The organism is Oleidesulfovibrio sp., assembly GCF_047973035.1.
Classification (GTDB): domain Bacteria; phylum Desulfobacterota; class Desulfovibrionia; order Desulfovibrionales; family Desulfovibrionaceae; genus Oleidesulfovibrio.
This window is the reverse complement of the sequence record NZ_JBKEBF010000033.1, coordinates 1-94,473: the sequence shown is the minus strand read 5'-3', so window position 1 is coordinate 94,473 and position 94,473 is coordinate 1. Positions and strand designations below refer to the sequence as shown.

At 51.6% G+C, this 94,473-nt stretch carries 72 protein-coding genes, 2 tRNA genes, 1 rRNA gene and 1 pseudogene; 47 read left to right on the top strand and 29 right to left on the bottom strand.

The window, feature by feature from the left end:
• The coding region (locus ACK5LI_RS10800) for an IS3 family transposase (protein ID WP_416946081.1) at positions 1-233 on the top strand (233 nt) is incomplete at its 5' end.
• Positions 234-466: 233 nt separating this feature from the next.
• On the opposite strand, the gene ACK5LI_RS10795 is transcribed toward ACK5LI_RS10800, so the two are convergent.
• The 18 genes and pseudogenes from ACK5LI_RS10795 to katG form a co-directional block, all read right to left on the bottom strand.
• Complete coding sequence (locus ACK5LI_RS10795; RefSeq protein WP_416949132.1) at positions 467-1,558, bottom strand: glycosyltransferase; 1,092 nt, start codon at positions 1,556-1,558, stop codon at positions 467-469.
• Positions 1,555-2,751, bottom strand: coding sequence for a glycosyltransferase (locus tag ACK5LI_RS10790; RefSeq protein WP_416949130.1), 1,197 nt, complete (start codon positions 2,749-2,751; stop codon positions 1,555-1,557). The genes ACK5LI_RS10795 and ACK5LI_RS10790 overlap by 4 nt, the downstream gene beginning before the upstream one ends.
• A 231-nt stretch (positions 2,752-2,982) precedes the next feature.
• Entirely contained in the window at positions 2,983-5,388 is a 2,406-nt protein-coding gene (locus ACK5LI_RS10785; protein WP_416949128.1) for an MBOAT family O-acyltransferase, read from the bottom strand.
• A 32-nt stretch (positions 5,389-5,420) separates the two neighbouring features.
• Positions 5,421-6,272, bottom strand: a complete 852-nt coding sequence (locus ACK5LI_RS10780) for a transglutaminase-like domain-containing protein (protein WP_416949126.1) — start codon at positions 6,270-6,272, stop codon at positions 5,421-5,423.
• Between the two features lie 95 nt (positions 6,273-6,367).
• Positions 6,368-8,596 carry a heparinase II/III family protein gene (locus ACK5LI_RS10775; protein ID WP_416949124.1) on the bottom strand — a complete coding sequence of 743 codons (2,229 nt, stop codon included), beginning with the start codon at positions 8,594-8,596 and terminating at the stop codon, positions 6,368-6,370.
• On the bottom strand, positions 8,586-10,220 hold the full coding sequence (locus ACK5LI_RS10770; RefSeq protein ID WP_416949122.1) for a glycosyltransferase family 4 protein: 1,635 nt from the start codon (positions 10,218-10,220) through the stop codon (positions 8,586-8,588). The genes ACK5LI_RS10775 and ACK5LI_RS10770 overlap by 11 nt, the downstream gene beginning before the upstream one ends.
• 19 nt (positions 10,221-10,239) lie before the next feature.
• A complete protein-coding gene (gene asnB, locus ACK5LI_RS10765; RefSeq protein WP_416949120.1) occupies positions 10,240-12,138 on the bottom strand; it encodes an asparagine synthase (glutamine-hydrolyzing) in 1,899 nt (632 codons plus the stop codon).
• Between the two features lie 13 nt (positions 12,139-12,151).
• A complete protein-coding gene (locus ACK5LI_RS10760; protein ID WP_416949118.1) occupies positions 12,152-13,624 on the bottom strand; it encodes a methyltransferase domain-containing protein in 1,473 nt (490 codons plus the stop codon).
• A 41-nt stretch (positions 13,625-13,665) separates the two neighbouring features.
• Complete coding sequence (locus ACK5LI_RS10755) at positions 13,666-14,172, bottom strand: acyltransferase (protein ID WP_416949116.1); 507 nt, start codon at positions 14,170-14,172, stop codon at positions 13,666-13,668.
• A complete protein-coding gene (locus ACK5LI_RS10750) occupies positions 14,169-15,449 on the bottom strand; it encodes a polysaccharide biosynthesis C-terminal domain-containing protein (RefSeq protein WP_416949114.1) in 1,281 nt (426 codons plus the stop codon). Before ACK5LI_RS10750 ends, ACK5LI_RS10755 begins: the two co-directional genes overlap by 4 nt.
• Positions 15,450-15,506: 57 nt before the next feature.
• Positions 15,507-16,364 (bottom strand): class I SAM-dependent methyltransferase, encoded by an 858-nt coding sequence (locus ACK5LI_RS10745; RefSeq protein ID WP_416949112.1) that lies wholly within the window; start codon positions 16,362-16,364, stop codon positions 15,507-15,509.
• A gap of 30 nt (positions 16,365-16,394) precedes the next feature.
• Positions 16,395-17,393 carry a glycosyltransferase gene (locus ACK5LI_RS10740; RefSeq protein WP_416949110.1) on the bottom strand — a complete coding sequence of 333 codons (999 nt, stop codon included), beginning with the start codon at positions 17,391-17,393 and terminating at the stop codon, positions 16,395-16,397.
• Between the two features lie 32 nt (positions 17,394-17,425).
• Positions 17,426-19,567: a bi-domain-containing oxidoreductase gene (locus tag ACK5LI_RS10735; protein WP_416949108.1), complete on the bottom strand. Its 2,142-nt coding sequence runs from the start codon at positions 19,565-19,567 to the stop codon at positions 17,426-17,428.
• Between the two features lie 64 nt (positions 19,568-19,631).
• Positions 19,632-20,876, bottom strand: coding sequence for a UDP-N-acetyl-D-mannosamine dehydrogenase (gene wecC / locus ACK5LI_RS10730; RefSeq protein WP_416949106.1), 1,245 nt, complete (start codon positions 20,874-20,876; stop codon positions 19,632-19,634).
• Between the two features lie 236 nt (positions 20,877-21,112).
• Positions 21,113-22,231, bottom strand: coding sequence for a non-hydrolyzing UDP-N-acetylglucosamine 2-epimerase (wecB, locus tag ACK5LI_RS10725; protein WP_416949104.1), 1,119 nt, complete (start codon positions 22,229-22,231; stop codon positions 21,113-21,115).
• A gap of 830 nt (positions 22,232-23,061) precedes the next feature.
• Positions 23,062-23,520 (bottom strand): annotated as a pseudogene (locus ACK5LI_RS10720) (transposase); the annotation flags it as partial.
• A 295-nt stretch (positions 23,521-23,815) separates the two neighbouring features.
• Positions 23,816-25,969: a methyl-accepting chemotaxis protein gene (locus ACK5LI_RS10715; protein ID WP_416949102.1), complete on the bottom strand. Its 2,154-nt coding sequence runs from the start codon at positions 25,967-25,969 to the stop codon at positions 23,816-23,818.
• Between the two features lie 332 nt (positions 25,970-26,301).
• The gene (gene katG, locus ACK5LI_RS10710) at positions 26,302-28,500 is read right to left on the bottom strand and encodes a catalase/peroxidase HPI (RefSeq protein WP_416949100.1); all 2,199 of its coding nucleotides are present in this window, start codon (positions 28,498-28,500) and stop codon (positions 26,302-26,304) included.
• Positions 28,501-29,324: 824 nt separating this feature from the next.
• Here katG and ACK5LI_RS10705 point away from each other — a divergent pair.
• The 3 genes from ACK5LI_RS10705 (at position 29,325) to ACK5LI_RS10695 (ending at position 32,449) form a co-directional block, all read left to right on the top strand.
• Complete coding sequence (locus tag ACK5LI_RS10705) at positions 29,325-30,317, top strand: C4-dicarboxylate TRAP transporter substrate-binding protein (RefSeq protein WP_416949097.1); 993 nt, start codon at positions 29,325-29,327, stop codon at positions 30,315-30,317.
• A 331-nt stretch (positions 30,318-30,648) separates the two neighbouring features.
• Entirely contained in the window at positions 30,649-31,158 is a 510-nt protein-coding gene (locus ACK5LI_RS10700; RefSeq protein ID WP_416949095.1) for a TRAP transporter small permease, read from the top strand.
• A 10-nt stretch (positions 31,159-31,168) separates the two neighbouring features.
• Positions 31,169-32,449, top strand: coding sequence for a TRAP transporter large permease (locus ACK5LI_RS10695; RefSeq protein WP_416949093.1), 1,281 nt, complete (start codon positions 31,169-31,171; stop codon positions 32,447-32,449).
• Between the two features lie 89 nt (positions 32,450-32,538).
• On the opposite strand, the gene ACK5LI_RS10690 is transcribed toward ACK5LI_RS10695, so the two are convergent.
• Positions 32,539-33,285: a hypothetical protein gene (locus tag ACK5LI_RS10690; protein WP_416949091.1), complete on the bottom strand. Its 747-nt coding sequence runs from the start codon at positions 33,283-33,285 to the stop codon at positions 32,539-32,541.
• 574 nt (positions 33,286-33,859) lie between these two features.
• On the opposite strand from ACK5LI_RS10690, the gene ACK5LI_RS10685 reads away from it, so the two are divergent.
• The 8 genes from ACK5LI_RS10685 (at position 33,860) to ACK5LI_RS10650 (ending at position 43,467) form a co-directional block, all read left to right on the top strand.
• Entirely contained in the window at positions 33,860-34,933 is a 1,074-nt protein-coding gene (locus ACK5LI_RS10685) for a YjgN family protein (protein WP_416949089.1), read from the top strand.
• A gap of 14 nt (positions 34,934-34,947) precedes the next feature.
• The gene (locus tag ACK5LI_RS10680; RefSeq protein ID WP_416949087.1) at positions 34,948-36,066 is read left to right on the top strand and encodes a M48 family metallopeptidase; all 1,119 of its coding nucleotides are present in this window, start codon (positions 34,948-34,950) and stop codon (positions 36,064-36,066) included.
• Positions 36,067-36,279: 213 nt separating this feature from the next.
• On the top strand, positions 36,280-36,744 hold the full coding sequence (locus tag ACK5LI_RS10675; protein WP_416949084.1) for a winged helix-turn-helix domain-containing protein: 465 nt from the start codon (positions 36,280-36,282) through the stop codon (positions 36,742-36,744).
• A 164-nt stretch (positions 36,745-36,908) separates the two neighbouring features.
• Entirely contained in the window at positions 36,909-39,950 is a 3,042-nt protein-coding gene (gene fdnG / locus ACK5LI_RS10670) for a formate dehydrogenase-N subunit alpha (protein ID WP_416949082.1), read from the top strand.
• A gap of 50 nt (positions 39,951-40,000) precedes the next feature.
• A complete protein-coding gene (locus ACK5LI_RS10665; RefSeq protein WP_416949080.1) occupies positions 40,001-40,729 on the top strand; it encodes a 4Fe-4S dicluster domain-containing protein in 729 nt (242 codons plus the stop codon).
• Positions 40,730-40,790: 61 nt separating this feature from the next.
• Positions 40,791-41,714 carry a formate dehydrogenase accessory protein FdhE gene (locus ACK5LI_RS10660; protein WP_416949078.1) on the top strand — a complete coding sequence of 308 codons (924 nt, stop codon included), beginning with the start codon at positions 40,791-40,793 and terminating at the stop codon, positions 41,712-41,714.
• A gap of 28 nt (positions 41,715-41,742) precedes the next feature.
• Positions 41,743-43,047: a formate dehydrogenase accessory sulfurtransferase FdhD gene (locus ACK5LI_RS10655; protein ID WP_416949076.1), complete on the top strand. Its 1,305-nt coding sequence runs from the start codon at positions 41,743-41,745 to the stop codon at positions 43,045-43,047.
• Positions 43,048-43,338: 291 nt separating this feature from the next.
• A complete protein-coding gene (locus ACK5LI_RS10650; protein ID WP_416949074.1) occupies positions 43,339-43,467 on the top strand; it encodes a hypothetical protein in 129 nt (42 codons plus the stop codon).
• Between the two features lie 115 nt (positions 43,468-43,582).
• Here ACK5LI_RS10650 and ACK5LI_RS10645 read toward each other — a convergent pair whose 3' ends face one another.
• On the bottom strand, positions 43,583-45,022 hold the full coding sequence (locus ACK5LI_RS10645; RefSeq protein WP_416949072.1) for a TOBE domain-containing protein: 1,440 nt from the start codon (positions 45,020-45,022) through the stop codon (positions 43,583-43,585).
• A gap of 138 nt (positions 45,023-45,160) precedes the next feature.
• Here ACK5LI_RS10645 and modA point away from each other — a divergent pair, with 138 nt between their 5' ends.
• The 4 genes from modA (at position 45,161) to ACK5LI_RS10625 (ending at position 48,129) form a co-directional block, all read left to right on the top strand.
• Entirely contained in the window at positions 45,161-45,916 is a 756-nt protein-coding gene (gene modA, locus ACK5LI_RS10640; protein ID WP_416949070.1) for a molybdate ABC transporter substrate-binding protein, read from the top strand.
• A gap of 1 nt (position 45,917) precedes the next feature.
• Positions 45,918-46,592: a molybdate ABC transporter permease subunit gene (gene modB / locus ACK5LI_RS10635; protein ID WP_416949068.1), complete on the top strand. Its 675-nt coding sequence runs from the start codon at positions 45,918-45,920 to the stop codon at positions 46,590-46,592.
• Positions 46,589-47,350: an ATP-binding cassette domain-containing protein gene (locus ACK5LI_RS10630; protein WP_416949066.1), complete on the top strand. Its 762-nt coding sequence runs from the start codon at positions 46,589-46,591 to the stop codon at positions 47,348-47,350. The genes modB and ACK5LI_RS10630 overlap by 4 nt, the downstream gene beginning before the upstream one ends.
• A 389-nt stretch (positions 47,351-47,739) precedes the next feature.
• Positions 47,740-48,129, top strand: a complete 390-nt coding sequence (locus tag ACK5LI_RS10625; protein WP_416949064.1) for a hypothetical protein — start codon at positions 47,740-47,742, stop codon at positions 48,127-48,129.
• Between the two features lie 508 nt (positions 48,130-48,637).
• On the opposite strand, the gene ACK5LI_RS10620 is transcribed toward ACK5LI_RS10625, so the two are convergent.
• A complete protein-coding gene (locus tag ACK5LI_RS10620) occupies positions 48,638-49,027 on the bottom strand; it encodes a winged helix-turn-helix domain-containing protein (protein ID WP_416949062.1) in 390 nt (129 codons plus the stop codon).
• A gap of 422 nt (positions 49,028-49,449) precedes the next feature.
• Between ACK5LI_RS10620 and ACK5LI_RS10615 the strand changes: the two genes are divergently transcribed.
• Together ACK5LI_RS10615 and ACK5LI_RS10610 are read left to right on the top strand one after the other, a co-directional pair.
• Positions 49,450-50,631: an iron-containing alcohol dehydrogenase gene (locus ACK5LI_RS10615; RefSeq protein WP_416949060.1), complete on the top strand. Its 1,182-nt coding sequence runs from the start codon at positions 49,450-49,452 to the stop codon at positions 50,629-50,631.
• A gap of 894 nt (positions 50,632-51,525) precedes the next feature.
• Positions 51,526-52,332 carry a hypothetical protein gene (locus ACK5LI_RS10610; RefSeq protein WP_416949058.1) on the top strand — a complete coding sequence of 269 codons (807 nt, stop codon included), beginning with the start codon at positions 51,526-51,528 and terminating at the stop codon, positions 52,330-52,332.
• A gap of 108 nt (positions 52,333-52,440) precedes the next feature.
• Here ACK5LI_RS10610 and ACK5LI_RS10605 read toward each other — a convergent pair whose 3' ends face one another.
• Together ACK5LI_RS10605 and ACK5LI_RS10600 are read right to left on the bottom strand one after the other, a co-directional pair.
• A complete protein-coding gene (locus ACK5LI_RS10605) occupies positions 52,441-53,502 on the bottom strand; it encodes a GGDEF domain-containing protein (protein WP_416949056.1) in 1,062 nt (353 codons plus the stop codon).
• Between the two features lie 343 nt (positions 53,503-53,845).
• The gene (locus ACK5LI_RS10600; protein ID WP_416949054.1) at positions 53,846-54,040 is read right to left on the bottom strand and encodes a hypothetical protein; all 195 of its coding nucleotides are present in this window, start codon (positions 54,038-54,040) and stop codon (positions 53,846-53,848) included.
• Between the two features lie 761 nt (positions 54,041-54,801).
• Here ACK5LI_RS10600 and ACK5LI_RS10595 point away from each other — a divergent pair.
• The 22 genes from ACK5LI_RS10595 to ACK5LI_RS10490 all read left to right on the top strand — a co-directional run bounded on the left by ACK5LI_RS10595 (position 54,802) and on the right by ACK5LI_RS10490 (position 81,498).
• The gene (locus tag ACK5LI_RS10595) at positions 54,802-55,944 is read left to right on the top strand and encodes an iron-containing alcohol dehydrogenase (RefSeq protein ID WP_416949052.1); all 1,143 of its coding nucleotides are present in this window, start codon (positions 54,802-54,804) and stop codon (positions 55,942-55,944) included.
• Positions 55,944-57,176 (top strand): ATP-binding protein, encoded by a 1,233-nt coding sequence (locus ACK5LI_RS10590; protein WP_416949050.1) that lies wholly within the window; start codon positions 55,944-55,946, stop codon positions 57,174-57,176. The genes ACK5LI_RS10595 and ACK5LI_RS10590 overlap by 1 nt, the downstream gene beginning before the upstream one ends.
• Positions 57,169-58,512, top strand: coding sequence for a sigma-54-dependent transcriptional regulator (locus ACK5LI_RS10585; protein ID WP_416949048.1), 1,344 nt, complete (start codon positions 57,169-57,171; stop codon positions 58,510-58,512). The genes ACK5LI_RS10590 and ACK5LI_RS10585 overlap by 8 nt, the downstream gene beginning before the upstream one ends.
• A gap of 454 nt (positions 58,513-58,966) precedes the next feature.
• Positions 58,967-59,992, top strand: a complete 1,026-nt coding sequence (locus ACK5LI_RS10580; RefSeq protein ID WP_416949046.1) for a molybdopterin-binding protein — start codon at positions 58,967-58,969, stop codon at positions 59,990-59,992.
• A 112-nt stretch (positions 59,993-60,104) separates the two neighbouring features.
• A complete protein-coding gene (locus ACK5LI_RS10575) occupies positions 60,105-62,828 on the top strand; it encodes a molybdopterin-dependent aldehyde oxidoreductase (RefSeq protein ID WP_416949044.1) in 2,724 nt (907 codons plus the stop codon).
• A gap of 127 nt (positions 62,829-62,955) precedes the next feature.
• A complete protein-coding gene (locus tag ACK5LI_RS10570) occupies positions 62,956-65,511 on the top strand; it encodes a pyridine nucleotide-disulfide oxidoreductase/dicluster-binding protein (RefSeq protein WP_416949042.1) in 2,556 nt (851 codons plus the stop codon).
• Positions 65,508-65,723: a DVU_1557 family redox protein gene (locus ACK5LI_RS10565; RefSeq protein ID WP_416949040.1), complete on the top strand. Its 216-nt coding sequence runs from the start codon at positions 65,508-65,510 to the stop codon at positions 65,721-65,723. Before ACK5LI_RS10570 ends, ACK5LI_RS10565 begins: the two co-directional genes overlap by 4 nt.
• A complete protein-coding gene (locus tag ACK5LI_RS10560) occupies positions 65,720-67,084 on the top strand; it encodes a class I SAM-dependent methyltransferase (RefSeq protein ID WP_416949038.1) in 1,365 nt (454 codons plus the stop codon). Before ACK5LI_RS10565 ends, ACK5LI_RS10560 begins: the two co-directional genes overlap by 4 nt.
• A 30-nt stretch (positions 67,085-67,114) precedes the next feature.
• On the top strand, positions 67,115-67,567 hold the full coding sequence (locus tag ACK5LI_RS10555) for a DVU_1555 family C-GCAxxG-C-C protein (protein WP_416949036.1): 453 nt from the start codon (positions 67,115-67,117) through the stop codon (positions 67,565-67,567).
• Between the two features lie 6 nt (positions 67,568-67,573).
• On the top strand, positions 67,574-69,076 hold the full coding sequence (trsS, locus tag ACK5LI_RS10550) for a radical SAM (seleno)protein TrsS (RefSeq protein WP_416949034.1): 1,503 nt from the start codon (positions 67,574-67,576) through the stop codon (positions 69,074-69,076).
• Between the two features lie 318 nt (positions 69,077-69,394).
• Positions 69,395-70,825, top strand: coding sequence for a DVU_1553 family AMP-dependent CoA ligase (locus ACK5LI_RS10545; protein WP_416949032.1), 1,431 nt, complete (start codon positions 69,395-69,397; stop codon positions 70,823-70,825).
• Positions 70,809-71,894 (top strand): XdhC family aldehyde oxidoreductase maturation factor, encoded by a 1,086-nt coding sequence (locus ACK5LI_RS10540; protein WP_416949030.1) that lies wholly within the window; start codon positions 70,809-70,811, stop codon positions 71,892-71,894. The genes ACK5LI_RS10545 and ACK5LI_RS10540 overlap by 17 nt, the downstream gene beginning before the upstream one ends.
• Positions 71,895-71,923: 29 nt before the next feature.
• Entirely contained in the window at positions 71,924-73,708 is a 1,785-nt protein-coding gene (locus tag ACK5LI_RS10535) for an NTP transferase domain-containing protein (RefSeq protein ID WP_416949028.1), read from the top strand.
• Positions 73,705-74,412: a histidine phosphatase family protein gene (locus tag ACK5LI_RS10530; protein WP_416949026.1), complete on the top strand. Its 708-nt coding sequence runs from the start codon at positions 73,705-73,707 to the stop codon at positions 74,410-74,412. The genes ACK5LI_RS10535 and ACK5LI_RS10530 overlap by 4 nt, the downstream gene beginning before the upstream one ends.
• 404 nt (positions 74,413-74,816) lie before the next feature.
• Positions 74,817-75,332: a lyase family protein gene (locus tag ACK5LI_RS10525; protein WP_416949024.1), complete on the top strand. Its 516-nt coding sequence runs from the start codon at positions 74,817-74,819 to the stop codon at positions 75,330-75,332.
• 3 nt (positions 75,333-75,335) lie between these two features.
• Entirely contained in the window at positions 75,336-75,911 is a 576-nt protein-coding gene (locus ACK5LI_RS10520; protein WP_416949022.1) for a hypothetical protein, read from the top strand.
• A gap of 90 nt (positions 75,912-76,001) precedes the next feature.
• A tRNA-Phe gene (locus ACK5LI_RS10515) sits at positions 76,002-76,077 on the top strand.
• A gap of 704 nt (positions 76,078-76,781) precedes the next feature.
• Positions 76,782-77,573: a THxN family PEP-CTERM protein gene (locus ACK5LI_RS10510; protein ID WP_416949134.1), complete on the top strand. Its 792-nt coding sequence runs from the start codon at positions 76,782-76,784 to the stop codon at positions 77,571-77,573.
• A gap of 371 nt (positions 77,574-77,944) precedes the next feature.
• The gene (locus tag ACK5LI_RS10505) at positions 77,945-79,144 is read left to right on the top strand and encodes a diguanylate cyclase (RefSeq protein ID WP_416949020.1); all 1,200 of its coding nucleotides are present in this window, start codon (positions 77,945-77,947) and stop codon (positions 79,142-79,144) included.
• A gap of 181 nt (positions 79,145-79,325) precedes the next feature.
• Complete coding sequence (locus ACK5LI_RS10500; protein WP_416949018.1) at positions 79,326-80,510, top strand: PP2C family protein-serine/threonine phosphatase; 1,185 nt, start codon at positions 79,326-79,328, stop codon at positions 80,508-80,510.
• Between the two features lie 44 nt (positions 80,511-80,554).
• Positions 80,555-81,112 (top strand): SiaB family protein kinase, encoded by a 558-nt coding sequence (locus ACK5LI_RS10495; protein ID WP_416949016.1) that lies wholly within the window; start codon positions 80,555-80,557, stop codon positions 81,110-81,112.
• Between the two features lie 2 nt (positions 81,113-81,114).
• Positions 81,115-81,498, top strand: coding sequence for a DUF1987 domain-containing protein (locus tag ACK5LI_RS10490; protein ID WP_416949014.1), 384 nt, complete (start codon positions 81,115-81,117; stop codon positions 81,496-81,498).
• Positions 81,499-81,755: 257 nt separating this feature from the next.
• Here the strand turns inward: ACK5LI_RS10490 and zupT are convergent, their stop codons facing one another.
• The 3 genes from zupT to ACK5LI_RS10475 all read right to left on the bottom strand — a co-directional run bounded on the left by zupT (position 81,756) and on the right by ACK5LI_RS10475 (position 83,647).
• A complete protein-coding gene (zupT, locus tag ACK5LI_RS10485; protein ID WP_416949011.1) occupies positions 81,756-82,571 on the bottom strand; it encodes a zinc transporter ZupT in 816 nt (271 codons plus the stop codon).
• A gap of 238 nt (positions 82,572-82,809) precedes the next feature.
• Positions 82,810-82,896, bottom strand: a tRNA-Leu gene (locus ACK5LI_RS10480).
• A 385-nt stretch (positions 82,897-83,281) separates the two neighbouring features.
• Positions 83,282-83,647, bottom strand: coding sequence for a hypothetical protein (locus ACK5LI_RS10475; RefSeq protein ID WP_416949008.1), 366 nt, complete (start codon positions 83,645-83,647; stop codon positions 83,282-83,284).
• Between the two features lie 278 nt (positions 83,648-83,925).
• On the opposite strand from ACK5LI_RS10475, the gene ACK5LI_RS10470 reads away from it, so the two are divergent.
• The 7 genes from ACK5LI_RS10470 to ACK5LI_RS10440 all read left to right on the top strand — a co-directional run bounded on the left by ACK5LI_RS10470 (position 83,926) and on the right by ACK5LI_RS10440 (position 92,312).
• Positions 83,926-85,359, top strand: a complete 1,434-nt coding sequence (locus tag ACK5LI_RS10470; RefSeq protein ID WP_416949006.1) for an alkaline phosphatase family protein — start codon at positions 83,926-83,928, stop codon at positions 85,357-85,359.
• 27 nt (positions 85,360-85,386) lie between these two features.
• Complete coding sequence (locus tag ACK5LI_RS10465) at positions 85,387-87,546, top strand: ATP-dependent helicase (RefSeq protein WP_416949004.1); 2,160 nt, start codon at positions 85,387-85,389, stop codon at positions 87,544-87,546.
• A gap of 131 nt (positions 87,547-87,677) precedes the next feature.
• Positions 87,678-88,712 carry a thiamine-phosphate kinase gene (locus tag ACK5LI_RS10460; protein ID WP_416949002.1) on the top strand — a complete coding sequence of 345 codons (1,035 nt, stop codon included), beginning with the start codon at positions 87,678-87,680 and terminating at the stop codon, positions 88,710-88,712.
• A gap of 89 nt (positions 88,713-88,801) precedes the next feature.
• Positions 88,802-89,812 carry a tRNA (N6-threonylcarbamoyladenosine(37)-N6)-methyltransferase TrmO gene (gene tsaA / locus ACK5LI_RS10455; RefSeq protein ID WP_416949000.1) on the top strand — a complete coding sequence of 337 codons (1,011 nt, stop codon included), beginning with the start codon at positions 88,802-88,804 and terminating at the stop codon, positions 89,810-89,812.
• Between the two features lie 204 nt (positions 89,813-90,016).
• The gene (gene hisI / locus ACK5LI_RS10450; RefSeq protein WP_416948998.1) at positions 90,017-90,409 is read left to right on the top strand and encodes a phosphoribosyl-AMP cyclohydrolase; all 393 of its coding nucleotides are present in this window, start codon (positions 90,017-90,019) and stop codon (positions 90,407-90,409) included.
• Complete coding sequence (gene hisG, locus ACK5LI_RS10445; RefSeq protein WP_416948996.1) at positions 90,409-91,293, top strand: ATP phosphoribosyltransferase; 885 nt, start codon at positions 90,409-90,411, stop codon at positions 91,291-91,293. The genes hisI and hisG overlap by 1 nt, the downstream gene beginning before the upstream one ends.
• A 182-nt stretch (positions 91,294-91,475) precedes the next feature.
• Entirely contained in the window at positions 91,476-92,312 is an 837-nt protein-coding gene (locus tag ACK5LI_RS10440; protein ID WP_416948994.1) for a shikimate dehydrogenase, read from the top strand.
• 226 nt (positions 92,313-92,538) lie between these two features.
• On the opposite strand, the gene ACK5LI_RS10435 is transcribed toward ACK5LI_RS10440, so the two are convergent.
• The 3 genes from ACK5LI_RS10435 to rrf all read right to left on the bottom strand — a co-directional run bounded on the left by ACK5LI_RS10435 (position 92,539) and on the right by rrf (position 94,448).
• Entirely contained in the window at positions 92,539-92,979 is a 441-nt protein-coding gene (locus ACK5LI_RS10435) for a copper resistance protein NlpE (RefSeq protein ID WP_416948992.1), read from the bottom strand.
• Between the two features lie 10 nt (positions 92,980-92,989).
• A complete protein-coding gene (locus tag ACK5LI_RS10430; RefSeq protein ID WP_416948990.1) occupies positions 92,990-93,397 on the bottom strand; it encodes a DUF302 domain-containing protein in 408 nt (135 codons plus the stop codon).
• Between the two features lie 936 nt (positions 93,398-94,333).
• Positions 94,334-94,448: ribosomal RNA gene (rrf, locus tag ACK5LI_RS10425) — 5S ribosomal RNA — on the bottom strand.
• Positions 94,449-94,473: the final 25 nt, after the last annotated feature.

Sequence of the window (94,473 nt, the reverse complement as noted above, 5' to 3'; positions counted from 1 at the left end):
GTATGAGCCGACGTGGCAACTGCCACGACAACGCGGTTGCAGAAAGCTTCTTTCAACTTCTCAAACGAGAACGAATTAAGCGGAAAACTTACAGAAGCCGGGAAGAGGCCCGGCAGGACGTATTTAATTATATAGAGATGTTCTATAACCCGATTCGCCGCCATGGACACAATGGCAACTTATCTCCAATAAAATTTGAAGAAAAGTTTGTTAGTAAAGTTGGGGGTGTCTAGTAAATTAGTGGCGATTCAGACATCGTCTACACTGTAACACATTTTAATATACTGACTTCTGCGATGAACGGATTATTTACCCCTCTTAGACCTACCGTTTTGCCCCTGCTGACATCAAGGGGGGGATGCTGGCAATTCCACATACCAAGATGTAAATGAAGGAGCCTTCCTTTTCCGAGCATCAATAAGGACTCATATTGTCAACATGCTATGCTTAAAGCTGTGCCTTGGCTTCAACGAGTCGTGAGTATTGTGTAGATGTCCCACACGGCGTTGGCCATCTGAACAACAGAATATTTTTCGGCTACAGCCCTTCTGCCATAGGTGGAGCAGCGCTGCCATAAAGCTTCATCATTGTACAAGTCCATGAGCGCTTCAGCCGCTTGCTCGGCATTAGTCAGGTCGTAGAGCAGACCGTTGCCAGAAACAGCGTCCTCATTGCCAACCACTCGAGAAGCGACCACAGGCAGGCCGTAAGACATCGCCTCTAAAACAGCTAAAGGCAGCCCTTCCCAGCGAGCAGATGAAAAATAGCAAAAACCTTTTTCAAGGTAGCGCCCAGGTTCTGCTGTTGTACCTACAAAGAGGGCAACATCCTCGCCCCATCTTTCAGTAATCTCTCTTTGCAGAGTAGAACGCGCTTCACCGGTGCCTATAAAAACGAATCTGAACTTATCAAGAGCACCTTTCCTTTCCAATGCACATAATACATTAACAATAAATTCAGAATTTTTCTGATAATCAAACCGAGTGATGGTCACGACATCCGATCTGCCTGCTGCAACTCCCTTGTCCACAAGCGTGTTAGGCAAGACAACCCCATTGGGGATAACAGCAAGGCGTTTGAGGGGAACATACCCAAGCGTTCTCAGCAAAGCTCCCTCTCCATCCGAGACAGCGATGCCTCTTGCAGTAAAGAGTCCTGCTAATTTTTCGTAGCAGCCATACACTAATCGCTTTAGTTTGCCGTAAGACCCCACATGCACCCCGTGGTACGTATGTACACAGGGAATCCCCATCAAAACAGCCAAAAGCCGACTATAAAGCCCCGCCCCTTTTCCATGTGAATGAACCAACATAACATTATCACTTCTGACGGCTCTACAAAGCTCAAGTAGGGTGAAAAGTGAAAACGATCTATGAGGAATCGGTATCATCCGGCGTACCGAGGAGAGTTTCGAAATTTTGCTAAAGTATGGAGGTTCATCAGGACAGACAACTATTGCATGGAGGCTATCTGGTGAATGCCGGATTAGCTGATACAGATGCTCAGGCCCACCTCCCCAGTCTGCTCGGACTGAAAGATATAACACTTTAATTTTCATGACTGATTATGCAGCCTTTGAAGAATCTCGAGCACACCATTGTCCCAAGTCTTTGTTTTTGCGTACTTCTGATTGGATGAAGCAGGGGAAAGCGTAACCGCTTCTCGCAATCCCTGCACAAACTCTGCGGAAGAAGACGTAAGGCAGGCGGGTGATGCCAGAAGTTCAAGTTCACGCCACATCACTGAGACTACCGGCAACTTTGCAGCCATATACTCATAAAGCTTAAGAGGGTTAACAGAATCAATGAGCTCAGGGTATTTGTTCACGTTAAAGGGGATCATCCCAACATCAGCATTCCATAAGTATGCCGGAATATCAGCGAAGCTACGCCTGCCTAAAATATGCACATTCGGCAAGTGTCCCAACCGGCTTTTAGCCATTTCACTAGGACCGATAAGTATAAAATTTCCTTCAGGAATATGAGTAGCAGCATTGGCAACCAGATCAAAGTCAAACCATTCAGCCATTGCACCTATATAAAGGAACTTTGGCCCAGATAATGTCTGGTATTCAACAGGAACCGGTTGGTGCTCCCCCGAAACGATATGATCGTAATCTACCCCGTTTGGAACGTGGAGTGTGTTTGTTGCCCCCAGTTCTTCAACATATGTCTTTAACAGGCTTGCGCTATAGATCGTCAAGTCGGCATTACGAGCAATTTTTCGTTCCGCAAACCCATGAATCTCTGTATGCCCCGGAAAGCCGCTGGATTTATCTGCAACTCTAAAGACAGATTTCTTATATTCAAGTATGTCTAATAAAAAATGATACCTCGGTGACTCTAAATACAAAATATCGACTTCTACAAACTCTCTTGTTATAAAAGTCCGCTTCAAGGGCGGAATGCAAAGCCTCCACCAGTGCTGCATGATAGTCCGCGTGTTTGAGATGGGGAAGGTATTAGGAGTAAGTAAAGAAAAAGGAGTTAAGAACTGCACCCCAGACTCAGAATCACGCAAAACAGTCGTCGACCGAAATTTCTGCATAAATTCTGACCTGTTCACACCGAGTGCATGGAAAGGCGACAAAGGATCACTGAGATAGAAAACCTCAAAGCCTAGCGCCCTGAAAGCCTTAGCCAAGTGGTGTGAGCCTACATGGATACAATTTTGCCAGTGGTTAGCCCCTGCAAACAATACCTTGGGCGGTCTACTATTAGGGAACATATCTACTGCTATTTTGTGAAACATAACACTCTACAGTTGGCGAAATATTGCGCACATTGTAATTAGTACTAAATGGAGCAAAGACTGAATGCCGTAGAGATGAAAACCCTACTAATTAGAAATATTAGTCTTTGTTACAGTAACTACACGCTTCTGAATCAAAAATTAAAGTAAATAAAATGTGTTTGCTTGCTGGTGACATTGAAAATCAAAAAAAACAGCACATAACAAAGAGCGATAATTAACGTTTTCATCTCACTGTCCATAAACATAACTTATCAAAAGTTTATGAAGCTCTTTTCGAGCCGAGGGCATTGGATGGATAAAGTCAGACATGACTCCCTTGTCCCAATCCAGAGCACTTGAAAGGTCATAATACTCAATTTGAAGCTCAGCCATTAACTCCCCCATGCGACTCTGGTATTCCTCATGATAACCTTCAGGATAAATATCCGGCGCAGAACTATGTAACGGAGTTGGGGTTGAATAAATGACTAGCCTGATTCCTCTAATATCGCATTGTTCTTTCAAAGCGCTTAAGGCAATGGCAACATCTCCATTAGTGGAAAGAGCTTGGTAAGTGCCTCTATGCAGCCACCGAAATCTTACATTTCGCCCGTTTTCAACATTCTCAGGCAACTCGCCAGTCAAATTTAATCTCTGCCAATGTAAAAAACGAGAAAAAGCCTCATTAGGAGAAACACCCTGCACCAGTTCATACTCAATATATTTTTGCCAATAAGGAGAATCGTACGAGTTCACCCCTAATGCCGTGGAAACCTTGAAAAGAAACTCAGTAAATTGATACCGGTCTTCCGCAAACAAAATCAGCCGAGCATAGTCCCAGAGTCCCAGATCAATTTTACTAGCAGCAGAGTAATCTTTTTCCCAAAGCGAAAGAGAAGAATATTTGTTTAGTTTTTCACCAAGCTGCCCCTTAAATGGAGGTCCAGCCTCCAGCGGCCCGATATTTAACGCCGAAAGTCCCAAAACGATAGTCTCGACACCAGGAGTCTCAAGAATACTGAATGCCTGCCTAAGTCCTACGTAAAGTGAGTTGCCTCCCATTCCAATAGAGCTAGAATAAACATCTCCACCGCTGTAGGAATAGTGAATATGACTGATACCGCGCGTAAACGATGAGCCGACAAACACACACTTTCTCTCTTTTGTAAAAACAGGAGAACTGAATAAATTTGATCTGAAATCGGCAACACTATTGCTGGTTCCTAAAACATCTCGCTCGACACTCAACGCGGTATATAGGCGATGGTCGATTGCACGTTGGTAAAAAAGGGAGAGGGGAACAGCGCATAAAGCAACCCCCAGGAGAAGGCCTGCATGCGACTGCCTTGCAGTATTCCAAAGCATATCGCGGGAGAGAAAGCGAGTTTTTATTAGCTTTTCGACGACCATCTGAGAGTTTGGAAATACCAGAAGGGACATTCCGATTATGATATAGAGCGACTCTTTTATCGACCAATCAAAATCAGGAGTTGGGGACATCAAGCCAAAGTAGATATTTGCAGCGTGCTCAAGGCTTGTTGCACGGAAGAGTACCCACAGTAACGCTACCATCGTAAACGTATATAACGGCAAAAGTGGTCTAAACCATTTTTTGCATACCGTTATATTGTCAGAGATAAATTTCTCCAAACATATTAAAGCGCCATGCAAAGTACCCCAAAGTACAAATGTCCAACCTGCCCCATGCCAGATGCCACTTACAAGCATGACAATTAGGATATTCACATAGTTCCTCAAGCGCCCCCTGCGACTCCCTCCCAGAGGAATATAGACGTAATTTCGCAAGAAACGTGAAAGAGTGATATGCCACCTACGCCAAAAGTCGGTAATGGATACAGATTGGTATGGAGAATTAAAGTTGAAAGGCAAACGGTAGCCGAAAAGCAGACCTAGTCCGATGGCCATATCGGAGTAGCCAGAAAAATCGTAGTATATTTGAAGCGAGTAACTCAATGAGCCTAGAAGTGCATCCGAAAAAGATACAGTGGCTGCTGCTCCAGAATCGAAAATCCTATTGGCAATTGAGCCAAGTGGATCTGCTAAAAAAACCTTTTTGCCAAAGCCAACAAGGAAAAAGGCTACACCTTCTGCAAAAAGAAGAGGGCTATTCTTTTCTTCATATATTTGAGGTACCAAGTCATCCCTATGAACGATAGGGCCGGCAATCAGATGGGGAAAAAATGAGGTAAAAAAGAAAAAATCACGAATTTCCCTACATTTTACCTTAAAGCCAACGAGCTCTCCTTTATGGTACATGTCAATAAAGTATGCAACGATAACAAAGGTATAAAATGAAATCGCGAGGGGCAATTCATGTTTTTCAAAAGGAATACCTACAATACTTCCAACAAAAGCAGAGTATTTGTAATATGCTAAAGGAACTAAAATTAAAGTAATAGCGACAGCCAGTCTGAGTCTCGTTTTTACAGCTCCAGTCCAAATACATAGAGCACTAAAAAGCATAACCCATAAAAAAACCAAAAAAGATTTTTCATTCCAGTAGCGAATGAAAACAAAAGATGAGATTGTCAACAGTATTACATTTTTCCCAGCACCTTTAAACCATGAGGATTCACAAAGTAGAAAAACAACGGGAAGGAAAATAAATATAAACTCAAAATTTGAAAAAAGCATAGTTACAAACTCAACGCCACCAAATACCTATATTACTCGCCACTCCTGCGACAAAATTTCGGGCGCCCACGTACCCCCAACACAAAAAAGGTAGCTGCCATTAAAAAGGACAGCGTAGCAATCACAGGAAGAAAAAAGAAAAATAATGCATAAAGCTTATTGTGAAGAGAAAAAGCATCCATCCCTCGATCAATAAGCGTACGGTTTACAAAAAGCACTGGTATTGCTTCCTTCAACACATATCTGAAAGGGGGAATTTTTGCCAAAAGTGAGGGGGGGGGAAGGATGGCTATAACGTATTCAACCAGTTGGTCATAAGCGACGTAATATTGCTCTATGCGTGCGGGGTACTTTACCTGTCCATGGAACTTAAAGCTTACGTCCTTTCCTGCTCGTAAAAGAGTGCGCACCTCGTGAATATTGAGTTGTTTTTCTTTAACGTCAAAGAATGTTAAATTAAAAGTAGGATCGTAAAGTTTCCAACCACCGTTTTCCCAAACTTCCACGACCACATGAGTGTCATAGCGCGACCCTACCCCGCTAGAGAGCTGTAAAACTCTTGCAGTGCCCCCACTTAAACTTACCACTTCAGCAAAAACTGCGGCCATGTTTCTACACAACAACCCTTGCCCAGTGCGCGCATCAGCTAACATTTGAAAAGGAGTGGGACTGTTATTTTTTTCAACTCGGCCGACTTGATTCATTACCCACTTCATAAGTGCGACATTCTTTTGCGGTTGATCGCCTTGCAACAGTAAGTTTTCCCTCTGTATATCTTTTTTCAGCCAGCCCAGAATCTGTTCTTTTTGTTCAGGTGTTGACTGTGCTTGCCAGATAAAGGTTTGCTGTCCATTATCCACAATCCCGGAAAACTTATTTTGCATGTCAGCGTTCTTAAATAAAAGAACCCCGTATACACTTATAATTAAGCAAGTTACAGAAGTAACAAAAAAAGATATTAAAAGCCTTGTGCGCAACATCAGTCCCCCCTCAAAATCTTACCATATCCAGAAGAGATACCTAAAAAGTTAGCAGCAGTCACTTCAGGGGCTATAGTATCTCCAATCACAATCCTGTAATCTTCGACAGTAACCTTGCGTATGCAAACCATCTGCTTTTTCTTTATCTCCATTGCAACAATTATAGAACTCTCACCATAATCACAGACCCAGCAATCTGTATCTTCATGCATCCAAAAGAGCCCATCAGCCTCAAACCTGTTTTGCTCTCCATCTAGTGAAGCCGGAACAAAGTGCGCAGCTGCCGACCTGTAGGCATTTCTCATTTCAGGAATCGGTGTGTAGAGCCCGGTACCGGGGTCACGTAGAATATCAATTCCATCTATCTGCAGCTCCATAGACAACTTATCATTATGACAATGCCCCCCATTACCATTTTGGCCGTTGGGCCCTGCATTGACGAACAAAAACACCCTGTCCGATCGATAGATATACCAGCCGGCATCGGGGTAGTACGTCCAGGAGCCGCCATCTGTGAGACACTGCGATTGCTCCCCTCCATCTTCGAACAAGACTGTTTCAGAAGCCCCCCCGAGGAGAACTGGGGCTGACCTGAGTTCCGGCTTTAACAAAGACAATTCACTTTCTGAAATTCCTAAACAATGCTCTCGAAGCATGGCACGCACAAGCCTTTCTTCGAATCGAAAGCCACACTTCAGACTTTCAAATGGGAAGAGCCCTCTTGCAGCGCCTACAACGCCACGGTGATCCAGCATATTTTCATCAAAATAGAGGTTGTTGGAAGTCTCGTAAGAAGATGCAATGGAACAGTAACCAGAGAGGTTGTGGTACTTCTTTTCCGCTTCGACAGGTGAAAGCAACGTGCCTGCCGCTGTAAATCTGAAAAATCTACCGGAGTCGTTGTCACCAATTTGGGCAATACAATTGTCTGGCTTTGTGGCAATCACAGTCAAAATTGAGCCTCGGGCCAACTTCTCTAACACCGAAGAGGTAAAAAAGCTGCTGCCAGAGCAAGCTTCGATGGCTTTACCACAAGTTATCCGCCACTGTTCCAAGTCCATCTTGGGAACAGAGGGCAAACATCGCTTTGCAAGAGACTGAAGAGACTTAAGGCGTTCCTGCGGAATACCACACACAAGAGCCACAGAATACACGACCATCTCTAGACTCAACCTATGGTAACTTAGAGAGGCTTCAAAATTGGCACCGTCTGCATAAAACTGTTTATTTATTTCTTTGGTAAGCTGTTCTATTGCAAAGGCGAGCCACGTGTTCGTTACAGGCGTTGACTCAAGTGCCATAGAAGCAAACAGCAAACCACAAACATTCGCCAGATAGTGATTGGAAGTCAGCTCCTCAGACCATTCAAGTGCAGAAACGATGTGCTCACAGTGCCTATACAATGAGACTGCTATTTCATGCTCAAATTCAGCATCTAGAATATCATTTTCACCCAAGCTCTGAAATAGAGTGTACGTCATCGCAATATTAGCAGCTCTGATGCCCACATCCATAGTACACGTCCACTGAGCCCCCACGCGTACGGGATTTGCACTGATAAAATCCAGTAACTGGCTCCGAAATTCTTGCGTATACTGCCTAGACTTTCCGGCATCTAGGCTTTTAAGCCGTATTGCCTCAACACCCATTTGTGGAAGATGCTGCAATCGACCTATCTCCCATGGAACCTTAATATCAACACCTCGATGCAGACCTACTGGCTGGTCAAGATGCCATGCTTTGTCATTATATCTAAAGCCGCTTTTGACATCTCGTTGCCAATCGATAAATGAATAATGAGGATCGCGAATTAAGCTGCGGAGCCGGATACACTCACCGCTATGGGCTGGCGGAAGTGATATTGAGGCATCAACGGCATCATATGAATAGACGTGCCCTTCAACCCCCAGAAAAGGGCCCTGCCCATCCCACTTAACCCAGCCGGAACCGAGTAAGTCGAACCGATGTTCCATATACATGGGGCAAACACGACTCAAAAACGCAAGTTCCTTATCATCGACGGGCAGCATGCTCACATCAAAAAGTGGATTTCCTAAAGAAATCTGAACAGATGGACGTGCCCTGCACAAATCCAGCTTACGCATCACCTTGCTACGAACAGCCGCCGAGGCCAACCTATATGCCTTTCGAACAACAACATGAGGCGGCAGTGTTACAGCTTTCCTGGCGTAATGCCGAACCTTTTTCAGCAGCGGACTACTTATCATGCCATTGTTCCATCAGGGCATTCACAATACGCTCGGTATGTTGTTTCCATGTAAAGGCTTCAACAACCTTTTGACGAGCTTGAGTTCCCAACTGGTATCGAAGCGACTCATTCTCCACAAGCAACTCAAGATTTCTGGCCAAAGAAACGGCATCCCCTGGAATAGCTTTAAGGGCTGTAACGTTGTGCTCCAGAATATCATCCATTTGATCCAGTGCAGAGGCAGCAATAGCTCTGCCCATTGCCATGTATTCAAACAACTTGGTGGGAGATCCGAAAAACTTTGTCCCATCTTCATTAGGAACATGCGGTGCGACAAGAATGTCGCACGCAGCAAGGTACTTGGGGCCTTCATGTTGCGGCACAGTTCCAGTAAAAACGCTTAGCCCCGCAAGGCCTTTTTCTACAAGAAAAGTTTCCGTCTGAGCTTTTGTCAGACCGTCCCCGATATACATAAGGCTTACAGAATTGCGTAATTCTGGCCTGTTGCTGACCATAATATCAAAAGCCTCGGCAAGCTTTTCTGCACCGTGCCACTTGCCAAATGTTCCGATGAAGCCAATAACACATTTTTCCTCTAACCCATAAGCGGACCGTACAGAGCTGCCATCAACATCAGGGTGATACACATCCGGATCAACACCGTTAGGGTTAACCAATAGTTTACGTTCCGAGATACCGCGTTCAACCAACTCATCCTTCAGAGGCTGGCTAACAACGACAATTAAGTCAGCTGCTTCTAAAGAAAGGGTTTCCACCCGCAATGAAAGCTTTTCATTGGGCACCGCGCGCCCCCAGTTTCTGGCAACCCAGACTTCCGAGCCATTATACTCAAGAACAAACGGGACTCTGTGGGTTATCGCTAATTCAGCGCCGCTCCAGTTATCCAGACCGTGCCGCTGATAAATAAACGCAGGTTGCTTCCCCCCCAGCGATGCCCATACCTTCTGTGAAAAGTACCGGCTAAAATGAAAGGCTGCCATTCCACGTAGCGTCCAGCGATCTTTATTATCCGGCAGAATACAAACAGCCTGAATAGTATCGTTAATTGTCGGAACAGGATCGACAGTATAAAAAACAGGAGTAGCAGCAAACGAACCAAGGTTGTTCAAGACGCCGGCAATATGCCCGACAGATCCCCCAGCTTTCAGATTTAAAATGATATCGGGCCGCAGATACGCAACAGGGGCAGTTAGCTCTGGGGGCTGTTTGTCAATTAAACTCTTTGAGGCCTCCAAGCCGGACAGATGAGCATCCAATTCCCGGCGCCAGGCAGGCAACCGCAGAAAATCTTTGGCCAAAGCGAGTCCCATTTTGATGCCAGACCAGAGAGACAGCTGACAAAATCGTCCCCTGAGATCAACCTGAACAACCCGCTTTCCCAACCACAACGCAGCGGTAAAAGCCTGTAAAGGATCTGGTGCTACAGTTATATCGTGTGTATAAAGGATTACGGTTTCGACTTGGCGAAAACGACGTATCCAAGTGCCGTCTTTAATCCAGCCGCGCACAGTATCGGGAAACGCGACAACAGCCTGTTCAACATCGTCACCCAGAATGTTCCCCAACGCCTCGCCCAAGTATGCCCTGTCTACACTATCTGCATGGTAAACAATTATCAGCACTGCCCACCCCTTTCACAAGCTACGAAATAAACTGTTTCCACCACAAGGCAAAGTTATATAGGTACCATGCCTGAGGCCCTGCTCCAGCGTCAAAAAACCTGAAAACTTCATCTTTATCAAAAAAATCAGCCTGATCACAAAAATCAGCCATCTCACGCCGCACATGCTGCCCTAGGCGGTCAAAAAACCACTCATAAACAGGTACACCAAAGCCTTGTTTTTTCCTGTCTACCAACTCATCTGGGATAAGGCCCCGAACTGCTTTCTTCAGCATATGCTTAGGAGTGCCGCCGCCTGTTTTCATAGAAGCGGAAATGGAAAGAGCAAGTTCCACAAACTTATGATCTAAAAATGGAACCCTACATTCGAGACTTACTCCCATGCTCATCTTATCGACGCGCATCAGCAGCAGTTCAGGCAGACGTAAGTTCAGATCCGTATAAGTCATCCAGTGCAAGTCTGATGTATCCCACGCTTTCTGCATAAAATTGTCATGCATAGGCTTGAGTACAGCATCCCACGATGACAAACCGGCAAGCTCGCGCCGCAATGAGGCAGACAGCAGTTTGGGTTTCTGGTGCTCATAAAACGCCTCTGCACCGCTCCAGAAGATGGGCTGTCCCAGCGAGGCACGCTTGAGGTATGCGTATTTTGTGCTGTTGGTTTTACCGAGCGATTCAGCCAAAGAGCAACCAAGGCCTTTGGCAAAGCGAGGCACAGGCAGCCTATTCAGCTTTGCCAGCTTTACGGCGTTGTACCAAGAGGGATACCCGCAGAAAAGCTCATCAGCACCTTCGCCAACCTGGCACACGATGACGCCATTATCTCTGGCGAGCTTTGAAACATAATAAACAGGAACACAGACCGGATCTGCTATGGGTTCATCCTGAAGCCAGACCATACGGCTGACAAAATCAATAAGATCATCCTGGGTGAGTTCCAGTTCAAAATGAGCGGATTTTATATATTCCCCCATCATACGGGCATAATCCAACTCATTCTTATATGACTCGTACTCGCCCTTGTAGCCGATGGAAAACGTTTTGACCGGCCCGCCTTCTCCTTTGGCAAACAAGGCAGAGTTTGTGCTTGAATCAATCCCCCCTGACAGAAATACCCCCACAGGAACGTCGCTGACCTTACGATAACGTACTGCGATCTCAAGTTCTGAAAGTATCCGTTCAGCGATCTGATCTTCAGACAAGGTTGTCATGGGCGAAACATGATCCCAGACATCCCAGAAGCGCTGTTCATAGATTGTCCCGTCAGAATGCACCTCAAGCCAACATCCGCACGGGAGCTTGCGGATACCGTCAAAAAGGGTTTGTGGGGCAGGGGTGGTGAGAAAGGAAAGATAGTGATAAAAGGCTTCGTGATTCACGGCCCGATGCTGTTGCGGGTCTTCGAGCAACGCTTTGATCTCAGATGCGAAAGAAATTCTGCCGTTATGCACTGAATAGTACACGGGTTTTATACCCATACGGTCGCGTACCAGCCACAGCTTTCTTTCCTGAGAGTCCCATATGGCAAACCCAAACATACCCCGAAAACGGTGCACACATTCTTTGCCCCATTGCATGTAAGCCCGTAACAAAACCTCAGTGTCAGAATGCGATGTAACCCATGCTGTGTGCCCCAAGGCCTCAAGCTCTGCCCGGATTTCCGCGTGGTTATATATCTCACCGTTAAAAGTGAGGTGGTAACGCCCGCACGGACTATGCATCGGCTGGCTCGCAGCTTCTGTCAGATCAAGAATTGAGAGCCGTCTGTGCGCCAACCCACAGCGTTTGTCATCTGAAATCCACAAGCCACCGCCGTCAGGCCCCCTGTGGGTCATGACATCACGCATACGTAACAATACTGACTCAGAAATCGAAGCGCCTTCTTTGAAGGAGGCGTATCCTAAAATACCGCACATACCAATCTCTAATCTATTGTTTTTTTTCAAAAATCATCAAATGCTGCATCGCTTTCCGAGACGCTTTCTTCTTAAAAGCTGTCATTAAGCAATACTCCACAACCCAATCCAGAGAGATCGCAACCCTGTCAAAAAAAGGTACTCTTTGCCATAGATTCCTGCGTACTATATTATAGCAATGCCCTTCAATCCAAACTGAGCGCATGCCGTGTTGCTCGAAGGCCTTGCACCACTCATCTAAGCTTAACGGGAAAACATGGGGTGAAGGGTCATTAGACCAAGTTGATTCAATTAGAATGGCTTTCCCGCCAGGCTTTAACACTCTGACGATCTCTTCAATGGCTCGGGACTTCACGTCTGGCGGAGTATGCAACAGAACGGTAATCGAACTGACGACATCTAAAGTTTCGGTCTCGAAAGGTAACTGCTCCACGCTTCCACACAAAGCATGATATCCTAGATTATTGCAACGTGTTACAGCATCTTTTGAAATATCGAGCCCGATAGGGTGTAATCCACGCTTTTTCCAAAATTTCAACCAACGTCCTCTCCCACAGCCAAGATCTAACGTATCACCGCAAAAAGAAAAACCGATATCTCGCAATGCTCTGGCAATTGCAAAACGTTGAATACTGTCGAAAAAGGCATTGAAATACCGCGGCTTATCAGGAAAACAGACGGCAGCCATATCATTCACTGTATCCGAATGAATTTTCTTCCAAAAAAATTGGTACTCTTCTGAAGAAAGCTTATCACCTCCAGACTCGACATCTGATTTTTGAGCTGATGCTGTATAGCACCAGCCAGTCTTCATCTGTTTCATCAAGAAGGATAGCAAGTAGCCAAAAATGTTAAAAAGAGAAGCCCGAAGATCACTGCAAAGCCATATGCGAGGCAACCACCCAGAAGGCTGCAGGTTGATATTAGTGAAACCTGTATTGCTCAAAATGTAGTGCATTTCATCAGGAGCAATAGGATTAATGTGACCATACTTGCGATCATTGTCTTCAAACTGATGAAAACGACCATAAATCAAGAAGTTAGCACGTGAGTACCATGATGTAATATTAGGTGTAGATAAAAAAAGCCAGCCGTTATCCTTCAAGCAACACTTAAGGTCACGAATGTACTGCCAAGGATTTTCAACGTGCTCTATGACTTCAACTCCGATTACAGCATCGAATGTGTTGGCATACCTGTTTAAAAAATTAGTTGTCTGCTCTGGGTCATTAAAGTCAATAGGTTCAAATTTGCTTTTCGCCTTAAAGCCATCTTGTGCTACATCAACAGAAACAACATTATATCCAAGATCACTTAACCGTTGTGAAAGAGCACCTTCGCCACATCCCCAGTCTAAGATGTTACTTCCCCGAGGAATTTTCAGCTCGACAGCCTCGACGATATCATCATGGACTAGGGGATCGGCTTTAATGGCTATTCCACTATAAAACGCGGATTCTTTGGTATTCAGGTATGAAAAGTACACAAAACCCCTCTTGTTGCTTTAGGCTTCTTCACAAATTAAATTTAGCGCACGCGTATAAATACAGCAGGATTGCCTGCCCATACTTCGCCAGAAGGAATGCTTTTAGTTACTATAGAGCCTGCACCTACCACAGAGCCTGCACCAATGGTAGTACCCTTTAATATGCAGCAATTTGCCCCTACCCAGCAGCCGGCTCCAAAAACAATTTTCCCAACAGTTCCCCCTCCCTGCAAAACAACAGGTCCATCACTGTTCTTAAAGGCATGATCTCCTGCCATTATATGGACATTAGGGCCTAGCATTGCATAATCTTCAAACTCAATCTCTCCACCAGGAGCAGCCCCCATCAAGACTCTTGGGCCGATGAACACATTGTCACGGAGAGTAATATGCTCAGCTCCGCGAATATCCCAAGGATACACGACAGTCGAATTTTGCCCGACCCCTTTTAGTTCATTAAACAATTGCTCTTTTTTGTATTGTTGATACTGCGCAACGATACGACGATCAAAAAAATCAAAAAGTGCTCTGGAAATAGCATTCATCATGATGACTCACGAAAAGTAGTTACCCGTTTAGCATCAAATACAAAGTAAAGTACATGCAGCAATGCAACTAGCCCGTAGCTGCATGAAGACGCAATAGCTGCACCAGTTAGGCCGTAAACAGGAAGCAAATAGTAGTTCAAGCACACGTTCAGGGCAACGCCTAGCAAAGCGAAGCCAGAGGGGATCATAGGAGTTCCTTGCTTGTAACAAATGTATCCGCTTATCGGTTTTGCAGAAGCCCATAGGATTATTCCAGGGAGAATGAAGAGAAAAGGCCTTACAGCACCATCAAAGGACACGCCATATAACATAGGTATAAAATAATAGCCTATGATAGCTGCAGCAAGCGAGGCTACAGACATCATCCCCAACAGTACAAATGAAATTTTTGTAGTATACTTCCTAGATTCTTCTCGCTGTAAAGTCGCTATTTTTTTTAAAGACGTGTGTATTACAGCAGAGTCCAAAATAAACATCATTTCTGCTAGTCTTACAGCAACTGTATATACCCCAACACCACCTAGACCACACAGGTACTCCACCATAAAAATGTCTATTTTAAAGTGAAGCGTATTGACCACAGTTCCAACATACGCGACCCCACCCCATTTGATCATAGGTATAAATAATGACATGTCTGGTGCAAAAGAAATATCAACTCTTTGCTTAATGATATACAGCTGTATGCCTAGAACCAATATGCCAACAAAAAGACAAGAGACAATAACCCTTTCAACAGTTAGCCCAAAAGTTACAGCAAGGAGTAGAAAGGAAAGTAGTAGCAAAACAGTGCTGAAAAAATTGACTTTATAAATTTCGAGAGGCTTTCCGAGGCCGACAATTAAATTTGACCAGATCTGCGAGTGAGTTGAAAGATAAGTGGCAACAAGAACGGCAGCAAGTAGCCATAAGTTAACTGTCGCAGGCAACACTGATGGAAAAAAGGAAAGGACTGCGGAAAGTAAAATCAAAAAGAAGGAGGAGGCAAGAAAGGCCATCAATACCGATGAGCTATAGACAACATTAAAGTTAATTTCTTTTGTCGTAAAAAAATAAAATGCCGCACTACTTATGCCTAACATTGAAGCATCAGAAGCAAGCGCAAGAATCGTGTTGTATAAATCAAAAATCCCTTTTTGTTCAGGTCCAAGCGTCCTAGCTATAAACACAGACACCAAAAATCCCACTGCAATAGTAACAAATTGCAGTACATAAATCCGCAAAATTTCTGAACCCTGCCCCTTTATACGAAAAGCCAAGGCACTGAGAAAAGACATATTTTTTACCGATTGCTTTTCAGAGATATCTAAAGCAAAAAAACATTGCGTTGGGTACTATTTAGGAATGCGACTAGCGACTACCAACATATTTGGCGAAAGCCAATCCAAAAGGCGAACCTTTTGTGGAGAATCATATTGCACACGACATTCAAAGCCATATTTGCTCAAAAACGCTGCCAAACTTTTGTAGCTTTTCACATTAATATGCATTTGCTCGTAATAAAGTTGCTTTGCTGATTTTGAAAACCCAGACCACCCTTTAATACAGCTTAGATACCAAAGATAGCACTGCCTAATAAGACTAGTTTCATATCCATTACAAAGAGCAAGAGCGTTGGGGGTATGTATAACAACAACAGCGTCATCTTTACACCATGTAGCGACACACAGAAAAATCTTATCAAGCTCGCTATCAGCAAGATGCTCAGTGACATCATTAAAAACAATAATATCTGCCAAACCAAAATCTATGAATTCATCTGCTGAACAGCATTTAAAAATTACATTACCAATATTATAATTTTTAGCTTTTTCCTGCGCAGCCCGGATGCTTTCTTCTGAGATATCAATCCCAACAAAGTTGCTTTCCGGAAATCTCAATGCCAAATTAAGCAAGAAGTGTGCATGTCCACACCCAATATCGATGACGTTAGCAGCTTCTTTTTCTAGGCTTTTGACAACATATCGATAAGAATATTCACTATAAATATTCATTGGGAAGACCAAGCTATCGTCATTGATAGTCGGCAAAGCAGCCAAATTTTCATAATACTCTCTAGAATAGACTTCCCGAACGTCATAAGAAGACAGAGAAGTTCTATAACTATTAAAAAAATCAGTAAAAACAGATGTTGCCTTAACTGCACCAAGCTTGTCTATCAATGACTGAATCTGCAACTCGCTTACAATCATAACGCTCCATCCTCCGATGAAACAAAGGGATTATTGCATCTCACTAATTAGGGAAAGATAGCTTCCCAAATTCTCATCCGCGAGTGCAGAGTAAAAATCTTTAATTTCAACACTTGTTGCTTCAGAAGAATATAGACATTCTATAACCAATTCTTGCAAACGCTTTTCATCACCAAAGTCGTATGTTTTTACAAAGCGAACCTCACCAGTATTCGTTGCGATCACTGGCGTTCCCTGCAGCAGGGCCTCTATGCGGCAAAGCCCAACACTTTCATGTTGTACATTCCGAATCAGAGCATTTGCTCCTTTAATAATCCGCAAGGCATCCTGATGAGGAACACAAGTGAGCCTAATGATACCTTCATCAACAGCATCGCACTTTACGTTATCGCTCGAAAAGCCACCATCAAGAATAACAAGATTCAAGTCTACTCCTGTAGACCGAATCTTTTTTATGACATCGATCACGCCCTGTACACCATACACTGGAGCAGGTGTACCTACAGTCACTACGTAAGGTTGAGGGAGTGAAAAATGATCCGCAGAGTCCATGCTCACATAACCAAGAGGAAGCGGCAATAAGGATGGAATCACAGTACTCCGAGACAAGTAACAGTGGTTCAACACCCACTCATGTAATGCTTTGCTCACACAAACAATGGAATCAAAAAGAGCTGCATTAGTTTGTGAGAATGTTTTTTGCAAAATGCTGAAGTTACAAAATCTGCTCGGCAGGGTGGCATCATGGAGTACTTTAATCCAATTAATCTTCTTCCCCTTCAAATACCATCGAAACACACGCAACTCCGGGTATTCTAACACTCCGCTGTAAGAATCTATGATAACTGAGTTACGAGAGATTGCCTGCAGCGCTGCAATATAGTTCTCTTTTGTCCCTACATGAATAGATGTTACATGATAACCCTTTGCGCGGAGATTCCACTCCAGCAAGGCATTAAAAACAGCCACCCCCCCATAGGGGGGGGGAAGTGGACCTAATATCACAATTTTCTTTGCTAAGAGCCTCATATTAAGCTCTTGTGAAACTCCCTGCTCCCGCACTAGGCAACTTCCAAAGTAATAGCTGTCGTTTCAACAAGTTCTTCAAATGAGATAGGCCAATGTGCTTGCTGTCCAGTAAGGAACATGCCTATTTCCCTTAACATCTCAAGCTGCCCCTTATCCGGAATAGAGTCAGACAAGCTGGGAACATCAACACCAAAGCCCGTAATATTTTGATAGTTGCTCATTTCTACAGTCTTACCGTCGAAATGCACTTCAAGATGCTCTTTGGGAAGTTTTGAAGAGCCTAACGAGAGGTACTCAATGCTTCCAACAGAACCATCAGAATATTCTACTGTAATGACCTTGTTGTCAGTAGCGGAATAAAAATCTCCAGCAGGATGTAATGACACTGAAGAAAAAGCAACAGCTGCGCCACCAGTAAAGCTTCGCAGCAGGTCTAGGACATGGCAAGCCTCACCGACGATTCTTCCACCACCTTCAGGTCCGTGGGTCCAGTGGTCCATCGGCAGATAACCTGCGTTCATACGGTACCGCATAAAGAGAGGGGATGAGCTTCCGGCAGCAGCCTTTTTGATCGCATCGGCGTACTTTGAAAAACGGCGGTTAAAACCAACAGTCAGCAAAGGTTTTCCTTCTGTGCCTTCCGCATAAAACGCCTTAATTTGTTCTAGTTCTTCAGCAGTGATGCAAAGAGGTTTTTCAACGAGTACATGTTTTCCCGCCTGCAGAGCCTGCATCACCTGTTCACCGTGAAGGTTATGGCGCGTACACAAAACAACCAAATCGACCGCGGGATCAGACAAAACTTGCTGATAATCCGTAGTGGCGTATTCTGCCATATATTGGGTCGCCACAGCCTGAGCATTAGTACCAGTACGGCTGCAGACAGCACGCAACGTAAAAAGCGATTCCAATTTTTTCATATTCGGCAGGTGCATGCCTTGCGCATAGCCGCCCGCCCCTACCAATGCCACACGCACCGGTCCTGATTTGCTATTTCGCTTCATCCCCGGCACAGTCACCGGCTGCATCCGACCAATATTTTGGCTGGAATCAGGCAAAGTTTGTCCGTAATCAAGCAACACCATCATAGGCTTATCGGGGCCGGAGAGTACAGAGTAAGCCGAAATGACGTCGTCAATATCGTATACACCCTGAATCAAAGGTATTACGTCCAGATCACCCGTAGCGATAAGACGGAGGTATTCCGCCATATTACGATTTTCCGTCCAGCGAACATACGCATACGGATAATCGCAGCCCCCTTCTTCATAGGCGGCATCGTACCTGCCCGGGCCGTAGGATGTGGAAATAAGGAAGTCAATTTCCTTCTTATAAATATCATTACGGTCAAAGCCGTCTCCCCACACTCCAACCATGACAAGGCGCCCTTTCTTGCGCGTCAGTGCAAAGGCATCGGACAACACCTTCGACTTGGATGTTGCCGCACAAAATAATACAATATCAGCAAGGTGCCCGCCGGTGTGGCGACTCACTTCAGCAACAACGTCATCTTTGACTGGATTCAGGCACAGCTCAGCGCCGAGACTCGCTGCAAGCTCCAACCTTTTAGGATCAAGGTCTACGGCAATCACACGGGCACCGCTCAAGTGGCACATACGCAGGGCCAGCATTCCCAATATGCCCGCGCCGTAGATAACCACATACTCACCCAAAGCAGGAGCAGCACGGCGAACCCCTTGCATGGCAATGCCACCGAGAGTGACAGTGGCAGCGGCTTGAAAGTCAAGGTTCTCGGGCATGCGCATAACAAGATTGCGAGGAACGTCAATGAACTCAGCATGATTTGCATAACCAGCACCTGCTGCCGCAACGCGGTCTCCCGGACGCAGGTCCTTCACGCCTGCGCCGACAGCTACGACAATGCCTGCTGCGGAGTAGCCGGTAGGAGAACCCGCTTCCAGATGTCCGCGGATTTTTGCAACCGTTTTTTCGACACCTTCAGTCCGCATCATATTCAGTGCCTTGACGACCTTCTGTGGTTGCTCCAAGGCCTGACGGATGAGAGACTTGCCACTTGTCTGTAACCCAGACAACTCTGTTCCCGCTGAAATACAAGAATTCACAACCTTAATCAGAACTCCGCCAGTAGACACGACTGGCGCAGAAATATCCGCAGGAATAACATTCCCTTTCTTAATAAGGGCTTGTTTCATAAAAAATCCTTTTCAAATCACTCAATGTAAGACTGACAACTCGCAACGCCTACGATAAAAAGAGCTATGCCAGCAGACCACACGTATCAATTACAATTCGTTGCAGCAATAAAGTCTGGTTAATATCTTTAAACTGACGATGAGCTACAAGCACTACAACAATGTCAGCCTCGTGCAAAGCTTCATCCAGCGAAACCAGCGAAACATTATTGCAATGCTCAAATTTACGAGGCAATTGTGCTACATGCGGCTCGACAGCAAACAGCTTCAGATTAGGATCCTTAGCCAACTCACTGACAATCTGTAAAGCGGGGCTTTCGCGCAAATCGTCAATATCTGGTTTAAATGAAAGGCCTAGGCAAGCAACTTGCGGAGCTGTAAAGCGTGCGGCTTTTCGTTTTACCTGATTAATAACCCACTCAGGCTTGCCTTCATTAACCTTACGTGCGGTATGAATGAGTTTTGAAGTAGAAGGAGCACTATCAACAATAAACCACGGATCCACAGCTATACAATGCCCTCCCACTCCGGGACCAGGGGTCAGAATATTTACTCTGGGATGATGATTTGCAAGCTTAATGGTTTCCCACACATTAACGTCCAACTCTTCACAAATCAAAGAAAGCTCATTAGCAAAAGCAATATTGACATCGCGGTAGGAGTTTTCTGTCAATTTAACTAGCTCAGCAGTTCTGGCAGTCGTTGTCAAAACAGCACCTTGAACAAACTGTTTATAAAACTGCTCTGCGGCACGAGTGGAAGCCACGTCCACCCCGCCTACAACACGGTCATTATCAACCAGCTCCTGCAAAATTTTGCCGGGCAGGACTCGCTCGGGGCAGTGAGCCACATAGACCTGTTCTCCAGAGCCAAGTCCGGAGGCACAAGGCAGTACAAGGTCAGGTCGTAGAGACGCAACCCACTCGCACACTTTCTCTGTGGTTCCAACAGGACTCGTGGATTCAAGAATAATCAGATTCCCCGGTGCAACATAAGGAGCAATAGCTTCGCTTGCAGCCTTGACGTATGAAAGGTCGGGCTTATGCCCATCTGTGAATGGAGTAGGAACTGCCAGAATGAACACGTCAGCGACATCAGGCGTGGTAGATGCAACCAACTGCCCCGACTGGACAGCAGATTTAACCATAATATCGAGCGAAGGCTCATAAATTAAAATCCTACCGTCCTTAAGAGCAGAGACAACTCCCTCATTCACGTCGACACCGTGAACTTTAAACCCCTTTGTTGCCAGCAAGCTTGCCGTCGGCAAGCCGATGTAGCCTAAACCGACAATACATACTGTCTGCATAAAAAAACTCCATCATGCACAGCAGACAGCTTTTGATGTCCACTTGCTCATTTTTTTGTATCAATATATTACCAAGGCGATCTGATTATATAATGGGAAATACAAAAGGCTTTCTCAGATACATTCTCTCTGCACATCACCAAGAGACTCAAAACATATTTCCGATCCTAAAACAGTGCAACCCGCCAAAGAACACCCGAACTATCCCCCAAAAACAAAATATTTATTGAGGCTTCCTAGTTCAGCATGGCGAGCAAAGCATCACGAATCCTTTGCGAAGCCAGACCGTCGCCATAGGGATTAACAGCTTTTGCCATTCTGTCGTAGTATGTTGAGTCAATTAGCAATTTGCCAACTTCCTCAACTATGTTCTCAGTATTTGTGCCAACAAGCTTAGCGGTGCCAGCGACAACGCCTTCTGGGCGCTCGGTTACATCCCGCATCACCAAAACGGGCTTACCCAAAGCGGGGCCCTCCTCCTGAACTCCTCCAGAGTCAGTGAGAATAATTGATGCCGCATTCATCAAAGCAATAAACGATTTGTATTGCAGAGGCTCTATCAAGATGATCCGCTCTGTTTTTTCCAACTCTTGAGTGACGGGGGCTTTTACGTTGGGATTTAAATGCACAGGGTAAACGACAAACACATCCTCATGCTGCGCTACAATCTCGGACAATGCTCGGCATATGGCCTCGAACCCTTTGCCGAAATTTTCACGCCTATGGCCTGTTACAAGAATAAGCCGTTTTCCTTCCGACAAATTATGCAGGACATCTTCAGGTAAAAGATCGCTATTGGACCCACCATGCTGAAGCATCCAGAACAAGGCATCGATCACAGTGTTGCCTGTCACAAGGATACGGTCTTCTGCAGCATGTTCCCTAAGCAAATTTGACCGTGCTGTTTCTGTAGGAGCAAAGTGCAGATCGGCCACAATACCAGCAACGCGTCTATTTAGTTCTTCAGGAAACGGTGCATCAAGCTGGAAGCTTCTGAGTCCGGCCTCAATATGGCCGACCTTGATTCCTCGGTAAAATGCACAAAGAGACGCAATCATCACAGTTGTTGTATCTCCTTGTACAAGAATACAGTCAGGCATCTCCTGCCCAAGTAAGGCGTCTATTGACTCAAACAACCTTGAGGAAAGAGAGGCAAGGGTTTGTCCCGGACGCATAACTTTTAAGTCAATGTCAGGGACAAGTCCAAAATCTGCAAACGCCTGATATAGCATTTCATGGTGCTGTCCAGAAGAAACAAGGCGCACATCAAATTCCAGATGCTCACGCAGAGCAATCACAACCGGTGCTACCTTAATAGCTTCAGGTCTGGTTCCTGCAAAAATCAAAATGCGCAAAACAGCCTCGCTATCATAAATGTTTCACCAATATTTCGCTGTTGTTAATACAATTGACTCCGCATACCTCAAATTAAGGCAGCCGATCTTCCGTTAAGGCGTGGGATATTGCCAGAAAAGGGGGGGGGAAGCAACTCCTAGAGGTGGTCCCCAAAACGCGGGCAGCTAAGGCGGAGCGGAGACAAACAGAGGGAACATGCCCAAGAGTAAGAGAAATCGTTACTCGGCAGAGTTCAAAGCCAAGGTAGCCAAAGAGGTCTCGAAGGGGGGAAGATAATTCGACACAAGATACTGCAACATTTGATGCTTATTAGAATGTCGCTCAATGGAAAAAGCAGACATTGAAAGGGCTGGTCGGCATTTTCTTCGGCAAGGTCGAGAAACAATCCGCCAATAACGACTTGTAGATCAAAGCACTCCACGCCAAGATGGGGCAGTGGATCGTGGAGCGTAATTGTTAGCCAAAGGCTTTGGTCGTTGAGCCTAGCCCTAAATAGGGGGATGGTCGAGCATGATCACTCCCGGCTCAGCATCGCTAGGCAATGCTGTCTTTCTAACTTTAGCCGCTCCAGTTTCTACTATGAGGAGGCTGGCGAGAGCGGGTTGAATCTGACGCTATGCGTTCGATACATGGAAAAATCATACATGGTGCCCTGAATATGCCTGCCAATAGTCTGAATCGTCACTCATTTACTAGACACCATGATTTTACTAATAAAATTTTCTTCAAATTTCATTTGAAGCAAGTTGCCTTCGTGTCCATGACGGCGAATCGGGTTATAAAACATCTCGATATAATTGAAGACGTCCTACCGCGCCTCTTCCCGACTATAGACGCATCCGCGTTCTAGCCAGAACGGTTTGATTAGTCCCAGCAGCCGCTCATTATCTTTTGGTCTTGGCGACCTGGGCTGCTTGAGCCAGGCGCAAAAGCCACTGCGATGTACATGCAGAGGCGGCACAGGTTTCGAACCGCGAATTCCTTATAATACGCCTGAATAAAGGCATACTTCACAGGGACTCTCTGGGGAAGTATGCGGTGGCCTTTTTTACGATGTCTCGCTCTTCTGTTACCCGCTTTAACTCTGCCTTGAGACGCTTGATCTCGGCTTGTTGGTCGTCAAACTGGACAGCATGAATTCGCCATGGCCATACTTCTTTTTCCACGCATAAAGGCTATGGCTGCTGACTCTTAACCGTTGGGCAACTTCTTGGACGGGATAGCCGTGTTCGGTAGTTTGTCTTACCGCTTCAATTTTGAATTCGTCAGTGCAATGCTTATCATGCATCGTTTTCTCCTGGAATCTCGACTCCATAGCTCAGGAGTGTCTACGAAACAAGTGGCGATTCAGTTTCCTCTTTTTTCATATGCAAAAAGCATCAGGTAGAATTGCTCTCAAAACGCTCACCTCGGACCGGTGAACCTTTCCAAGAAATACGATCCGCTCGCCCTATTTTAATGTAACACTTCGCCACCCTGCATTTGCAGGATAGCGAAGCCTTGTTCGATTACGCATTATTACGGAAGGACTTCCGGCAACGCACAAGCTGCCGCTTGCCTTCGCGCTGCACCCGTCGCTACTGTTATTCGTTCTGAAGCGCCTCAATCAGTGCCCGCAATTCTGCGGAAAGGTTTGCCAAGTCGGAAATAGCAATTGCAGACTGATTCATAGCGGCTGCTGTCTCAGAGGCAATGCGGTTAACTTCATCCGTACCGCGGCTTATCTGCTCGCTTGCAGCAGATTGTTCTTCTGAAGCAGTCGCAATGGAACGGACCTGATCGGCGGTATCTTCTACAAGACCTACTATAACCCTGAGGCTTTCTCCGGACTTGGCAGCAAGGTCAGTCGCTTTTTCAACCACCCTTGCCGCATTATCCATCTCGTTGATGTTCCTGCGGGTACCATCCTGAATAGACTGCACTGCACGTCCGACTTCCTGCGTGGCCTGCATGGTTTTTTCCGCAAGCTTTCGTACTTCATCGGCGACGACAGCAAAACCGCGTCCTGCATCGCCTGCGCGTGCGGCTTCGATGGCGGCATTTAGTGCAAGCAGGTTGGTCTGGTCGGCAATATCAGTAATCACGGTCATAATCTGACCTATGCCTTCCGCATTTTTGCCAAGCTCATCAAGCCCCTGCACCATCTTGCCCGCAGCTTCACTGACGGCATTAATAGACTCTACCACTTCAGCCACAATCTGGCCGCCTTCTTCGGCATTATCACGGGCAACTACGGCACTTTCCGCTGCCCTGCTCGCGTTCTGGGCAACTTCCATAACTGTTGCGTTCATCTCTTCCATGGCTGTTGCAGTTTCACCGGCCCTGTCTCTCTGGACCTCTGTGCCCCTGCTTGATTCTTCTATCTGTGCGGCAAGTTCTTCCGATGAAGAAGTGATCTGCTCTACAATGCCTTCCAGTCTGGCAGCAGCCTGAAGCATACCATCGCGTTTGGCCCTTTCCGCCTGTTCCTTGGCGGCTTGAGCCTCCTGCAACGCAATTTCCGCCTCACGACTTTTTTCTTCGGCTTCTCTGGTCTTATCTTCGGCAGTCGAAATAAGCTCGACCAGATTTTTAACCATTGTGGACAGTGCCGTGTGCAAAGTTAACAACTCTCCGCCAAACCCTTTATCGTCGGGCATAGAGCTGAAATCCCCCGCCGCCACGCCTTTTGCAGCGTCAACAAGACGGTTGATCGGCTTGGAAACACTTCGCGACACAAGCAGCACCATAACCATCATTACAGCCAAGCTAACTAAAGAAATCATGAGACTGACAACCAGAAATTCTTCGGCAGCCTCATTAATCTTTACAGAAGGAAGGGCGACACCCATAACCCACGGGGTTTTTGTGCCGCTAATAAGAACCGGCTCGAAAAGGAAGTAGTATCTTTCTCCATCCAGAGGGGAGACAATTTCAAGAGCATACCGTTTGCCCGCCCCGATGGACTGCATGATTTCAGAGTGATATTTTTCGGGAAAGGCCTTGGTAATATCTTCGCCCACCATGCCGCTGTCGGGGTGTGCAACACAGTAGCCTTTGTTTGACGCAAGAAAAGCAAACCCGGTTCCCAAGGGCTTGATGTTTTCAACCATCGTCTGAAATTCCGCCAGGGTAAAATCTATACCTGCTATCCCCATGAACTTACTATCTTTAAAAATAGGCACGCTTACGGTTGCCATGTTCGTTTTTGCAACCTGAGTATAGTACGGTTCAGTCAGCACAGGGCCACGTGTATCTCTCGGGCTCATGTACCATGCACGTGTATTGGACGGGTCATATTGCCATAAGTCTTCTACTTTCAGCGTTCCGCCTTCTCGCCAGTAGTACGGACCATACTGCCCTTCAGCGCCGTACTGCTTATATCCTACATAGTCAGCATCCCGCCTATCCAAGGCGTTGGGCTCTATTACGACCTGCGTGCCAAAAAACATATCATCAGAAAGCGTGACATCCTTTATCATCTCGTCCGCAATTTCACGATCAACTGATTCGGGGTGCTTTGACATAGCCAGAAAGGTTGCTCCCAGAGCCTTGGACGCATCCAGAGCCTTTTCAATGCTGTTTTTTACCTGATTCCCGTATTTTCCTGCCAACTCTGATGCCATCTGATGCGCCTGATTGGTGGAAATTTCCTGCGTTTTCATTACGCTGAAGGCCGTAAATCCTGAAAAAACAACCACCAGAACCCCGCCAACGCCCAATGCTATTTTTGCACCAATACGCATATCTCTGAACATAAAGCCTCGCTTAACCGTTGATGATGATTGTCTTACGGCGCAAAGGAGTACGGCATTATTAACCGTGAACCGGGCTGACCATCTTCAGGATAACACAGGTTATGCGCGGCAAAGATTATTTTCATGCTCTCCCGACCCGCCCTTGAAGGAACCTCCTCATAATGACGAGCGCCAGCACATCGCTATCAATTGGGTCGGGTTCAAAAAAAGCATGCGGCACCCCGGAGTAAAACCGGAGTGCCGCACTTGTTTCGGCCCTGCTACACCGCTCTCATCCAAATAGATGCGGCCTCTCACCTGACTACATCTACAGAGGAGCAATTGTCATGGCCCTAACAGGCCAGATCAAAACGGTCGAGATTCATAACCTTATTCCATGCAGCCACGAAGTCAGTCACAAACTTTTCCTGAGAATCTTTACTGCCGTAGACTTCCGCAATGGCGCGCAGCTGCGAATTGGAGCCGAACACCAGATCAATGCGCGAACCTGTCCACTTCAGTTCACCGGTTTTACGGTCGCGTCCTTCAAAAAGTTCAGCTTCTTCTGATGTCGGCGTCCACACAGTGTCCATATCCAGCAGGTTGACGAAAAAGTCGTTGCTCAGAGCTTCCGGCCTGCTGGTAAAGACACCATGCTGCGACTGACCGTAGTTGGCATTCAGAACACGCAAGCCGCCTACAAGCACTGTCATCTCCGGCGCAGTCAACGTCATCAGCTGCGCTTTGTCTACCAGCAGTTCTTCTGCCGTTACGGAATACTTCGCTTTCAGATAGTTGCGGAATCCGTCAGCCTTAGGCTCCAGCACCGCAAAGGAGTAATCATCAGTCTGCTGCTGCGAAGCATCGGTGCGTCCGGGAGTAAAGGGCACAGTAATATCATATCCGGCGTTTTTCGCTCCCTGTTCAATACCCGCGCAGCCACCCAGCACGATCAGATCGGCAAGTGAAACCTGCCTTCCACCGGCTTGCGAAGCGTTAAACTCATCGCGGATGCTTTCAAGCTTTTGCAGCACCTTATGCAACTGTTCAGGCTGATTCACTTCCCAGTCTTTTTGCGGGGCAAGACGCAAGCGCGCACCGTTGGCTCCACCGCGTTTGTCCGAGCCGCGGAACGTAAAGGCGGACGACCACGCGGTATACACAAGCTGCGATACAGTCAGGCCGGATTGCAGCACTCCGGCTTTAAGGGCTGTGATGTCCTGTGTACTGATAAGAGGGTGGGATACGGGAGGAATCGGGTCCTGCCAGATCAGCTCTTCTGCAGGCACCATAGTGCCCAGATACCGCGAGCGCGGCCCCATGTCACGGTGGGTCAGCTTAAACCACGCCCGTGCAAACGTATCGGCAAACTCTTGCGGGTTTGCCAGATAATGACGGGCAATAGGCTCATAGACAGGGTCAAAACGCAACGCAAGGTCCGCCGTAGTCATCATGGGGCGCAGCTTTTTGGAAGGATCGTGGGCATCCACAACCATATCTTCATCTTCCACATCTTTTGCCAGCCACTGATGTGCTCCGGCAGGACTTTTCACCAATTCCCACTCATACTTGAAAAGAACCTTCAGGTAGCCCATATCCCAGGTTGTGGGGTTGGGCTTCCATGCACCTTCGATACCGCTGCCGATGGTGTCACCCGCTTTGCCGCTGCCATAGCTGCTTTTCCAGCCCAGGCCCTGCTCTTCCAGTCCGGCACCTTCCGGTTCCGGCCCCACATGCGCGGCATCACCGGCGCCATGACACTTCCCGAAGGTATGCCCGCCTGCTACCAGAGCCACCGTCTCTTCATCATTCATGGCCATACGGGCAAAGGTTTCACGCACATCTACCGCAGAAGCAAGCGGATCAGGGTTACCGTTCGGCCCTTCGGGGTTCACATATATCAGGCCCATCTGTACGGCAGCCAATGGATTATCCAGCTTTCTGTTACCCTTATAGCGGACATCACCCAGCCACGTATCTTCAGAGCCCCAGTAAATATCTTCTTCCGGTTCCCAAACATCCTCGCGCCCGCCGGCAAATCCGAAGGGCTCCAGCCCCATGGACTCAATAGCGCAGGTGCCTGCGAAAATCAGAAGGTCGGCCCACGATATTTTACGGCCATATTTTTGCTTAACGGGCCACAGCAGCCTGCGGGCCTTATCCAGATTGACGTTATCAGGCCAGCTGTTCAGCGGTGCAAGACGCTGGCTGCCGGACCCAGCACCACCACGTCCGTCACCTACGCGATACGTTCCGGCACTATGCCACGCCATACGGATAAACAACGGGCCATAATGCCCATAATCTGCAGGCCACCAATCCTGAGAATCGGTCATCAGTTCCATGAGATCGTCTTTCAGGGCCTCAAGGTCGAGTTTTTTAAACTCTTCGGAATAGCAAAAAGCCTCGCCCAGCGGGTTTGACTTGGAAGAATGCTGATGCAGAATATGAAGGTTAAGCTGACCGGGCCACCAGTCCCGATTAGAAGTACCGCCACCGGCCACCTGTCGTTCTGTCCTGCCTGTCACAGGGCACTTATTACCGTTACTCATAAGGAATTCTCCTGACTATCAGTAGTGTTAACCTGCCCCCTTATCCTGCAACGCTTCGCTGTTGCAGCAACAGCGATTTATCCTTCCGATTCGTACAACTATAGTAATCATCATGCATTACATGCATATTTATGCAGCCTCTGCCATAACAAGTGTATTAACGCATGACGCTGAAAAACAGCAGATATGTATAATAGCACACTGTCAATTTTAAAGTCACCTGCAAAATTAAGTTTGCACAATATTACTATAAAAACCATCAAACTACAGTCCAACATTCTAATTATTAACTCAAAAACAAACTACGGATACCAACTTTAATATTCACACCACACCTTTATTGCACAAGTGTGCAATAAATACACATACGAAGACGGCAATCCGCGTCCTGATTTTATATCCAGCAGCACACAACGCTTCCATAGCGCAACGTATTGCAATAAAAATAAGATAAATACCTTCCCCGGGGGGGGGGAAAACACAATGTCTGCGGCAGACAAAAAACTGCAACCAACATATTAAGCGCAACATGTTGGTAACGCGACAGACACAATCCGTCTCCAACGCTAATGTTATAATTTTACAGCCTGAAATGCTGTGCGAAGAACAAGCCACATGACCGCTGGGCAAAAAAATATAATCTGGCTATACAGGAAAAACAGTACGACAACCTCTCGTAATGCCTATAAAATATCACAAAACGAAAGTTGACGTTTCCTATGGTTTCGAAATCGAAAAAACTTTGACAAACCAACAAAGAAAAGTAACTTTACGGCGTCAAACGGCCTCTGTTTTCTTTATATCTGAATTCACAGGAGAAACACATGAAGAAAGGACTATTGCTCGCCCTTTGCCTGACTCTTTTCAGTGCATCTATGGCTTTTGCTGCTGACGACTACAAACTGGTTCTTAAACTGAGCCACGTATTCAGCCCGGCAGAACAACTTACAAAGTCGATGGATGCTGTTGCCGAAAGCATCTACGAAAAGACCGACGGCGCGATCGAAATCCAGACCTTTCCTCAGGCACAGCTGCCTGCCTACAAAGAAGGTGTGGAGCAGGTTGTACGCGGTGCCAAGTTTATCTCTGTAGAAGACCCTTCCTTCATCGGCGACTACGTGCCTGATTTCAAAGCACTGTACGCTCCCATGCTGTACCGCAGCTTTGACGAGTACGTAGAACTGACCCGCCGCGACATCGTAAAGCAGATGATGGCCAAAGCCGAAGAACAGGGCATCAAAATTCTTGCCCTTGATTACATTTACGGTTTCAGAAACCTGATCACCAAAAAAGTTATCACCACTCCTGCTGACCTTAACGGCATGAAGATCAGAACCCCCGGTTCCAAGTCGTACATCGACACTCTGACCGCTATGGGCGCCACCGCCACCCCTCTTCCCTGGGGCGAAACCCTGTCTGCAGTGCAGCAGGGCGTTGTTGACGGTCTCGAAGGTTCCGAGTTCACCAACCTCGGCACCAAAGTGTACGAAGGTCCCACCAAGAACGTAGCCACCACCCGTCACATTCTGGGTACCTGCGGCGTATACATTTCCACCAAGGTATGGAATGAAATGCCCGAAAAGTACCGCGCAATCGTGCAGGAAGAGTTCACCAAGGGCGCCAACGACATGGTCAGCCTGCTGAAGTCCCAGCACGGCGACGTGGTAAAAGAACTTGAGTCCTACGGCGTAAAGTTCAACGAAGTTGACGGCGATGCATTCCGCAAGGCTCTTGCTCCGCTGTATCAGGAAGGCCCCGGCATGACCCCCGGCGTTTTCGATGCCATCTTTGGCGAACTGGATTCCATGAGAAAGTAAGTAAAAACAGGACGCACGGTGCCTGCACCGTGCGTCCTTATTGTGCCTTGCGACACAGGCGTGTTACGCGCTACCGGCCTGTACACAGACAGCTGCTGCTTTGCTGCCCGTAACCGTACAGGTAATACCTGAAGCCACCTGTTCGTTTCTGCAAGGTTCAGGTCGGCCTGACGGCTGACCCGCCTGACCCGTCAGGCTTTTTTATTTATTCAGTAATTTTTGCTCTGGCAGGCAGGGTCCGGCAGATGTCCAGCAACTACACAATGCTGGCAGATGCCTTTTGCGTTTCGGGCAATTGTTCCGACCGCATAGCACCCTGCAAGGGGAAATGATGCAACAGCTGAAACAAGCACTCATCCGAGATATCGACATTTACCTGAGCGGTGCGTTTCTTTCGCTTACTGTTCTGGTGGTTATCGTCAACGTTATCTTACGTTACCTCTTTCAGGGGGGGCTATTCTGGGTAGAAGAAGTGGCTACGACTTCCTTCATCTGGAGTGTTTTTCTTGGTTCATCAGCAGCGTACCGCTACAACATGCATATCGGTATCGACCTGATTACCAAGCTGTTCCCCAGGCACATCCAACAGTTGGTTGCAATTGCGGTTACTCTGCTTATGACCGTAATCAACGGCTACGTGGTGTACCTGAGCTTGCTTTTCATCCAGGCCAACAGCCTTAAGCGCACGCCTGTTCTGGATGTTCCAGCCATTTATGTGAATGTCGCCATTACAGTCGGGTTCGGACTTATCACCTTCCATACGCTGCGTTTTCTTGTCCGCGACGTGCGGGAATTTCTGGCATCCAGACAGCACCAAGCACCTGTGACGACGGGAGAATAAAGGTACCGATATGTCCATTTTTCCCATTATCGTCGTTATGGTGCTGTATTTTTCCAGCATTCCCATTGCGTTTGCACTGATTGCGGCGGCCCTTGCTTATTTCACCTTCGGTGACGTAGGTACTCCGCCAGACCTGATTCTGCAAAAGTTCATCACGTCCGCATCTTCGTTCCCGCTGCTGGCTGTTCCCTTCTTCATCATGCTGGGCGAAATCATGAACTACTCCGGCATCAGCTCCAGACTGATGAAGGTTGCAGATGTTCTGACCGGTCACATGAAAGGCGGCCTTGCGCAGGTAAACGTTGTGCTCAGCACACTGATGGGCGGCATCTCGGGTTCTGCAAACGCAGACGCCGCAATGCAGTCTAAAATTCTTGTTCCCGAAATGACAAAACGCGGCTACAGCAACGCATTCTCCACTGCTGTCACGGCTGCTTCCTCCGCCATTGCACCGGTCATTCCACCCGGTATCAACCTTATCATCTATGCGCTTATCGCGCAGGCATCCGTAGCCGACATGTTCATCGGCGGCTATGTTCCCGGCCTGCTTATGTGTCTGGCGCTGATGGCTGTGGTCAGCATTATTTCGCGCAAACGCGGGTACAAATCCGGCAGAGACAAAATGGCCTCGCCCAAGGAAATCACCATCCAGCTGTGGGAATCCATCTGGGCCATGCTGCTGCCTCTGGGCATCATCATGGGCATCCGCTTCGGGGTGTTCACTCCTACAGAGGCAGGAGCCATTGCCGTGCTGCTGGCAACCATCATCGGTGCGTTTTTCTATAAGGAACTGAAGTGGCGGCATGTGCCCATCATCCTGAAGAACACCGTACTAGCCACCAGTGCCGTTGTCCTTATTATCGTGGCCGCATCCGTTTTCGGTCAGTATATGAGCTGGGAACGTATTCCTTACATGCTTACCAAGAGTCTGATGACCTTTGCAGAGTCTCCTTGGATGATGCTGATGCTGATCAACATCTTCCTGCTGGCTCTGGGTATGTTCCTTGAAGGCGGCGCGGTACTCATCATTGTTGCTCCGCTGCTGGTGCCTGTCGCCAAAACAATGGGCATCGACATCGTACACTTCGGCCTCATCATGATTGTCAACATTATGATCGGCGGCATCACGCCCCCGTTCGGTTCCATGATGTTCACCACATGCTCCATCACCAACGTGAGCATCGGCAGCTTCATCAAAGAAATCTGGCCGTTCATTCTGGCACTGCTGGGAGTTCTGCTGATAGTTACCTACATACCTTCGGTAGTTATGTTCCTGCCGAACATGTTCTAACAGTAAGCACCGCTATTTTAGCACCACACAAAAACAAACCGCCCCGGCAAGACCTGCTTGCCGGGGCGGTTTTATTTAAAGTGTCGGCGCTAATCTACCGCTTCAAAACGAACCGACGATGTCATCTCGCCCATTTCCGGCAGTTCCGGATAACTCACTGTAATAGACGACTCATGGTATTCACAGAAAAAATCTTCGGCGTTCCACAACGTCATGCTTTCCAGCTTTATTACATTCATTTTTTTGTCAGGAACCGAGACCAGCGACAAATCAAACCCCTCACGGCTTGTCATGTCCATAACATAACGGACCCCGTTACGAACTGTATACCCCTTCAATGTCGAGTATGTGCCGTTACGACCGTCCTCTCCTACGACCATCCCCGATCTCTCATAAACTGACATTGCGAAATCATCACCACTTTTAACAGGCGTAGTTACAAACCGCGGGAACAGTGCCTGCGTCACTTCAACCAGTAAATACATTTGCTCAAAATTCAGCTTCACAGCATCCTGCTTCAGGTCGGCGCTAGGTGTGGTGAGTTGGGTAGTCCCTTCAACAGGCCATCCGTAGGCGTCTGAAATAGCGTAAGCCTCTACTAAGGGAACAAGCGAGGTAAGATGCACTCCATCGGCTACAAACTCTGTCACCTGCACTTGCCAAATAAAAACATTATTCTTCTGACTGATGGAATACGTTGCATAAGCTGTCCCCTTAGTGGACACGCCCTCATTGGTAACGTCAATATCTACCCGAAACTTTTTCCCGGCAACAGGCTTTATCTTGGGGGTTATGGGCACTTCAATTCTCTCAACAGGATACCCTGCAACATCCACTGTAGATGTTTTCCGGGCAGCACATCCCATTGTAAAAACGCAAAGCACAGCAATCAACACATGACCAAAAGACCTTACGCGCCTCTTCCTCATATGTTTTTTGTTTAATATTAAATTTTCCTCATTTGAATAACATTACACTGAAACTATACTATTATACCACACCAATACATGACTTATTAACAGCGTAACATGGTATATATTTAAAAAACAACTACAGAGAAACAATAGACAAAAAACTTCCTCAGTAATATTAAACGCACACTGATATTATCTAACAAATAAAACATAATGCACCTCATTTGCCAAGCCTTATATAGCTACAGGTCGTGTCGATTATGCAATCGCCTGCTTCGAAAACGAAATTACACAAGAATATACCTCATTATTATCAACCACCTTTTTGAATTGGAAAAAGTCAACCCCAAAAACAAAAAAACACTATTTTTTATTTCATTATCATAAAAAAAGCTTCCCATCGCATACCCATTTCTATATATGGAATTGCAAAATAGAGCCTTTGGGGAGTTTTAAAATGCATATTGAAGAGCAAAATACTATTGGACAAACACAAATGAATGAGACACCTCAACATATAGCTGCAAATAACGATCCAGCACCTCTTTTTGAGTTTACAGGAACAGGCAAGTCACTGTTTTTCATGCACCTTGTAAATGGACTTTTCATTGCACTGACAATGGGCATTTACAGCTTCTGGGCAACTACTAAAATCCGCAAATACTTCTGGTCCAATACCCTGGTTCAGGGCGAACCTCTGGAATATACGGGCACAGGGCGCCAACTGGCGCTTGGTTTTGTTGTCGGCATCCTGATTCTGGTGCTGATTTCGGCGCTCATCGTGCCCATGGACCTTATTTTCGGGCCTCCCGCCAGCGCCGTTACCGGTGCCGTAATATTCTTTGTGTTCATGCCCTACGCCATGTATCGCAGCCTGCGGTACCGGCTGGCACACACAAGACTGCACAGCATTCCCTTCGGGCTAGACGGTTCCCCCATGAAGTTCGCAGGCCGCACCATTCTTCGTTCTCTCATTGCTATTCTGAGCCTCGGGCTTATGGGGCCGTGGGCATATGCCAAGATTACGCAAGACATCATGAGCAACATCCGGTATGGCGACAAGCCGTTTACTTTCACCGGTAGCACCATGAAGCTCGTGAAAGCGTCCATCCTGCCTTACCTGATGATGTACGCGCCCGTAGTGGCTTATTTAGTGTTTCTCGCTGCACTCCTCACTATCCCGGGACTCCTCGGCATGGTAGCAGGCAATGAAGCAGTGATCATACTTTCCATCATCGCTATTTTCGTAACTGCCACAGCGGGCACCCTTATCTGGCGCTGCCGCATGCTGCACTGGATGGCAGAAGGCACAAGCTTCGGCAATGCGTCGTTCACCTGCTCCATCAAGCCGGCGGCACTGTTGTGGGCTATCGTCAAATTTGTCCTGCTTACGGTACTGACATTCGGTATCGGGTTTGCATGGGCATCTGTGGGCCTGCAAAAATTCTTTGCAAAACAGTTCGGCCTGTCCGGCGACCTGAACTTTGCTGAAGTGCACCGCGGTGCTCATCAGCAGGAAACCACAGGCGACGGCATCGCGCAGGCCTTTGACTTTGATCTTGCAGTGTAGGTACCTTGCGCTCCATGCAATTTACCGCTCGCTACAATGACGGCCAGACCCCTGAATCCGTCGAAATAACATTACAGCTTACCGGCGGGTATCTGGTCGCACAAAATAGCGACCAGATACCCCGCTGGGCTCTTGCCGATATTGACCCTGTGGACAATTGGGGCGAACGCCCCCTGCGTCTGAAACTGCACCCCGACAACTACGAGCGTATCACCATAGCGCCGCAAGCAGACACGGACGAACTTGTCCGGCAGATACGGGCGCACCGCGGCATACGGCTGTCCATGCCCAGCAAATTCAGCATGGCTCTTATCTCCATTATGCTGGTACTTGTGGTGTGGATAGGCTTTTTCGGCTCACAGACAATACGATTCGTTGCCACCAACCTGCCAGAGTCCGTTGAAAAACAACTGGGCGAACAATCCATGCGAGTTATAGTGCCCATGCTTTCGCAAGGTCGCTCTCCCATGTGGTGCAGCTCGGAACAGGGCGACAGCGCTCTTGCACACATGCAGGCAGAGCTGCTTACAGAGCAGGACAACCAACTGTATACTGTGAAAGTTCTTTACAGTGACGTGAATAATGCCCTTGCCCTGCCCGGCGGCACTGTCATTCTGACCAGCACCTTGCTTAACGGGTTACAGAGCCCGGAAGAACTTTCAGGCATACTTGCCCATGAAAGGCAGCATATTATCGAGCATCACGGCACCAGCAGCTATATCCGCAACATGGCTTTTGACCTGCTCTTGAATATGTTTGCGGGTGACAGCGATGCGCTGGAACTTATCGGCGGCAGTGCTCAGGCGCTTATTCTGCTCAATTATTCACGCGAAGATGAAACCGCAGCGGACACTGGTGCGGCCATAGCCCTGCATCGGGCTGGTATACCTGTTTCCGGCCTGCAGAACTTTCTCAGCCGCACAGTCCATTCAAAAGAATCAGACGTGCCCGACTTTTTGCGGGCACTGGAAAGTTACCTTTCCACACATCCGGATATCCCCCGCCGTGTACATGACCTGCAGGTGGAATATGTTGGCCTGGGTCCTGTACCAGTCAGGCAAACCCCGATTACTGCAGTCCAGTGGGCCAGCATTAAAAATATCTGCATGTCCGGCATGAGCACGGCAGAGTAACTTTTTCATCTTTCAAAGGCCCGTACCCTTCCGGTTGCGGGCCTTTTTTGTATACTTGAAAAAACACAAGTCAGTTCGAGCCTCAGCCATCCCATGCCAAACCGTGCGCAAGAATAATATGCTCAACATGACATAAGAATAAATATACAGTCCCACACTAAGACGTTCTGCATGGTAAAAGCATTACGCATGCGGAAAGGTCCGGAGGTTAATATGTCCAAAAAGACACAACAACCAGTTATGCGGCTGCATCTGTGGCTGGAGCAGGCAGACGGCGTACTCTTTGGTCAGGGACGCCTGCAGTTGCTGGAATATATTGAGCAGGCTGGTTCCATCAATGCGGCGGCCAAGCGCCTTGGCATGTCGTACAGAGCTGCATGGGGTAAAATCAAAGCTTCAGAAGAAGCTCTCGGCTTCAAATTGCTGGAGCAGCCGGAGGGCCGCCGCTCCGGTTGCAGACTAAGCGATGCCGCCCGTATGCTTATGGAAGGCTACCGCAACTGGCTGGAAGAAGTGGAAGCCATAGCTCTGGAACGGGCAGAAAAACATCTGGGCTATACGCCGGAACAATTCCTCAACCGCAACGGCGCCTGCGCACTGCCTGCTAAAAGTGCGAATCCTAAACCCTCGCAGAATCCTGCAAAAACATCCCGCCAGACCATCGGGGCCACTCACTGATTTTCACCCGCGCAGGATACGTGCGCCCATGAATATGTTAATAATAACATATCAATATAATTCAATTTTCGTTGACCAAAATGTTTTATTCATGGCATCGGTTGAATAGTATGCGGCGTGTGGAATGCGCCGTGCCATTGCAACCGTAAAAGGAGGCCGAGGACATGAATTGCACCCGGCGAGGATTCCTGAAGCTGACAGGCGCGGGCGTAGCCTGCATCTCTCTGAGTCAGCTTGGCTTCAGTCTGAAAGAGGCAAAGGCATATGCCACCTCTTTAAAGATTGAAGGGGCAAAGGAAGTCATCACCATATGCCCGTTCTGTTCGGTCAGCTGCCACATCATCGCGTACGTGAAAAACGGCAAGCTGATCAGCACGGAAGGCGATCCGGATCATCCGGTCAACGAAGGCTCACTGTGCGCCAAGGGCGCTGCGCTTCTTTCCATGTCGCGCAACCACCACAGGCTGCTCAAACCCAAGTACCGCGCGCCTCACAGCGACAAGTGGGAAGAAAAAGAGTGGGGCTGGACGCTGGAGCAAATCGCACGGCGCATCAAAGACACCCGCGACAAAGAAATCATTCTTGAAAACAACAAAGGGCAGAAGGTCAACCGCCTCGAATCCATGTTCCTGTTGGGCACATCCCACGCGGACAATGAAGAGTGCGCCCTTCTGCACCAGGCAATGCGTGGCCTCGGTGTCGTCCATATGGACCACCAGGCGCGTATCTGACACAGCGCAACTGTAGCGGCTCTGGGAGAGTCGTTCGGACGCGGTGCGATGACCAACCATTGGATCGACATCAAAAATGCCGATTCAATCCTTATCATCGGCAGCAATGCTGCCGAACACCACCCCATCTCGTTCAAGTGGGTTCTGCAGGCCAAGGACAAAGGCGCCACGGTCATGCACGTAGACCCCAAGTTCTCGCGTACTTCGGCACGGTCGGACTTCCATGTACCGATCCGCTCCGGCACCGATATCGCGTTTATGGGCGGGATGATCAACTACATTCTGGAAAACGAAACATACTTCAAACAGTACGTTCTTGATTATACCAACGCCTCGTTCATCGTAGGCGATGAGTATAACTTCAAAGACGGCCTGTTCAGCGGATATGACGTTCATACCCGCTCGTATGACCGCAGCAAGTGGAAATTTGCCACCAACGCCGACGGCACGCCCAAGCGTGACCCTTCGCTGAAGAACCCCCGTTGCGTTTTCCGCCTGATGCGCGAACACTACTCGCGCTACACCCTTGATAACGTTTCGTCCGTAACAGGCGTTACCAAGGAAAATCTGCGTAAGGTATACGAAAACTTCACTGCCACCGGTAAGCCGGAAAAAGCAGGCACCATCATGTACGCCCTTGGCTGGACTCAGCATACCGTAGGCGTGCAGAACATCCGCAGTGCCGCCATTGTGCAGCTGCTGCTGGGCAATATCGGTGTGGCCGGCGGCGGCATCAACGCCCTGCGCGGCGAGCCTAACGTACAGGGATCCACTGACCACTGTCTGCTGTACCATATCATCCCCGGCTACATGGCCATGCCCATGGCCGACTGGCAGACGTATGAAGAATACAACAAGGCCAACACGCCGGTTTCCGCCGACCCCCAAAGCGCAAACTGGTGGCAGAACAAGCCCAAATACCTCACCAGTCTGCTCAAAGGCTGGTTCGGTGATGCGGCTACGCCTGAAAACGGCTTCTGTTACGGCCTGCTGCCGAAGATCGAAAAAGGCGCCGACCATTCGTACATGTTCCTGTTTGACAGAATGTACAAAGGCGAAATCACCGGCGGCTTCATCATCGGCCTGAACCCCATGAACAGCGTACCCAACACCAACAAGGTACGTAAGGCGCTGGATAATCTTGACTGGCTGGTCACCGCCGAACTGCACCACTCCGAAACCACGGATAACTGGCGCAGACCCGGTGTTGATCCTAAAGACATCAAGACTGAAGTATTCCTGCTGCCCTCTGCGCACCGTGTGGAAAAAGACGGTACCGTCAGCAACAGCGGACGCTGGCTGGCATGGCACCACAAGGCCATTGAGCCGGAAGGTGAAGCCCGCTCGTTCGGCGGCATGTTTGTGCCCATGATTGAAGAAGTGCGCAAACTGTACCGCAAAGAAGGCGGCATCCTGCCTGAAGCAGTGCTGAACCTGAACTGGCCTACAGAATACGATCCTGAAGAGTGGACCCGCCGCATCAACGGCTTCTTCCTTAAAGACACCACCGTCAAAGGAAAGCTGTACAAAAAAGGCCAGCTGGTACCTTCGTTTGTATCACTGGCGGATGACGGCAGCACATCTTCGCTCAACTGGTTGTACACCGGCAGCTACACGGAAGAAGACGGTAACAAGTCTAAACGCCGTGACCCCAGCCAGACCCCCATGCAGGCTAAAATCGGCCTGTATCCCAACTGGTCGTGGTGCTGGCCGGTCAACCGCCGCATTCTGTACAACCGCGCCTCCGTTGATGCCAACGGTATGCCGTGGAGCCCGGAAAAAGCCGTTATCAAATGGAACGGCAAGAAGTGGGAAGGCGACGTACCTGACGGCGGCTGGCCGCCCATGGCAACAGGCAAGGGCAAAAACCCGTTCATCATGAGCAAGGAAGGGTTCGCGCAGCTTTACGGCACAGGCCGTATGGACGGGCCGTTCTCCGAGCATTACGAGCCGGTGGAAACTCCCATCGATTCGCATCCGTTCTCAAAGCAGCTCAGCAGTCCTGTATACAAGTTCGTGGCAAGCGACATGGACAAACTGGCCAAGCCGGCAGACCCGCGCTACCCCCATGTTCTGACAACATACAGCCTGACCGAGCACTGGTGCGGCGGCGGTGAAACCCGTAACGTGCCTAACCTGCTTGAAACCGAACCTCAGCTGTATGTGGAAATGAGCCCCGAACTGGCAGAAGAAAAAGGCATCGCCAACGGCGATGGAGTGATTCTGGAAAGTGCCCGCGGCAGGGTAGAGGCTATCGCCATGGTGACGGTGCGTATCCGCCCGTTCACCGTAAAGGGGAAAACGGTCCATCTGGTGGGCATGCCGTTCTGCTTCGGCTGGACGACTCCCGGCACGGGCGACTCGACCAACAGGCTTACGCCCTCGGTCGGCGACCCCAACACCAGCATACCGGAATACAAAGCTTGCTGCGTCAATATCCGTAAGGCAGACAAGCTGACCGAAATAGCCCGATAGCCCAATGAGCGGAAGGCCGCGCCACAGCGGCCCCGCCAAGGAGTCATGACATGTCAAAAGCCATATTCATAGACACCACCCGCTGCACGGCGTGCCGCGGCTGTCAGCTCGCCTGCAAGGAATGGTACGAGCTGCCCGCCAACCATACGCGCCAGACAGGCAGCCACCAGAATCCGCCGGATCTGAACCCCAACAACTACAAACTGGTGCGCTTCAGCGAGCATATGATCGACGACCGCGTGGTCTGGTATTTCTTCCCCGACCAGTGCCGTCATTGCGTGGTTCCGCCCTGCGCGGACATCGCCAACATGAGCGTGGAAGGTGCCTTTTATCACGATGAAGAAACCGGTGCAGTCATTGCCACCGAAAAAAGTAAACAGCTCAGCCCCGATGACTTCGAAGCTGTGCGCGAGGCATGTCCTTACAACATCCCCCGCCGCGACGAAGAAAGCGGGCTGGTACAAAAATGCGTGATGTGCTTTGACCGCATCAAAGCCGGTATGGAGCCTAACTGCGTAAAAGCATGCCCCACCGGCACCATGAACTTCGGCGATCGTGAAGATATGCTGAAGCTGGCCAAAGAGCGTCTTGCAAAGGTACGCAAGGAACATCCCAACGCCCTGCTGGCAGACCCCGATGATGTAAACGTCATCTTCCTGCTGGCCGACGATCCCGAGCGTTACCACGAGTACAGCGTGGCACAGGCTGCCCCCATGAGCCGCAAACGCATGTTTGCCTCGCTCAAGCGGCCTTTCACCGCCATGACTGAAAACAGCTAAACACAAACCGCTGCCCGGAAGGCCGCACCTTGCGGCCTTCCGGCTCATATCGGAGCGATGAATGTCTCAGTCCCGCCAATCTGTCAGTGCTACTCTTGATGCCATTGCGTCCCGCCGTCCTGCCCTGCATACGATTCTGACAGCCTTCGAGCCGCTTTTAAGCGCCCGTGCAGAGCTGCCGGAACAGCTTGCCGATATGCTGAAAAAAGCAACAGCACCGCTGCCGCAGCTCAACACGAAAAGGCTGGGACATGGTGTTCCCGTTATGGCGGACGCTCCGGCAGAATGGGCCGCACCGCTGCTGCGCAAGGCTGCAATAACGCTTATCCCCATAATCACCGACAACGAAGAACTGGCCCCGTATAAAACGTCACTGACCAAGGCATTCAAAGCAGAAGACACCCCTCTTGCAGAGCTGTTTTCCGCCTTTATCGGCGGCAACGCGACGGGCATTGAGCGCATGGCGAAAGAGCAGGAGATTCCCGCAGCCGTCCTTGCCTTTGCTGCCGGCACTGTCATAGGTCCCGTGCTGGCTGCCTATGCAAAAACACAGCTGTCTGACGCCGACATGGCAGTCTGGCGCGAGGGCACCTGTCCGGTATGCGGTTCGTTCCCTTCAATCGCTTTTCTGGAGCGGCGTGACCCGAACCAGTCTGAATTTCTTGCCGGCGGCGGTGGCAAAAAGCACCTGCATTGCTCGCTGTGTTCGTACGAGTGGCAGTTCCGCCGCGGCGCATGTCCTTCGTGCGGTAACGAGGATGCAGGGGCGCTTGAATACCTGCGTGACAGAGACACTCCCTGGGAGCGCATTGATCTGTGCCGCAAATGCAACACGTACTGCCCCGGCATAGACCTGCGTGAAGTCGCGGCAACCCCGCACATGGATGCCGCAGCTCTGGGCATGTTACATCTTGATCTGGTAGCCTCGCGCGAAGGGCTTATGCCCCTTGCCCCTTCGTTCTGGAACACTTTTGAAAAAGAATAGCTGCGAACTTTCACCTGTACGGAAAGCCATGCACACCAAACACCGACGCATCACACGGCTGAATCCTGACGGCAGCATGTTTTCAGATGATGACATCATCATCGAGTCCCCGTTGGAAATCGTAGTCAACGGAGTAGCATGGGCAGCGCTTATGCGAACCCCCGGCGACGATGAAGCGCTGACTCTGGGCTATTGTCATACAGAAGGTCTGCTGCGCCGCGGAGAAGCGTATCAGCTTTGCCGGACTGAATTGCCGGATGGCACTACCCGCATGTTACTGACCATAGAAGGCGGCAAAGAACGCACGGAAAAAATGATGCGCGGACGGGGAGTGCGTATGGGATTTTCCTGCTGCGGCAACCGCAATGCCGTGAGTGCAGATGAATTGATACGTCCCATGAAACCCGTACCGATGCCTGTCTCGATACCTGCTCCGGCATCCGGTTCAGTGCAAGATCAAAGTGCGGCACCGGCTCCACAGAGTATTTCAGGACGTATAGCGGCACAAAATCAGCTTACAGCAGGCACCCCGTGCAATCGCAATACTCTTCCAGTTGCGGACCGCCTGACGAAAAAGGCTGAAACAATTTCCATGTCCGAATCATCCCTGCAGCCAGCTTCCCGCCCATGCCAGCGGGCGGGCGGGAAGCTCGGGCATGGTCCGCGCCGTTACTCCACCATGTCCTTTACCCTGCCGGTGCCGGGCGGGCCCGCAGAAATCCGGCTGAAGCGCGGAAACAACGCGCAACAAGATGCATCCGCAACATGGAGCGCTTCATGTTCGTCTGCGCCTACCGGCGACATCAGCGAAACAGGCGCCGGTGGGCACCATACAGATATTGCAGGGTATGCCGCAGAGTCTGCGGACGATTTTTCCATCCCGCCCCAGAAGCTGAACGCCCTTCTACGCGAGGCAGAAGGGTATCAGGCGTTATTCAGCCGCACCGGCGGCACGCATTTTTGCGCACTGTACGATGCAGACCTGAATATGCTGGCTTTTGCGGAAGACACGGGCAGACATAATGCGCTGGATAAAGCGGCGGGGCAGGCCGTCATGCAGAACGCGGCAGACAAAATCCGGCTGGTGCTGCTCTCATCACGGTTAAGCTTTGAGATGGTACAAAAATCGCTGGCGTTGCGCGCCCGCGTTGTGGCCGGCATTTCCGCGGTGACCAGCAAAGGCGTTGAACTGGCAGATGCATCCGGCATCACGCTGGTAGGCTTTCTGCGTAACGGCAGAATGAACATCTATACACACGAGCGCCGCATGATATCGACGCAGCACTCCCCCTGTCACACTGCTGCCGCGGGCAAGCCATACTCCATCGGATAGCACGCACACATCTATTCAAGGAAACCAACGTAGTATACCAGTGCCCGTCCTGAAGTAAGTTGATGGTTTTTAGATTGTCCAGGTCAGAGGGTAATCACCCCTGCTCAGAAACTGAGAATGGCTGCATGGCCTCTGCTTTTCACCCTTTTTAACAATGGGAGGATTACCTGAGTAGCCCATTTTATATGCGTATTCCGGCGTGCTCATATTCAGGCTAAAGATGAGAGAGCTCCGTATTACAGGTTCCGACCGACTCGTCCATAACGGTCTTCAATCCACCGCAGCTCTTGTATGACGCAAAAAGAAACTCTTGCTCCGGAGCGCCATTCATCCACCCAGCCAAGGCGTTTTGATGACAATCTTACCCATCAATCATGGGACAAAGCATTCCTGCCTTACGCAACCTCTCTTGATAGATAACCGATGCGTACTGAAGCCCTCTGACTGAGTGGTGGGTTGTCTCGTTAGCCGTCAAACGATTTCCGGCAGCCTCGGATATCATTCACACCGACCGAACGTCGGCTACGTTCCGGCGTTATACGGTATGCAGCACCACTGAAAGCGGCTTGAAAGAAAATTCTGCCAAGGCGTCTTTCACTCCTGCCGCAGCAACATCCTGCCCTGCTCCGGCATCACAGGATGCAATGCCCATTTGTTCCGCGTCAGACACCGCCATCAGGGCGCATAATTGCGTACCGTCATTACAGGCACCCATCACCTCCACCATCACACCGGAACTGCGTACCTGCGTTATACGGGCCGAAAGCCTGTTGGAGCACGGTTGCCCATCAACGCTTTTCAGAGGCTCAAAAGCAGGCAGCCGCGACTCTGATAAGTCCGGCGCACAAGGCGCCGCGGCATAGGCAAAGGCAACTTCACCATGCAAATCAGCCGCTACGGCCGATGAGTCTGCTGGCTGCGACTGTCCGCCAAACGCAGAGGGCTGCGCACCAGCCGTTGTCATAGCTGATGCTTCATCAGGCCAAACCTGCTCTACTACCGGCATGCTCTCCTTTAGGCCTGTAGCGAGCTGCGTACGTCTGTCGCCCATATGTTCCTGCGGACTCCGGAGGCTGTGGGGTGCGGCTGCACTGGCATGCCAGTGCAGCCGCACATCGACATACGGCGCTTTCACAGTGGCCCCTACGGGGCTCCCTTCCTCCAGCTCTAATGCTCGTAAGCTCTCCATAGTAATAAGCGCCGAAATTTCATGCCCGCCGACAGTACAAAAGCTGACTTCCGCCATAATGGAATCAGTCCGGATTCCTGTCACATGGCCTTTAAAACTGTTTCGCGCACTGCTGCGTTCGCCTGCATCCATGGCAAGCCTGCGCACGATGGTCCGCATATCACCGGATGAGTATGACTGGAGCACGGCGGTCAGGTCAGCCGAGGCCTGCCCCAACACTTCACGCACAACCGCCAGCGGCACCCCGCTACGCAACAGTTCAACGGCTCTGGTATTCCGTATCACTCGGGGGTTTGCCAGATCTCGCGGAATGCCTGCCTCATCGGCTCTGGCATAAAAAACACGTCTGGCGTAGCCCTGATCGACCTTAAACGGCAGGCTACCAAGCGCCGTTCCGGCAGGCCCGTCCAGAAGGCGCTCAATTTCGCGGCAAAGAGCACGCGGTAATGGCAGCTCACGCTGCTTGCCGTTATGCCCGAAGCGCACAGTACACGCCTGCATGGAAAGGTCTTTCTGTACGTGCAAAGCTTGCACTTCGCCCAATCTGGCCCCGCTATGCCGCAGCAGCTGAAAAAGCAGCCACATCCGGCCACGCGAAACCATCGCCTGCGCGGTGCCTGCCTCTGCACGCCATGCGGCAAAAGCCCGTTCAAGCGCCATCAGCTGCCCTGCTTCAAGCAGCTTTACCCCCTGAGGCACGGTAAACAGCGAATGCGGCGCAAGGTGCGCAGAACGCCCCTTCCGGGGGGCAGGAGACGGGCGAACGGTGTGGTCGGAAGAGGCCATTTGCTTTCCTGTATATTTCCGGTCACGGATTCTCATTTTTTCGTGACTTGATTGGCAGCTGCCAACCAGCTGCGTATCAGCATACTTGCGGTAAATATATACTCACATTCCCGTCTTTGCATCAAGGAGGAACTTGCCATGTTATCACGCTTTTTCAAAATGATAGGCCGTACCTTTATTGCCAGCTGTCTGATTTGTCTTTCACTTTCCACGGCACAGGCGCAGGATCTGATGATTGCTCAGGCCGCCAACTTCATGCCTGCCATGCAGGAAATCCTGCCCGCGTTTGAAGCCGCCACAGGCATCAAAGGACAGGCTGTCTACACCTCTACCGGCAAGCTGTACGCCCAGATTGCAAATGGTGCCCCTTTTGACGTGTTCCTTGCTGCAGACCAGAAGCGCCCTGACAAACTCCATGCCGAAGGTCTGGCATCCAAGCCTTTTATTTACGCTAAAGGCAAAGTCGTACTGTGGCTTCCCCGAAACGATGCTCAATTTGCAGACTGGCAAACATGCATTAACAGCCCTGAAATTCAGCGAATTGCGGTGGCAAACCCTGAATCGGCACCATACGGCACTGCCGCAGTCGCCGCGCTGAACAAAGCCGGACTGTTTGATACTGTCAGCCCGCGCATTGCCTATGCTCAGTCCATTGCGCAGGTATTTCAATTTGCATCTTCCGGCGCAGCCGATGCCGGTTTCTGCGCGTTGTCATCCACACTGACGGAACAAGGGCGCAAGGGTACTACCATTCCGGTACCGGAAGCCCCCGCAGTCATTCAGGCAGCCTGCATTCTGACCAACGCACCCAACCCTGACGCGGCAGCAAAATTTGTCGAGTTTCTGGCAACGCCGGAAGTAGCAGCCATCAAAGCAAAATACGGATACGAATAGTATGTTCGAAGGGGTTTCCGCCATTTCCGGCCCGTTGTACCTGTCGATAAAGCTGGCTTTTTTCACCACGCTTTTCATTCCCCTGGTGGCGTTGCCGCTGGCATGGCTGTTCGCTTTCCGGCGGTTTCGCGGCAAGAGTCTGGCAGAAGCGTTCGTGGCCTTGCCCATGGTGCTGCCGCCTACAGTGCTTGGCTTCTGGCTGCTTATAGTCATGGGGCCTAACGGATTCATCGGGCAGGCATGGGACGCAGCTTTCGGCCAGCGGCTGATTTTCAGCTTTCCGGCAATATTGCTGGCGTCCATCGTGTACAATATGCCTTTTGCGGTGCAGCCCCTGCGCGCCACATTCGAAAAAATGGATCACCGCCTGCTGGAATGTTCTGCCGTACTCGGACTCACTCCGTTACAGGCATTCCGGCGGGTGGTTCTGCCCAACAGCCTGCCCGGACTTGCAGCGTCCTCCGTACTGGTTTTTGCGCACAGCCTTGGCGAATTCGGCGTTATTCTGATGGTCGGCGGCAGCATGCCCGGCTCTACAAAAGTCGCCTCCATTGCCATTTACGAAGCAGTGGAAGCCCTGCGCTACGATGATGCATTCTTGTTATGCCTTGCTCTGGTGCCCGCCAGCTTCATTGTACTGCTGGCGGTAAACAGAATGAACAGGAGCCTGCAATGACTCTGACAGCACGTATCTGCAAAGCCTTGCCTCATTATACTCTGGACGTGGAGCTGGAGTGCCCCTGCGGGCATCTTACGGCCATTGTAGGCCCTTCCGGTGCCGGTAAGACAACGCTTATCCGCTGCCTTGCAGGTCTGGAGGCCCCTGACAGCGGCACAGTGGCCCTGAACAATATTGTCTGGTGCGACACGGCAAAACACAAAAGCATTCCGGTCCGTCATCGCAAGCTGGGATTTGTCTTTCAGGATTATCCGTTATTCCCGCATCTGGATGTGTTGGGCAATGTGGCCTTTGCCACGGGAGACAAAAAGGCAGCACAGATGCTGCTGGAGCGACTGGGAATAGGCCATCTGGCGAAGCAGAAGCCCTCGAGCGTATCAGGCGGTGAAAAGCAGAGAGTGGCTATGTGTCAGGCTCTGGCGCGCAAGCCGTCCTTACTGTTGTTGGACGAGCCTTTTTCCGCTCTTGATGTGGATACACGACGCAGCCTGCGCCTGATCATGCTGGATTTGAAAGCCGAACTGAACATCCCTATCGTTCACGTCACGCATGATCTGGAAGAAGCTGCACTGCTGGGCGACTCCATATTAGCCGTTAACGCAGGTAAGGCCGATGAAAAATGGCTGTGGCGCAACATGCCTACCCGCGTGCAGAGATTGTACGAACCGGAAAGGCGCACGGCAGAATCCGGCAGTACGCCTTTGCGCCGGAAAGCGCCCCTTCTGTTTATAGAGCCTGCCGCCAGCGAAGCCTGACGGCTCAAAGCCTGCGGTAACAGAAGCATGTCGAAGTCGTTGAGCTTCCGAAAACAGCTCTAGAAGGCCCTGCTACAATAACCATAATCAGGCTGATGATAACAGTACGGCGAATGACAGTTCCATGGACAATATAAATTGTGAGTATTCCCGATTTGAAGCTGCTTACTTTTGAATAAAGTATGAATCATTTTTGCTGAACGATCATCACATGCAATTACAAAACGTATACTTTCAGGCGGCTATGCTGCGGTAATTTCCTGTATCAGTTGTTGATTTGCGGCTTGACAAACAGACGCAGAACACTATTTTGCGCGAGCCCAAATCAAATTACATGCACAAATGCATGTATGCTTTTATACTGATGCATCATATACGGAGACCACACCTTGAAGCGCATAATATTGTACACGATTACTGCATTCATACTTATTTTTACCGGGCAGGCCATGGCCGGAGACTGGAAACGCCTTGGCGAAAGAACTGTCAATAAAAGCAGGGACTACGACGAAATACACGTAAACGACTTTAAGAAATACGATTATATCAAGCTCAAAGTGCGTAATACAGGCGTTGAGTTTCGCAACGTGACAGTCGTATTCGGCAACGGGGAGCGCTTTAAGATTCCTGTTCGCAAATTTATCCCCAAAAACGGCGAAACAATCGCCTGGGGTCTGCCGCGTGGTGACAGATTCATCCGCAAGATTGTTATGAACTATAAAACTCGCTACGGCGCTGACGAACGCGCCAAGGTTACGGTTTACGGCAAACGCAGCTAGTACCGGCCTGAGACCTGCTTTGTGCTTCTGCCCTTGTCCGAAAGATTTACAGCTCCGGCGACAAAGCGAAGAAGCGCGGCATGGATGCGCATACAAAAAAACTTTTCCGGCACGTCACTATGCGGGAGCACAAAATGCTTCTGCCGGTGGACAGTTTGGCGCCATAGACAACTAACAGTGGAGCCTTATACCCGAATCAGGCATCGCATCTCCGCCATTGTGCGGGTACATAAAAAGGGCCGGAGCATTGTGCTCCGGCCCTTCATGCTAATCATGCAAAACAATGTTAAAAAACGCTTTGTACAAAAGCAGATATCAGCACGTTATGGTGCAAATGCCCATAAACCGTGTGTACGCTGACTACAAATATATATTTAAAACAATCGAGTCAGGCAAAACAAGCCATACCACGCCACATACATTGTGCCATCATAAGGGTGATGCCAAAGGCCGCAAGCACGCCGGACATGCGCGGACAGCCTGCAGCACCGGCCGGAGACAACCCGGCTTATTCTGCGGCAGATTGTGACACAGATTCTTTCTGTCCCCGTTTTATCAGATCGGCAAATAGGTCGTTAAATCTGCGCTGTGCCACTTCTTCCACAGATTTCTGCAATGCTTCATAGGCTTCAAGAAAAGCCTGACCTTCAAATGAAAGATCGTAGCCTGACTTGTTACCCCCGCGTTTGATCAACACGTTTGTTCCCAGACGTTCTTCAATCTTGCGTATCCTGCCCCATGCAGCCCGATACGACATACCTAAAGCTTTAGCCGCACCCGCCAGCGAACCTGTCTGGTCCACTCCCCGGAGAAGGGCGGCGCTTCCCATGCCGAATGCATTCTTGCCGCCCATATCAATCCACAACTTCATTTTAAGCTGAGGCACCTGTCTGCACATCTCTTCCCTCCAACTTTAAAGGTAGGCGGTTCCCCCTTAAAATTCTTTATACATTCCTACCACCCACAGGGATTCTTTCCAAGCATCCTGTTTCAGCTTTCATTATTGACTGCCTGAACAGCATGGAAAGAACGTGGCTATATGACTCAAACAGCCTGTTACAGTGTATCAAAACGAAACACACCCTTTTGATAGCTGTTATAGCCGCTCACACCGCCTTCGCGTGTCATATAGACACAGTCTTTAATAATCCGCGGAGCCAAGCTACACAGTTCTATAAACACTATAAAACACCTAACATGCCGTCAAATAAGAATGTATAATTTTGGCCCGATCCTTGCCTTAAGGATGACAACACTAATGATCGCGGCAAAGCCCATATTTTTGCCACCAACACACAAACGGTAAGGATGGAGAACATTATGGCAGTACGTGAAGAAGTTTACGGCTTTTTTATTCCCAGTGTTACTTTGATGGGTATTGGCAGCCACAAAGAAATTCCCGCCAAAATTAAAGCACTGGGCGGCAAAAAGCCTCTGCTCGTAACTGACAAAGGGATCACCAAAGTCGGCCTGACCGAAAAAATCGTCAAGCTGCTTAAAGACAGCAAGATGGATTGCGTTGTTTACGACGAAACCATTCCCAACCCCACCGACGAAAACGTTCACGCCGGTGTTGAAGTATACAAAAAGAACAAGTGCGATTCTCTGATCACTCTGGGCGGCGGCAGCTCCCACGACTGCGGTAAGGGTATCGGCCTTGTTATCGCCAACGGCGGCAAGATTCATGACTTTGAAGGCGTGGACAAGTCCACCAAGCCCATGCCCCCTTACGTGGCAGTAAACACCACCGCGGGTACCGCTTCTGAAATGACCCGTTTCTGCATTATCACCGACACCTCCCGCAAGGTTAAAATGGCTATCGTTGACTGGCGTGTAACCCCCGGTATCGCTGTTGACGATCCGCTGCTGATGATGGGTATGCCCCCCGCACTGACCGCGGCTACCGGCATGGATGCTCTGACTCACGCTGTTGAAGCATACGTTTCCACCATTGCTACCCCCATGACCGACGCCTGCGCCGAAAAAGCCATCAAGCTGATTTTCAAGCATCTGCGCGCTGCCGTTGCAAACGGACAGGACGTGGAGGCCCGCGAAGGCATGTGCTACGCACAGTACCTTGCCGGTATGGCTTTCAACAACGCCAGCCTTGGTCACGTTCACGCCATGGCCCACCAGCTGGGCGGCTTCTATGATCTGCCCCACGGCGAGTGCAACGCCATCCTGCTGCCCCACGTAGAGCGTTACAACCTGATCGCCAAGGTTGAACGTTTTGCTGAAATGGCTCAGTGGATGGGTGAAAACACCGAAGGCCTGAGCCCCCGCGCAGCAGCCGAAAAGAGCTTGGACGCCATCCGTCAGCTGTCTGCCGACGTAGGTATCCCCTCCGGCCTTGTCGAGCTGGGCAAGCGCTACGGCAAGGACGTAAAGGAAGCCGATATCGCAATCATGACCGCCAACGCACAGAAAGATGCCTGCGGTCTTACCAACCCCCGTTGCCCCACCGATGCCGATGTTGCGGCCATCTACAAGGCAGCCCTGTAAGAACGACTACTCCCGCGGGGAAGGAAGCCCTTCCTTCCCCGCGCCCTGCATATCTGCAGAACACTACCGCCGGAGCGTGCATAGCTCCGGCGGCCATATAAAAGAGGATGCTTCAGATTTCTACAGTCGGGTGAACGCCGTTTTCTGTCTTTAGCGCTGGCGGATCAGCCTTTGTTATCAACCGGCAGAACCTCAACGAGACCTGCAACTCCGTACGATTCTGCATTCCGGTTGACCACAAAACTGTATCCGCTATGCGCTGAGGTCAGACAGGCGTAGTAAACGCAACGCGTTTTAACATGAGGCCGTAAAGGACAAATTCATGCCCCTACAGGCGGGGCACAGACGGGTTGGACACCCGCCTGCTGCAGCATCTGCGAGATCTCCAGTCGGTTATGGTATATTCCCTCGCAATGCCGCAACGCCCCGCCGCCCGGCCTCATCCCAGCGCATACGCCTTGCATCATCGTCATCCGCATCACTCCCTTGCAGCTCGGCATAATGGTCGCCTTTCCCGACTGCCTGAAGCAATCAGCATGATTCAACACACTTTTCGCCCGATGTCTGCAAGGCTGACACAGTGGTAACTGCTTGTCCGGCATACTCGCTCGCAGACCTTCCAGTCATCCTTCCCCGGACAACGAACAGCAAATATCATCACCACGCAGACACATGCATAGGCAAAGCGACGGGCAGAGCCCGCGGAGCGCAATAACAAAAAGCAGCGGTAAACTACCTTGATAACGCAATACTGGCGTCAACTACCTGTAACTACAGTTTTAAAGATTACAGCGCCGTGAGTGATGCGGTGCCGCGGGTACATCATCCCTGCCTGCGGCACCGTCATGTTCCGGCATCACATTCAGGCAGGCCGCCAGCCAAGGAGAGCCGCCGATGCTGTACGATGAATTCGACTGGTTAGACACCGGAGTAAACAGCCCTTCGGAATGGCAGGCACCCGCAGCAGCACAGCGCAGCACATCAATTCTGCATGACGAGGCAGCATTTATGCGACTGCCCGTTTCCACACTTCTGGCTTCGGATATTTTTCAGGCCGTGTACGCCCGCAAGCGCATCCATGCTCAGAAGGTGCGCATAACCACCACAGACCCTACCCGCAGCATCAGCTATACAGGTGAACGGCTGGATCAGTTTGACCTTGATGTTCTGCTGGCGAGCCTTGGCAGCTCGGCCCTCGCCGGTATGCAATCCGGCAGATGCGCGGCCATGCGGCTTGGCGGTATCGCGCGTGCCATGAACCGCACAGACGATGACGCAGTCAGGCACAAGGTAGGCATGAGCCTGTACCGCATGGCCGCAGGTCTGCTGGAAATTTCCAGCGGCAAACGCAGCTACACTCTTCGCCTTATCAACAGGTTGTTACTTGATCTTGAAGAAGGTCGTTGCGTGGTGGAATTCACCCCGCAGGTAATGGCTGCATTCCGCGAGCTGCCGGATATGCACAGCTTCACCCGCAGCCGCTTTGCTCTGGACGTACATTCACTGGCCCGCTGGATGCACGGTATTGTGCACGTCAGCAGTGAAGTGTGCATTCCTTACGAGCAGCTGCTCAGGTTGTCAGGCAACGCCGCCGCAAGGCCCGATGCGTTCAGCGCCACAGCCAGACGTTTGCAGATAGGCAGTGCATTGCCGCTGCAACAGAAAGACAACTGGGGAATAATTATCACCAGACATGGATAGCGACTCGGCGTAATCCATGAAATGACGCTCCGTGCCGTCAGGCAGAAAACAAAGAATATAGGAAGAGGAAGGGCCCATCATGCGGCTCTGCCACCTGACAATACGGTTTCAGGATTTCAGCCCTGTCGGAAACACTTCTATCGCGTTTCCTTTACGATGCTTGGCAACGTACATTGCTTTATCCGCCAGTTGCACCAGACCTTCCGCATCAAGGTCTGCTTTCGGAAACCGCACAGAAATCCCGACAGAAAGACTTACACAAAACTCTCTGGCAACCGGAGCAAAAATTTTAAGTAATCGTTCCGCTGCAATGATTGCTTCTTTAGAGTTGCTACGGGGCATAATAACGCAGAATTCGTCCCCCCCGTATCGACTGAGAATGTCTTCAGTACGGAATGTCTGCCGCAACGCATCAGCAATAGCCATAATAAGCATATCGCCATCTCGGTGCCCGCGCGTATCGTTGACCTTTTTAAAGCCATCCACATCTATATAAAGAAAAGAGAGCACCCCGCCTGTCCGCTCTGACCGTGCAATTTCGCGGTGCAGCTCTTCATACATGCTGGAAACGTTAAAAAGCCCTGTCATGCTGTCACTGCGCGCCCGCTCCTCCAGCTGGCGCGTCCGCTGTGCGACAAGCTTTTCCAACCCCTGCGCATACTTTTCCAACTGTTTTTTGCTGCGCAGCACATCATCTATCAGCCCCTGAATATATGTATCGAACACCAGTGACAAATCGAACATCATCACCCGTTCCAATACAAATACGGCTTGTGCAAGCGCGCTACAGTCGGTCCCGTATTGTTTTCGCAAAGTCTGTTGTAACAATTCAAACAACCTGAGCACGGCAGCGATATACAGTTTTGGCGGCACACCTTTTCTTTTATGCGCAAGCCCGATACGCAAGCGGGACTGAGCATATGCCATATCATACTGTCCATCAAAAAGCTGCAGAACATAACTTTTCAGTGCCGCATCCAGATGGTTAAAGCCCCTCTTGCCTCCGACAATTTTCACTATTTCTGCATCTTCCAGCAAGCCGTCACAAAATACGGAAATAATAGTATCAAGCTCACGCACAATGACCGATCTGGAGGCTGTCAGAACTGTGGTCGCTGGACCGGAAATAGACATCGCCCTCAAACGACGCTCTAATTCTTCCTGATCCATGCCAAATTGCTTGCCTAATCGGTGAGTTGCCGGTCGCATATTTCGCTCGCTTGCTAAAATTTCATCCTCTCTTTTTTACCCTGCTAAGCATAATCACTGTAATGATTTACCTATGCAAAAAATCTAACGGCTACGTTTGCAACAGAATAATTTTAGACACTATGAATAATGCACCCGATTAGTAACATCACCTCCTCTTTCGCCCGTCCCTGCTACACAACGCGTAAAAGACCTCTCCACACCATAGCCCTTCTATGCCCGAAAAAGAGAGCCTCCGCCCTAAGGCGGAGGCTCAATCTATAGTTCTCGCACCGTCTTTAACCCGCTGCGGCGCGCTACAGGGCTAATGAACCACCGAGTCGTCAAGGTGATAAATCTGCTTATCTTCCGAAGGCGCATTTTCATAATCAGCCCAGCGATAACCTGTCTGATTCATGAGCCACTGGATAACTTCTGCCTGCGACTCCGGCACTCCCGGATAGTCTACAACTTCACGTATCACATGGCCGAAAATAGTAATTTCTACTGCAATTTTCATAACGCCCCCCGTTTTTAATACCCGTAACCGGCAGTGAGGCTTTGCATCAAAGCGCACACGCTCAGCATAACTACACCCTTATAAAAAATGTAGGGAGGCAAAACAGATGGTCAACAGCGAAAACAGGCAACTTCTGTTTATTATAACGTTGTCACACAATGGTAACAAAATAGATGATTGAATCACAGACAGATGGGCTCTTCGCCCATAGTCAGACAGACAAAAAATAGTTTCCGGCAATCAGCGGCTTACGCCACATGTGTCATGCATTTACACGTGTAAAAAATCGCATTTTAAAAAAGACAACATGCACGATTCTAATGACTTTTTAAACTCAAGCAGCTTCACACAAACACACTCCGCGCAGCAGCAGGAATAAAAAAATGACATATCATACTTTGGCATGAGTAATGCCTTAAACAACTTATCTCCAAGAAATATCAGCAAAAACGCAGTTCTTACGCGGCGCACTCGCGTATTACAGGCTTATAAACACCACAGGGCGCATTGTTACACACCCCGTACACGATAATTTCATACAACTGTCATCTTCAGCAGTAGCAGCACAACTTGCCGTAACTGTTCTATAAACAGCCGCCACGTGCGATACATGAACACAAATGTCATCTATATTGCCTTCTATTCCGTTAACATGTCTGTAAAAACATAGGCGATTCTTTTATTTTTCAGGCTTGCTCAAAAGGGGAGTTAGTGGGTATGAACAGGGCGGAATATACCTTTTCATGATCCGAGGAGGCGGCATGTCGGTAACGAAGTTCGCTATTCCGGAAGTTATCTTCGGCAACTCAAGCTTGCGCTATCTGGGACAGTGTGCGCTCAGGCTGGGTGCACGAAGAATCTTTCTGGTAAGTGATCCCGGTCTTGAAGACGCCGGCTGGGTGCAGCGCGTCATTAACATCCTTTCAGAGGATAAACTTGAATGTATCTACTTCAATGAAGTGGATTCAAACCCTCGTGACTGGCAGGTACACAAGGGCGCACAGCTCTATAATGAAGAGCATGCCGACCTGATTATAGGTCTAGGCGGCGGCAGCCCGATAGATGCTGCCAAAGGTATTGCCACTATTGCCAGCAACGGCGGCCGGATAAGGGACTACGAAGGTGCCAACCGCATCATGCGCCCGCTGCCGCCCATGATTTTTATTCCTACAACAGCAGGTAGCGGCTCGGACATCTCGCAGTTCTGTATTATCACTGACGTTGAGCGGCAGCTGAAAATGTCCATCATCAGCCGTTCGCTTGTTCCCAACGTCTCCATTATCGACCCTTCTCTGCTGCTTACCAAAACCTCGGAACTCATCATTGCCTCTGCTGTGGATGCGCTTGCCCATGCTGTGGAATCATATGTTTCCAAGCTGGCATCGCCGTTTACCGAAACACAGGCACTTTTTGCCACATCACTGATAATGGAAAATCTGGAACCCGCCGCGCGCACGCGCGACCCCATGGCTCTGGAAAAACTGAGTATCGCCAGCACTGCCGCCGGCATGTCCTTCAGCAACGCGGGGCTCGGTATCGGTCATGCGCTTGCGCATTCGCTGGGGGGCCGTTTTGATGTGCTGCACGGGCTTGTGCACCCTGTTCTGCTGCCGCATGTCATGCGTTACAACATGAAAGTCTGCCCCGCAAAAATGGAACGAATAGCATCAACGGTGCTGGGCTCGTGCACAACTTCCGGAGCATCGCAGGCTCTTGCCGGAATAGAACGCCTTGAGTCATTGTTTGAATCACTGGGCGTTACAACCAAGCTGCGCGAAATCCTGCCCGATGACAGCCAGCTTGAAGAAATCTGCAAGATGGCTGTTCCGGACGAATGTGCCCTTACCAACCCGCGTGAGGCCACATGGGTAGACCTGATGGGGATATGCAAAGAGGCGTGGTGATGAAATCGAAAACCACCATTGAAGACCTTGTCGGCATTGAACATAGTAAACTGAACTTTTTTCAGGAACTGCAGCAAAGCATTGAGGAACTGAAAGAAAGCAATCAGGAGCTGGAAGAACAACGGCGTGAAACCGCGGCCATTCTGGACGGCATCACCGACGTAATGATGGTGCTTTCTGAAGATTTGCGCATTATCTCTGTAAATCACGTCTTCATGCAGCTTTTCCCCGACAGCGACCCGCGCGGCCAGTACTGTTACAAATATTTCCGCCACACCGACACAGCCTGCAAAGAATGTCCGGCTTTCCGGTCTCTCAGCACCGACACTGTCTGCCGCGAAACAGCGATCTTCCGTATAAACGGACGGAACATGCAGTTTGAGATGGTCGCGTCACCACTGAAAAGCCCGTATCTGCCGGAGCACCGTGTGCTCATTTTCAAACGCGATGTCACGCTGGAAAAAGAATATCAGGCTAAATTCTATCAGGCAGAAAAAATGGCCACCATGGGTGTTCTGGCAGCCGGCGTAGCGCATGAGATCAACAACCCCCTGACCGCCGTGACCGGCTTTGCGGAAGGCATCCGCAGGCGCCTGCCCAGGCTGCAGGGGTTGGTGGACGAACAGCTGTTCACAGACTTTCAGGAATATACAGACACCATACTTAAAGAATGTCTGCGCTGTCAGGACATTGTCCAGACCCTGCTTACCTTCAGCCGCCCGTCATCGTCTGACTTTTCGCCCCTCAGCCTGAATGCGGTGGTATCAGAAACTGTCTGGCTTCTTCATAACCACTTCAAAAAGCACCATAACATCAAGGTAAACATGAACCTTGATGACACTATTCCCCATATTTTCGGCGATGAAGCCCAGCTCAAACAGGTAATTCTTAATTTGCTGACCAACGCTCTGGATTCCATGAGCGAAACCAGCAACAAAGACCGTTGCTATTTTGCCGGAGAGCTTACTGTCCAGACAATCCGGTACGGTGACGAAGGCGCGCAGGTTATTGTCAGTGACACAGGTTGCGGCATCGCCAAAGAGATTCTCGACAAATTGTTCGAGCCTTTTTTTACTACCAAAAGCGTAGGCAAAGGCATCGGTATCGGACTTTCAACCTGTTATTCCATCGTGCGGCAGCACGGAGGAGAAATTACCGTTAAAAGCACCGAGGGCAAAGGGTCGCGCTTCACCGTAACGCTACCCGGTAATCACGGAGAACGACGTGTCTGATATATACAGCATCCTTGTGATTGATGATGAAGAATCTATTCTACGACTGCTCGAACGCGAACTGACAACACAGGACCGCATCGTTCACACTGCGCAAAATGCCCGTGAAGGGCGCGACAAGCTGAGCAGGCAGCGATATGACGTAGTGGTATCTGACATCCGCCTGCCCGACGCGGACGGGCTGGACCTGATGGTGGAGCTAAAAGGCAGGTACCCCGATGTCGAATTTATCCTGATTACCGGCCACGGCAACATTGACAACGCGGTTGAGGCCATGCGGCTTGGTGCATACGATTACGTCACCAAACCTTTCCATCTGGACAGGGTTGAGCTGGTTGTAGAACGGGCCTACCAGCGGGTATGCCTGCAGCGAGAAAACCGCAGCTTCCGCCTCTCTCACAGCACGGCATCCCCGTCAAAGCTGGTAGGAAATTCTGCAGAAATTAAACAGATACGTTACCTTACGGGCAAGGTTGCGCCTACAGATGTCCCGGTGCTCATCACTGGTGAAAGTGGCGTGGGCAAAGATGTGGTCGCGCATTCGATTCAGTCCCTCAGCACCCGCAGTAGTAAACCCTTTCTGGTAAAAAACTGCGCTACTCTGCAAAAAGAATTAATGCGCAGCGAACTGTTCGGGCACACCAAGGGGTCATTTACAGGTGCCACCGACAACCGCGAAGGTCTGCTGGCATTTGCCGACACAGGCACGCTGTTTCTTGACGAAATAGGCGAGCTTCCGCTGGAGGTTCAGGGGGCGCTTCTGCGTGTGCTGGAAGCCAAGCGCTATCGTCGCGTGGGTGAAAAAAATGAACGCCAGCTGGACACCCGTTTCATCTTTGCCACCAGCCGCAACCTGACGGAAGAGGTAGAGGCAGGCCGTTTTAATGATGCGCTGTACCACCGCATCAATGTTTTTCACATTACAGTCGCCCCGCTGCGTGAACGAAAAGAAGACATCCCTCTGCTGGTGGAACACTTTCTGGGCAAGCTGGGCAATGCCATGGGTAACAGCAATCTGACGGTCAGCGACAGGGCCATGCAGTGTCTGCAACATTATGACTGGCCGGGCAACGTTCGCGAGCTTCGCAACGTGCTTGAGCGCAGCATCATACTTTCAGAAAACGGTATCATCTCTGAACGGTCACTGCCTCGTGATCTTGTGGAGCGGGCTGAAACCAGCGGTCTAGACAGCAGCATTTTTTCGCTGGAACAAATGGAGCGGGAACACATTACCAGAGCACTGGCCTTTTTCAACGGCAACCGGCAGCAGGCATCGAAAGCGCTGGGCATCGGGCGCAAGACCCTGTATCGCAAGCTTGAGCGTTATAACATGTAGTTTCGGCACACACTTATCCGATATTGATAAACATATAATCAGACTGGGCCAAAATGACCCAAAAACGCTTGTATGAAGGGCCATAAAGACACATTGCATAACATCTTGATATTACATATAAGAATGATGCGCACAGGATAAACTTTGTGCTTTTTGGCACAAAGAGCTTACCTGCAAAGACCATCAGGATGCACGATACAACGTATAACTACACTATATTGCTAAATATATAAAACTGGCCCGTTCTTTGCCTAATGCATAACAATACAATGCTGCCAAGGAAGAACGCCGTACATAAGCTTTTCGCCTGCATATGACAGGCTCCTTGCAACACAGTAAACGATGCTGTGGTGCAGGGTGAGACACGACTGTGTCTTTTTTAAGCGAACTTAATATGCTTCTTTGTGCATATGAAACTAATAAAGGGCCGCTGCTCCACCGGAGTCTCATAACCATGATGAAAGCCATCCCCGTTCAGGAAGCTGTAGGCACCGTGCTCTGCCACGATCTTACCCGAATTGTTCCGGGCGAATACAAAGGCCGCGCCTTTAAAAAGGGCCATGTAATCACCGAAGAGGACATCCCCGACCTGTTAAACATAGGTAAAGAACACCTGTACGTGCTCTCGCTGGGCGACACACACATTCATGAAGACGAAGCAGCCCTGCGCATTGCCACCGCGGCAGCAGGCTCCGGCATCACCCTGTCCGACTGTAGTGAAGGCCGGATCAACTTCATTGCCGAACCCGGTCTGCTGCAGATCAACACACAGGCGCTGGCTGCCATTAACAGCGTGCCAGAAGTGGTGCTGGCAACCATGCATTCCAACCAGCACATTCCCAGCTCCCGCCCTGTTGCAGGCACGCGCATTGTACCGCTGGTCATTGAACGTGAACGCATAGAAGAAGTTGAAGCTATCTGTGCCCAGCATGGACCTGTTGTTCAGGTGGCCCCTCTGCAACACTTCAAAGTAGGCGCGGTGACCACCGGCAACGAGATTCTGCATGGCCGCATCAAAGATAAATTCGGCCCTGTCATGCGCAAAAAATTTGCCGCTCTCGGCTCGTCCGTCATGGGGCAGACTTTTGTGGGCGATGATCCCGCCGCTACCCGCGCATCCATCCTGCAATTTGTGGATGAAGGTGCAGACATGGTGGTGGTCACGGGCGGCATGAGTGTGGACCCCGACGATCAGACTCCGGCCAGCATCAGGTCCACCGGTGCGGAGGTGGTGACATACGGTTCACCCACATTCCCCGGTGTGATGTTCATGCTGGCATACATTGGCGATGTGCCGGTTCTCGGCCTGCCGGGCTGCGTAATGTACTACCGCGCGAGTATTTTTGACATCGTCGTGCCGCGCCTGCTGGCAAAACAGAAAGTCACCCGCGACGATATTGCCGCCTTTGCCCACGGCGGCTTTTGTGCGCAATGCGAACCGTGCCGTTTTCCGGTGTGCCCATTCGGCAAGACTGATTGATTGCAACCTGCACCACTAACGTTCTCACAGGACGTATGGATACACAGACACAGTGCTCTGGCTGCCGCTTATGCACGGCATCAGGTCACATTAATCCGCAAGGAGGATCGCGATGATCAAACGTTCGCTCATGGTTAACGGAGCGCCCCGCATGGCAATTGTCAAGCCGGACGCAACACTTGCTACCTATCTGCGCGAAAGTCTGGGGCTTACCAGCGTTAAGATCGGTTGTGGAACCGGTCAATGCGGCAGCTGCAGCGTTATCGTGGACGGAAAAGTTATCCGTTCGTGCAGCTACAAGATGAGCCGTCTTGCAGACGGTGCCGCAGTCACCACGCTGGAAGGCGTCGGCACCCCCGACAACCTGCACCCGCTGCAGGTTGCATGGCTCGCGCACGGCGGCGCACAGTGCGGCTTCTGCTCGCCCGGCTTCATTGTTTCCGCCAAGGCTCTGCTTGACCAGAACACTTCGCCCTCCCGCGAAGAAGTACGTGACTGGTTCCAGAAACACCGCAACGCCTGCCGCTGCACCGGCTACAAGCCGCTGGTAGACGCCGTTATGGACGCTGCCGCTGTCCTGCGCGGTGACATGAAGGTAAACGAGCTGCTGTTCAAAATCCCTGAAGACGGCCGTATCTTCGGCTCCAAGTACCCCCGCCCCACCGGCGTTGCCAAAGTTACCGGCACGCTTGATTACGGTGCGGACCTCGGCATCAAGATGCCCGAAGGCACCCTGCGCCTTGCACTGGTGCAGGCAGAAGCTTCTCACGCTCGCATTCTCGGCATCGACACCTCCGAGGCCGAAAAAATGCCCGGCGTGGTCAAGGTTGTCACCCATAAGGACATCAAGGGTAAAAACCGCATCACCGGTCTTATCACCTTCCCCACCAACAAAGGTGACGGCTGGGACCGCCCCATCCTGTGTGACGAAAAAGTATACCAGTACGGCGACGCCATCGCCATTGTCTGCGCAGACACCGAAGAACACGCCAAGGCTGCTGCCGAAAAGGTAAAAGTGGATCTGGAAGTGCTGCCAGCATACATGAGCGCCCCCGAAGCCATGGCTGATGACGCCATGGAAATTCACCCCGGCACCCCCAACGTGTACTTTGAACAGAACATCGTTAAGGGTGACGAAACCGCTCCTATCTTTGACAAAGCCGATGTTGTGGCAGAGGGCGACTTCTACGTAGGTCGTCAACCGCATATGCCCATCGAACCGGACGTAGGCTTTGCGTACTTCAACGAAGACGGCAAGCTGTGCATCCATTCCAAGTCCATCGGCCTGCACCTGCATATGTTCATGATCGCCCCCGGTCTCGGCATCGAGCCCGACAACATGATCATGGTGCAGAACCCCACCGGCGGTACCTTCGGCTACAAGTTCAGCCCCACTATGGAAGCTCTGGTCGGTGCGGCCTGCATCGCCACGGGCCAGCCCGTATACCTGAACTACACATGGTACCAGCAACAGACTTACACGGGTAAGCGTTCGCCGTTCTTCATGAACGTCCGCTTTGCCGCTGACAAGGAAGGCAAGCTGCTGGGTATGGAAACCGACTGGTCCGTTGACCACGGTCCCTACTCCGAGTTCGGCGACCTTCTGACCCTGCGCGGTGCCCAGTTCATCGGTGCCGGCTATGAAATCAACAACATCCGCGGTCAGGGCCGTACCGTCTGCACCAACCACGCATGGGGTTCTGCATTCCGCGGTTACGGCTCGCCCCAGAGTGAGTTCGCCTCTGAAGTGCTTATGGATATGCTGGCCGAAAAGCTGGGCATGGACCCGCTGGAACTGCGTTACAAAAACGCCTACCGTCCCGGCTCCACCACCCCCACCGGTCAGGCCCCCGAAGTGTACAGCCTGCCTGACATGCTGGACACCCTGCGGCCCATCTACAAAGCAGCCAAGGAAAAAGCGGCCAAAAACAGCACCGCCGAAGTCAAACGCGGCGTAGGTATGTCTCTGGGCGTATACGGCTGCGGCCTTGACGGCCCCGACACTGCGGAAGTGAACGTAGAGCTGAACGCGGACAACACCGTGACCGTGTACACCACATGGCACGACCATGGTCAGGGTGCCGACATCGGCGCACAGACCACCGCTCATGAAGCGCTGCGCCCTGCCGGATTCAAGCCTGAAGCCGTCAAGGTTGTGCTTAACGATACCGAGTTCTGCCCCAACGGCGGCCCCGCCGGCGGCAGCCGTTCTCAGGTTGTTGTAGGTCGCGCCATCAAGGCTGCGTGTGAACTGCTGCTGGGAGGTATGCGCAAAGGCGATGGTTCCTTCCGCACCTATCAGGAAATGGTGGATGAAAAAATCTCCACCAAATACAACGGCAAGTGGTCTGCACCCTGCACCGACTGCGACACCAACGGTCAGGGCAATCCCTTTGCCGTATACATGTACGGTCTCTTCCTTGCCGAAGTGGCAGTAGAAATCGCCACCGGTAAGACCACGGTAGAAAAAATGACCATGGTTGCCGACGTAGGTAAGGTTGTGAACAAACTGGCCGTTGACGGCCAGATGTACGGCGGCGTTGCTCAGGCCATCGGTCTGGCACTTACCGAAGACTTCGAGGACATCAAGAAGCACTCCACCATGGTTGGTGCAGGTTTCCCCTACATCAAGCAGATTCCTGACGAGATGGATATCATCTACCACGAATCTCCGCGTCCCGAAGGTCCCTTCGGCGCAGCAGGCGTAGGCGAACTGCCGCTTACCTGCCCGCACGCAGCCGTCATCAACGGCATCTACAATGCCTGCGGTGTGCGCATCACCCGTCTGCCGGCGCTGCCGGAAAAGGTGCTTGCAGGCCTTAAGGGCAAAGCATAGCGTACTAAACAGTCATAAAGGCGGCACCCTTGCGGTTCTCCCCACAGGGGTATGCAGGGTGCCGCCCTGTTTTACAACGCGTGCGCCGCATGGTGCATGCGTACGACTTTTCAGGGGGCCATAGAGTATGGATCAGGCCGAACTGCGCCGCTGGGAAGCACGATGCACTCAGGAGGAGCCGCCGCGCTGCCGCGCTGCCTGCCCGTTGCATCTGGATGTCAAAGAATTCTGCACCCGCATGGCCGAAGGCAAAGTGGAACAGGCATGGGCAACCCTATGCCGCACCCTGCCGCTGCCACGCGTACTTGCCCGTATATGCGATGCCCCGTGCCGCGGGGCCTGCATCCGGTCAGAGGCAGGCGGAGCCATTGAGGTTGGTGCTCTGGAACATGCCTGTGCAACATATGCCGCCAAAATGCTGCGCATCATGCCCGTGCCCCCGCGGGGCAAGCAGGCTGCCGTCATAGGATGCGACCTTGCGGCCCTTACCGCTGCATGGGACATGTCCAAAAAAGGCGTCAGCGTGACCATCTATTCGGCGCAGCCTCTTACTCAGGCTCTTGAGGGCCTTTTTTTGCCCATCGGCAATGCCGGAGGTCTGGCAGAACATCTTGCCGCCGAGCTGGAAACACTGAACAAGCTGGGCGTGCAGATATCAGATGTGCCCCGGCTTGACGCGGAACTGCTTCAGCGCTGTATTGATACCCACGGGGCCGTGTTTGTTGCCCCCCAAGCCTACCCTGCGCTGATGCAAAGCCAGCCGGAACCGGATGAAATTACGCTGGGCACCGCCATACATGGTGTATTTGCAGCAGCACCTCTGCCTCCCGCCACACCAGAGGCAGACGGCGCATCCGCCATTTTTACCGCCGCAGCAGGACGCCGCGCCGCATCATCAATTGCACGCCTGCACGAAGGCGCATCGCTTGCCGCCGGACGTGAACGCGAAGGCGTTTATGAAACAAAGCTGTTTACCAGCCTTGCCACAGTAACGCCTCAGCCACCTGTTGCAATTCCTGCCACAGGATACACCGCGGAAGAAGCCGGAAACGAAGCCGCCCGCTGCCTGCGCTGCGAATGTATGGAATGCGTCAAGCACTGTGCATATCTTCAGGAATACGGCAGCTACCCCAAACAGTATGCACGCCGCATTTATAATAACGAATCCATTGTCATGGGGACGCGGCAAGCCAATACCATGATTAACTCGTGCATGCAGTGCGGGCTGTGCGCCACCTTGTGCCCCAACGATTTTGACATGGGCGCATTGTGTGATGATGCGCGCAAAAGCATGGTACGACGCGGCAAAATGCCACCTTCGGCGCATGACTTTGCCCTGCGCGATATGGAATTTGCAAACAGCAGCCATTGTACCTTTGCAAGCCATGCACCGGATTCCGACCATAGCTCATGGGTATTTTTCCCCGGCTGCCAGCTTTCGGCATCGGACCCTGACAGCATCCCCCGCGCATGGAACTGGCTGCGAAGCAACCTGCCCGCAGCAAAGGACGCCCCCGAAAACAGCAGTGTGGGCCTGCTGCTGCGCTGCTGCGGAGCTCCGGCACAATGGTCCGGTCGTCTCCAGCTTACAGCAGAAACAGTACAGGCACTGCAAAAAGACTGGGAAGCGCTGGGAGCGCCTTTCATCGTCGCAGCCTGTCCTTCCTGCGTGGAAATGCTGAAACAACACCTGCCGCAAGCCACGATAACCACCATATGGGAACAGGCCGCCGCCATCAGCCAGAACAATCCTGATTGCCTGAAACCGGCAGACAACAATGGTGAATCGACGGTGGTTCTGCACGATCCGTGCGGTACCCGCGAGAACCAGCCGCTTCGCAAAGCGGTACGCAGCCTGCTGCACCGGTGCGGCCTTACGGTGCTTGAACCGGAGCTGACAGGCGAAACAACAGAATGCTGCGGCTTCGGCGGACTGGCGGCAAACGCCAATCCGCAACTGGGCAAAAAGATAACGCAGGGTCGGGCGGAGCGGCTCGGTGCAAAAGGGGCAGACAGCGCAATCCCGTCAGAATCCGGAACGGGCAGTAACGCTGAAGCCGGTACAATATCCAATCCCCTTGCGGCAGATGCCGTCACCTACTGTGCCATGTGCCGCGACAGGCTGGCTTCCGGCGGAAAGCGTATAGCCCACCTGCTGGACATCCTGCTGCCTGCATCATCAGGTACAACGTCCATTGCCGCTGCGCCGCTACAGGGCACTGCCAAGCTTCCTTTTGCCTCTGCCGATACTCCGGCTCTTGCACCCTGCTGTGACGGAGCTTTTGCCGCAGCAGCGCGAATTGCCCCTACTCTTTCTGCACGTCATGAAAACAGGGCACGGCTTCGCGAGCACCTGATGACAACCCTTCGGGCACAGACAGAATCGGCCCCGCCGCCGGAAGTGGCACTGACCGTACACTATACCCCGGAAGCCGCCCGTCACATGGAAGAACGGCGCATTCTGGATACTGATGTACGCAAAGTGCTGTTGCACGCTGTTGAGCATAGCGCATGGATTACAGACACCAGCCATCCGCAGCAACACAGGCTGGCAATGCTGCGACCGGTCGTTGTCAGTTACTGGGTTGAATTCACGCAGGATGATGACGGCAAATTTACCGTGCACAACGTCTGGAGCCACCGCATGCGCATCCGCACAGCCAACGGGAGAGTGCCGTTATGAGCACAATGAAAGTACTGGATAAAGATTATTCATGCTGGGTCTGCGCCCGTTGCAATGAGCCGCTGCAACCGGCCCCCGTAGAGCTGGAATACATGGAAAGCCTGTTCAACGTGGAGCTGCCCACATGTACCGGCTGCGGTTTTGTACTGATTCCTGAAGACCTTGCCTTAGGTAAAATGGCAGACGTGGAAAGTCTGCTGGAGGATAAGTGACCCGCAGAACCATGCCGTATGCCACTGCAACAGGCTTTGATTGCAGGGCCAGCAACCGGACTACCCGTCCGGCAGATTCGATGCAGACACCTGATGCATTTTTGCGTGCCTGCGCAGACTGCGGCATTGCCGATGCAACCACAGCACAGAACCAGCAGGGATTTGATCTGTCTGAAATAGAAAATGGACAGCCCTCATACGCCGCAACAGAAGCCATGATTGCCAATACGCTGGCTGCCACAACCACGGCGACAACAAAAAACGCCTGTGCCGAAGCTCCCACGAAGACGTCCGCAACCGGCACAAACAAAGCCACCGGCAACTTCGCTACCGAGGCAATGCAACACACCAAAGCCACGCCCTGCACCGCCGGCTCCGGCTGTGCAATACAGCAGGACAAGGAGCGCATAGACTCCGCCATACCATTATGGGCACGCCCTGCCATGCGGCAGGCATCTGCACAGACATGGCGCCCCGGAGGTCTGGAACTTACAGACAGAGCCGCAGAGCTGGCAGGGCTTCGATCCGGCTGGCGCGTACTGGATGTCGGCTGCGGTTGCGGGACTTCAGTGCTGCATCTGCGCCGCCGCTATGGTGCAAAAGCAACGGGTATGGACTTACTGGCAGGTTGTTCGTCGCATGGGTTGGTGCCGGAAAGACCACACACACCGGCAGAAACTTGCGACAGCAATGATGCCCTCCCCTCATGTGATGCAGGCAGAACGGCCGGAGCAAGCTACATAGTTACCCGAGAATCTGCGGAGAGCACCAGCCTTGCAAGCTCCGATGCGGCTGCCTCAGACTGCGCACATGATAACGCAAGCGCCGCCTCCGCGGATAATGCGTCGGGCAAGGATAGATGCAGATCTTCTGAAATAAGCGGAAAAGCCCGACCACAACAGCTGGTTCCGCTGGTACGGGCCGATGCCATGCAACTGCCGTTTGTGCCTGCATCGTTCGATATGCTTATCAGTGAATGTGTGACATCGTTGTTGCCTGATGTTCCTGCTGCGTTACGCGGATTTCACTCGCTGCTGCGTAAAGGGGGCTTTCTGGCGCTTTCCGACCTGTACCTGCAAACAGGCGAGGCATCCCCTTTACCCGCAGGTTCGTGTCTCAACTGGAACGCGACTAAGGCCGGCGTCATCGCCATGCTGGAGCAGGCAGGCTTTCGTGTACAGGTCTTTGAAGATCACAGCGCAAAGCTGGGTGAACTTGCCGCCAGACTCATTTTTGCGGGCGAGTCTCCCTGCATTCTTGCCGGAGACCGCACGTCATGTGCCCGTCATGGCGAAAAAGACACTTCACCCCCGCCGCAACGGGCCAAGGCCGGCTATTTTCTGCTCATTGCGCAGGCATAATGTTCTGCCGCCACTTAAAGGAAAACCACCATGCTTGATGATACTTCTCTTACCATGATGCGCCTTGCCGGACAGGGCTATTGCTGCAGCCAGATTATCCTTCTGCTGGCGCTGGAAGGCATGGGCCGCGAAAACCCCGACCTTGTTCGCGCCGCAGCCGGACTATGCCACGGCGGAGGCAGCTGCGACGGGCCTTGCGGTATTGTGACAGGCGGCAACTGTCTGCTGGCGTTGTACACGGCAAAAGGCCACGACAATGATCAGGCGGACGAACGCCTGCCCATGCTTATAGAAGAATTCGGCGACTGGTTTACAGAAACCACAGTTCAATACGGCGGTATTTCCTGTGGCGACATTACCGGCGGAGAATGTCGTACGCCCGATATGAGTCGCTGCGGAACACTGATTGCCACCGCATATGCACGGCTGATGGAAATTCTGGATGAAAACGGCATAGATCCGGCAACAGGAAAGGACGAATAACTCCCCATGTCTGAAGTTCACATTCAGGAAGCTTTTACCACGCTGCTTTGCGCAGATACCCGCCAAAGCTTGTGCCCTGTATGCCTGAAGCGCATTGCCGCACGTCACGAGGCAGATGGCGACACCATTATGCTTGTAAAACGCTGCCCGCAGCATGGGGAATTCCGTACGCCTGTCTGGCGGGGCGAGCCTGCCATGCAAAACTGGAAAAAGCCCAAACTGCCCACGCCGCCCGCTCCGCACGGCACCACGCGCAAGGGGTGTCCCTTTGATTGCGGATTATGCCCCGAACATAACCAGCACACCTGCACAGTGCTTTTTGAAGTTACCTCTCGCTGCAACCTGCGCTGCCGGTTCTGCTTCGCCTCTGCGGGAGAAGAGGCCCCCCCCCCCGATCCTGCGCTGGACGAGCTGCAAGCCCTGATGGATGCGGTACGCCCGCAGACAGGGCCATGCAACGTGCAAATTTCCGGCGGCGAACCGACCATGCGCGAAGACCTGCCGGACATCATCCGCATGGCGAAAGAACGCTTTCCGTTTGTACAGATCAACACTAACGGGCTGCACATTGCCCAACACCCGCAGCTTGCCCGTCAGCTGGCAGAAGCAGGGCTCGATTCCGCATTTCTGCAATTCGACGGCACCAGCGACGATATATACAAAACACTGCGCGGTGCGCCGCTGCTGCAGCAAAAGCTGGATGCCATCCGCCTGATGGGAGAAGCCGGTATAGGCGTTGTGCTGGTACCCACCGTTGTGCCAGCGGTAAACGATCATAACCTCGGAGAAATCCTTAAACTGGGGGCAAAGCATTCTCCTGTCGTACGCGGAGTGCACTTTCAGCCCGTAAGCCACTTCGGCCGCTATCCCGTGCAGGCTGAAGGGAATATTTCCATAACAAGGCAAGAGGGCTCCATGCAGGAGCCACCGCACACGGCGCGCATCACGCTGCCTGAAATCATGCGCAACCTTGAGACACAGACAAACCGCCTTGTCACCACGCAGGACTTTCTGCCCCCTGGTTGCGAACATTCGATGTGCTCCTTCCACGCCAACTACATGATCCGCAAAGACGGCACATTTCAGCGGCTTTCCGTGCAACGCTCCGGCTGCGACTGCAAACCGCAGCCAGCCAGCAAAGGAGCTGACGCAGCCAAAGCTTTCGTCAAACGCCAATGGGCCGCAGCACCATTGCAGCAAGCACAGGGAACACAAGCGCCAGAGAAATCCCCCCCCGCATTGCAACAGCCTCATAACGAAGATACCAGCCAGCCGGAACCGCTGAACGATCTGGACCGTTTTTTACAACGGGCAGCCACGCATACTTTCGCGGTTTCGGCCATGGCTTTTCAAGACGTGTGGAATATAGACCTTGAGCGAGTACGCGGATGCTGCATTCATGTGGCAGCCCCTGACGGCAGGCTGGTACCCTTCTGCGCATGGAACTGCACCAGCGCATCAGGCAAGGCGTTGCATAGAGATTCACACGACCGCCTTGCAACACCATAACCATGCAGAACATCGAAACCGCAAAAGCAAGCACAACCAAAGGGTTACGGTCGCAGCTTCATGTGCAGGCCATGTGTCCGTATCCGCAACACCCGTCCGGAAAAAAACGCAAGATTCCGGCTCCACAATCTGATAACGGTTGTCAGAAATATTGCACAGGGCAGCGCAGCCGAAGCGGCACCCCTGAAAGGCAATGCCGGTACGACGGAATCTACCGGCACAAAGGCTGATACAGAAACAAAAACGATAACTACACTGGCCGGATATACACATATTCCGGCAAGGTCACGGAACAATGGCACAGCAGGGCACAACACCATGAACAACACTGTAAACATACCGACCGGAGTTTTCACACTGGATGGTCTGACTGCCCGTAATATGGGACTTTCTTGTCCGGCAGCATTCAGCCCCGCGCAGCATGATCCGCTCCTGCATCAGTTGCTCACCCCTCAGCACATTGCTACGTGGCAGTTTGAACAACTGCGACGAATTGTTGCCACAGCCAGAAAACACAGTTCATACTACCGGCACAGCCTGCGCAAAGTCGAACCTGATATGCTGCAGGCGCGCGAAAATCTGCCCTTACTTCCCTTTACCGAACCACATGCGCTACGAAATGACCCCATGAGCCTGCTGTGCACCTCTCAGGACGAAGTGGCAAGGGTGGTAACCCTCAGCACATCCGGCACATCCGGCAATCCCAAACGTCTGTTCTTTTCACAGACCGATCTGGATGCCACGGTAGAATTTTTCACATGGGGTATGCAAAGCGTAGGCAATGCGGGTGACACTGTTATGGCTTTGCTACCGGACGAACGCCCATCAAGCGTGGGCAGGCTGCTGGCAACAGCGCTGGAAAACGCCAGAATGCGACCTGTCAGCGGCATACTGACGCATGGCGGGGCGGCACTGGCACGCCAGGCCTATGCCGAAGGAGTCCGCGTTATAGTGGGTTCCCCCGCGCATGTGCGCCATCTTGCCATGGCGTGGCTTGCTGCAGAGCTGCCCAAGGACGCCATTCACACGGTATTACTCTGCTGGGATACTGTGCCGGAAACAGTGGCAGGGCTTATCCGCCACGCGTTCGGCTGCAGAGTGCTTACACACTGGGGCATGACAGAAACCGGCCTCGGCGGTGCCTTAAGCTGCGGCGATGAAGGTATGCACCTGCGCGAAGCAGACCTGCTGGCAGAAATTATTGACCCGCAGACAGGGACTCCGCTACCGGACGGTAACGAAGGAGAACTGGTCATAACGACATTACGCCGTACAGCCATGCCGCTTATCCGCTACCGCACGGGCGACCTGGCTACCATTTTGCCCGATGCCTGCTCATGCGGCAGCCCTCTGCGCCGCATCCGCAGCGGCAAAGGCAGAATTCATGGCGCAAAACAGCTACCTTCAGGCGAGCTTCTTTATCCGGCAGACCTTGATAATATACTGCTGCCGCTCCCGCATCTGTATGACTACACCGCACGGTGGAACCCCCAGCTTGGCGCACCGCTGCATATTTCGCTCTGGCCCGACCCGCAACGTCCTGCTGACTCCCTGATGCTGGAAAAGCAGGCGGCATCAGCGCTTGCGGCCTCGCCCCTGCTGGAGCCGCTGGCAAAAGCACAGGGCATCACATTACAAATTGAAGGGCCTGTCAGTCAGGCAAACTTCACAAAACGCCGCATATTCAGCTCCCTGCACGCATCAACGCCACCACTCAACGGAGATATCGACCATGAACACGCTGTTTAGTGCCGCCTGCCGCCTGCTCCGGCAAGGCGAACATATTGTTTTTGTGACAATCGCTCTGCAATCCGGCTCAACTCCCCGTGAAAGCGGCGCTAAAATGATTGTCCGTCAGGATGGCAGCATCATGGGTACCGTCGGCGGCGGGCTGGTAGAGGCGCAATGCATGGTACTGGGGCAGAAGCTGCTTAACGGCATCTATGCACCGGAAAAAGAAACGCCGGAAGCTGCCGCTGAAATCGCGGTTGTAAAAAACTTTGACCTGACCAATGAAGAAGCAGCCAAAGCCGCCATGGTATGCGGCGGCAGGCTGACAGTGGTGGCCCAGCGCATCAGTCCCGATGCACAGGGGCACACAGCGGGGCTTAGCGGCGCTGCCGCGCTGGAGGCCGTGCACGAATGTCTGTCTCAGGGTGTTGCCTGCGGGCTTTCCACGGAACTGACACAGCTGACACCTCTGGATACAACCGTTACGCCGGATGCCACTGAAACCTGTTTTGCCGTAGAAGGATATTTTGTTACTCCGCTTTCCAGCAGCCCCAATGCAATAACCTCGGCCAAGCTGCAATGCAGCGATTCTTCCTGCCGGTTTGTCGAGCAATTTTCACCGCAGCCACGCATGATAATTTTCGGGGCAGGCCACGTGGCCCAGCCCACAGCGCATCTTGCCGCAATGACAGGTTTTGCAGTTACCGTGCTGGACGACAGGCCGGAATTTGCCAACGAACAACGTTTTCCCGAAGCAAAAAACATTGTTCTGCCGGACTTTGAGCACTCTTTTGCAGACCTGACCATCACCCCGCAATGTTACATCGTCATCATGACACGCGGGCATCTGCACGACAAAACCGTACTTGAACAGGCACTGCAGACTCCTGCGACATATATAGGCATGATAGGCAGCAGGCGTAAGCGGGATACACTGTACGAGCGTATGCGCAACGAAGGAGTAACGGACGAAGCCATTGCGCGCTGCCATTGCCCCATCGGGCTGGACATAGGCGGGCAGACGCCGGAAGAAATCGCCGTCAGCATAATGGCCGAAGTCATCCGCCACCGTGCGCAGAACAGCTGAAACCAGCATCCGGAAACGCTATACCTGACATGACTACGGACAGCACAGACGACACTACAGGCCCCCGCAAAAAAGGCCCGCAACACGGCAAAACGACATCTGCCGGACATAAGCAGCACAACGCGGGCAAATGCAGGGGCAGAAGTCCCAGACAGAAGTTTGTCATCAGTCCGCATGACGCGGACATAGCAGATGCCTTGTCGCCGCTCCGGATAGGTGCTGTGATCCTTGCCGCCGGTGAAGCTTCGCGCATGGGCCGGTGCAAAGCCACTCTGCCCATTGGCGAAACCACGGTACTGGACCTTGTGTCCTGCGCTCTTGCAGCAGGAACAAACGCCCCTGTCGTGGTGGTTACAGGGTTTCATAAAACCGAAGTGACCGCAGAAGCGCACAGGCTCGGCCTTGAAACCGTACACAACAGTAACGCCGCGGAAGGCATGTTTTCCTCAGTCGTTGCGGGAATCCGTACCATCCTGCCCCATGTGGATGCCGCCTTCATTCTGCCGGTGGATACGCCGCTTGTCAGACCTTCCACGTGCAGACTGCTGGCGCGGCATTTTGCCGTCCACCGCCATGGCGTAACATTACCCGTGCTCAGCAGGCAGGATACGGTAACAGGGCACCCGCCGCTGCTGCGGGCTGACATACTGCAACAAGCACTGAACCATGACGGTGCAGGCGGTCTGCGCACCGTGCTGGACCGCGCCGGAGAGTACGGCACCGTTACACGGCTGCCTGTGGCAGATGAAGGCTGCCTGTCAGATATGGACACCCCGCAGGCGTACAAAAGCGTGCTGGCTGCCTATGCAGCACGCCACGTGCCTACCACGGCGGAAATCGAAGCTCTTTTTTCCATTGCGGGTACACCGGATAATGTCCGCAGGCACGGCAAGCGCGTGGCGGAAGCAGCATCCATCTGGGCTGCACATTTGCAGGGAGCCAACAACAGCACAAACCAAGGTAACGGGCACATATGTCCAGAGCCGTACTCCCACGACCCTCACGATACATCGCACACCGCAGGCTCATCTGAAGCCTGCTCCCCTATGCCCCAATACAACCAAAGCAACGAGATGCCCGATCGTCCGTCAGCAGCACAGTCTGAACCTCTTTCCGACCTACCTCAGGACGGGTTTTTGCCCCCGCTGCCTTCTAACCATTCAGACACGCAGGTGTTATCGTCCAGGCAAGTACAAACGGACAGTCAGGTACAACCGGATACACAGAAACAGCCAGACAGGCAGGCACAGGCGACCAGACAGACGCAAGCGATTAGGCAGACGCAGGCGATCAGGCAGGTGAATCATTCCGCCGCAATCAGAGATGAAGCAAAGGACGACACGCAGCCAGGTCATCCTGCACAAAGCAGTCAACAGCAGGCCCGCCACTGCGCTACTAACTACCATGGCGTGGAGGCTACAGCCCCAGACATAGACCTTGTCGCCGCCGCCGGAACCCTCCACGACATTCTTAAGGGGTACAAACGGCACGAAGAGGCCGCCGGAGAGTTGCTGCGCAGCTATGGCTTTGATAACGTTGCCCACATTGTGGCAGCGCATCGGGATATTGATCCGGCCACGGTCAGCTGCCTGTCCGAACGCGAACTGATTATGCTGGCAGACAAGTACATCCGCGGCACTTCGCTTGTGCGCATGGAAGAACGCTTTGACGAACGAATCAGAGAATGGACGCACGACCCGCAAGCCGTCCGCGATATTTCAGGCCGCAAACAGCGGGCATTAATACTGCGCTTAATGCTTGATGACGCGCTGGGATGTGACAGCTTCGCCCTTCTGCAAAAGGAATTTTCATGAACGGACGCATAGCCTTTTTCCGCCATGCCGCCACCTCCGGCGGTACCGGCAGAGCTATTGGCCGCACCCATGTGCCCTTATCGCCACAAGGGTTGTTACAGGCACAAGGCATAGCAACGGCATTCGGATACGAACTGGAATCAGACCCGCCTGATGCAGCCATACGTTCCCCCAAAGCAACCTGCCATGCAATGCACGCGGATACAGCACAAAGCCCGCTACCCGTGGCTGCACTATACTCCAGCCCTGCTGTACGGGCTCGGCAGACTCTGGCCCCTCTTTGCAGCGTCATGAACGACGAACCTGCCACCGTATTACCCGAACTCGACGAAATTGATCTGGGGCGTTGGGAGGGAATGCACTTTGACGCCATTAAAGAACTGTACCCCGACCAATACACCGAACGCGGAAAAAATATTGCGGCCTTCCGCCCGCCCCAAGGGGAAAGCTTTATGGATGTGCAGGCCCGTATGCGTCAAGCACTGGCCCGGGTCTCACTTGGGCCGTTTCCTGCTGTCGCTGTTACCCATGCGGGCTGGCTGCGCACTCTGCTTTGTTACATGACCGGCACCCCGCTGGATGACCTTTTCCGGTTTTCTCCGCCGTATGCCTGTGCCGTGGTACTGGAACTGGATACAGGTATCCCGTCCATGCTGGGGTATAATCTGCGCGCACATGAAGTTGCAGAACTTCTGAGACACTAATGAGTTACCTCATCATTCCACCGCCAGCAGCCTCTTTATTTGAAGATGTCACACGATTGTAACATTTCAGCCACACATCAAACGCCTTTTTGTGGCATGTAATATATCCCCTTATTGCAAACGGCCAGCCACCAAAGGGACTGCATCATCCCCGGCTGGCCGTTTTTCTTATATCCTCTCCTTCGCAAAAGCATCTGCAACATCTCCGTTGACGGCCGGTTACAGCACGACAGGCTGCCGCCTTACCGGTGCGCAGGCTTAACTGCCTGCATATGAATGAATAATTCTAGCCTGTTGAACAGACTGCTGCCTCATGCTACGGTGCACATCGTCTGTGAAAAAGTGCGGACAAGCACAGGCAATGCAACAAAGCCGACAAGCAACAATTCAAGGGGGGATTAGGCATGCGGATTGAGCACGACGCACTAGGCAGCAGGGAGCTGCCGGATGATTCCCTTTTCGGAATTCACACCCTGCGCGCTAGTGAAAATTTCCCTCTTACACCATACACATTACCGGAGCCTCTTATCCTTGCGCTGGTACAGGTAAAGCTGGCCTGCGCCAGAACCAATGCCGCGCTCGGTTATCTGGACAGCCGCCGTGCCTCTGCCATCGAATCCGCCTGTGCTGAACTGCTGAGCGGGCAACACCGCCAAAGTATCGTGGTCGACCCTCTGCAGGGAGGTGCCGGAACATCCGCCAATATGAATGTGAATGAAGTGATCGCCAATCGCGCCTGCCAGTTGATGGGCGGCAAAGCAGGCGAACAGCCACTTGCAGAAGTTGCAGCCGAGGCGCTACAGGTATCCATAGAAGAAATACACAGTCTGCTTTCGCCTAAAAAAATGTACAAGCTGGGCTTTACGACAGACGATCTGCCCCACGCCTTGCGCCATCCCAACCCGCACGACGGAGAGTAATTCATGTACGTCGGAATCCACACGGCCAGTCTTCCATTTGTTTTTGCAGAAGCACGCAAGCGTATCGTCCTGCATGCAGCCATGTATTCAAACTTTGCCCGTTCGCCGCGGCACGTTGAAGCCCTGAATACGGCATTGCTCAAACCCGGCTTTCAAAAGCTTCAGGCCATTGCTTTGCCTTTTGACCCTAAGCGCGGATGGATGGAAGAATTCATGGAAGTGTTGCGCCCTGACTACACGCTGGCCCAGATGGAGCACGAGTTTAACAGCTCACGCGATTTTCTGGTGCGGCTGGCGGCCCATCACGACGGCATGGTAGAGTTGTATGAAACCCGCGCCATGCCGTGCATGCCTATCATCATTGTGGATGACAAAATACTCTTCGGGCACTATGCCCACAGCCCCGTGCCTGCCCCTCAGGGGTATTGGTTCAGCGTAAGCGCACCAGTGGAAACCATGCGTGAATGGCTACGCCAAGGCTCCGTACCCGATGATGCCACCCCTACTCAACGGGCTTCTTTACGGTTTGTGGCTGACTGCGAATACGCCATGCGCAACGCAAAGCGCCTTTTTCTGTAGACAAGGACTCTGGCAACTCAACTTTTTTTCAAAAAACACAAAAAAAGACTTGCAATGAAATGCCGGTTTGCTTAGAGATGTCTCCGCGACGCCGAGATAGCTCAGTTGGTAGAGCAGGGGACTGAAAATCCCCGTGTCGGGAGTTCAATTCTCTCTCTCGGCACCACGAGTGCCAAGCCCTTGCGGATGAAAATCTGCAGGGGCTTTTTCTTTTACCTTACCATGCAGCCTATCCAATTCTGCAGCGCTGCGCACCAAAATGGCGGCAGGCAACCTGCTAACTGCTCCTCTCATAAAACACTGATAAGAGCGCTCCGTTACAATCCGCATGATACCACTCTTCGGCTTTTATGAACGATCTGAGTGTCCCTTAATTAGCACCCCAAAGCCCTTCCTTCCGTCTTGCAATGAATAGAAACTCCACGACCACCATAGTTACACACACTTAGTGGCAACATGCCAATGAACCATTCCTGTCCTGCTACTATCCCTCATTAAGGGTCGGGCTTAACGCCCTTCCAGCGATACTGGCTCCGAACATTTCCGGCAAAAGAGTGCCGACCCTTTACGTTTGGTATCTTCCCATCACGGATTCACCAAAAATCCTGAAAAAAGTCCGTTTTCCGTTACCGTCACAAAATGCCCCCACCTTGATAGCCAGCAAAGACGGGATACTCACCGCATGTATTCATAATATTATTCGGCAAAAGATACATGTTGTCGGTCTGTTTTACACATTCAAAACGACATACAAAGCCAAAAAATCGAGAATGCCGCATCAATAGTCAAATTCATGTAACGGGCACAAATTTTGCTATCAACACCCCTCGATAAGTGATTGCTTACATTTATATCATCAGAGGGTGAACGATAAAAAAACTGTCACAACTATTCGTAACTGTTACTGTAATGGTACTCTTTGCAGTTCCCGCATATGCCGCCGTAGTGGATGTGTGGGAATACAAGTACGATGCGGGCTTTGTTGAATGGAGCTTCGGGGGCGGGCTCTACAATCTGTATGAAGCTTCAAACGAAGTGGATCTCGCCGGCACAACCGGCTACCGCAAACTGGCTTGGGGGGATGGTTTTTTGGGCAGCGGAAGTTACATTGAATTCATTGCGCCTGTAAGTGGTCAGGTTCTGACAGACGGCCCGATAGCTCCTACCATGAAAATGCAGCACAGCAACGATTTGAACGCCATGTTCAGTAACCCGTTACAGTCTGGCAAAGTAAAAGCCACGCTTGAGCTGCAAAGTCTTCTTCCTGCTTCCGGCCCTCAGAGTCTGCTGTCCGCCGAACTGATCTTTTCCTTTTATGACATCACCGCTGGTTCTGACTTTTTCATTCTGGATAACCCAGAAGTTACGCTCGAAGGGTTTGAGTATGAGGGAGAATACTATACGCTCAACTTCGGCGGCAGCTTTCGCCGTCTCGACTTGCCTGAACAAATTATGACAGAGCTTCAGCTTGACTCATCCAAAAACTATTACGGTTGGGAAACTGCTGAGAATGGCGGCTTTACGTCCGTAGATACCGGTTTTATCATTAAGCACACCGGTTCCGTTCCCACCCCTACCCCCGAACCGGGCACTCTGGCCCTTATGGGGCTGGGGCTTGCTGCACTCGGAGGCTTTTTACGCTTCAAACGTAACGCCATGTAGCATAGACGACTACCGACGGGCCCTCCATACAGGGCCCGTTTTTTCTTCTTCCTCTTTTACGCCCCCTGCTTGTGCTGGTAGCCAGCCCAAAAGCCACACACACAGAAAACGAAACCAGCATCTGCGCACCGCAACCGGCTTTCATTGCTGGCCCTTATCAAGACAGCGGCCCCGCAGAACCTCCCCCCTTTTGGCAAGCCAGCCCTTCGCAAATCTTCTTGCGGCAAAAAAAGTAGCTTTTTATATTGATTTTGATTTTCAAATTCACTAAAGCCAACAGTCAGACGCGCAAAGACAAATGCAACACGGCACAACACACCGTTTTGTTTATTGTACTTCTTTGCACGGCAATACTCAGGGGGGAAAGAGTTTTGTCCGGCACAAACCAACATGCCATTTTTTCAAAGGAACAAACACTCATAGCAGAAGCCGAAGAAGCACTGAGATCAGGAGCGTTGCAAAAAGAGCATGAAGCAGCTTTTACAGAACTGCTGGCAGGCTTTCGAAAAACGTTACGTCAGTGCGGCAGGCTTATGTCCATGGGTGACCGCATGCAGGCTCAGCTAAGTGAGCTGAACCGCGATATCGCAGCCAAAGAAGCACGGTATCGGTCAATTTTCCAATGCGCCGCCGAAGGAGTCTTCCGCACCACCGCCGATGGAGCTTTTGCAGAAGTAAATCCGGCTATGGCAGCTATCTTCGGTTGGTCTTCCGTTACAGAATTCATGCAACACAACGCCAGTCTGGCAAGTCTGTTCAACTCGGCACAGGCATATGCCGACTACCTTATCGAGTTGTGCGGTTCCGGTTCTGTAACACGCTACGAGGCAGCATTACGCCGCAAAGATGGTACTCCTGTATGGGTGGAAATAAGCACGCAGGTGCTGCACGCAGATTCTCAGGCAGAATGCGGTACAACTCATGTAGGAGTCGTTCTGGATGTGACAGACCACAAACACATGCTTGAAGAGCTGTCACACATGGCCCGAACTGACCCGCTTACAGGGCTGAGCAACCGCCGCTGCTTTATGGAAACAGCTCACGCAGAAGTGGAACGCATGCACCGTAACGGCAAGCCACTGTCTCTGCTGATGCTGGATATTGACCACTTCAAGCACGTAAACGACACATGGGGCCACGATGTAGGTGATATTGTTCTTAAAACTTTCGCCGCGTGCCTTTCATCCACTATGCGCAATGTTGATATATGCGCACGGCTTGGCGGTGAGGAATTTGCCGTGCTGCTGCCCGAAACGGATCACGAAAGCGCGCTGCTGGCAGCCGAACGGTTACGCAATGCCATCGCAACCATGCCTGTTGCCGGGCATGAGTTCAGCGTCTCGTCTTCATTGGGGCTCACTACCCTGCGCTATGCAGACCTGTTCTGCCGCGACCACCCGAAAGGCTCCGCAGCATCCGAAAAGACGGCGCAGCCGGCAGGTCAAATTGTGGAAGACATGCTTAAGCGTGCAGACATTGCCCTGTATGCTGCAAAGAAAAACGGACGCAACCGGACGGAAGTATACCCGCCGCAATGCGCCACCGGATGCACGCTGCCACGCTGCGCATGACGGCCATGCTTCAGCGAGCCGGAAATAGAGGCAAAAATCATACAAAATCATGCGCCAGCTCCCGAAAACACTACACTGTGCAGATGCCATCTGACACATACACCGCTGCGGGCTTCAAGCAGCACCAGAAGAACATTGGCTGAAAAACTTTTAAAAAACGCCACAACCCGACGAGCAAATCATGAGCCTGACTACCCGCACTCTGGATACGCTGGCGGATATCAGCATCCGCACCAAAATTAAAATAATACTGTTTCTGGGATTGATACTGTTTCCCATTGTCACTCTGCTGCTTAATGACAGCCTGACCCAGAGAGAGTTGAGCAACTTCATTGCAGCGTGGACAGCAGTGAGCCTGCTCCTTTTTCTGCCCATTACAAAAGGTGCACTGCACATACTGGTACTCCGTAGCGTGCATTATTTAAACGGTCTTTGCGAGCAGATGAAAGAAGGCAACCTGCGTCCCTTTGCCACACTTCCGCCGGAACCCAAAGAAGGGGATGAACTACAACGTCTGCGGCACAATATGTTCTGGATGGGGCACGTCATACACAGCCGCCAACAGGAACTGGCAACCGCCATGGCGGACCTGAAAAATGCTCAGACCCAGATGGTAAGCTCCATCGAATACGCAAGTCTCATCCAGCGGGCTTTTCTGCCTGCGCGGGAAGAGCTGAATCAGCTTTTTACCGACCACTTTCTGTACTGGAGCCAACGTGACACCGTGGGCGGAGACTCCTACTGGTTCAAAACAACCCCTTCGGGAACTTTTATAGCAATCATTGATTGCACAGGACACGGCGTACCCGGCGCATTTATGACCCTTATCATCCACTCGCTGTTTGAACGGCTTGATATGAAAGCCGTGGACGGCGACCCTGCGGCCCTTGTCAGCATGATGAACAACGCCATCAAAAATGCTCTGGAACAGCATGACAAAGGGGCCGCATCAGATGAGGGCATGGACTGCTCCGTATGCTTCATTCCCACCGACAAGAAAGCTGTACGCTTTGCAGGGGCCGGAAATTCACTGTTTCTGACATTTGCAGACGGCACTTCAAAAGAAATCAAAGGGGACCGGCGCGGGGTCGGCTACGTTCGCACTGCATCCGCAGCTACGTATACCAATCATGACATTTCACTGCATCAGGGCATGCGCCTGTACATGCTGACTGACGGTCTCATTGATCAGATCGGCGGCGAGAAACATCTTCCCTTCGGGAAAAAGCGCCTGATGGAGTTGCTGCAACAGACCGCGCACCATGACTGCGCAACGCAACAGCAAAAGCTGGAACAAGCATTTATTGACTACAAAGGCATACAAGCCAGACGTGACGACGTAACCGTTCTGGGCTTTACCGTGTAACCCGCTATACCGTGGCAAAACCTGACGACGAGGACATCGTTACAATGGAAACAAAAATGTTCCAGTGCCATACCGAAATGCACGAACAAGGCATCATGCTCTATTTCAGCGGACCGGTCTGCCAAAGCGTAGTTGAAGGTCTGGGAGAAATGATGCGCCAGAAAATGGCGCGGGAAGAACGCGGCCTTGCCGTGGCGAGGCGGGTATTTGCCGTGCTGGTAGAACAGATGCAGAACATCATAAACTACTCTGGAACAATCCCCCTTTGCGCTGGTGTTATGCCAGCCATGGGTGAAGGTCAGGTAGTTGTCGGTCGCAAAGGAAGTGAATTTTTCATTACCTGCGGCAATCCTGTTCTGCGGGCAACAGAACCCCGCATTAAAGAAAAAATCGACACCATAAACCGCATGAATAAAGACGAACTGAAACGGTACTATAAAGAACAGCGCCGCAAAGAGCCGGATGAACTTTCACGCGGGGCAGGATTGGGGTTCATTGAAATGGCACGCAAAGCCAGCCATCCTCTGGCCTACAGCTTTGAGCCCATCAACGACACCATGTCGTACTTTGCAGTGAATGTGCGCATAGCGGAGGAGGAATAGCCATGAAAGCTCTCAACATCGCAGCCACCAAATCCTCCCCTGCAATCCAGTTTGATCCGCAAAACCACAGATTGCGTATCAGCGGCGAGTCCTATCCGGAAAACTGCGGCATGTTTTATCAGCCGGTATTCGGCTGGCTGCGCAACTACCTGCAAACGGAAACGACACAGTGCGTCACGCTGGACATGGAAATCATCTACTTTAACAGTTCCAGTTCAAAAACATTCATGGATTTGTTTGACCTGCTGGATGAAACAGCGGCCACAGGCACACAAATTACAGTGAACTGGCGCTACCATGCCGACAATGAAACGGCCTTGGAATGCGGTGAAGAATTTCAGGAAGACGTGCAGCACCTGCAATTCAATCTGGTGGAAATCGACTGATCGCAGCACCTGTTGTCCCCCGGGAGTTGCACAGTTAAAATCCATCATTGCGAAAGCGGCTATGGAAGTATTTCCATAGCCGCACTTCTTTTACATTTTCTATCGGCACCAGGGGGATCCGCAGAAAGGAAAGCAGAATCGACAACCACCCTTTCAGGCAAGTCGAAAAACGCGGGCTCAACGCCCTTTATTTTTCATACTAAGCAATTATGCGCGACACGTGATGAGCTGTTGGCGAAATGAGCTACCGCAGTCTGTTAGATAAACAGCAGCAAACTGACTGCCATAACGGCCATGCCCGCCACAACACCGGCGATAGAAAGATGGTGTTCGCCATACTCTTTTGCCGTAGGCAGCAATTCGTCTAATGAGATAAACACCATGATGCCCGCGACAGCCGCAAACAGCACTCCGAACACCGTATCGGAAAAAAACGGCATCAGAAGCAGGTAACCCACCAGTGCACCCACAGGTTCTGAAATACCGGACAAAAAAGACAGCTTAAATGCCTTCTTCCTGTCGCGGGTTGCATAAAAAATCGGGATAGATACGGCGATGCCCTCGGGAATGTTATGGATAGCTATCGCCACGGCAATGGCTATACCAAGCTGAGGGTCTGTAAGGGCTGCGGTAAAAGTGGCAAGGCCTTCGGGAAAGTTATGAATACCGATGGCAAGCGCAGTGAAAAGGCCCATGCGATACAATTTGTTAACACGCACCGCCTCACACTTGTCATCCATAGCTTCAATTTTCTGCACTTCATGGGGGTTCTCTTCCGAGGGCACCAGATAGTCGATAAGTGCAATAAACGCGATTCCCCCGAAAAATGCCAGCACGGTAACCCACGCACCCTGCACTTCTCCCATTGAACTTACCAGCGCATCACGTGCTTTTCCCAAAATTTCCACAAAGGATACATACAACATCACCCCAGCAGAAAAACCCAAGGCGATAGAAAGCGCTTTTGTATTGGTTTCTTTGGTAAAAAAAGCAAGCGCACTGCCGATACCAGTACTCAGGCCGGCAAACAGTGTCAGCCCGAAGGCAAAAAGAATATTCTCAATTGGAAACATACCGCAAGCTCCTGGCACAACAATTGGGCAGTAGTCTGATATATTATCAAGTTAGCGCTTTTGAGCAAGAGCAAAAGGCAGGGGCAGGTCAGCACGGCGACATTAGCCACCCCGCTCTGCCATCTTAGCGGACTTCATTGCCATCTGGCCCGACAAACAAGGCCCAAAAACACAAAAAAAGGCGGAGACCCGAATCTCCGCCTTTACAAAAAACACACCTAACAGTCTGTTTTTATTATGGTACCCGAGGCCGGACTTGAACCGGCACAGCTCGTAAGCCGAGGGATTTTAAGTCCCTTGTGTCTACCAATTCCACCACTCGGGCATGTGGCGAGTTCTCTAGTATGTCAGATGATTTCAGTCAATATGCAACAGGCCATCCGCAAAAGGAAAAATTGTGTGCAGCCGGAATGAATGCATCGGCAGTTACCGCAAACAGGCCCGACATTTCAGACAATCCCGTATCAAACATACGCAACCTGCAGGTGAAACAACAAATGATAAATTCTTTTTACTTGCAACATAAAGTAAAGCAATATTGCCTCATATCCGCGTCTGGCCTCACGCTTATTCAGAACCATGACAAGCGCAAAAAAGAAGCCGGAAGCTCGACAAGGACAGGCAGGTATATACGCATACGTATTTCAGACCGTCACTGATTTTTAGCACAAAGAGCGAAGTTTATAGCAGTACAGTTGCCGCACTCCAAACTAAGAACGCTGTATGCTCTGCAGATCAATAGCCCCTTCGTACCAGCCTTTGCTTTCCAGACGATAGACTAAAAGTTCCTGCAAGTTTTTATTCACAAACAGCATTTTGCCGAACACATGGTTATTCATGCCTTGCACAACAGCATCGCATACTTCGTGGAAGTTTTCTTCGTGGCATTCTCCGAATACGCACTGGACGCGAAGCGCATCGCCTTCCGGCTCAAACTGCATGAAATCCGCCCCCCGCTGCTCCAAAGCATCCTGCAACGCGTCACGAAAACCGGCTTCCAGTTCATGCAATTCGCTGTAGCTAAGGTCTGGGCTGTACGAAAAGTATCCGAACATCTCACAGTCGTACTTTGCCATGCATGGCCTCCTAACGTACCTGTAGTATAGCAAAAAAACGTTCCGCATACAGAGGCTGCGGACATCGGGAACAATCATCTCACACAGGGTAGCGCAAAAAAGGCAATTTCTCCATTCGTAAGTGCCTCCAGATGACCCGCCCCGCTATTTCAAGCTGCCTCAGGTCAAGTAACAACTCAACTATATTATACAATCAAAAATAGCGTTCTTATCAGGCAGGCCAGCATTACCCTTAACCGACTTACCTGCCCTTACGACTTGCAGAATATCGCGCCCATGTGCTTCTGGCTTGCCGCGGCATGTTCTGGTACACCATCGCCATGTCGCAACCAATGCAATCCGGCACAATACAAGCCGCCACCAATCAACGCAGCCGCATGGTCGTGCTTGGCCTCGACGGTCTGCCCCATTCACTGGCCCGCACCCTTGCAAAAACAGGCAAGCTCCCCAATCTGGCGCGGCTGGCGCTGGACACCGACAGCAGAGCAATCCGCGCAGAGTTGCCGGATCTGTCTCCGGTCAACTGGACATCTTTTTACACTGCCAGCGGACCGGAAGAACACGGAGTATTCGGCTTTACGCGGATCAGCCCTGCCACGTACGAAATGGCGCTGGCAGATTTCAATCAGGTAGCCGTGCCGACCATTTTCGACCTGCTGGGCGAAGCAGGCTTTGCATCACGTGTACTCAACCTGCCCAACACCTACCCGGCACGGCCCGTAAAGGGCACCATGCTGGTGGCAGGATTTGTTGCGCCGGACCTGAAGGGAGCCGTACATCCGCCATTTCTGACTGCCCGCCTGAACGCGGCAGGATACCAGATAGAAGCCGACACCACCCGAGGCGCAGCAGAACCGGAATATCTGTTCAGCCAGATTCGCGCCATGCTTCGCTCCCGCAGGCAGGCGCTGGAAATCATGTGGCCCGACCTTGGCTGGGATGTGTTCACCTGCGTACTGACTGAAACTGACCGTCTGTTTCACTTTTTCTTTGATGCCGTAACAGACACAACGCACCCTTTGCACACAAGCTGCATGGAGCTGCTGACAGAATGGGACGTATTACTGGGATACATACTTGATCTGTACGACAGACTGCCCCACCCGAAGCGTCTTATGGCTCTTGCCGACCACGGATTTACCAGATTACAGACCGAGGTAGACATCAACGCGTGGCTGCGGCACAACGGATATCTGCACACCGCTTCTACGGCGATGCAGACAGAACTGGATGCCACAGGCGTACTGCCTGAAGCGCGCGCGTTTGCGCTGGACCCCGGCCGCATATACCTGCATACGGCGCAACGATTCAGCAGAGGAAGATTGAACGAGGCACAGGCTGCCGATACGGCCCACGCCATCCGTAGCGGCCTTATGGCACTGCGTTATGAAGGCAAGCCTGTCATCAGGGCTGTACACACGGCAGACGATCTGTACAACGGACCTATGCGCCCCTACGCGCCGGACCTAATATGCGAGGCACATTCAGGCTTTGACCTAAAAGCAAAATTTGATCGGGACCAGATTTTCGGTTTCTTCGGACGCAGCGGCTCCCACACCGCAGACGACGCATTCTTTTATGATTCGCAAGGAGCAGCACCGCGCACCCTGCGGGAAACCGGCCAACTGGTTCTGAAACATTTCGGCATTGCGCCGCACAACGATAATTCACTCGTCAGCCAGCGCGGCACGGGCATCATCCATACGGCGTAGCACCCGCCACAGACAAAATTTATCCGCATGATTGATTATAAAAACGAATTGAACCCCGCACAGTACGAAGCCGCCACAACGCTTGAAGGCCCCATGCTGGTCATCGCCGGTGCCGGCAGCGGCAAAACGCGCACCGTAGTATACCGCCTTGCCAACATGGTTGAGCAGGGCATATCCGCATCCAACATCCTGCTGCTTACGTTTACCCGCAAAGCGGCTCAGGAAATGCAGAACCGTGCCGCACAGCTTCTGGGCCAGTCTGCCGCAATGGTGGGCGGCGTACAGGGCGGCACATTCCATGCGTTTGCCTATTCCATCCTGCGCATGCACAAGCCTGACGGCTACGAAGGCGACCTTTCCGTCATGGACTCCGCCGATGCCGCGGGCGCGCTGAAGCACTGCAAAGACATGCTGAGTCTGGGCAAAGGCGACCGCAGCTTTCCGAAAACACAAACCGTCATGGGGCTGCTTTCAAAGGCACGCAACAAGGAGCTGACGGTTGAAGATGTGCTCCGCCGCGAGGCATTCCACCTTGCATCCTACGCGGGTGATCTGAGTAAAATCAGCGAATCCTACCGGGGCTTCAAGCGTAAGCACTCCCTTATGGACTACGATGACTTGCTGTTCGAGCTGGAACGGCTGCTTAAGTCCAATCCGGAGCTGCTGGAATACTACCGCGACCGCTTCAAGTACATCATGGTTGACGAATTTCAGGATACCAACCTTGTGCAGGCGCGCCTTGTACGGCTTCTGGGCGGCGGGCACCGCAACGTCATGGCAGTGGGCGACGATGCCCAGTCCATCTATGCGTTCCGCGGGGCCAACGTGCAGAACATTCTTGATTTTCCCGACATGTTCCCCGGCACAAAAATCGTCAAGCTGGAAGAAAACTATCGTTCGGTGCAGCCGGTGCTGAACCTGACCAACGCCATTCTGGACGACGCACCGCAGGCTTTCCATAAAAAGCTGTTCACACGCCGCGAAGGCGGACAGACACCGCACGTCATGCGCCCGCTTTCCGACCTGACACAGGCGTCCATGGTCACGTCAAAGGTTTCTGAACTGCTGCGCACCTATCCGCCGGAAGAAATCGCGGTACTGTTCCGTGCCGGATACCAGTCGTATCATGTGGAAATGCAGCTGGGTAAGCTGGGCGTCAAATTCAAGAAATACGGCGGGGTGCGCTATGCTGATGCGGCCCACGTCAAAGACGTACTTTCGTACATTCGTCTGGTGGTGAACCCGCTTGACCTGCCGGCATTCCAGCGCATGGCTTCGCTGGTAAAGGGCATCGGCGCAAAAACCTGCCTGAAGCTGTACGAAGCAGCGCAAAAGGCCGACAGGTCAGTCCTGCACAAAGCATGTGCCCGCTACCCGGAACTGCAGGAAGATTTCAAACTGCTGGAACAGCTGCGCACCAAACCGCTGACTCCGGCAGGGCTGACTTCTGCCGTTATCGAGCACTATCAGCCGCGACTGGAAGCAAACTACCCCGACGATTACCCGCGCCGCCAGCATGGTCTTGAACAGCTGGTACAGATTGCGGCTTCATACAACGACGTGGACCTGATGCTGTCCGACCTGTGTCTGGAAGACCCCACAACAGACAAAGGGGAAGACATCAGCGCTGTCACGCTGTCCACCATTCACTCCGCAAAAGGACTGGAATGGGCCGCCGTTCTGCTTATCGACCTGGTGGAAGACCGCTTCCCCTCGCGTCATGCCATGAACAAGGCAGAAGACTTTGAAGAGGAGCGCAGGCTCATGTACGTGGCTTGTACCCGTGCGCGCGATTATCTGGGGCTGTTTGTGCCTGCCACCATTTACGACCGTAGCGGCGGCGGCAACACACCTGCCAACCCCAGCCCGTTTGTGCGCGACCTGCCCGACCACCTGTACGAGGACTGGCGCGAAAACTTTACCGGCACGCTGACCCGCCGCGAAGCCTCCATGCCGTCTTTCCGTCCTGCTCCTGCGTACAAAAGCACCGGCAAACCGGCAGGCGCAGGTGCAGAATCCGCAACAGGCTCGCTGGGAAACGGCGGCAAACCTGCCTCCGGCTACTGCACACATAAAATCTTCGGCAAGGGCAAAATTATCCAGCATGTTCCGCCGGACAAATACCGTGTGAACTTTCCGGGCTTCGGCCTCAAGGTCATCATGGCTCAGTACCTGACCATGGAATAGGCAGAAAAAGCGTGCAGGATTTATCGCCTCGCATGTTCCTGCCCTGAACAGAGTATGTCTGCCGAAGCGCGCGATGCAAAAGCATACGTAGTACATTTTATCAGCCGCTAACGATACACACGGATGTTCACATGAGCACCATGACTTCTGAAGATGCATTTCTGGCCTGTATCGACAGGCATTTCAGCAACACGCACCCGCACGTTCTGCGCGGCAGGGGCGATGACTGCTGCGAACTGTCCTGCCCTTCGCGCATGACGCTGAGCACAGACCTGTTCATGCAGGATGCGCATTTCAGACTGAGTTATTTTTCTGCAAGTGACATCGGCCACAAAGCCCTTGCCGTGAACATCAGCGATATTGCTGCCGCAGGTGCAACGCCTCTGGGCTTCAGTCTGGGGCTTATGATTCCTGACGGGACTACAGGCGCACAGCACTTTGCCGACAGCTATTGGGATGATCTCTTTGCCGGTATGGCAGCACTTGCAGATACTTTTAACGTAGCCCTGACAGGCGGCGACCTGACCCGTGCCGGCACATTCGGCTTGTGTGTCACGGTGTGGGGCGGTCCCCACTATGATGCACCTTTCCTGCGCCGTTCCGGTTGCAAGGCCGGCGACGCTCTGTTCCTTGTGGGGCAGACAGAATACGCACCGGCCGGTCTGGCCCGCACCGGCCTGCTGGAACTGGAAGCACGCGGAGCAAGCGCCGCCGACTGCTACCCCGAAGCAGTGCAGGCTCATCTGCGCCCTGTGCCGCTGGTTCATGCCGGGCAGTGCCTTGCCGCTTTTCAGCAACAGCATAGTGACGCGCGCATCGCATTAATGGACCTTTCAGACGGCCTTGCACGCGACCTACCGCGTCTGCTGGCTGCGGGAAAAGGCACAACCGGAGCTTCGCTGATATTGCCGGACGCAATGTTGCATCCGGAAGTACGCCGCTGGGCAACAGCAAACGGACACAACGCAGCAATGCATGCGTTTTCCGGCGGTGAGGATTATGCCCTGTTGGGCAGCTGCGCACCGGAAGCTGTAAACGGCCTGACAACGGCACTGGAAAAAACAGGCCACCGCCTTACCCTGCTCGGCACTGCTCATGGTGATGGCGGCATACTGCTGAACGGGGTTCCTGTAACTGCCAAAGGCTTTGACCACTTTTCCGCCTAGCGCCTTTGCGGCTTTTCTCTTTCAGTATAAAGCCTGTCTATGTGACACCCTTATTCAATCGCTGCCCGCATCCGGCACAGGAGGTTCATATGTCAGAATACCCGTCTTCGGCTGAAATCAACATCATCGGTGTGATCCGTTCTTCGTTTACAGATTTGAATAACTGCCCCAAACAAGGTGACGAAGGCGGCGTAGAAGCATGGGTAGAGGTGCTGCCGCAATACGCAGCAGGGCTTGAGTCCCTGCAGGCAGGCCAGAATCTGACGCTTCTTTCATGGCTGCATGAGGCAGACAGACACGTTCTGGCTGTGCATCCCCGCGGCGATGTGAACCGCCCCAAGCGCGGCGTATTTAATACCCGTTCACCCGCACGGCCTAACCCGATAGGCCTGCACGAAGTTACCCTGCTGGAAACTGAAGGCGCACGGCTTCGTGTTGCTCCGCTTGAGGTGCTGGACGGCACACCCGTCATTGACATCAAAACCAGCTACGACCAACGCAAGCCTGTGGCCGGTGCAGAAGCAGCAGGAATCCCCCCGCGTCAGGCCGCCATTATCCGGCAGGCCTGCCACACAGCATGGCAACGCACGCTGCTTTCGGGCTTTAACGGCAACATAAGTCTGCGCATCAATGGCGACACCTGCCTTGTAACGGCTACCGGCTCAACCAAAGGCGATCTGCAACCGGAAGATCTGGCACTGGTGGATATCGCCACCGGCAAGCACATTGCAGGCGGCAAGGCTTCATCCGAAACGGCAATGCACCTTGCCATCTACCGGCAACAGCCTGAAGCGCAGGCCGTTGTTCATACACACCCGCCAAAGCTGCTCGCGCTTGGCGTACGCGTTGCCCCCGCTGACATGCTGCGCATTCCGATATACGAGTCTGACCTTATCCGCGAACGCATGACCTGCATTCCCGCACATGCCCCCGGCACACAGGAACTTGCAGACGCCGCCGGAGCTGCCGCCGCACAACACGAGGCCATACACATGGAAAAACACGGCCTTGTATGCTGGGCCGCCACGCCGCGAGAAGCGTTGGCGTTAAGCGAAGAAATAGAGCACATTGCAGGAATGCATCTGGATTCTCTTTGCTGAAAAATGCCCTGAGCATTCATTACAAACCAATGACAATGACGCCGAGGGGTTGCGCATTGTTTACAAAAACGGTATTTCGCCCAGTCTAAGGTTTGTACCTTCTGCACAGCATGCACCCGCCATACGGACTATCATGCTGCAGGCGTTCGAACACGCGCAGACGGCAACGGCCGTTCCGGCGCACAACCAAGAGGACCGCATGGAATGACGACAGTCTCTCCCGATTTTGCTCCCGACTTTAAAAAAATGGGTGGCCTTGTTCCCGCCATTGCACAGGATGCCGCATCCGGCGATGTGCTGATGATGGCATGGATGAACGAGGACGCATGGAACCGGACTATCGAGACCGGTGAAGCCCATTACTTCAGCCGCAGCCGTGGTACGCTGTGGCATAAAGGCGGAACATCGGGACATACCCAGCATATCAAGGCCGTGCGCCTTGACTGCGACAGCGATACGATTCTGCTGCTCGTAGATCAGATAGGCGGCGCGGCCTGCCATAAAGGGTATAAAAGCTGTTTTTTCCGTGAATTAAAGGACGGCGAGATCACAACCTGCTCGCCCATGGTGTTCGACCCCAAGGAGGTTTATAAATAATGTATACTGCTAATCCGATTTTAAAGCTTGGCCTGCCTAAAGGCTCTCTGGAACAGACTACCATCAATCTGTTTGCCAAATCCGGCTGGAAAATCCGCCAACATCACAGAAACTACTTCCCTGAAATCAACGACCCCGAACTGACAGCCCGTCTGTGCCGCGTGCAGGAAATTCCCGGCTATATCGAAGACGGCATTCTCGACGTGGGTCTGACAGGCAAAGACTGGCTGCTTGAGCAGGGCTCCGATGTGGTCGTCGTTTCTGACCTTGTATACTCCAAAACATCCAACCGCCCTGCCCGCTGGGTTCTGGCCGTGGCCGGTGATTCGCCCTATCAGCGTCCAGAAGACCTTGCCGGCAAGCGTATTGCCACCGAACTGCTGGGCGTAACAAAAAAATACTTTGAAGACGCCGGGATCCCCGTAAACGTATTTTACTCGTGGGGTGCGACGGAAGCAAAAGTGGTAGAAGGCCTTGCTGACGCCATTGTGGAAGTGACCGAAACCGGCACAACCATCAAGGCACACGGTCTGCGGGTAATCGCAGAGGTTTTGCTGACCAATACCGTGCTGATTGCCAACAAGGCAGCGTGGGAAGACCCCAAAAAGCGCCAAAAAATTGAACAGCTCAACCTGCTGCTGCAAGGTGCACTGAAAGCAGAAGCCCTTGTCGGCCTTAAAATGAACGTACCTACAGGTAAGCTGGACAACGTGCTGGACAAGCTGCCCAGCCTGAACTCTCCTACCGTGGCCAGCCTGCGCGACGGCAAGTGGGTTGCGGTTGAAATCGTCGTGGACGAAGGCGTAGTCCGTGACCTGATTCCTGAACTGAAGGAAGCAGGGGCCGAGGGCATCATCGAATACGCCCTGAACAAGGTTATCTAGTACCGCAGCATAAAAACGCTTTGCATACCGGAACCTGAAAATTATTCTGCGCGTTCCCTTGCACAGCGTACATTCCCGAAGCTACAAAGGCTGCCCTGACGTTTTCGGGGCAGCCTTTTACAGTATCGGGCCGCAGGCAGATTTGTTCTTCATAACAGTTCCACATGCTCCGGAGTAACGCTATGACTACGCCCCGCATCCCCGCAAAACTGTATGGCATAATCGGTCACCCGCTGGGTCATACTATGAGTCCCCTGCTACATAACTGGGGGTTTGAGTTGCTGAAGGAAGACGCGGCATACATGGCCTTTCCGGTTACTCCTGAAGCACTGCCCGAATTTATACGCAGTGTGCGTACTCTGCCTGTCTCCGGCCTCAGCGTTACCATTCCGCATAAGCAGGCAATAATGCCGTTACTCGACAGCATCACCCCTCGGGCACAAACTGCAGGGGCCGTGAATACCGTCTTCTGGCATGACGGCAAACTGACAGGTGACAACACAGACGTAACCGGATTTCTGCAGCCGCTTCTGCCAATGAAAGGCCGGTTCACTCACGCACTGGTGCTGGGTGCAGGTGGAGCAGCCAATGCAGTCCTTACCGGACTTGCAGAGCTGGGCGTACCGCTAGTTACCATCAGCAACCGTAACGAAGAGCGTGCTCTTTCGTTGGCAAAGCGGTTCAGGATAGCATCCCTGCCATGGGAAGAGCGGCATGTGGAGACAGCCGACCTTATCATCAACACCACCCCGCTGGGCATGTCAGGCGAAAGCGTGCATAATTCGCCTGTAACGGATGATTTTTTTGCAAGCACACTTGCACATGCGGTGGCCTATGATCTGGTATACAACCCTCTTGAAACGCGTTTTCTGGCGCAAGCAAAACACGCAGGACGTAGCACCATTGACGGGCTTTCGATGTTTGTGGCGCAAGGCGCTGAGCAGTTCCGCATCTGGAGGGGCAAAGAATTGCCGTTTGATGAAGCACGGGCACTGATAGCTGCGATGCTGGGTTTGTAATTACCACAGCTACTGACTCAACGCAGGCTCGGCCACAAAGACAGCCTGCAATTATTCGTAACTCGCTTTATTTACATGGACTGATCTACATAAAAAAGTTCACGAACCGACAAAAATCAATCCGTGAACCTGTACGGTAGCATTTTTTATTACGACACTTTTGGCTATGCCCGCGCCCACGCCCTTCATCGCAACCTGCATGGAGGCAAACAGGGCTCCACGTTTTCTATTCTTTATGCAACATATAGTGGCTGGCCAATTTGCCTTTTATTTTATTGCCGTCTTTATCCAGCATAAAAAGTACATTCTCGCCCACAAAAAACATTCTGTTATCAGCTTGTTCGTCCAGTTCTATACGTGTCCCGTCAACCCACCGGAAGCGGCCTTGTTCTACAAAAAGAGAATCGGATTCATCACGATACTTCTCCCGTAGCAAATAGGTGTTATCAGCATTAAGCGACATAGTGGTTTCTATGCCCGGACAGCTGGGAGATGGCACTTGTCCGTAATTACTTCCGGACCAGTCAAGGGCATTACGCGCTGTATGGGACATGTCCGCAGACGAAGTATCGCTCAGACTTCTCTGCTCAACTTTTTGTCCGCCTGAACATCCGCTGACCAGTAAAGCGGACAACAGGATCATTGTCACAACAAAATTTTTCAGCATGGCGGTTACATTATTCCTCTCTGGCATCGTTACATGCCTGTTTAGCCAAATCGGCAAGCAATTTCCCCATCATCACTATACCTTCAGTTTCCGGTGCCAACCCGTGCCGTTCTGCAAGAGCGGATGGATGTGTATAAACAACTTCGCAACCAAGCTCTGTTTCTCTGATGAGCACTTTTAGCGGCAGGTCCAGCGCGAGAGTTGGCGCCTGCAACATAAGAGGTGTACCCGCTGCAGGATTCCCAAACACAATGACTTTGGATTCCGGCATAGTCAGATCAGAATCTTGAGCATTCTGTTTATGATCAAACGTCGCAAATACAGACAAATCCCTGTCGCTTAACGCGCCAAGATAAGCCCGCCAAACTGCCAACGCATCTGCAGAGCACGATAAGCACACCAAAGAAGTTGACTCCATTACGTCCTCCTGCCAATACCGCATCTAACATTTTTAAACGGAACTAGAAATTCGCCCGCTCCACCTTCGCGGGCACAAAGAATAAAACCACCCATACGTTAGCACTATACGCCTCATATATCGTAAAAGAAAGCCATGTGAAAAATATGCTCGCGCAAACGCGAATGCAATGCCCTCAGCAGCCGGCTTGCAGCCCATACAAACACGGGCAGCAAGAAAGTAAAGTCGTTATGCATCGTAAGAGCAAGCTTGTGTGACACCAAGGCGCGAGTAAGGCAAAAATGTAACGTATAGGAAAAAACATCCCCAAACAGGTCCATACAGACGGACTACACATCCTACACAAAGAACTTAGTCGGATTTTAGCGACCAGACGAACCGGAATGATCTGGTGTTTATCTAGCGATGCACCTGAAGGTATAAGTCCCAGAAAGTGCTGACACGCGCTAGAGAGGTACAGAGCTAAGTACAGAAAAATGCAGCTCAGGCAGACTTATACAGTCTGGCAGCCCTTCCAAAGATGCGGCCCACGGAGCCTGCCCTTATACGCTGACATGCTGAACCAGTAGGATAGCGGTCGTGCACAAGCAAGAAAGGAACAACCCTTGGGCAAAGCGTACTAATGGAAGAATGGGACTGGCAAGTAATCCACAACTGGCCTTAACGCCTAACTCCAACGGGAGCTGCGACACTCGTGCAGGCGACCAAAAGTGCTTGAAAGGACCGGCATGGGACCATCGAGAGCCAAAACAAACGGACTAAAGGATGTGCGGCTGGAAGCAACTAAGGAAGGGAAAAGAGAAAGAAGGAAACCGCGGCGCCAACTACTACAAACGCCTCTTCTGAGCAATTGATGGAGATGGCGCGGCTGCCGAAACGACAACAGGCTCTGATCGTATCTGATCAGAGCCTGTTGCGCTTTTTCAAAAGAAAAAGCCTTGGCGACGGCCTACTTTCCCACAAGCTACCCTGCAGTATCATCGGCGATGGCTGGCTTAACTTCCGAGTTCGGAATGGGATCGGGTGTACCCCAGCCTCCATGGTCACCAAGGCAAATTCGTGGCCGGGCGGGTGGT

Excerpts from the sequence above, each read along its gene's own strand:
- ACK5LI_RS10795 (WP_416949132.1), bottom strand. The coding sequence starts at position 1,558 with ATGAAAATTAAAGTGTTATATCTTTCAGTCCGAGCAGACTGGGGAGGT.
- ACK5LI_RS10790 (WP_416949130.1), bottom strand. The coding sequence starts at position 2,751 with ATGTTTCACAAAATAGCAGTAGATATGTTCCCTAATAGTAGACCGCCC.
- ACK5LI_RS10785 (WP_416949128.1), bottom strand. The coding sequence starts at position 5,388 with ATGCTTTTTTCAAATTTTGAGTTTATATTTATTTTCCTTCCCGTTGTT.
- ACK5LI_RS10780 (WP_416949126.1), bottom strand. The coding sequence starts at position 6,272 with ATGCAAAATAAGTTTTCCGGGATTGTGGATAATGGACAGCAAACCTTT.
- ACK5LI_RS10775 (WP_416949124.1), bottom strand. The coding sequence starts at position 8,596 with ATGATAAGTAGTCCGCTGCTGAAAAAGGTTCGGCATTACGCCAGGAAA.
- asnB (WP_416949120.1), bottom strand. The coding sequence starts at position 12,138 with ATGTGCGGTATTTTAGGATACGCCTCCTTCAAAGAAGGCGCTTCGATT.
- ACK5LI_RS10755 (WP_416949116.1), bottom strand. The coding sequence starts at position 14,172 with ATGATGAATGCTATTTCCAGAGCACTTTTTGATTTTTTTGATCGTCGT.
- ACK5LI_RS10750 (WP_416949114.1), bottom strand. The coding sequence starts at position 15,449 with ATGTCTTTTCTCAGTGCCTTGGCTTTTCGTATAAAGGGGCAGGGTTCA.
- ACK5LI_RS10745 (WP_416949112.1), bottom strand. The coding sequence starts at position 16,364 with ATGATTGTAAGCGAGTTGCAGATTCAGTCATTGATAGACAAGCTTGGT.
- ACK5LI_RS10740 (WP_416949110.1), bottom strand. The coding sequence starts at position 17,393 with ATGAGGCTCTTAGCAAAGAAAATTGTGATATTAGGTCCACTTCCCCCC.
- ACK5LI_RS10735 (WP_416949108.1), bottom strand. The coding sequence starts at position 19,567 with ATGAAACAAGCCCTTATTAAGAAAGGGAATGTTATTCCTGCGGATATT.
- wecC (WP_416949106.1), bottom strand. The coding sequence starts at position 20,876 with ATGCAGACAGTATGTATTGTCGGTTTAGGCTACATCGGCTTGCCGACG.
- ACK5LI_RS10715 (WP_416949102.1), bottom strand. The coding sequence starts at position 25,969 with ATGTTCAGAGATATGCGTATTGGTGCAAAAATAGCATTGGGCGTTGGC.
- katG (WP_416949100.1), bottom strand. The coding sequence starts at position 28,500 with ATGAGTAACGGTAATAAGTGCCCTGTGACAGGCAGGACAGAACGACAG.
- ACK5LI_RS10705 (WP_416949097.1), top strand. The coding sequence starts at position 29,325 with ATGAAGAAAGGACTATTGCTCGCCCTTTGCCTGACTCTTTTCAGTGCA.
- ACK5LI_RS10700 (WP_416949095.1), top strand. The coding sequence starts at position 30,649 with ATGCAACAGCTGAAACAAGCACTCATCCGAGATATCGACATTTACCTG.
- ACK5LI_RS10695 (WP_416949093.1), top strand. The coding sequence starts at position 31,169 with ATGTCCATTTTTCCCATTATCGTCGTTATGGTGCTGTATTTTTCCAGC.
- ACK5LI_RS10685 (WP_416949089.1), top strand. The coding sequence starts at position 33,860 with ATGAATGAGACACCTCAACATATAGCTGCAAATAACGATCCAGCACCT.
- ACK5LI_RS10680 (WP_416949087.1), top strand. The coding sequence starts at position 34,948 with ATGCAATTTACCGCTCGCTACAATGACGGCCAGACCCCTGAATCCGTC.
- ACK5LI_RS10675 (WP_416949084.1), top strand. The coding sequence starts at position 36,280 with ATGTCCAAAAAGACACAACAACCAGTTATGCGGCTGCATCTGTGGCTG.
- ACK5LI_RS10665 (WP_416949080.1), top strand. The coding sequence starts at position 40,001 with ATGTCAAAAGCCATATTCATAGACACCACCCGCTGCACGGCGTGCCGC.
- ACK5LI_RS10660 (WP_416949078.1), top strand. The coding sequence starts at position 40,791 with ATGTCTCAGTCCCGCCAATCTGTCAGTGCTACTCTTGATGCCATTGCG.
- ACK5LI_RS10655 (WP_416949076.1), top strand. The coding sequence starts at position 41,743 with ATGCACACCAAACACCGACGCATCACACGGCTGAATCCTGACGGCAGC.
- ACK5LI_RS10650 (WP_416949074.1), top strand. The coding sequence starts at position 43,339 with ATGACGCAAAAAGAAACTCTTGCTCCGGAGCGCCATTCATCCACCCAG.
- ACK5LI_RS10645 (WP_416949072.1), bottom strand. The coding sequence starts at position 45,022 with ATGGCCTCTTCCGACCACACCGTTCGCCCGTCTCCTGCCCCCCGGAAG.
- modA (WP_416949070.1), top strand. The coding sequence starts at position 45,161 with ATGTTATCACGCTTTTTCAAAATGATAGGCCGTACCTTTATTGCCAGC.
- modB (WP_416949068.1), top strand. The coding sequence starts at position 45,918 with ATGTTCGAAGGGGTTTCCGCCATTTCCGGCCCGTTGTACCTGTCGATA.
- ACK5LI_RS10630 (WP_416949066.1), top strand. The coding sequence starts at position 46,589 with ATGACTCTGACAGCACGTATCTGCAAAGCCTTGCCTCATTATACTCTG.
- ACK5LI_RS10620 (WP_416949062.1), bottom strand. The coding sequence starts at position 49,027 with ATGTGCAGACAGGTGCCTCAGCTTAAAATGAAGTTGTGGATTGATATG.
- ACK5LI_RS10615 (WP_416949060.1), top strand. The coding sequence starts at position 49,450 with ATGGCAGTACGTGAAGAAGTTTACGGCTTTTTTATTCCCAGTGTTACT.
- ACK5LI_RS10610 (WP_416949058.1), top strand. The coding sequence starts at position 51,526 with ATGCTGTACGATGAATTCGACTGGTTAGACACCGGAGTAAACAGCCCT.
- ACK5LI_RS10605 (WP_416949056.1), bottom strand. The coding sequence starts at position 53,502 with ATGGATCAGGAAGAATTAGAGCGTCGTTTGAGGGCGATGTCTATTTCC.
- ACK5LI_RS10600 (WP_416949054.1), bottom strand. The coding sequence starts at position 54,040 with ATGAAAATTGCAGTAGAAATTACTATTTTCGGCCATGTGATACGTGAA.
- ACK5LI_RS10595 (WP_416949052.1), top strand. The coding sequence starts at position 54,802 with ATGTCGGTAACGAAGTTCGCTATTCCGGAAGTTATCTTCGGCAACTCA.
- ACK5LI_RS10590 (WP_416949050.1), top strand. The coding sequence starts at position 55,944 with ATGAAATCGAAAACCACCATTGAAGACCTTGTCGGCATTGAACATAGT.
- ACK5LI_RS10580 (WP_416949046.1), top strand. The coding sequence starts at position 58,967 with ATGATGAAAGCCATCCCCGTTCAGGAAGCTGTAGGCACCGTGCTCTGC.
- ACK5LI_RS10575 (WP_416949044.1), top strand. The coding sequence starts at position 60,105 with ATGATCAAACGTTCGCTCATGGTTAACGGAGCGCCCCGCATGGCAATT.
- ACK5LI_RS10570 (WP_416949042.1), top strand. The coding sequence starts at position 62,956 with ATGGATCAGGCCGAACTGCGCCGCTGGGAAGCACGATGCACTCAGGAG.
- ACK5LI_RS10565 (WP_416949040.1), top strand. The coding sequence starts at position 65,508 with ATGAGCACAATGAAAGTACTGGATAAAGATTATTCATGCTGGGTCTGC.
- ACK5LI_RS10555 (WP_416949036.1), top strand. The coding sequence starts at position 67,115 with ATGCTTGATGATACTTCTCTTACCATGATGCGCCTTGCCGGACAGGGC.
- trsS (WP_416949034.1), top strand. The coding sequence starts at position 67,574 with ATGTCTGAAGTTCACATTCAGGAAGCTTTTACCACGCTGCTTTGCGCA.
- ACK5LI_RS10545 (WP_416949032.1), top strand. The coding sequence starts at position 69,395 with ATGAACAACACTGTAAACATACCGACCGGAGTTTTCACACTGGATGGT.
- ACK5LI_RS10540 (WP_416949030.1), top strand. The coding sequence starts at position 70,809 with ATGAACACGCTGTTTAGTGCCGCCTGCCGCCTGCTCCGGCAAGGCGAA.
- ACK5LI_RS10535 (WP_416949028.1), top strand. The coding sequence starts at position 71,924 with ATGACTACGGACAGCACAGACGACACTACAGGCCCCCGCAAAAAAGGC.
- ACK5LI_RS10530 (WP_416949026.1), top strand. The coding sequence starts at position 73,705 with ATGAACGGACGCATAGCCTTTTTCCGCCATGCCGCCACCTCCGGCGGT.
- ACK5LI_RS10525 (WP_416949024.1), top strand. The coding sequence starts at position 74,817 with ATGCGGATTGAGCACGACGCACTAGGCAGCAGGGAGCTGCCGGATGAT.
- ACK5LI_RS10520 (WP_416949022.1), top strand. The coding sequence starts at position 75,336 with ATGTACGTCGGAATCCACACGGCCAGTCTTCCATTTGTTTTTGCAGAA.
- ACK5LI_RS10500 (WP_416949018.1), top strand. The coding sequence starts at position 79,326 with ATGAGCCTGACTACCCGCACTCTGGATACGCTGGCGGATATCAGCATC.
- ACK5LI_RS10495 (WP_416949016.1), top strand. The coding sequence starts at position 80,555 with ATGGAAACAAAAATGTTCCAGTGCCATACCGAAATGCACGAACAAGGC.
- ACK5LI_RS10490 (WP_416949014.1), top strand. The coding sequence starts at position 81,115 with ATGAAAGCTCTCAACATCGCAGCCACCAAATCCTCCCCTGCAATCCAG.
- zupT (WP_416949011.1), bottom strand. The coding sequence starts at position 82,571 with ATGTTTCCAATTGAGAATATTCTTTTTGCCTTCGGGCTGACACTGTTT.
- ACK5LI_RS10475 (WP_416949008.1), bottom strand. The coding sequence starts at position 83,647 with ATGGCAAAGTACGACTGTGAGATGTTCGGATACTTTTCGTACAGCCCA.
- ACK5LI_RS10465 (WP_416949004.1), top strand. The coding sequence starts at position 85,387 with ATGATTGATTATAAAAACGAATTGAACCCCGCACAGTACGAAGCCGCC.
- ACK5LI_RS10460 (WP_416949002.1), top strand. The coding sequence starts at position 87,678 with ATGAGCACCATGACTTCTGAAGATGCATTTCTGGCCTGTATCGACAGG.
- tsaA (WP_416949000.1), top strand. The coding sequence starts at position 88,802 with ATGTCAGAATACCCGTCTTCGGCTGAAATCAACATCATCGGTGTGATC.
- hisI (WP_416948998.1), top strand. The coding sequence starts at position 90,017 with ATGACGACAGTCTCTCCCGATTTTGCTCCCGACTTTAAAAAAATGGGT.
- hisG (WP_416948996.1), top strand. The coding sequence starts at position 90,409 with ATGTATACTGCTAATCCGATTTTAAAGCTTGGCCTGCCTAAAGGCTCT.
- ACK5LI_RS10440 (WP_416948994.1), top strand. The coding sequence starts at position 91,476 with ATGACTACGCCCCGCATCCCCGCAAAACTGTATGGCATAATCGGTCAC.
- ACK5LI_RS10435 (WP_416948992.1), bottom strand. The coding sequence starts at position 92,979 with ATGCTGAAAAATTTTGTTGTGACAATGATCCTGTTGTCCGCTTTACTG.
- ACK5LI_RS10430 (WP_416948990.1), bottom strand. The coding sequence starts at position 93,397 with ATGGAGTCAACTTCTTTGGTGTGCTTATCGTGCTCTGCAGATGCGTTG.